A 115,343-nucleotide genomic window follows, 5' to 3' on the forward strand; every position below is an offset into this window, starting at 1 on the left:
TTCACCGCGTTTGCCAGCCGTCGCTGCTTCGACCAGCTGTTTATGTCCCTGGACTACCAGCGCAACAACGTGAAGGTGATTGCCTCGGATGCGGGCGTGACGGCCTGCCACAACGGCGGGACGCACATGTCCTTCGAGGATATGGGCATCGTGCGCGGTCTGGCGCGTTCGGTGGTGTTGGAAGTCACCGATGCGGTGATGTTCGAGGATGTGCTGCGCCAGCTTATCGATCTCGAAGGCTTCTACTGGGTGCGCACCATCCGCAAGCAGGCGCCGAGCGTCTATGCGCCGGGCTCAACATTTACCATTGGCAAAGGCAACGTGTTGCGCGAGGGTAGCGATATCACGCTGATTGCCAACGGCATCATGGTGGCGGAAGCGCTGGAGGCGGCGCGCCAGCTTGAACAGGAGGGGGTAAGTGCGGCGGTCATCGACATGTTTACCCTGAAGCCCATCGATCGGATGCTGGTGAAAAACTATGCCGAGAAAACCGGGCGTATTGTGACCTGCGAAAACCACAGTATTCACAACGGTCTCGGGTCAGCGGTGGCGGAAGTGCTGGTGGAGACCTGCCCGGTGCCGATGCGTCGCGTGGGCGTGAAGGAGCGTTACGGCCAGGTGGGCACACAGGAGTTCCTGCAAAAAGAGTATGGCCTGACGGCGCATGACATTGTGTCGGCGGCGCGGGAGCTGCTGTAATAAAAAAAGGCGACCGTGTGGTCGCCTTTTTGTTGCCCGGTGGCGCTGGCGCTTACCGGACCTACGGTTCTGTAGGCCGGATAAGCGAAGCGCCATCCGGCAAAACATTACTGCTGCTGCGAAGACTGAATCGCCGTCAGCGCGATGGTGTAGACGATATCGTCAACCAGCGCACCACGGGACAGGTCGTTCACAGGCTTGCGCATGCCCTGCAGCATTGGCCCGATGGAGATCAGGTCGGCAGAACGCTGTACCGCTTTGTAGGTGGTGTTACCGGTGTTCAGATCCGGGAAGATGAACACGGTAGCGCGACCGGCAACCGGCGAGTTCGGCGCTTTGGATTTCGCCACGTCAGCCATTACCGCGGCGTCGTACTGCAGCGGGCCGTCGATCATCAGATCAGGACGTTTTTCCTGCGCAATACGGGTCGCTTCACGGACTTTCTCTACGTCGCTACCTGCACCAGAGGTGCCGGTGGAGTAGGAGAGCATCGCTACGCGTGGTTCAATACCGAAAGCGGTCGCGGAGTCCGCAGACTGGATAGCGATTTCTGCCAGCTGTTCTGCGGTAGGATCCGGGTTGATCGCGCAGTCGCCGTAAACGTAAACCTGTTCAGGCAGCAGCATGAAGAACACGGAGGAGACCAGAGAGCTGCCTGGCGCAGTTTTGATCAGCTGCAACGGTGGACGGATGGTGTTAGCGGTGGTGTGAACCGCACCGGAAACCAGACCGTCAACTTCGTCCTGCTCCAGCATCAGCGTGCCCAGCACGACGTTGTCTTCCAGCTGCTCGCGCGCAACGGCTTCGGTCATGCCCTTGTTCTTACGCAGCTCAACCAGACGGGCAACGTAGCTTTCGCGAACCACTTCCGGGTCAACGATTTCGATGCCTGTGCCCAGCTCAACGCCCTGAGACGCCGCAACGCGGTTGATCTCATCCGGGTTACCCAGCAGCACGCAGGTCGCGATGCCGCGCTCTGCACAGATAGCCGCCGCTTTAACGGTACGTGGTTCGTCGCCTTCTGGCAGAACCACGCGTTTGCCCGCTTTACGCGCCAGCTCGGTCAGCTGGTAGCGGAAGGCTGGAGGAGACAGACGGCGGCTGCGCTCGGAGGTCGCGGTCAGGGATTCGATCCAGTCTGCGTCGATGTAGCCCGCAACGTATTCCTGAACTTTCTCGATACGCTCGTGGTCATCAACCGGCACTTCCAGGTTGAAGCTTTGCAGGCTCAGAGAGGTCTGCCAGGTGTTGGTGTTCACCATGAAGACTGGCAGGCCGGTAGCGAACGCACGTTCGCACAGCTTGCTGATGCGCGCGTCCATTTCGTAGCCGCCGGTCAGCAGAATTGCACCGATTTCCACGCCGTTCATCGCTGCCAGACAGGCAGCAACCAGCACGTCCGGACGGTCTGCGGAGGTCACCAGCAGGGAACCTGCGCGGAAGTGCTCCAGCATGTGCGGAATGCTGCGCGCGCAGAAAGTCACGGACTTCACGCGACGGGTGTTAATATCGCCTTCGTTAACGATGGTCGCGTTCAGGTGACGCGCCATATCGATTGCACGGGTGGCAATCAGATCGAAGCTCCATGGCACTGCGCCGAGTACAGGCAGCGGGCTGGATTCCTGCAGCTTTGCCGGATCAACCTTGATGACTTTCGCTTTGGAAGAGTCGTCGAAGATTTCGGACAGGTCTGGACGCGTACGGCCCTGTTCATCAACCGGTGCGTTCAGTTTGTTAACGATCACGCCAGTGATGCTGGTGTTTTTCGCACCGCCGAAGCTGCTGCGCGTCAGTTCGATACGCTCTTTCAGCTGCTCTGGGGTATCAGTCCCCTGAGACATCACGAAAACGATCTCTGCGTTCAGGGTTTTCGCGATTTCAAAGTTCAGGGACTGGGCAAACTGGTGTTTGCGGGTCGGGACCAGGCCTTCAACCAGCACCACTTCCGCGTCCTGCGCGTTAGCGTGGTAGTTGGCGATGATCTCTTCCATCAGCACGTCTTTCTGGTTGCTGGAGAGCAGAGACTCAACGTGGCTCATCTTCAGCGGTTCAGCCGCAGGAAGATTGGAATTCTTACGCACGATGGTGGTGGTCTGGTCTGGCGCATCGCCACCGGCACGAGGCTGGGCAATAGGCTTAAAGACGCTCAGACGAACGCCTTTGCGTTCCATAGCGCGGATCACGCCGAGGCTGACGCTGGTCAGGCCGACGCTGGTTCCGGTAGGGATCAGCATAATAGTACGGGACACGGTTTATCCTCTTTCGTTACCGCCGCGTTGGGCGGGTTACAAAACAGCACCGCCAGCATTGCTGGCGGTGTGGAATCAGGCAGTCAGGCGGCACGCGTCTTGCGCGATGACCAGCTCTTCGTTAGTTGGGATAACGATAGCCGGGCGGGTGCCTTCTTTGTTGATGAAGCCAGACTTGCCGAAGCGGGCAGCCAGGTTACGCTCGTGATCGACTTCGAAGCCAAGAACGCCCAGTTTGCCCAGGGACAGTTCACGTACCATTGCCGCGTTCTCACCGATGCCACCGGTGAAGATAACCGCGTCCAGACGACCGTCCATCAGCGCGGTGTAAGAACCGATGTACTTCGCCAGACGGTGGCAGTAAACGTCCATTGCACGCTTAGCGTCTTCTTTGCTGTCGTAGTTGTCTTCAACGTAACGGCAGTCGCTGGTGACTTCGGTCAGACCCAGCAGGCCAGACTCTTTGGTCAGCATTTTGTTGATGTCGTCAACGCTCATGCCCAGAGTGTCGTGCAGGTGGAAGATGATTGCCGGGTCGATGTCACCGGAACGGGTACCCATCACCAGACCTTCCAGCGGGGTCAGACCCATAGAGGTATCAACACATTTACCGTTGCGGATAGCAGAAACAGAACCACCGTTGCCCAGGTGGCAGGTGATGATGTTGACTTCTTCAACCGGCTTGTTCAGGACTTTTGCGGCTTCCTGAGTCACATAGAAGTGGCTGGTGCCGTGCGCGCCGTAGCGACGTACGCCGTGCTCTTTGTACAGGCTGTACGGCAGGGCATAGAGGTAAGACTCTTCCGGCATGGTCTGATGGAACGCGGTGTCAAACACGGCCACGTTTTTGTCTTTCAGATTCGGGAAGGACTTCAGCGCTTCAGCGATACCGATCAGGTGCGCCGGGTTATGCAGCGGAGCAAAAGAGGCAGAGTCTTTGATGCCCTGGATAACAGAGTCGTCGATGACAACGGAGCTGGTGTATTTTTCGCCGCCGTGGACGATACGGTGACCAATCGCAGTCAGCTGAGCAGACAGTTCTGGTTTTTGTGCCAGAATAGTGTTAACGATAAAGTTCAGCGCTTCACTGTGAGCGGCGCCTGCACCTAAAGCCGCTTCTTGTTTGCTGCCGTCCATCTTCCACTTGATACGTGCTTCAGGCAGATGGAAACATTCGGCCAAACCAGAGAGGTACTCGTCACCGTTGAGCGCATCGATGATGGCGAATTTCAGTGAAGAGCTACCGCAGTTCAGAACCAGTACTAACTTACTCGACATGGAAGTACCTATAATTGATACGTGGCTAAAAAAACGTCAATGAGCCTAAAAGCGTAACGCAAGCTGACCCAGACGTTTATGATTAACATCATGCCAAACGAACATTCTGGCAGGATGGAAGAAATACCTATGATTTTAAGCCATTTTGAACATTTTTCAGACAATGGCATAATATGCGATAATTTGACGAGTTAACGCTTCTCGTCTACGGCCCTATCAGGCTGGCACAGAATACCCGATACGGGGTAGCGATGACAAAATATTTTGAACGTTGTCATAGCCTGTTGTGGTTTTGCACAAAAATTTTAATTTTTATATGTGAAGTTGAGGTACAGCCATGTCGACACCCGAAATCCCGTCCGTGAGCTTTTTCAGTCTGTTTCGTCGGGGACAGCATTACGCAAAGACGTGGCCAATGGAAAAGCGCCTTGCGCCGATGTTTATTGAGAATCGCACGATCCGCGCCACGCGCTATGCGATTCGCTTTATGCCTCCGGTCGCTATCTTTACTCTGTGCTGGCAAATCGCCCTCGGTGGGCAGCTTGGTCCTGCCGTCGCAACGGCGCTCTTCGCGTTAAGCCTGCCGATGCAGGGGCTGTGGTGGTTAGGCAAACGCTCTATTACGCCGCTTCCGCCTTCTATTTTACACTGGTTTTATGAAGTGCGTGGAAAACTGGAGGAGGCCGGGCAGGCGCTGGCCCCGGTTGAAGGCAAGCCGGATTACCAGGCGCTGGCGGACACGTTAAAGCGTGCTTTTAAGCAGCTGGATAAAACATTCCTCGATGACTTGTGATTGATCATCGAAACGACTAACAAAAGAAGGCACAGTAACACACCGTTACCGTGTCTTTTTTTTACAGTGCAATGCGCTACAGGAGTCGAAAGATGGAAATGACCCATGCTCAACGTCTGATTTTGTCTAACCAGTACAAGATGATGACTATGCTTGATCCCGATAACGCTGCGCGCTACAGCCGCCTGCAAACCATCGTCGAACGCGGTTTTGGTTTGCAAATGCGCGAACTGGACCGCGAGTTTGGCGAGCTGAAAGAAGAAACCTGCCGCATCGTGATCGACATTATGGAGATGTATCACGCTCTGCACGTCTCCTGGACGAACCTCAAAGACCAGCAGACCATTGACGAACGTCGCGTGACCTTCTTAGGCTTTGATGCCGCGACGGAAGCGCGCTATCTGAGCTATGTTCGCTTTATGGTGAACACCGAAGGGCGCTACACCCATTTTGATGCGGGAACGCACGGCTTCAACGCCCAAACCCCCATGTGGGATAAATATCAACGTATGCTGAGCGCGTGGCACGCCTGCCCGCGTCAGTACCATTTAAGCAGCAACGAAATTCAACAAATCATTAATGCCTGACGGAGGTGCGTGTGCAGTGTAAAGGTTTTCTGTTTGATCTGGACGGTACGCTGGTGGATTCGCTGCCGGTGGTGGAACGCTCGTGGTGCCACTGGGCCGACCGGCACGGCATCGACCACCAGGACGTGCTGAATTTTATCCATGGCAAACAGGCCATTACCTCATTGCGGCACTTTTTAGCGGGGCGTTCTGAGGAAGAGATCCAGGCGGAGTTCAAATACCTGGAGCAGATTGAGGCCACCGACACCGAGGGCATTACCGCGCTGCCCGGGGCGCGCGAACTGCTTGAGCATCTGAATGAAGCGCAAATCCCGTGGGCTATCGTCACCTCCGGCTCTGTTCCGGTCGCGCATGCCCGCCATAAGGCGGCCGGTTTACCGAAGCCAGAGGTGTTCATTACGGCTGAGCGCGTTAAACGCGGCAAGCCGGAGCCGGATGCGTTTCTGCTTGGTGCAGAAATGCTGGGCTTCGCGCCTGCAGAGTGTGTGGTGGTGGAAGATGCGGCCGCTGGCGTGCTGGCCGGGCTGAACGCCGGGAGCCACGTCATTGCCGTTAACGTTCCGGCGGGATCTCCACGCCTGGACGAGGCGGACTTTGTGATTCATTCCCTGACGGCGCTGGCGGTGTCAAAAGCGCCCGACGGAGTTGTAACCGTCTCGCTAAAAATGTAATCCCATGATATAGCCCCACGCTGCTGGGGCTTTTTTATGGCAAAATTTCTCATCTTCCACTGACAAGGATAGGTTGTGAACGGTGAACTGATCTGGGTTCTGAGCCTGCTTTTAATCGCCATTATTCTCTTCGCCACAGGCAAGGTGCGCATGGATGCCGTCGCCCTGTTTGTCATCGTCGCGTTTGTGCTGAGCGGCACGCTCACGCTACCGGAAGCCTTCTCCGGGTTCAGCGACCCCAACATTATCCTTATAGCTGCCCTGTTTATCATCGGCGACGGCCTTGTTCGCACCGGCGTGGCGACCATCATGGGCGCGTGGCTGGTTAAGGTGGCCGGCAGCAGTGAAACCAAAATGCTGATCTACCTGATGCTGACGGTCGCCGGACTGGGGGCGTTTATGAGCTCAACGGGCGTGGTCGCTATTTTTATCCCGGTGGTGCTGAGCGTTTCAATGCGGATGCAGAGCTCGCCGTCGCGCCTGATGATGCCTCTGAGCTTTGCCGGTTTGATCAGCGGAATGATGACGCTGGTGGCGACGCCGCCGAACCTGGTGGTCAACAGCGAGCTGATTCGTGAAGGGTTTCAGGGCTTCAGCTTTTTCAGCGTCACCCCGCTTGGGCTGGTGATTCTGGCGATGGGCGTGGTCTACATGCTGCTGACCCGTTTTGCCCTCAAAGGCGACAAACAGGATAAGAATAAAGAGGGATGGAAGCGACGTACCTTCCGCGATCTGATCAAAGAGTACCGCCTCACCGGGCGGGCGCGCCGTCTGGCCATTCGCCCCGGCTCGCCGATGGTCGGCCAGCGGCTCGACGACCTTAAGCTGCGCGAGCGTTATGGCGCGAACGTGATCGGGGTTGAGCGCTGGCGTCGTTTTCGCCGGGTGATTGTTAACGTGAACGGGGTATCAGAGTTTCGCGCGCGTGACGTCCTGCTGATTGATATGTCAACGGCGGACGTGGATCTGCGAGAGTTCTGTAGCGAGCAGCTGCTGGAGCCGATGGTGCTACGCGGCGAGTATTTCTCCGACCAGGCGCTGGATGTGGGGATGGCCGAAGTGTCGCTGATACCGGAATCGGAACTGCTGGGTAAAACCGTGCGTGAAATGGGGTTCCGTACCCGCTATGGTCTGAACGTAGTGGGGCTGAAACGTGATGGCGTGGCGATGGAAGGGGCAGTCGTCGATGAGCCGATCCTGCTGGGCGATATCTTTCTCGTGGTCGGCAACTGGAAGCTGATAAGCCAGCTCGGGCAAAAAGGGCGTGATTTTGTGGTGCTCAACATGCCGGTCGAGGAGAGCGATGCCTCCCCGGCGCACAGCCAGGCGCCTCATGCGATTTTCTGTCTGGTGCTGATGGTGGCGCTGATGCTGACCGATGAAATCCCTAATCCGGTCGCGGCCATTATCGCCTGCCTGCTGATGGGGAAATTCCGCTGCATTGACGCCGAAAGCGCGTATAAAGCCATTCACTGGCCGAGCATTATTCTTATCGTCGGGATGATGCCCTTTGCCCTGGCACTGCAAAAAACCGGCGGGGTGGATCTGATCGTAAAAGGCTTGATGGACGTGGGCGGCGGGTATGGACCGTACATGATGATGGTCTGTCTGTTTGTCATGTGCGCCACGATAGGGTTATTTATCTCGAATACCGCGACGGCGGTGCTGATGGCGCCCATTGCGCTGGCGATGGCGAAATCCATGGGCGTGTCGCCGTACCCGTTTGCGATGATGGTCGCGATGGCGGCATCCGCGGCGTTTATGACGCCGGTTTCATCGCCGGTGAACACGCTGGTACTGGGGCCGGGGAATTATAAGTTCAGCGATTTCGTGAAGCTGGGCGTGCCGTTCACCGTGCTGGTGATGGTGGTGTGCGTGGTGTTAATTCCGGTTTTATTCCCGTTTTAGCGTGAGCGCAGAAACGTAGGCCGGGTAAGGCGAAGCCGCCACCCGGCTAAAATTACAACGGTGAATCCTGGCTGATCTCGTCCAGCGATAGATGGAAGCTCGGCACAAATACCTGCATGAAGTAGTCCATCTCTTCGCTGCGGCGGGATTCCAGCGTTTTTTCCAGACGCGTTTTCGCCAGTAAAAACTCATTATTGCCCGCAGACAGCTCTTCCAGACACTTCAGATAGGCGCACAGCGCGTCGGCCTGCTTGACCAGCGACTTTTCATCTTCCGTATACTGATGCTCGTCGATGAGCGGTTCAAAGATATCGCGTAGCTCTTCGGGCACCATCTCGATAAGCTTTTGCTGGGCAATCTTCTCAATAGCCTTATATTCCTGAGCAATCTGAGAATTGAAATATTTCACTGGCGTAGGCAGGTCGCCAGTCAGCACCTCTGATGCGTCGTGGTACATCGCCAGCAAAGCGATGCGCTCGGCATTCACCTGCCCGTTAAATTTGCGATTCTTAATGGCAGCCAGCGCATGAGCGACCATAGCAACCTGCAGGCTATGCTCAGACACGTTCTCTGTACGCACGTTGCGCATCAGCGGCCAGCGGTTGATCAGTTTCAGGCGGGAGAGGTGGGCAAAGAAATGGCTCTGACTCATAAATTACCTTTTGTCTTCACTGCGACAGGACTTCATTGTGCGGGGAGGGGAGGGAAGATGCAAATCAGGCTACCGAAGTAGCCTGATTTTAAGATTACTGATGGTATCCAGAGAGGAATCGCCCGAAGCGGCTGATGGCCATTTCGAGATCGTCTTCACGTGGCAGGGTCACGATACGCACGTGGTCCGGCCACGGCCAGTTAAACGCCGTCCCCTGAACCAGCAGCACTTTTTCCTGCAACAGGAAATCGAGCACCATTTTCTGATCGTCGTGGATATTGAAGCGCTTCGCGTCAATTTTCGGGAACATATACAGCGCCCCGTTCGGCTTCACGCAGGAGACGCCCGGGATATCGTTGATCAGTTCCCATGCGCGGTTACGCTGTTCGTACAGGCGACCGCCAGGGACGATAAACTCGCTGATGCTCTGGTAGCCGCCCAGCGCCGTCTGGATCGCGTGCTGCGCAGGCACGTTGGCGCAAAGACGCATCGACGCCAGCATCTCAAGCCCTTCAATATAGCCTTTTGCGTGCTTTTTCGGGCCGTTCAGCACCATCCAGCCCTGACGGAAACCGGCCACGCGGTAGGTTTTAGACAGTCCGTTAAAGGTGACGGTCAGCAGGTCGGGTGCCAGCGCGGCGATAGAGTGGTGCTGCGCCGCGTCGTACAGGATCTTGTCGTAGATTTCGTCAGCGAAGATGATCAGGTTGTGCTGGCGGGCGATCTCCACGATTTCCATCAGCAGCTCTTTTGAATAGACCGCGCCCGTCGGGTTGTTCGGGTTGATGATCACAATCCCACGCGTGCGAGGCGTGATTTTCGCGCGAATGTCATCCAGATCCGGGAACCAGTCAGAGGATTCGTCGCAAAGATAATGTACCGCTTTACCGCTGGAGAGCGATACGGCAGCGGTCCACAGCGGATAGTCCGGCGCGGGAACCAGCATTTCGTCACCGCTGTTCAGCAGCGCCTGCATGGCCTGAACGATAAGTTCGGAGACGCCGTTGCCGATATAGATATCTTCGACGGTAACGTCACGCATACCGCGCGCCTGGTAGTGCTGCATAATGGCTTTACGGGCGGAGTAAAGTCCCTTTGAGTCACAATAGCCTTGTGCCGTAGGCAGGTTGCGGATCACATCAACCAGAATTTCATCCGGCGCTTCAAAACCAAATGGCGCGGGGTTGCCGATGTTGAGCTTCAGAACCTTGTTGCCTTCTTCTTCAAGGCGTTTTGCCTCTTTCAGAACCGGGCCACGGATGTCATAACAGACGTTATCTAGCTTGCTGGATTTTTCGATAGGGGACATGAACCTTTAACCTTTTCGCTATTATTGCCACTCCCTGCCGTGGAAGTCAGCACGGAATAATGTACTCCCCCCACGCTTCGTTTTGAAGGGTGTGCAGAAGAAGATTTTGTGCTCATAGCGAAATTGTGATGAATCTTTTTAACTATTGACTGACGCTTTCACTGCCTTAACGTAATGTACAAACCATAAATAAAGGTTTATTGTGCTGTGAATTTATGTGAATTATGTATATTGTACTGATGAAAAATAAAAAACGCGCAGACAACAAGCAGAAGTTACGCTGGGTGACATTTCGTAAAACCTGAGTGTTGAAGGCATCTTGCAGTAATAGCCCGGAGCGGCTAAAAGTTAATCATGTGAAATTAATGTTAAGTGTTATTAATGAATGACCATAATCTAAATTAAAATTTATTTATTATTAACCAACAAAATGCAACTTTAGTTAATTCTAATAAAATTAGTTTAGAAGCTTAACAAACCTCTTTAATCCCGAATATTGCAATAAGACTTATAAATAAAGTGGATTTGGGTTAAGATGTCTATACGGAAAGCAGTAGAAAGATGCAGTGGTTTTGCATTTTTGAAACTGATTTTCCGATTTAATTGATTGTTATTGTTGGAGTTATCTCTGGCTGGAATGTGTCAAACATCTCCTGCTACGTTGACAGCGCTGCGAAAAAGATGGCAGAAAAAGTGTTACGCCTTTAATGTAATTTACATAACCCTGCGAACATCTAAATATCCTGAACGTTTAAGAGAATAAAAATAACGTCATGAAACGTGCTTTCTGACTGTTGATATAAAGCAGCACAATAACTATCTGTCAGGCAGTCTGCCGGGCCGGGATGCGAGGGAAAACCTTCAGAAGGAATTGCTTAACTGTTACACACAGCTTCAACCCGGGCAGCTCCGCACGAGCAACCTGAAAGTGAATAGATATGATAAATGCAAATCGTCCGATAATGAATCTCGACCTCGATCTGCTGAGAACGTTTGTTGCGGTCGCCGATCTCAACACTTTTGCAGCAGCTGCTGCCGCCGTCTGCCGAACTCAGTCCGCCGTTAGCCAGCAAATGCAGCGGCTGGAGCAACTGGTTGGGAAAGAGCTTTTTGCCCGTCACGGGCGTAATAAGCTCTTAACGGAACACGGTATTCAGCTACTGGGTTATGCCAGGAAAATTCTTCGCTTTAATGATGAAGCATGTATGTCATTAATGTTTAGCAACCTTCAGGGGGTGTTAACCTTAGGGGCATCTGATGAGTCAGCGGATACAATATTGCCGTTTCTTCTCAACCGAATTAGCTCGGTTTATCCGAAGCTTGCGCTGGATGTGAGCGTAAAGCGTAATGCCTTTATGGTTGAGATGTTAAATGAGAACAAGGTCGACCTGGTGGTCACGACGCATCGTCCCGGACAGTTTGATTGTCTGACCTTGCGCACATCGCCAACGCACTGGTATTGCGCAGCGGAATACGTGTTGCAAAAAGGGGAACCCGTACCGCTGGTTTTACTGGACGATCCGAGTCCTTTCCGGGATATGGTGCTTACGGCGTTAAATGAAGCCAACATTCCGTGGCGTCTGGCCTATGTAGCGTCCACGCTGCCTGCGGTGCGTGCCGCCGTGAAAGCGGGTCTTGGCGTAACGGCCCGTCCGGTAGAGATGATGAGCCCCGATCTGCGCGTTCTCGGTAAATCTGATGGTCTCCCAGCGCTGCCGGATACCGAGTATCTGCTTTGCCATAACGCGTCCAGTCATAACGAGCTGGCGAAGGTGGTGTTTGAGGCGATGGAAAATTACCATAACCCATGGCAGTTCGAGCATGTTACCTCCGAAGGGGGGGATGATTCCCTGATCGTTGAAGGTGACTTTGAGTGATCAAAAGCTCAAAATTCTGGTAACAAATTGTAAGTGTAAAAAAAAGCCACTCGTGCCGTTTTCGCACGCAGTGGCTTTTTTTTGCCATTATTATCCTCTTTCGTTACAGGGTTTTCATAAATAAAACATACATATCAAGGGAATAAATGCTTCTGCTTAAATCTTGTTCACTTTCCGTTCTAACTTCATCCATAACCCCTTGATGTTAAAAAAGCAGCAAATATGTTGCCGGTTTTTTGGGTGAATTAACAAAAGCGTGTCTCAGATCAAGAAAATACTCCTATTTGGGGGGAGGAATCGTTGGCAAATCCTGTCAAAATAGGAGGGTTATTTTTTTTACTTCCAAAACGGACACGATTCAACAACATGCATTTGACGAAAAGTCAGGTAACCACCAGGGTTAAAGGGCACCAAATGTTAATGAGAATCGCTCGATGTAATTTAATGTGAAGAAACCTTTGTTAAAGTTGACAATAGGTTATAGAAAGGAGTAAAAAACCCCATCATTTTGCTGTCTACGTCTCATTTCAGACAGTTAGTGTAAGGTTATTTGTTCCTCCCCATGAATCGATGTGATGCCCATCTGCCAGCAAGAGCAGTGTCGTCGGTATCACTTTTGATGAGTAAGCAATGAGTATGTCAACATCCACAGAAGTCATCGCTCATCACTGGGCATTCGCAATCTTTCTTATTGTAGCCATTGGCCTGTGCTGCCTGATGTTAGTCGGCGGCTGGTTCCTGGGCGGTCGCGCCCGTGCAAGGCACAAAAACACACCTTTCGAATCAGGTATTGATTCAGTAGGTTCCGCTCGCTTACGCCTGTCTGCCAAGTTCTATCTGGTAGCGATGTTCTTCGTCATCTTTGACGTGGAAGCGCTCTACCTGTTCGCATGGTCGACCTCCATTCGCGAAAGTGGTTGGGTGGGCTTTGTCGAGGCCGCAATTTTCATTTTAGTGCTACTGGCCGGTCTGGTTTATCTGGTGCGTATTGGCGCGCTTGACTGGACGCCTGCGCGTTCACGTCGTGAACACATCAACCCGGAAAACAGTATCTCTAATCGTCAGCAGTAACAGCGAGGCAATAAGATGGATTATACGCTCACCCGCATAGATCCTAACGGTGAGAATGACCGTTACCCCCTGCAAAAACAGGAGATCGTAACCGACCCCCTGGAGCAAGAAGTCAATAAAAGCGTGTATATGGGCAAACTCGAACATGCCATGCACGATATGGTCAACTGGGGTCGTAAGAACTCCATCTGGCCATACAACTTTGGCCTTTCTTGCTGCTACGTTGAAATGGTGACGTCATTCACTGCGGTGCATGACGTTGCGCGTTTTGGGGCCGAGGTACTGCGTGCTTCCCCACGTCAGGCTGACCTGATGGTGGTGGCCGGTACCTGCTTTACCAAAATGGCACCTGTTATTCAGCGTCTGTATGACCAGATGCTGGAGCCAAAATGGGTTATTTCCATGGGCGCATGTGCAAACTCCGGCGGTATGTACGACATTTATTCCGTTGTGCAGGGCGTTGATAAGTTCATTCCGGTGGATGTTTACATCCCGGGCTGCCCGCCGCGCCCAGAAGCCTATATGCAGGCGCTGATGCTGCTGCAGGAGTCTATCGGTAAAGAACGTCGCCCACTCTCATGGGTTGTTGGCGATCAGGGTGTCTATCGCGCGAACATGCAGTCCGAGCGCGAGCGTAAACGTGGTGAACGTATTGCCGTCACCAACCTGCGTACGCCTGACGAAATTTAATTTGCGCCTGTAGGCCTGGAGAAAACCTTCGCATATCACTACTCAAATAGCGCGAAGCCAGGCTTAACAGTCACCACGGACCATTTGCAATGGTGAACAATATGACCGACTTAACCGCGCAAGAAGCCGCCTGGCAGACCCGGGATCATCTTGATGACCCCGTTATTGGCGAACTGCGCAACCGTTTTGGGCCGGATGCCTTTACCGTTCAGGCGACCCGCACCGGGGTACCCGTTGTTTGGGTGAAGCGTGAACAATTGCTGGAAGTTGTCGATTTCCTCAAGAAATTGCCAAAACCTTACGTCATGCTGTTTGACTTACACGGCATGGACGAACGTCTGAGAACGCACCGCCAGGGTCTCCCTGCTGCGGATTTTTCCGTTTTCTACCACCTGATCTCAATAGACCGCAACACGGATATCATGCTCAAGGTGGCATTGTCTGAAAACGACATGCATCTGCCGACGATCACCAAACTTTTCCCGAACGCTAACTGGTATGAGCGTGAAACCTGGGAAATGTTCGGCATGACCTTCGACGGCCACCCGCACCTGACGCGCATCATGATGCCGCAGACCTGGACCGGCCACCCGCTGCGTAAAGACTACCCGGCACGTGCGACCGAATTCGATCCGTTTGAGCTGACCAAAGCCAAGCAGGATCTGGAGATGGAAGCGCTGACCTTCAAGCCGGAAGACTGGGGCATGAAGCGCGGTACTGAAAACGAGGACTTCATGTTCCTCAACCTCGGTCCGAACCACCCGTCTGCGCACGGTGCATTCCGTATTATTCTTCAGCTTGATGGCGAAGAGATTGTCGACTGCGTCCCTGACATCGGCTACCACCACCGCGGTGCTGAGAAGATGGGCGAGCGTCAGTCCTGGCACAGCTACATTCCGTATACCGACCGTATCGAGTACCTCGGCGGCTGCGTAAACGAAATGCCATACGTGCTGGCCGTTGAGAAACTGGCAGGCATCACCGTACCGGATCGCGTTAACGTGATTCGCGTGATGCTGTCTGAACTGTTCCGTATTAACAGCCACCTGCTGTACATCTCCACGTTCATTCAGGACGTCGGCGCGATGACCCCGGTCTTCTTCGCCTTTACCGACCGTCAGAAAATCTACGATTTGGTGGAAGCGATTACCGGCTTCCGTATGCACCCGGCCTGGTTCCGTATCGGCGGTGTGGCGCACGATCTGCCGCGCGGCTGGGACCGCCTGCTGCGTGAATTCCTCGACTGGATGCCGAAACGTCTGGCCTCCTATGAGAAAGCCGCGCTGCGCAACACCATCCTGAAAGGGCGTTCCCAGGGCGTTGCTGCCTACGGCGCGAAAGAAGCGCTGGAGTGGGGTACCACAGGTGCAGGTCTGCGTGCGACCGGTATTGATTTCGACGTGCGTAAAGCCCGTCCTTACTCTGGCTACGAGAACTTCGACTTTGAAGTCCCGGTTGGCGGCGGTGTTTCCGACTGCTACACCCGCGTGATGCTGAAAGTGGAAGAGCTGCGCCAGAGTCTGCGCATCCTTGAGCAGTGCCTCAACAACATGCCGGAAGGCCCGTTCAAGGCGGATCACCCGCTGACGACGCCGCCGCCGAAAGAGCGCACGCTGCAGCATATCGAAACCCTGATCACCCACTTCCTGCAGGTTTCCTGGGGCCCGGTCATGCCGGCGCAAGAATCCTTCCAGATGATTGAAGCGACCAAGGGTATTAACAGTTACTACCTGACCAGCGACGGCAGCACCATGAGCTACCGTACCCGCGTGCGTACGCCGAGCTTTGCGCACCTGCAGCAGATCCCGTCCGCCATCCGCGGCAGTCTGGTCTCTGACCTGATTGTGTATCTGGGTAGTATCGATTTTGTTATGTCAGATGTGGACCGCTAATTATGCACGAGAATCAACAACCACAAACCGAGGCTTTTGAGCTGAGTGAAGCAGAGCGTGCCGCCATTGAGCACGAGATGCACCACTACGAAGACCCGCGTGCGGCGTCCATTGAAGCGCTGAAAATCGTACAGAAACAGCGTGGTTGGGTGCCGGATGGGGCGATTTACGAGATCGCAAAAGTGCTGGGCATTCCGGCAAGTGACGTAGAGGGCGTAGCCACGTTCTACAGCCAGATCTTCCGTCAGCCGGTAGGCCGCCATGTGATCCGCTACTGTGACAGCGTCGTCTGCCACATTACCGGCTATCAGGGCATTCAGGCTGCGATTGAGAAAAAGCTCAATATCAAGCCGGGCCAGACCACGTTCGATGGACGCTTTACTCTGCTGCCAACCTGCTGCCTGGGTAACTGCGACAAGGGGCCGACCATGATGATTGATGAGGACACTCACAGCCATCTGACGCCGGAAGCGATTCCTGACCTGCTGGAGCAGTACAAATGAAAACTGTAATTCGTACTGCTGAGACGCATCCGCTGACCTGGCGTCTGCGCGATGACAAACAGCCGGTATGGCTCGACGAATACCAGAGCAAAAACGGCTATGCCGGTGCGCGTAAAGCCCTCGGCGGCATGGCGCCGGACGACATCGTTAATGCGGTGAAAGATTCCGGCCTGAAAGGCCGCGGCGGTGCGGGCTTCTCCACTGGTCTGAAGTGGAGCCTGATGCCGAAAGACGAATCCATGAACATCCGTTACCTGCTGTGTAACGCCGATGAAATGGAGCCAGGCACCTATAAAGACCGCCTGCTGATGGAGCAACTGCCGCACCTGCTGGTGGAAGGCATGCTGATCTCCGCGTTTGCGCTGAAAGCGTACCGTGGCTACATCTTCCTGCGCGGTGAGTACATCGAAGCGGCAGAAAACCTGCGTCGCGCGATTGCCGAAGCCACCGAAGCCGGCCTTCTGGGTAAAAACATCCTGGGTACCGGGTTTGACTTCGAACTGTTCGTGCACACCGGTGCCGGGCGTTACATCTGCGGTGAAGAAACTGCGCTGATTAACTCCCTGGAAGGCCGCCGTGCGAACCCACGTTCCAAGCCACCGTTCCCGGCAAGCTCCGGCGTATGGGGTAAACCGACCTGCGTAAACAACGTCGAAACCCTGTGTAACGTCCCGGCTATCCTCGCCAACGGCGTGGAGTGGTATCAGGGCATCTCCTCAAGCAAAGATGCCGGTACCAAGCTGATGGGCTTCTCCGGTCGCGTGAAGAACCCTGGCGTCTGGGAACTGCCGTTCGGTACCACCGCACGCGAAATTCTTGAAGACTACGCTGGCGGCATGCGCGATGGCCTGAAATTCAAAGCCTGGCAGCCGGGTGGGGCAGGGACAGACTTCCTGACCGAAGCCCACCTTGATCTGCCGATGGAATTCGAAAGCATTGGTAAAGCAGGCAGCCGTCTGGGTACGGCGCTGGCGATGGCCGTCGACCACGAGATCGGCATGGTATCGCTGGTGCGTAACCTGGAAGAGTTCTTCGCCCGTGAGTCCTGCGGCTGGTGTACACCGTGCCGTGATGGTCTGCCGTGGAGCGTGAAGATCCTGCGCGCAATCGAACGTGGCGAAGGCCAGCCTGGCGATATCGAGACGCTTGAGCAACTGTGTCGATTCTTAGGCCCGGGTAAAACCTTCTGCGCCCACGCACCGGGTGCCGTCGAGCCGCTGCAGAGCGCGATTAAATATTTCCGCGACGAATTCGAAGCAGGCATCAAGCAGCCGTTCAGCAATACCCATTCGATCAATGGTATTCAGCCGAACCTGCTGAAAGCGCGCTGGTAACGACAAGAATTTTGATTAACGCTCGGTTTCGACCGAGCCAACTGGAAGCATGCTAATGGCTACGATTCATGTAGACGGCAAAGAATACGAAGTCAACGGGGCGGACAACCTGCTGGAAGCTTGTCTGTCTCTTGGCCTCGATATTCCGTACTTTTGCTGGCATCCGGCGCTGGGCAGCGTCGGTGCTTGCCGCCAGTGTGCGGTGAAGCAATATCAAAACGCGGAAGACACGCGTGGTCGCCTGGTGATGTCCTGTATGACGCCAGCCACCGAAGGCACCTTTATTTCGATTGATGACGAAGAAGCCAAACAGTTCCGCGAAAGCGTGGTGGAGTGGTTGATGACCAACCACCCGCACGACTGTCCTGTTTGTGAAGAGGGCGGTAACTGCCACCTTCAGGATATGACCGTGATGACCGGTCACAGCTTCCGTCGCTATCGCTTTACCAAGCGTACCCACCGTAACCAGGATTTGGGGCCGTTCATCTCTCACGAAATGAACCGCTGCATCGCCTGCTATCGCTGCGTGCGTTACTACAAAGACTATGCAGACGGTCAGGATCTGGGCGTGTATGGCGCGCATGACAACGTCTACTTCGGTCGTCCGGAAGACGGCGTGCTGGAAAGCGAATTCTCCGGTAACCTGGTCGAAATCTGCCCGACCGGCGTCTTCACGGATAAAACCCACTCCGAGCGTTACAACCGTAAATGGGACATGCAGTTTGCGCCAAGCATCTGCCAGCAGTGTTCCCTCGGCTGTAACACCAGCCCGGGTGAGCGCTACGGCGAACTGCGTCGTATCGAAAACCGTTACAACGGCACCGTTAACCACTACTTCCTGTGCGACCGCGGTCGTTTCGGCTATGGCTATGTGAACCTGAAAGACCGTCCGCGTCAGCCGGTTCAGCGCCGTGGCGACGACTTCATTACCCTGAACGCTGAACAGGCGATGCAGGGCGCGGCAGATATTCTGCGCCAGTCGAAGAAAGTGATCGGTATCGGCTCCCCGCGCGCCAGCATCGAAAGCAACTTCGCGCTGCGCGAGCTGGTCGGGGCGGAAAACTTCTATACCGGTATCGCCCAGGGCGAACAGGAACGTCTTCAGCTGGTACTGAAAGTGCTGCGTGAAGGCGGTATCCATACCCCTGCGCTGCGCGAAATTGAATCCTATGATGCGGTTCTGGTGCTGGGTGAAGACCTGACGCAAACCGGCGCCCGCGCGGCTCTGGCGGTTCGTCAGGCGGTGAAGGGTAAAGCACGTGAAATGGCAGCGGCGCAGAAAGTGGCTGACTGGCAGATTGCGGCGATCCTCAACATCGGCCAGCGCGCGAAGCATCCTCTGTTTGTGACCAACGTCGACAACACCCGTCTGGACGATATCGCGGCGTGGACCTACTGCGCGCCGGTTGAAGACCAGGCGCGCCTGGGCTTTGCCATTGCCCACGCGCTGGACAACAGCTCACCGGCCGTTGAGCTGGATCGCGACCTGCAAAACAAGGTCGACGTGATTGTTCAGGCCCTGGCAGGTGCGAAGAAACCGCTGATTATCTCCGGAACCAACGCCGGTAGCGCTGAAATCATTCAGGCCGCCGCGAACGTTGCCAAAGCCCTGAAAGGCCGCGGTGCAGACGTCGGCGTGACCATGATTGCCCGTGCGGTAAACAGCATTGGTCTGGGCATGATTGGCGGCGGCTCGCTGGAAGAAGCGTTAAGCGAACTGGAATCCGGTTCCGCTGACGCCGTGGTGGTGCTGGAAAACGATCTGCACCGCCACGCATCTGCCGCTCGCGTTGACGCCGCGCTCTCCAAAGCGCCGCTGGTGATGGTCATTGACCATCAGCGCACCGCGATCATGGACAAAGCGCACCTGGTGCTCTCTGCGGCAAGCTTCGCAGAAAGCGACGGTACCGTTATCAACAACGAAGGCCGCGCCCAGCGTTTCTTCCAGGTTTATGACCCGGCGTACTACGACAGCAACACCGTGATGCTGGAAAGCTGGCGCTGGCTGCACTCCCTGCACAGCACCGTGCAGAGCCGTGAAGTGGACTGGACGCAGCTCGACCACGTTATCGACGCGGTGGTGGAAAAACTGCCTCAGCTGGCAGGCATTAAAGATGCCGCACCTGAAGCAAGCTTCCGCATCCGCGGCCAGAAGCTGGCGCGTGAACCGCACCGCTACAGCGGCCGTACCGCGATGCGTGCCAACATCAGCGTGCACGAACCGCGCCAGCCGCAGGATAAAGACACCATGTTCGCCTTCTCCATGGAAGGGAACAACCAGCCGTCTGCGCCGCGTTCGCAAATCCCGTTCGCATGGGCTCCGGGCTGGAACTCCCCGCAGGCGTGGAACAAGTTCCAGGCTGAAGTGGGCGGCTCCCTGCGCCACGGCGATCCGGGCGTGCGTCTGATTGAAGCTTCCGAAACCGGTCTGGACTTCTTCACCACCGTACCGGCGAGCTTCCAGGCGCAGGACGGTAGCTGGCGTATTGCCCCGTACTACCACCTGTTCGGTAGCGACGAGCTGTCCCAGCGTTCACCGGTCTTCCAGACCCGTATGCCGCAGCCTTACATCAAGCTCAACCCGGCGGATGCCGCGAAGCTTGGCGTTAACGCGGGCGCGAACATCGCCTTTAGCTATGACGGCCAGACCATCAGCCTGCCACTGATTATTTCTGAAAATCTGACAGCAGGGCAGGTCGGTCTGCCGATGGGTATGCCTGGCATCGCGCCGGTTCTGGCGGGTGCGCGTCTTGATAATCTGCAGGAGGCAAAAGCATGAGTTGGTTAACGCCGGATCTTATCGACATCCTGCTGAGCATTTTGAAAGCGATTGTGATCCTGCTGGTGGTGGTCACCTGCGGCGCGTTCATGAGCTTTGGTGAACGTCGTCTGCTCGGTCTGTTCCAGAACCGTTACGGACCGAACCGCGTGGGCTGGGGTGGTTCACTCCAGCTGGTCGCGGACATGATCAAGATGTTCTTTAAAGAGGACTGGATCCCTCGCTTCTCTGACCGCGTGATCTTTACTCTGGCACCGATGATCGCCTTCACCTCGCTGCTGCTGGCGTTTGCTATCGTTCCGGTCAGCCCGACCTGGGTGGTCGCTGACCTGAACATCGGCATTCTGTTCTTCCTGATGATGGCAGGTCTCGCGGTTTACGCGGTACTGTTCGCAGGCTGGTCCAGTAACAACAAATACTCGCTGCTGGGCGCGATGCGTGCTTCCGCGCAGACGCTGAGCTACGAAGTGTTCCTGGGGCTCTCCCTGATGGGCGTGGTGGCGCAGGCCGGTTCATTCAACATGACCGACATCGTCAACAACCAGGCCGACATCTGGAACGTTATCCCGCAGTTCTTTGGGTTTATTACCTTTGCTATCGCGGGCGTGGCCGTGTGTCACCGTCACCCGTTTGACCAGCCGGAAGCCGAACAGGAACTGGCCGACGGTTACCACATTGAATATTCCGGCATGAAGTTCGGTCTGTTCTTTGTGGGCGAGTACATCGGTATTGTCACCATTTCTGCGTTGATGGTAACGCTGTTCTTCGGTGGCTGGCATGGCCCGTTCTTACCGCCGTTCATCTGGTTCGCGCTGAAAACCGCGTTCTTCATGATGATGTTCATTTTGATTCGCGCAGCGTTACCGCGTCCACGTTATGACCAGGTAATGTCCTTCGGCTGGAAAGTGTGCCTGCCGCTGACGCTCGTCAACTTGTTGGTAACGGCAGCTGTCATTCTCTGGCAGCAGCCATAAGGGGCTATAGACCATGACCTTAAAAGAATTACTGGTAGGTTTCGGTACCCAGGTACGCAGTATCTGGATGATCGGCCTGCACGCGTTTGCTAAACGCGAAACCCGGATGTACCCGGAAGAGCCGGTATATCTGCCGCCGCGCTACCGTGGCCGTATCGTGCTGACGCGCGACCCTGACGGCTCCGAGCGCTGCGTTGCCTGTAACCTGTGTGCGGTAGCGTGTCCGGTCGGCTGTATCTCTCTGCAGAAAGCCGAGACGGTAGACGGCCGCTGGTACCCTGAGTTCTTCCGCATCAACTTCTCACGCTGCATTTTCTGCGGTCTGTGTGAAGAAGCGTGCCCAACCACGGCGATTCAGCTGACTCCAGACTTCGAGTTGGGTGAGTACAAGCGTCAGGACCTGGTGTACGAGAAAGAGGATCTGCTGATTTCCGGTCCGGGCAAATACCCGGAATATAACTTCTACCGGATGGCGGGTATGGCAATCGACGGCAAAGATAAGGGCGAAGCAGAGAACGAAGCTAAGCCTATCGACGTCAAGAGCCTGTTACCGTAAGGAGAGGGCAATGGAATTCGCTTTTTATATCTGTGGCCTTATCGCCATCCTGGCTACGCTGCGAGTGATTACGCACACCAATCCGGTGCATGCGCTGCTGTACTTAATCATTTCGCTGCTGGCTATTTCCGGGGTGTTCTTCGCGCTGGGCGCGCACTTCGCCGGTGCGCTGGAGATCATCGTTTACGCCGGGGCCATCATGGTGCTGTTCGTGTTCGTAGTTATGATGCTGAACCTGGGCGGCTCTGAAATTGAGCAGGAACGTCAGTGGTTAAAACCGCAGGTGTGGATTGGCCCGGCAATTTTGTCGGCCATCATGCTGGTGGTGATCGTTTACGCCATTCTGGGCGTCAACGATCAGGGCATCGACGGCACGCCAATTGGTGCGAAAGAGGTGGGTATCACGCTCTTTGGCCCATACGTTCTGGCGGTGGAACTGGCCTCTATGCTGCTGCTGGCAGGCCTGGTTGTGGCTTTCCACGTTGGGCGCGAAGAGCGTGCTGGCGAGGTGCTGAGCAACCGCACTGACGACCGCGCGAAAAGAAAAACGGAGGAGCGCGCATGATCCCCTTAACACATGGACTGATCCTCGCTGCGATTTTATTCGTTCTGGGTCTGACCGGTCTGGTTATCCGCCGCAATCTGCTGTTTATGCTGATCGGCCTGGAAATCATGATTAACGCCTCCGCGCTGGCCTTCGTGGTCGCCGGAAGCTACTGGGGCCAGACCGATGGTCAGGTGATGTACATTCTCGCCATCAGCCTCGCGGCTGCTGAAGCGAGTATTGGCCTGGCGCTGTTGCTGCAGCTCCATCGTCGCCGCCAGAATCTGAACATCGATTCAGTAAGTGAGTTGCGTGGATGAACATGCTTGCCTTAACCATTATTTTTCCGCTGATTGGCTTCGTGCTGCTGGCGTTTTCTCGCGGCCGCTGGTCTGAGAATCTGTCCGCGACCGTTGGCATGGGCTCTGTCGGCCTGGCCGCGCTGGTGACAGCGTATGCGGGTATCGACTTCTTTAACAACGGACGACAGCCTTTCAGCGTGCCGCTGTGGACCTGGATGTCGGTCGGTGATTTCAACATCGGTTTCAACCTGGTGCTGGACGGTCTCTCGCTGACCATGCTCTCCGTGGTCACCGGCGTCGGCTTCCTGATCCACATGTTTGCCTCCTGGTATATGCGCGGTGAAGAGGGTTACTCCCGCTTCTTCGCCTACACCAACCTGTTTATTGCCAGCATGGTCGTTCTGGTGCTGGCCGATAACCTGCTGCTGATGTATCTGGGCTGGGAAGGTGTGGGCCTGTGCTCTTACCTGCTGATCGGTTTCTACTATACCGATCCGAAGAATGGCGCAGCGGCCATGAAAGCGTTCGTCGTGACCCGCGTGGGTGACGTCTTCCTCGCGTTCGCGCTGTTCATTCTCTACAACGAACTGGGCACGCTGAACTTCCGCGAAATGGTGGAACTGGCGCCAGCACACTTCGCCGCAGGCAATAACATGCTGTGGTGGGCAACGTTGATGCTGCTGGGTGGTGCCGTGGGTAAATCCGCACAGCTGCCGCTGCAGACATGGCTGGCCGACGCGATGGCGGGTCCAACCCCTGTCTCCGCGCTGATCCACGCCGCGACCATGGTTACCGCCGGTGTTTACCTGATTGCGCGTACCCATGGCCTGTTCCTGATGACCCCGGAAATTCTGCATCTGGTGGGTATCGTCGGTGCGGTCACGCTGGTGCTGGCAGGCTTTGCCGCGCTGGTTCAGACCGACATCAAGCGCGTTCTCGCGTACTCCACCATGAGCCAGATTGGTTACATGTTCCTGGCGCTGGGTGTTCAGGCGTGGGACGCGGCCATTTTCCACCTGATGACGCACGCGTTCTTCAAAGCGCTGCTGTTCCTCTCATCCGGTTCGGTGATTCTGGCCTGCCATCACGAGCAGAACATCTTCAAGATGGGCGGACTGCGTAAGTCCATCCCGCTGGTCTATGTCTGCTTCCTGGTGGGCGGCGCGGCGCTGGCGGCACTGCCGCTGATCACCGCGGGCTTCTTCAGTAAGGACGAAATCCTTGCGGGTGCCATGGCGAATGGTCATATCAATCTGATGGTTGCGGGTCTGGTCGGTGCGTTCATGACCTCCCTGTATACCTTCCGTATGATTTTCATCGTATTCCACGGTAAAGAACAAATTCACGCTCACGCAGGGAAGGGGATTACCCACCACCTGCCGCTGATTGTGCTGCTGGTACTGTCCACCTTCGTTGGCGCGATGATTGTGCCACCGCTGCAGGGCGTACTGCCAGACACCACCGAGCTTGAGCACGGTCGCGTTCTGACGCTTGAAATCACCTCCGGTGTGGTCGCTATCGCGGGTATCCTGATTGCGGCATGGCTGTGGCTGGGCAAACGTACGCTGGTCACTGCCGTGGCCAACAGTGCGCCGGGCCGCCTGCTGGGCACCTGGTGGTACAACGCGTGGGGCTTCGACTGGCTGTACGACATGATCTTCGTTAAGCCGTTCCTGGGCGTTGCGTGGCTGCTGAAGCGCGACCCGCTGAACAGCCTGATGAACATCCCGGCGATCCTCTCCCGCTTTGCAGGTAAAGGCCTGCTGTACAGCGAGAACGGTTACCTGCGCTGGTATGTGGCATCCATGAGCATCGGTGCGGTTGTGGTGCTGGCGCTGCTGATGGTATTGCGTTGATCGTTAAGTGAATTTTATTCGAATTCGTTGAAAATCAGGCCCCTGCTGGGGGCCTTAAAAAGGAATGTAAATCGCCATGTTACTACCCTGGCTAATATTAATTCCCTTCATCGGCGGCTTCCTGTGCTGGCAGACCGAACGCTTTGGCGTGAAGATGCCGCGCTGGATCGCGCTGATCACCATGGGATTGACGCTCGCGCTTGGCCTGCAACTGTGGTTGCAGGGCGGTTACTCACTGACCCAGTCTGCGGGCATTCCGCAGTGGCAGTCTGAGTTCATCCTGCCGTGGATCCCGCGTTTCGGCATTACGATCCACCTGGCGATTGACGGTCTGTCGCTGCTGATGGTGGTGCTGACCGGTCTGCTCGGCGTTCTGGCGGTACTCTGCTCCTGGCGAGAAATCGAAAAATACCAGGGCTTCTTCCACCTGAACCTGATGTGGATCCTGGGCGGCGTGATCGGCGTGTTCCTTGCCATCGACATGTTCCTGTTCTTCTTCTTCTGGGAGATGATGCTGGTGCCGATGTACTTCCTGATCGCGCTGTGGGGCCACAAGGCGTCCGACGGTAAAACGCGTATCACGGCGGCAACCAAGTTCTTCATCTATACCCAGGCGAGCGGTCTGGTAATGCTGATTGCCATTCTGGCGCTGGTGTTCGTTCATCACAACGCAACCGGCACCTGGACTTTCAACTATGAAGACCTGCTGAAGACCCCGATGTCACACGGCGTTGAATACCTGCTGATGCTGGGCTTCTTCATTGCCTTCGCGGTGAAAATGCCGGTGGTTCCTCTGCACGGCTGGCTGCCAGACGCGCACTCCCAGGCACCAACGGCGGGTTCCGTTGACCTGGCGGGCATCCTGCTGAAAACGGCGGCCTACGGTCTGCTGCGTTTCGCACTGCCGCTGTTCCCGAATGCCTCCGCGGAGTTCGCACCGATTGCCATGTGGCTGGGTGTGATCGGTATCTTCTACGGTGCCTGGATGGCCTTCACGCAATACGACATCAAGCGTCTGATTGCTTATACCTCCGTTTCCCACATGGGCTTCGTGCTGATTGCTATCTACACCGGCAGCCAGCTGGCGTACCAGGGCGCGGTGATCCAGATGATTGCGCACGGTCTGTCCGCAGCCGGTCTCTTCATCCTGTGCGGCCAGCTGTATGAACGTCTGCACACCCGCGACATGCGTATGATGGGTGGTCTGTGGAGCAAAATTAAATGGCTGCCAGCGCTCTCCATGTTCTTCGCGGTGGCTACCCTGGGGATGCCGGGCACCGGTAACTTCGTCGGCGAATTCATGATTCTGTTCGGCAGCTTCAAAGTGGTACCTGTGATTACCGTGATCTCCACCTTTGGTCTGGTGTTCGCTTCCGTGTACTCGCTGGCGATGCTGCACCGCGCTTACTTCGGTAAAGCGAAGAGCGAAATTGCTGCACAAGAACTGCCGGGGATGTCGCTGCGTGAGCTGTTCATCATCCTGCTGCTGGTCGTACTGCTGGTGCTGTTGGGCTTCTTCCCGCAGCCGATTCTGGATACCTCGCACAGCGCGATGGGCAATATCCAGCAGTGGTTTGTTAATTCTGTTTCTACTACAAGGCCGTAATTCGCCATGACAATAACTCCACAACAACTGATCGCGCTGCTACCGCTGCTGATCGTCGGATTGACGGTGGTGGTTGTGATGCTCTCCATTGCGTGGCGACGCAATCACTTCCTGAATGCCACGCTGTCGGTCATCGGCCTGAATGCCGCGTTAGTCTCACTCTGGTTTGTTGGCCAGGGCGGGGCGATGGACGTCACGCCGCTGATGCGCGTTGACGGTTACGCCATGCTGTATACCGGGCTGGTGCTGCTGGCGAGCCTGGCAACCTGTACCTTTGCTTACCCGTGGCTCGAAGGCTACAACGACAACAAAGAAGAGTTTTACCTGCTGGTACTGATTGCCGCGCTGGGCGGCATTCTGCTGGCGAATGCCAACCATCTGGCCGCGCTGTTCCTCGGTATTGAGCTGATCTCTCTGCCGCTGTTCGGCCTGATTGGTTACGCCTTCCGTCAGAAGCGCTCTCTGGAAGCGAGCATCAAGTACACCATTCTGTCTGCTGCCGCGTCGTCCTTCCTGCTGTTTGGTATTGCGCTGCTGTACGCACAGTCCGGTAACCTCTCCTTCATGGCGCTCGGCAAGAGCCTCGGCGACGGCATGCTCCATGAGCCGCTGCTGCTGGCGGGTCTGGGCATGATGATCGTTGGCCTCGGCTTCAAGCTCTCTCTGGTTCCATTCCACCTGTGGACGCCAGACGTATACCAGGGGGCGCCTGCTCCGGTGTCGACCTTCCTGGCGACGGCGAGCAAAATCGCTATCTTCGGTGTGGTCATGCGTCTGTTCCTGTACGCGCCGGTGGGGGATAGTGAAGCCGTTCGCGTGGTGCTGGGCATCATCGCGTTCGTCTCCATCATCTTCGGTAACCTGATGGCGCTGAGCCAGACCAACATCAAGCGTCTGCTGGGCTATTCGTCCATCTCTCATCTGGGCTACCTGCTGGTGGCGCTGATTGCGCTGCAGAGCGGTGAGATGTCGATGGAAGCCGTGGGCGTGTATCTGGCCGGTTACCTTTTCAGCAGCCTCGGCGCCTTCGGCGTGGTGAGCCTGATGTCCAGCCCGTACCGTGGTCCGGATGCCGATTCACTGTTCTCCTACCGTGGTCTGTTCTGGCACCGTCCAATTCTGTCCGCGGTAATGACCGTGATGATGCTCTCTCTGGCGGGTATCCCGATGACGCTGGGCTTTATCGGTAAGTTCTACGTGCTGGCCGTCGGTGTGCAGGCGCACCTGTGGTGGCTGACTGCCGGTGTCGTTATCGGCTCCGCGATTGGCCTCTACTACTACCTGCGTGTGGCCGTGAGCCTGTACCTGAGCGCCCCTCAGCAGCTCAACCGCGATGCTCCAGGCAACTGGCAGTACAGCGCCGGTGGTATCGTGGTGCTTATCTCCGCGCTGCTGGTGCTGATCTTCGGTATCTATCCGCAGCCGCTGATTGATATCGTGCAGCGAGCGATGCCATTAATGTAAAAACAAAAAACCCGCCTCGGCGGGTTTTTTATGGTTTGCGCCCTCTCCCTGTGGGAGAGGGATGGGGTGAGGGCACCAGCCCGCACAGGACTTAAGCCAGCTGCTTCCGGCTAATCAACGGCCCGCCAATCTTCTTCATCGAACGATCCAGCACTTCCTCAATCACCGACGACAGCTCGTTCAGCTCAAACTTCGCCACGTACCCGTCCGCCTTCACCTTGCGAATATGATCTTCGTTGGCGTTGCCGGAAAGGGAGGAGTGGATCACTACCGGAATATCCTTCAGAACCGGGTCGGTTTTGATTTTGCGCGTCAGCGTAAATCCGTCCATCTCCGGCATTTCGAGGTCGGTCAGCACCAGAGCGATCTTATCGGTGATCGGCACGCCCTCAGCCTGCGCCTGCGCGGCCAGAACGCCAATTTTTTCCCACGCGTCTTTGCCGGTGATGTGCAGCTGCGCTGGGATCTCCATCGCCTGCAGACCTTTCTCCAGCATCGAACGCGCCACTTTGGAATCTTCCGCCACAATCGCGACTGCGCCCGGCTTAATGTTGAACTTGGTGGTTTTCAGATTGGTGGCGTGCAGATCGTGGTTGGCCGGGGTGATGTCATACAGGATCTGCTCAACGTCCAGCACCATCGCCAGATCGTTGGTATCCGTTTTCTCATCCAGGCAGGCAATGCTGGTGATATAGCGGCCGCTGACGGCGGTCTCCGCCGCGTGCACCTGCTTCCAGTCCAGACGCATGATGTTCTCAACCGACTCCACGGCAAAGGCCTGCACGCTGCGGGCATATTCGGTGATAAGCAGGATGTTCAGCCCGGTGGTAGGCTTACAGCCCGCCACGGCGGCCAGATCGATCACCGGGATCACCTGATCGCGAATATTCACCATCCCCATCAGCGGTGATTTCATCCCGGCGGGTTTTGTGAATTCCGGCATCGGCACAATTTCACGCAGCTTAAAGACGTTAATGCCAAACAGCTCGGATTTATTTTCGTTCAGAGAGGTGCCAAGACGGAACAGCAACAATTCAAAACGGTTCGACAGGGTGAGATTCGCCCTGTCATCAATATCTTTCTGGAAATTATCCATTCTACCCTCGAGAGAAATGCTGACCTTTTAATCGTTATCGGCATTCTGAGAGAAAAATGAAGGGCTAAACGCTGACCTTAGCGAAATCTTCGGCCAGCTCGCACGCCGGGAACACCGCCAGGCACTCTGCCAGCAGGCTTGCACACCCCCGCGCGTCGTAGCGGGAACTGACGTGAGTGACGATCAGCCTCCCGACGCCCGCGTCGCGGGCAAGCTGCGCCGCCTGACGCGTTGAGCTATGGCCGCGGCCGTTGGCTTTCTCTTCCATCGCCGTTTCCAGCGTGGCTTCGTGCACCATCACGTCAACGTCCCGGGCAAGCTGAAGGGCGGCAGGGCACGGGGCCGTGTCGCCAAAGATAGCCAGCTTCTTGCCCGGCTCGGGCGCGGCGAGATAATCCTGACCGTTGATGACGCGACCGTCCTCCAGCGTGACGGTCTCGCCGTGCTTCAGGCGCTGGAACAGCGGTCCGGGTTTTACGCCCGCGGCCATCAGCGCGGCGGCGTCCAGCGCACCGGGTTTGTCATGCGCTTCAATGCGATAGCCATAGCACTCAACGGGATGATTCAGCGGCTGCGCGCTCACCTTATAATCACCGTCATCGAAAACCAGGCCTTCGCTAATCTCAACGATCTCCAGCGGATAGTCGGTCCACGACCCGCTCAGGCGCAGCGCGGTTTCAACAAATTCACGCACACCCGCAGGCCCGTAAATCGTCAGCGGATTGGCGTTGCCGGCCATGGAGCGGCTGCACAGCAGGCCCGGCAGGCCAAACAGATGGTCGCCGTGCAGGTGAGTAATAAAAATTTTATCCAGCTTGCCGGGGTGATACGCGGTGTGCAGCAGCTGATGCTGCGTCCCTTCACCGCAGTCAAACAGCCACAGCCCGCCGCGGGTGGGGTGATTAAGATCCAGCAGAATTGCCGTCACGTTTCGTGAGCGGGTTGGCACGCCAGCGGACGTACCCAGAAAAATCAGTTCCATAACGCAATCAGCCCTTTGCCGAACGGGGAGGGGTTTAGTATAACGTGATGAACCCCAGGAAGGAGAAAGAGATGATCCAGTGGCTAGATTTACATCATAGTGAGCTCACCGTTCATTCGCTCTACGCGCTGCTTAAACTGCGCTGCGAAGTGTTTGTGGTTGAACAGACGTGCCCGTATCAGGACATCGACGGCGATGACCTCGTTGGCGAAAACCGCCATATCCTCGGCTGGAAGGATAACGAGCTGGTGGCGTATGCGAGGATTCTGAAAAGCGAGGACGATGTCGAGCCCGTGGTGATAGGCCGCGTCATTATCAGCGGTAACGCGCGGGGTGAGAAACTGGGCTATCAGCTGATGGAAAAAACGCTGGAGTCATGCCAGAAACAGTGGCCGGACAAGGCGTTATACCTGGGCGCGCAGGCGCACCTGCAATCCTTCTACGGTCATTTCGGTTTTATGCCGGTCACCGACATCTACGATGAAGACGGTATTCCGCACATCGGCATGGCGCGGGAAGCGAAACAGGCGTAATGGCGCGTCGTTGTCTATAGTTAGCACACTGGTGTACTAACATGGAGAAAAATATGTCATTTCAATCCTGGGATACCCGTATCGACGACGACCTGACCTTACTGAGCGAAACGCTGGAAGAGGTGTTACGTTCCTCGGGCGACCCTGCCGATCAGAAGTATATCGAGCTGAAAGCCCGTGCCGAGCAGGCGCTCCACGACGTTAAAAACCGCGTCAGCCATGCGTCTGATACCTACTACTACCGCGCCAAAAAAGCGGTTTATCGTGCCGATGATTACGTCCATGAAAAACCGTGGCAGGGCATTGGGGTGGGCGCAGCCGTAGGGCTGGTGCTGGGTCTGCTGCTGGCCCGTCGTTAAGCCGATTAACCACTCCCTATACGTGGGTACTGATATTTCTTATGGTACCCCGTATAATATGAGGTTTTAACAGGGAGAGGTTCGCGTGAATTCGATTTTCCTTGCGCTGGAACAATTGCGTAGCCATCTTTCGCAAGCGTTACCTGCCACATCCGGCCTGCGTCATTTCGACGTCTCTTTCCCGTTAAACGATGCCTTCGATCCCCTCGCCTGGCTGGGCGAGCAGCAGTGCTATCCCCAGTTTTACTGGCAACAGCGTAACGGCGATGAAGAGCTCGCCGCGCTGGGAGCGGCGGTCCAATTCTCCTCTCTGGCGTTAGCCTCGCAGTTTTTAAGTGCGCAACACGCCCCTGAAGATACCCGAATCTGCGGCCTGAACGCGTTTAACCCGGAGCAGGGCAGCCTCTTTTTACCGCGTCTGCTGTGGCGACGTACCGCTGGCAACGCCACGTTGCGTCTGCAGCTGTGGAGCGACAGCTCGCTTGAGGACGATGCCGACACCGCGCGGGCGTTCTTACAGCAACTGCTTCCCGCCAGACCGATCCGTCCGCTCTCCGTGCAGGTTGAGCGCGAAACCCATCACCCGGAAAAACCGCAATGGCTTAGCCTTATCGGCAAAGCGACAGAGACGATTGCACGCGGTGATTTCGAAAAGGTCGTTCTCGCCCGAGCAACCGACCTGCAGTGTAAACAGCGCGTTAACCCCGTCGCGCTGATGGCCGCCAGCCGCGCCCTGAATTTAAACTGCTATCATTTCTGCATGATATTCGACGCCAGCAACGCGTTTCTCGGCTCCACGCCCGAGCGTCTCTGGCGGCGGCGCGGCAATCTGCTGCGCACCGAAGCGTTGGCGGGCACCGTCGCCAGCCATACTGACGATAAACAGGCGCAGCGTCTGGGCGAGTGGCTGCTGAATGACGATAAAAACCAGCGCGAAAATATGCTGGTGGTGGAAGATATCTGCCAGCGTCTTCAACACCATACGCAGACGCTGGAGGTGTTGCCGGCTCAGGTCGTCCGCCTGCGCAAAGTGCAGCACTTACGCCGCTGTATCTGGACCGAGCTCAAGCAGGCCGACGATGAGCTGTGCCTGCACGTGCTACAGCCGACGGCGGCGGTTGCCGGGCTTCCGCGACAGCCAGCGCGCGAGTTTATTCAGCACGTTGAACCCTTTAACCGCGAGTGGTACGCCGGTTCGGCCGGGTATTTATCCCCCCAACAAAGCGAATTCTGCGTGGCGCTGCGCTCGGCGCGCGTACAGGAAGACGCTCTGCGGCTTTACGCCGGAGCGGGCATTGTCAGCGGCTCTGACCCGGAGCAGGAGTGGCAGGAGATCGAAAACAAAGCCGCCGGATTGCGCTCTCTGCTCCTAAGGGATTAATACTGATTCGCGCAATCCCGATTCATATCAAAATTCCAATTTTTTCTATTATTTATACTGTGTCGCATTCTTGATACCGGACAATCTCATGTCAGTAAGTTCTTTTAACCGACGCTGGGCGGCGGTGATCCTTGAAGCCCTGACGCGCCATGGCGTCAGGCACGTGTGTATTGCACCGGGTTCTCGCTCAACGCCGCTGACGCTGGCGGCGGCTGAAAACCGGGCGTTTGTTCACCACACCCACTTTGATGAGCGAGGCCTGGGGCATCTCGCGCTCGGGCTGGCGAAGGTCAGCAAAGAACCCGTGGCGGTGATTGTCACTTCCGGTACCGCCGTGGCGAACCTCTATCCGGCCCTGATTGAAGCCGGGTTAACCGGTGAAAAACTGATCCTGCTGACGGCCGACCGTCCGCCTGAGCTAATCGACTGCGGCGCCAATCAGGCCATTCGCCAGCCCGGACTTTTTTCTACGCACCCTTCGCAGACGGTTTCGTTACCGCGTCCCACCCAGGATATTCCTGCAAGCTGGCTGGTCTCCACCGTCGATCACGCCATGGCGACATTGCGCAGCGGGGCGCTGCATATCAACTGCCCGTTTGCCGAGCCGCTGTACGGCGAGCTGGACGATACCGGCCTTGACTGGCAGCGGTCGCTCGGCGAATGGTGGCAGAGCGAAAAGCCGTGGCTGCGCGAGCAGACGCATCTTGAGAGCGCGAAACAGCGCGACTGGTTCTTCTGGCGGCAGAAGCGAGGCGTGGTCATCGCCGGGCGCATGAGCGCCGCCGAAGGCAGGCTGGTCGCCGAATGGGCGCAAACACTCGGCTGGCCGCTGATTGGCGACGTGCTTTCCCAGACCGGCCAGCCGCTGCCGTGCGCCGATCTCTGGCTGGGTAACGCGAAAGCGGTTACTGAGCTTTCGCAGGCGCAGATTGTGGTCCAGATCGGCGCAAGCCTGACCGGAAAACGTCTGCTGCAGTGGCAGGCGACCTGCACGCCGGAAGAGTACTGGGTGGTGGATGCGCTGGAAGGGCGGCTCGACCCAGCGCACCATCGCGGCCGTCGTCTGGTGAGCAAAATTGATAGCTGGCTGGAACTGCACCCGGCGGAAAAACGTCAGCCCTGGGCGGTGGCGATCCCTGAGCTGTCGCGTCAGGCGTGGGAAATCACCAAAGCGCGCTGTGAGACATTCAGCGAGGCCGGGCTGGCGCACCGTATTCGCCAATACCTGCCAGAACAGGGGCAGCTGTTTGTCGGTAACAGCCTGGTCGTGCGGCTGATCGATGCCTTTTCGAAGCTGCCGGCGGGCTACCCGGTGTACAGCAACCGCGGTGCCAGCGGCATCGACGGGCTGATCTCGACGGCGGCGGGGGTGCAGCGCGCCAGCGCGAAATCGACGCTGGCGATCGTGGGCGATCTCTCCGCGCTCTACGATCTCAACGCGCTGGCGCTACTGCGTCAGGCGTCCGCGCCGTTTGTGCTGATTGTGGTCAACAACAACGGCGGGCAGATTTTCTCCCTGTTGCCAACGCCCCAGAGCGAGCGCGAGCGCTTCTACCTGATGCCGCAGAACGTGCAGTTTGAACACGCCGCGGCGATGTTCAGCCTGAAATACCATCGCCCGGAAAGCTGGGAACAGCTGGAAGCGGCGTTAAGCACCGCCTGGAAGCAGCCGGGCGCGACGCTGATTGAGCTGGTGGTGAACGAGGCCGATGGCGCGCAGACCCTGCAAAGCCTGCTGGCGCAGGTGAGCCAGTTGTGATCCTCTCGGGCGTGCAGCAGGCCGGAAAACCAGGCTATCCCTGGCTGGTCTTTTTGCACGGTTTTTCCGGCGACTGCCGCGAGTGGCAGGCTGTCGGGAAGCAACTCGGCGAGTATTCCCGGCTCTATCTTGACCTGCCGGGCCACGGTGCGTCCGGGAATATTGCCGTGACGGGGTTCGACGAGATGAGCACGTTGCTTACCCGAACCCTGCTTAGTTACAACATACTGAACTTTTGGCTGGTGGGGTACTCCCTCGGCGGCCGCATTGCGATGTTTCATGCCTGCCAGCAGCCGAAGGGACTGCTGGGGGTGATCGTTGAAGGTGGACATCCGGGCCTGCAGGATGAGGATGAGCGTCACGCGCGGTGGACATCCGACCGCCGCTGGGCGACGCGTTTTCGCACCGAACCGCTGGAAAAGGTCTTTACCGACTGGTATCAACAGCCGGTATTTGCTTCCCTCGCTGACCACCAGCGCAAGGCGCTTATTGCCCTGCGCAGCCAGAACAACGGCGCGACGCTGGCGAAGATGCTCGAAGCAACGTCGCTGGCCGTGCAGCCCGATTTGCGTGCCGCGATTAGCGTATGCAATTTCCCTTTTGACTATATCTACGGTGAACGTGACCAGAAGTTCGCGGCCCTGGCCGCTGAACTGGACGCCGTTCGCCATGCGATTCCAAACGCCGGACACAACGCCCACCGGGAAAACCCCGACGCGGTTGCCGCGAGTCTGGCTCAGATACTGCGTCTTCGAATAAAGGACACTCTATGATCTATCCTGATGAACACATGCTTTATGCGCCGGTTGAATGGCAGGACTGCTCCGAAGGCTACACCGACATTCGTTACCACAAATCCGCCGACGGCATTGCCAAAATCACCATCAACCGTCCGCAGGTGCGTAACGCCTTCCGTCCGCTGACCGTCAAAGAGATGATTCAGGCCCTGGCGGATGCGCGCTATGACGACAGTATCGGCGTGATCGTGCTGACCGGTGAAGGCGAGAAGGCCTTCTGCTCCGGTGGCGATCAGAAGGTGCGTGGCGACTACGGCGGATATCAGGACGATGCGGGCACGCACCACCTGAACGTCCTCGATTTCCAGCGCCAGATCCGCACCTGCCCGAAACCGGTTGTCGCGATGGTGGCGGGCTACTCCATCGGCGGCGGCCACGTGCTGCACATGATGTGCGACCTGACCATCGCTGCTGAAAACGCCATCTTCGGCCAGACCGGCCCGAAAGTGGGCTCCTTCGACGGCGGCTGGGGTGCCTCTTACATGGCGCGCATCGTCGGGCAGAAAAAAGCCCGCGAAATCTGGTTCCTGTGCCGCCAGTACAACGCACAGGAAGCGCTGGATATGGGCCTGGTGAATACCGTGGTGCCGCTTGCCGATCTCGAAAAAGAGACCGTGCGCTGGTGCCGCGAGATGCTGCAAAACAGCCCGATGGCGCTGCGCTGCCTGAAAGCGGCACTTAATGCCGACTGTGACGGTCAGGCGGGTCTGCAGGAGTTGGCGGGTAACGCCACCATGCTGTTCTACATGACCGAAGAGGGTCAGGAAGGACGCAACGCGTTTAACGAAAAACGCCAGCCGGACTTCAGCAAATACAAACGGAACCCGTAATGCGTCGCGCGCAGGTTTACCGCTGGCAGATACCGATGGACGCGGGCGTGGTGCTGCGTGAACGGCGTTTAAAAACCCGTGACGGCTTCTTCGTGCATTTGCAGCAGGGCGAGCGGGAAGGCTGGGGCGAGATTTCGCCTCTGCCAGGCTTTAGCCTGGAGTCGCTGGATGAGGCGCAGTCTGCATTGCTGACGTGGGTAAAGGCGTGGCGTGAGGGCGCAAACCCGGCATTACCGGACGCACCTTCCGCCGCCTTTGGCATCAGCTGCGCGCTGGCGGAGCTGGACGGTAGCCTGCCGGAAGAGGCTAACTATCGCGCGGCACCGCTCTGCACGGGCGACCCGGACGAGCTGTTCGCGCTGCTCGCCGCCATGCCGGGCGAGAAAGTGGCGAAAATCAAAGTCGGTCTCTACGAAGCGGTGCGTGACGGCATGGTCGCCAACCTGCTGCTGGAAGCAATCCCCGATCTGCACCTGCGTCTGGATGCCAACCGCGCGTGGACGCCGCTTAAGGCGCTGCAGTTCGCGAAGTACGTCAACCCGGCGTACCGCAGCCGCATTGCCTTCCTCGAAGAACCGTGCAAAACCCGTGATGATTCGCGCGCCTTTGCCCGCGAAACGGGGATTGCCATCGCCTGGGATGAAAGCCTGCGCGAGGACGATTTTGAATTTGTCGCCGAGCCCGGCGTCAGCGCGGTGGTGATTAAGCCGACGCTAACCGGCAGCCTGGCGAAGGTGCGCGAGCAGGTCTCGGCGGCGCACGCGCTGGGGCTGACGGCGGTGATCAGCTCGTCGATAGAGTCCAGCCTGGGGCTGACCCAGCTGGCGCGCATTGCCGCCTGGTTAACGCCGGACACGGTTCCCGGCCTCGACACGCTGAACCTGATGCAGGCTCAGCTTCTCCGCGAGTGGCCTGCCAGCACGCTTCCGTGCCTCGACGCAGAGGCGCTGGAGCCGTTGCTATGAGTTTTACCGACTGGCCCTGGCGTCACTGGCGCGCGCTTTTTGCCGATAAACCGGCTCTGCGGCTGAATGATGAAGCACTCACCTGGCAGCAGCTGTGCGTGCGCGTCGACCGCCTTGCGGCAGGGTTTCACCAGCAGGGCGTGGCGGAGGGCGACGGCGTACTGCTGCTGGCCTATAACCACCCGCAAACGCTGCTGGCATGGCTGGCGCTGCTTCAGTGCGGGGCACGTATTCTTCCCGTAAATCCGCAGCTGCCGCGCCCGCTGCTCGACGTGCTGATCCCGCAGATGACGCTGCGCTTTGCGCTGGTGCTGGACGGCAGCTACGACGGCCTTCACGGCCTGAGCATGTGCGAGCCAGCGGATGCGTACTGCGCTGCGTGGCAGCCGTCGCGGCTGGCCACCATGACGCTCACCTCCGGCTCCACCGGGCTGCCGAAGGCGGCGGTGCATACCTGCGCCGCCCATCTTGCCAGCGCCCGCGGCGTGCTGTCGCTGATGCCCTACGGGGATAACGACGACTGGCTGCTTTCGCTGCCGCTGTTTCACGTTTCCGGCCAGGGGATTTTATGGCGCTGGCTGCAGGCCGGTGCGCGCTTAACCGTGCGCGAGAAGCAGCCGCTGGAGCAGGCGCTACGCGGCTGCACCCACGCCTCGCTGGTGCCGACCCAGCTCTGGCGTCTCCTCAATAGCGAAAGCCACATCGTACTGAAAGCGGTGCTGCTCGGCGGGGCGGCCATTCCCGTGACGCTGACGCAAAAGGCCCGGGAACAGGGCGTTCGGACGTACTGCGGCTACGGCCTCACCGAGTTTGCCTCTACCGTCTGCGCAAAAGAGGCTGACGGCGATCCGGACGTGGGCCGTGCGCTGCCGGGCAGAGAGGTGCAGGTCGTTAACGGTGAAGTCTGGATCAAAGCGCAGAGCATGGCTTCCGGCTACTGGCGGGACGGCGCCCTGATACCGCTGACCAACGCGCAAGGCTGGTTTGCCACTCGCGATCGTGGGGAATGGCATGGCGACCGTCTGACGATTTTAGGCCGCATGGACAATCTCTTTTTCAGCGGTGGAGAGGGGATCCAGCCGGAATCGCTGGAGCGCGTTATCGCCGCGCATCCGCAGATTAACCAGGTGTTTATCGTCCCGCTGGATGACGCCGAGTTTGGACAGCGTCCGGTGGCGGTGGTGGAGTGCGAGCCGGGAACGGATATCACCCGTTTCCCGACCTGGGTACAGGGCAGGCTGGCGCGCTTTGAGCAGCCCGTTCACTGGCTGGTGCTGCCGTCTGAGCTAAAAAATGGCGGGATTAAGATCTCCCGCCAGGCGTTAAAGCAGTGGGTCAATGCCCAGCTGTCCGTATAGTTAGCCGATATCCGGCTCCGGTTTGCGCTGGCGACGACGCAGCAGGCGCAACACCGGCGGCACCACAATCACCATGACCGCGAGCGCTAACAGAACCTTCGCGACGCTGCTGTCCCACAGTATCGACACATTACCGTTGCTGATGGAAAGGGCGCGGCGCAGGTTCTGCTCCAGCATCTCACCCAGCACAAAGCCCAAAATCAGCGGAGACATTGGGAAGTGCATTTTTCGCAAGATGTAGCCGAACACGCCGAGGACCACCATCAGCACCAGGTCAAACGTGGTGCTGTGTACCGCGTAAACCCCCACCGCAGAGACGGCGGCAATGGCGGGCACCAGGAACCACAGCGGAATCGTCAGCATGCGGGTGAACAGCCCAATCAGCGGGATATTCATCACCAGTAGCATGACGTTGGCGATCAGCAGCGCGGCAATCAGCCCCCAGACAATATCAGGCTGCTCGGTAAACATCGCCGGGCCGGGCGTAATGTTATAGAGCGTCAGCGCGCCCATCATCACCGCCGTGGTGCCGGATCCCGGCACGCCCAGGGTCAGCATCGGGATAAACGAGCCGCAGGCCGAGGCGTTATTGGCCGCCTCAGGCGCGGCGACGCCGCGAATATCGCCTTTACCAAAGCTGTCGCTATTGCCGCTGAGCTTCTTCTCGGTCATGTAGGTGATGGCGCTGGCGATAGTGGCCCCGGCGCCCGGCAGGATGCCGACGAAGAAGCCAATCACCGACGAGCGCAGCGTGGCGCCGATGCACTGCGCGCCCTCTTTAGCGCTAAAGAGCATCCGGCCGGTTTTGCGCACCAGCGTCTGCCCGCTGCTGGTATGCTCCAGCATCAGTAAGATCTCAGAGACAGAGAACAGGCCGATCACGACGACAATGAACTGCACGCCATCGGACAGGTGAACGCTGTCGAAGGTAAAGCGATAGACCCCGGTGTTGGCATCCACGCCGACGGTGGCTAACCCTAAGCCAATCAGCGCGGATAAAAACGACTTCAGCGGATTTTGCGCCATCATGCTGCCGAGGCAGGCAATGGCGAACACCATCAGGGCAAAATATTCTGCCGGACCAAACGCCAGCGACCACTGGGCCAGCGCAGGAGCGAACAGAATAATGCCGCCAATGGCAATCAGTGAGCCAAAGAATGAACTGACCGCAGAGATGGAGAGCGCCACGCCGCCGCGTCCCTGCCGCGCCATTGGGTAGCCGTCCAGCGCGGTCATGATCGCCGCCGCATCCCCCGGCACGTTAAGCAGGATCGACGAAATGCGTCCGCCATATTCACAGCCGATGTAGACCGTTGCCAGCAGGATCAGTGCCGATTCCGCAGGCAGATGCAGAGCAAACGCCAGCGGGAGTAAAATCGCCACGCCGTTGATCGGCCCAAGGCCCGGCAGCAGGCCGACAATTGTGCCCACGAAACAGCCGATCAGGGCGATCACCAGGTTTTCCGGGGTCATCGCCACGGCGAACCCCTGCGAGAGGTAAATCCAGGTATCCATAGCGTGCTCCGTTAATTAAGCCAGGCGCCGAGCGGTAACGTCACGTCCAGCAGGCGGTCAAAGGCGTACCACAGTAAAATCCCCATCACCACGCCTGAGATCCCCGCCGCGGGGAGGGTGGCGTTAAACAGCATGCCGATGACCATCGTCAGAATGGCGGTCGCCACCGGGAAGCCGAGCCACTCAAAGCCCCAGGCATACATCAGCAGGACAATCACCATCACCAGCAGACGCTGCAGAATGCGACGCGGCGGCCACTCGACGGTATCCGGGTGGCGAAGCAGCAGCGCCACCGAGCAGAGCAGCATCAGGCCGACGATGCCCATCGGGAAGGGGCGGGGTCCCACGGGTTCATAGCTGTATTCGCTGTGGATCTGCCAGGCGACAAACATCCCGCCAACGCAGAGCAGCAGCCATATCCCGGCAAAAATACGATCGCTCATAGCGCCTCCGGTTATTTCGCCAGGCCAAAGGCTTTCGCCTGTTCGCGGTAGTCATTCACCTGTTTTTTGACGTACTCATCCAGTGGCTTACCGGTCAGGTTAAACTCAAACAGTCCGCGCAGATCGCGCTGTTTCTTAAACTCTTCGGTCTGCTGGAGCTTGTTGAACGCGTCGACCCACCACTGGTACTCGGCGTCGGTCACTTTTGGCCCGACGAAGAAGCCGCGGATGATCGGCCAGACCAGGTTATAACCCTGCTCTTTGGCGGTCGGGACGTTCGCCAGCTGGCCCGGCAGACGGTTTTCCGAGAAGACCGCCAGCACGCGGATTTTATCCCCGCTCAGGTACGGCACCATCTCGCTGAGATCGCCGGAAACGGCCTGAACGTGGTTGCCCATCAGCGCCGTGACCGGTTCGCCGCCGCCCTCAAAGGCCACGTAGCGCATCTTATGCGGGTCAACCTTCGCCTGCTGGGCGAGAAGGGCCGCTTTCATCCAGTCCTGGCTGCCGATAGACGCCCCTGCGCCAATCACCACGCTGTTCGGATCTTTTTCCATAGCGGTCAGCAGATCTTTCAGGGATTTCCACGGGGAATCGGCACGCACGGCAATCATTCCGTAGTCGGTGCCGACGGTCGCCAGCCAGCGCACGTCGTCCACACCGTAGCGGCCAAACTTGCCCTGCGACAGGTTCAGCAGCGAGCCGCCGGAGAAGGCCACCACCGTTCCCGCTTCCGCCGGACGTTGCGCGACAATCGCGTTATAGGCCACCGCGCCTACGCCGCCTGGCATGTAGGTGACGCGCATCGGTTTCTCAATGGCCTTCGTCTCCAGCAGGCTGACCTGAATAAGCTTGCAGGTGAGATCGAAACCGCCGCCCGGTTTGGCCGGGGCGATACATTCGGTACGGGACGGAGCGTCCTGGGCCTGAACGACAGAGGTACTCAACAGCAATACGCTTGCAGCAAGGGTAGAAAGTAATTGTTTTTTCATCGTTTATCCTCACGCCGGGGGAACGGGTCTTTTTTTCTGATTATGTGAACCACCTTGTAGCGGTTCCGTTGCGTGATTGTTAAAACAATAACCTTTCATTTCCCTTTCAACGGGACACCAACTTTACAGGATGTGACATGCGTCTCTTACTCGCAGAAGATAATCGTGAGCTGGCTCACTGGCTGGAGAAAGCGCTGGTGCAGGAAGGCTTTGCCGTGGACTGCGTCTCCGACGGACGTGCCGCCGACCATCTGCTGCAGGGTGAAAACTACGCGGTCGCTATTCTGGACATCGGCATGCCCGGTTTTGACGGCCTGGAAGTGGTCCACCGCCTCAGAAAACGGGGGCAAACGCTGCCGGTGCTGTTTCTTACCGCCCGCAGCAACGTGGCGGATCGGGTGAAGGGACTGAACGCCGGGGCAGATGACTATCTGCCAAAACCGTTTGAGCTGGAGGAGCTTGACGCGCGTTTGCGCGCCCTGTTGCGCCGAAGCGAGGGTCGAACGCAGGAGCGTCAGCGCCTTGGGGAGCTGGAGTATGACGACGAGGGCTTTTTCCTGCTGCGCGATGAACCGCTTTCCCTGACGCCGCGGGAGCTCTCCCTGCTGAAAGTGCTGATGCACCGCCGGACCCGTCCGGTTTCACGACAGCAGCTTTTCGACCAGGTGTTCAGCCTGAACGACGACGTCAGCCCTGAAAGCATCGATCTCTATATTCACCGGCTGCGTAAGAAGCTGACCGACAGCGGCGTGCGGATAACCACCCTTCGGGGGCTTGGGTACGTGCTGGAGTGCGGCGATGAGGTGGGTTAAGCCGCAGTCGCTCTATCTGCAGCTGTTGCTTTTCCTGGGTCTGCCGCTGCTGCTGCTGTGGGGACTGTCGGCCTTTAACAGCTACGTTAGCGCGCTGCAGGCGGCCACGCAGGCCTACGATCGCACGCTGTTATCCTCTGCCCGCACTATCTCCGAGCGGCTGGAGGTGCGCAACGGCAGGCTGGCGGTGGACGTGCCCTGGGTGGTGCTCGACAGCTTTGAGCTCAACATGAACGACCGGCTCTACTATAAGGTGGTCGACCCCGACGGACGGGTGATCTCCGGCTATGACGATCTGCCGAAGATGCCGCCTGCGACGTCGCGCACCACGCTCTATCCGGCGCTGGCCTGGTTTTACCACACCGAATATCGCGGCCAGGCGATTCGGGTGGCGCGCCTGCTGCAGCCCGTCAATGAAGATAATGTTTTTGGCATGGCAGAGATTTACGTCGCCGAGACGCTCCAGTCCCGCCGCTATCTCGCCAGCCAGCTGCTCTTTTCATCCTGGGTTTCACAGGGGCTGCTGGTGCTGCTGACGCTGGTGCTGACCGCATGGCTGCTGCGCCGCGTGCTGCGCCCAATGCGCCAGCTTTCGTCACTGATGGTGCGGCGCGAGCCGGGCCTGCTCGCACCGCTGCCGGAGCTGCTGCCCTGGTCGGAGACCCGGCTGCTGATAGTCGCCTTTAACCGCTATATCGACCGGCTGCGCGGCGTGCTTTCGCGTCAGGAACGCTTTAACGCGGATGCGTCGCACCAGCTCAAAACGCCGCTGGCGGTGCTTAAAACCCAGGTCTCCGTCGCCCTCGCGCGTCAGGATCCCGCCCTGTGGCAGGAGAGCCTGCGGGCAATGAATGCCACCCTGGACGACACTATCGTGCTCACCGAGCGGCTGCTGCAGCTTTCAGCGGTGAAGGGAAAAGAGCAGGGGGATCGTCATTTTACGCCTGTGGATCTGGTTCAGGTGGTGCAGAACTGCTGCTTTTCCCGGCTGGCGCAGGCGCGGAGCAAGGCGATTGATTTAGGATATGACGGTGTACAGCAGCCGGTCACGATCGAAGGCGATGACGTTCTGCTGGGCGAGCTGTGCGCCAACCTGCTGGAGAACGCGATTAAATATACGCCTGCAGGCGGGACCGTGACCGTATTCCTGCGCGTGGATGGCGGCGCCGTTGAGCTGAGCGTTGAGGACAGCGGCCCCGGCATTGAAGAGGATCAGATCTACCAGGCGATGCAGCCTTTCCACCGTCTGGACAACGTCGGGAACGCCGCCGGTTCCGGGATTGGGCTGGCGCTGGCGGGGGATATCGCCCGGCTGCACCGCAGCCATTTGCAGCTCACTCGCAGCGAAACGCTGGGTGGCCTTTGCGTCAAAATGCGCTTTCTGCTGCTTACGTAAAAAAGCCGGGGGTTTCAAATCGTTACAATCTTCCTGCCCGCCGCACGCAGAGTGCTTGATCCCCCGCAGACTCAGGTTAAAATCTCGCGGTTTTGGGGACTTCTCTATAATTATGCAGGATCGCGACAATGAAAAAAGTGGCATTACTGGGCCTCGGCCTGATGGTTGTATCTGCGGCGGCTAACGCCATTAGCATTAATGGTTCGGCGGGTCAGGACTATACCCACCTCGGTTTTGGCATGGGTACTGAGACCTCCGGTCTGGCAATGACCGGCGGCTGGACGCACAACGATGACGACGGCGACGCGGCAAGCCTCGGCCTCGGTCTGAATATTCCTCTTGGCCCATTCCTGGCCACCGTTGGCGGTAAAGGTATCTACACCAACCCGAATGACGGTGATGAAGGGTATGCGGCGGCTGTGGGCGGCGGTCTGCAGTGGAAAATTGGCGACAGCTTCGGCCTGTTTGGCGAGTACTACTACTCTCCGGATTCCCTCTCCAGCGGCATCGACAGCTATGAAGAAGCCAACGCCGGCGCGCGCTGGACCATCATGCGTCCGATTACCATCGAAGCGGGCTACCGTTATCTGAATCTGGCCGGTAAAGACGGCAACCGCGATAACGCGCTGGCTGACGGCCCGTACGTGGGCGTGAGCGCAGGCTTCTAATCGTTCCGGCGCGGCGTTCCGTCGCGCCAGTTTCTCTCATCTCCACCCCGCGTTTGCGCTATAGTGTTTTGACCAAATAAGCGGGAGAACACAATGATTAACGTGGAGATGTTATCCACCGGCGACGAAGTGCTGCACGGACAGATTATTGATACCAATGCTGCCTGGCTTGCCGATCTTTTCTTTGAGCAAGGATTACCGTTAACGCGCCGCAATACCGTGGGCGACAATCTGGAGTCACTGGTCGCTGTTCTGCGTGAGCGCAGTGAACAGTGCGACGTGCTGATCGTGAACGGCGGGCTCGGCCCCACCGGTGACGATCTCAGCGCGCTGGCCGCCGCGACCGCAAAAGGCGAAGGCCTGGTGCTGCACGAGGCGTGGCTTTCGCAGATGGAACGCTTCTTCTCCGAACGTGGACGCGTTATGGCTCCCAGCAACCGCAAGCAGGCTGAAATTCCCGCCAGCGCCGAGCTGGTTGATAACCCGGTCGGTACCGCCTGCGGGTTTGCCATACAGCTGAACCGCTGCCTGATGTTCTTCACGCCGGGCGTGCCCTCCGAATTTAAGGTAATGGTCGAGCAGCAGATCCTGCCGCGCCTTCGCGACCGTTTTACCCTGCCTGAACCTCCGCTGTGCCTGCGCCTGACCACCTTTGGCCGCTCGGAAAGCGATCTGGCCCAGAGCCTTGACCACCTTCCGCTGCCGCCGGGCGTCTCCATGGGCTATCGCTCCTCTATGCCGATCATTGAACTCAAATTAACAGGACCGGCCACGCAGAAAGAGGCGATGCTGGCCCTGTGGCCTGAGGTGCAGCGCGTGGCGGGCGAAAGCCTGATTTTTGAAGGGACGGAAGGGTTGCCTGAGCAGATTGCAAAACATCTGCAGACTCGCCAGCTCAGCGTGACCTTAAGCGAGCAGTTCACCGGTGGCCTGCTGGCGCTGCAATTGTCGCGCGTCAACGCGCCGCTGCTCGCCAGCGAAGTGGTGCCGTTTCAGCAGGAGACCCTGGCGCAAACCGCCCGCTGGGCTTCCGAAAGAAGGGTGAAGCATTTTGCCGGTCTGGCGCTGTTTGTCGGCGGGCTGGATGAGGATTACCTCAACTTCGCGCTGGCGACGCCGGAAGGCACCTGGGCGCTGCGGGTAAAAATGAGCATCACCCGCCACAGCCTGGCGGTGCGTCAGGAGGTGTGCGCCATGATGGCGCTGAATATGCTGCGCCGCTGGCTGAACGGCAAAGAGGTCGCCAGCGAGCACGGCTGGATTAACGTTGTCGAGTCGCTGTTCGTTGAGTAATGCCTGTGCCGGGGCCTTTCGCCCCGGCAACGTTCAGCCCAGCGCTTTCGCCAGCAGGGTAATCGGATGTTCGCAGCGCTTGCTGGTGGACATCTCAATCTGCCATTTACAGGTTTCGCAGTCCGTCACCACGATATCCGCGCCGCTCTCTTCAATCTGGCGGAACAGCGGGGCGCCAATTGCCTGCGAGGTTTCGTAGTTTTCACGCTTAAAGCCGTAGGTGCCTGCGATGCCGCAGCAGCGCGAATCCAGCACCGTCAGCTCCAGCCCCGGAATTAACCGCAGCAGCTCCAGCGTATAGAGCGACCAGCCCATTTTCTCCATATGACACGGGGTGTGATAGACCACCTTCAGCGGCAATGTTCCCAGCGGCAACGTCTTTCCGCTGTCCAGCTTGCGCCAGAGGAAGCGCGTCGCCAGCTCGATGTGCTCGCGCAGTCCGGCGTTATCCACGTCCAGCAGGTGCGGATACTCATCGCGCAGGGTGAAGGTGCAGGTGGACGACGTCGCCAGCACCGGCATGCCTTTATCGACAATCGCTTCGCGCAGGGAGGTGACGTTGCTTTTGGCCTGCTTGCGCGCTTTATCGGTAAACCCGTTGGCAATCAGCGGCACGCCGCAGCACTTCTCTTTGCTAAGCAGCTGTACGCCGGTTCCCATGGCGTTCAGCACCTTCAGCAGGTCTTTTCCCAGCTGCGGGTGGTTGTAGTTCACATAGCAGCCGTGGAAAAAGGCTACCCGATCGTCGTACTGCGCCTGCTGCTCCGCGACGGTTTTATACCAGCGACGGAAGGTGCCGTGAGAATATTTTGGCAGGCTGCGGTGATGGTCTATTTTAAGCGTGGCATCCAGCAGCTGACGCACCGGCTTGAGTGAGGTTGCGGCATTCACCAGCGGGGCAAACGGCGTGGAGACGCTGCCCATCAGATCGGTATGGCTCAGGATCGCATCGCGCAGTGTCGGCTTTTGCGTGCTGTAACGCGCCCGGGCGCGCTGGATGATGTCGCCGATTTTCACGTCCGACGGGCAGGCGACCTCGCAGCGCTTGCAGTTGATGCAGTATTTCAGCGCCTCGTCGTACAGCCTGCCGTCCTTCAGGCGCAGGCGCTCACCGTCCGGCCCGGCCTGCTTTGGCCCAGGGTAGCGCGGGTTTACGCCGCTGACCGGGCAGACGGTGGTACAGACCGTGCATTTAATGCAGCTTTCGAAACGGGTATCGTTCATTGTTCAGCCTCCACGTGCTGGATAATCTGCTCGGCTACATACAGCGCCGTGACGGCGCAAACCCCGCCGCCGCATCCCTGGGGGATCGGATCGTATCCGCCCAGCAGCGAGCCGATGGCAAAAAGATTACCGACGGGTATACCGGAAAGCTGCGGATGTAGCCGGTTATCGACAATTACGCCAAACTGCTGCCAGGGCTGCGGCGTGAAGAAATCACACTGATACCAGTCCGCGCGGGAAGCGGTTTGCCGCACATCCAGCCCCATAATCGCTTCCCGGATGCCCTCCCGGCTGCTCAGCAGCCCGTTGCTGAAAAAGCTTCCGCTCGCCAGCACCGTATAGCGGGCGCGAAGCGGAATATCCTCATGGTTGCGCGTCCAGATTTCGCTCACCGCGCCGTCGGTCAGGGTGATTTTTTTCACCTCGTCACCCGCCATCCACACGCCGCCCTGCGCAACAAACTGGCGCTGAAGCTGGGTGTGCAGACGAATGCCGGGTACGGAAGGGGGAAGCGTCGGCAGTAAACCGAGCGTGCAGGGCAGACGATCCGAGAGCCAGCGCCAGAGCCGGTTGTCGTTTAAACCAAAGCAGGCGGGCATTAACAGGGCATCGCAGGTTTCACCGAGCGGCCTGAGCGCGTCATACAGCAGCGGCCATTTGTCCTCGTTATCCAGAAAACGGGCGATATTCACCGCGCGAAACTCGCTCGGGTTATCGCGCAGGATATCCAGCTCGGGCAGCTCTATTTCTGCCGTGTCGGCGTTGATGCCCTGGCGACAGAGCGAGGCCGCAGCGAGATGGGGTTGAAAATCCAGAAAGCCGCTAATACCCACCACCCGCACTCGTCCCGCGTTGACGGGGGCTACGGGGACTTCCTCCGGGCTGAGCCACGCGGAGCGCAGGGTGCCGAGCGGCGTGATGCGCTGGTGATTTTGCCTGGCGCTTCCCTTCAGACGCGCGCCGCAGCCCGCCAGCAGCGCTTCGGCTTCCAGCGCAAAGCGGTCAATATGCTGCGCGCCAACCAGGTGATAGGGGTGCTCCGGCGGCAGCCTGTCGCGGTACGCTTCGTCCACCAGATCCAGCGATCCCGACGAGAAGTGCAGGGCGCTCTGGCCACGGGTGATAATGGCGCAGCGCAGCCCCTGCTTCGTGAGTTTGATGCCGCAGAGCAAGCCTGCCAGCCCGCCGCCGACGATTACGGTATCAAATTTCATCGTGTTGCTCCTTCTCCAGGCCGCAAAGTCCCTGATAGACCCAGCGGGTAAATTCGCTTTCGCGCAGAGCATCGCCCCAGGCGACAGGCTGAATGCCTTTCCAGCGCTCGTTCAAAAACGCGCTGAGCTGATCGAGCGACTGGGTGGCGGTGGTGGTATGAAAACGCTGCAGCAGTCCGGCGGCACGACAGGCGCACAGTTCGCCCTGACAGGTCCCCATTCCGACCCGGGTGCGGCGACGGAGATCCAACAGGCTGTTGACCGTCAGGTTCTCTACCGCGTACTGCACTTCGCCTGCGGTAACGGCTTCGCACTCGCACACCAGGCTGCGGCTCAGTCGTCCTTCACCGAGCCACTGCGGCGTCCTGTCGCCGTGGCGGTAGATGGCCGAACCGCGCAGCGGCGCGGGCAGGGAGATGATTTTTTGCAGCGTTTTTTCGGTAGACTGGCGCGATCCCGGCAGCGGCTGTTCTGCGGTAACGCACGGTTCGGTATTTCCGAGCTTGCGGCAGACGGCATCGGTCGCCCACTCGGCCATCAGCCGGTAGGTCATCAGCTTGCCGCCGGTAATGGTGATAAACCCGTCCATGCCGTCGCGCTCGGCGTGATCGAGCAGCACGATGCCCCGGCTGACGTTACGTCCGCTCGGATCGTTATCGCTGGCGACAAGGGGACGCACGCCCGCGTAGGCGCGCAGAATACGCGTCTGCGCCATCACCGGCGCCAGCTTTTCCCCTTCGCGCAGCAGAATATCCACTTCTTCGGCGGTGACCCGGTTGACGTCAATGTCGCTGTAGTCAACGTGCGTTGACGTCGTACCGATGAGCGAAATGGTGTCGCCCGGCACCAGAATGTCGGCGTCAGACGGTTTGCGGCAGCGGTTGATGACGTGGTTATTGATGCGGTGATCAAGGATCAGCAGCGAACCTTTGGCCGGGAACATGCGGATGGATAAATCGGCGTATTCTGCGATGCGCTGGCCCCAGATCCCCGCCGCGTTGACCACCACGGCGGCGTGCAGCTCGCTGTGCTCGTTATACTGCGTATCAAACACCCGCACGCCGCAGATGCGATGACCCTCGCGGATAAGCCCGGTCACTTCATGTCCGGTCAGAATGCGCGCGCCATGCTCGCGGGCGTCCAGCATGTTGGCGGCGGTCAGGCGGAACGGATCGACGGTGCCGTCAGGCACCTTCACCGCGCCGATCAGCGTCGGGTTCACCGACGGCTCCAGCCGCCGGGCCAGCGCCGGATCCATAGACTCAGCCTGAATGCCCGCTGCAGTACAGGCGGTTATAAAGGTTGACTGAAAGGCGAGGTCATCTTCGGGAAGGGTAATAAAGAGGCCGTCGGTCGGCTCTATGCAGTGTCGGGCGATACGCTTGAGGATCTGGTTTTCAGCGATACATTCGCGCGCGGATTCACCGTCGGTGACCGCATACCGCGCGCCGCTGTGCAGCAGGCCGTGGTTACGCCCCGTCGCGCCGGTGGCGATATCGTGGCGCTCCAGAAGCGTGACGCTTAAGCCGCGAAGGGCGCAGTCGCGTGCGATGCCGGCGCCGGTTGCGCCACCGCCAATGATAATCACATCGCTGTAGCGTGGATCGTGAATTGTCATTGCCTTTCCTCTATGTTCGTTTTTTAGCATTTAGCCACATAGATCGTGTGGTTTGTTTGATTTCGAACATAAACGCGCGAAATTCGAAACTGAAACGTGATTTCATGCGCTTTTTTGCGCATTCTGTCATATTTCTGTAACAATCTGTGCGTTGATTCACAGTAACAAACCGCATGTTTTTTTAACATCCCCGCCTCTGTAACCGGGCGCGAGATGCCTGGTCATTTTTTGAAAGGCCACGGAGGCTGTTATGCTCAGTATCTTCAAACCTGCGCCGCATCGGGCGCGACTGCCAGAGGCAGAGATCGATCCTCTCTACCGCCGTCTGCGTTGGCAAATCTTCCTCGGGATCTTCTTCGGGTATGCGGCGTACTATCTTGTACGTAAAAACTTTGCGCTCGCCATGCCGTATCTGGTGGAGCAGGGCTTCTCTCGCGGCGACCTGGGCTTCGCGCTGTCGGGGATCTCCATCGCCTACGGTTTTTCCAAATTCATCATGGGTTCCGTGTCGGACCGCTCGAATCCGCGCGTGTTCCTGCCCGCCGGTCTGATCCTCGCGGCAGCAGTCATGCTGTTCATGGGCTTTGTGCCGTGGGCGACGTCCAGCATTGCCATCATGTTCGTGCTGCTGTTCCTCTGCGGCTGGTTCCAGGGGATGGGGTGGCCGCCGTGCGGACGTACCATGGTGCACTGGTGGTCGCAGAAGGAGCGTGGCGGCATTGTGTCGGTGTGGAACTGCGCGCATAACGTCGGGGGCGGGCTTCCACCTCTGCTGTTCCTGCTGGGGATGGCCTGGTTCAACGACTGGCACGCGGCGCTCTACATGCCTGCCTTTGGTGCTATTCTGGTGGCGATTATTGCCTTCGCCCTGATGCGCGACACGCCGCAGTCCTGCGGGCTGCCGCCAATCGAAGAGTACAAAAACGACTATCCGGATGACTACAGCGAGAAGCACGAAGAAGAGCTGACCGCGAAACAGATCTTCATGAAGTACGTGCTGCCGAACAAACTGCTGTGGTACATCGCGGTGGCGAACGTGTTCGTATACCTGCTGCGCTACGGCATCCTTGACTGGTCCCCGACCTACCTGAAAGAGGTGAAGCATTTCGCGCTGGATAAATCCTCCTGGGCGTACTTCCTGTACGAATACGCCGGGATCCCGGGCACGCTGATTTGCGGCTGGATGTCGGACAAAGTGTTTAAAGGCAACCGCGGCGCAACGGGCGTGTTCTTTATGACCCTGGTGACCATCGCGACTGTCGTTTACTGGCTTAACCCGCCGGGTAACCCATCAGTAGACATGGCCTGTATGATCGTTATCGGCTTCCTGATTTACGGCCCGGTGATGCTGATCGGTCTGCACGCGCTTGAGCTGGCGCCGAAAAAAGCGGCGGGCACGGCGGCAGGCTTTACCGGTCTGTTTGGCTACCTCGGCGGTTCCGTCGCGGCGAGCGCTATCGTGGGCTACACCGTTGACTTCTTCGGCTGGGACGGCGGCTTTATGGTGATGATCGGCGGCAGCGTGCTGGCGGTTCTGCTGCTGGTTGTTGTGATGATCGGCGAGAAACGTCACCACGCGGAAGTGCTGGCGCGTCGTCAATAAGGAGCATTGCGATGAAATTAACTCCATTAACCACCGGCCTGCTGCTGGCAGGCCTGATGACAGGCTCTGCCCTGGCGGCGGATAAAATCGTTATCGCCCACCGCGGTGCCAGCGGCTATCTGCCGGAGCATACGCTGCCGGCGAAAGCGATGGCCTATGCCCAGGGCGCGGATTATCTGGAGCAGGATCTGGTGATGACGAAGGACGACCAGCTGATCGTCCTGCATGACCACTATCTTGACCGCGTGACGGACGTGGCGGAGCGTTTCCCGGACCGCGCGCGCAAAGACGGTCGTTACTACGCCATCGACTTTACCCTGGATGAAATTCGCTCTCTGAAGTTTACCGAAGGCTTTGAGATTGAAAACGGCAAGAAGGTGCAGGTCTACCCGGGACGTTTCCCGATGGGCAAATCTGACTTCCGGATCCATACCTTCCAGGAAGAGATTGAGTTTGTTCAGGGGCTGAACCACTCCACCGGTAAAAACATCGGTATCTACCCGGAAATCAAAGCGCCGTGGTTCCACCATCAGGAAGGGAAGGACATTGCCGCGAAGACGCTGGAGGTGCTGAAACAGTACGGCTACACCAGCAAGAAGGACAAAGTTTACCTGCAGTGTTTTGACGCAGCCGAGCTGAAGCGCATCAAAACCGAGCTGGAGCCGAAGATGGGGATGGATCTCAATCTGGTGCAGCTGATTGCCTACACCGACTGGAACGAAACCCAGGAGAAACAGCCGGACGGGAAGTGGGTGAACTACAGCTACGACTGGATGTTCAAGCCGGGCGCGATGAAGCAGATTGCGCAGTACGCTGACGGCATCGGGCCGGATTATCACATGCTGGTGGCGGAAGGCTCAACGCCTGGCCACGTGAAGCTGACGGCGATGGTGAAAGAGGCGCACGCCAGCAAGATGCAGGTGCATCCGTACACGGTGCGTGCCGACCAGCTGCCGCCATATGCCACCGATGTGAATCAGCTTTACGAGGTGTTGTATAAGCAGGCGGACGTGGACGGGCTGTTTACGGATTTCCCGGATAAAGCGGTGACGTTCTTAAAATAGAAAAAGGGCCGTAAGGCCCTTTTTTACATCTCGATCTCAATATCGCCTTTTGCCCGGCAGCAGCAGGGCAAAATTTCCCCTTCACTGATAAAGGCCAGCGGTTCGGTCAGCCAGTCCACCTGGCCTGCGACCAGACGGCAGCGGCAGGAGCCGCAATAGCCTTCACGACACTGGTACTCTACCTCCACCTGATGCGCTTCAAGCGCCACCAGCAGGGAAGGATGCTCTTCCTGGCACAGCACTTCGGTGCCAGAAAGGCTCAGCGTTACGCGCGTCATCAGAGCTGGAAGTCGCTCAGGTCGTCGGTGTTGACTTCAGAATCAATCTGACCGACCAGATAAGAGCTAACTTCCACTTCCTGCGGCGCAACCTGCACGTTATCGGATACCAGCCAGGTGTTGATCCACGGAATCGGGTTAGAGCGCGTCTGGAACGGCAGGTCCAGACCAACCGCCTGCATGCGGATGTTGGTGATGTACTCCACGTACTGGCACAGAATATCTTTGTTCAGACCAATCATGGAACCGTCGCGGAACAGGTAGTCTGCCCACTCTTTCTCCTGCTGAGCCGCCAGCACGAACAGGTCGTAGCACTCCTGCTTGCACTCTTCAGCGATTTCCGCCATCTCCGGGTCGTCCGTACCGCTGCGCAGCAGGTTCAGCATGTGCTGGGTGCCGGTCAGGTGCAGGGCTTCGTCACGAGCGATCAGACGGATGATTTTGGCGTTGCCTTCCATCAGCTTGCGCTCGGCAAAGGCGAAGGAGCAGGCGAAGCTCACGTAGAAGCGGATCGCTTCCAGGGCGTTAACGCTCATCAGGCAGAGGTACAGCTGCTTTTTCAGCGCGCGCAGGTTCACGGTAACGGTTTTGCCGTTCACGCTGTGGGTGCCTTCGCCCAACAGATGCCAGTAGCTGGTCATCTCGATCAGCTCGTCGTAGTAGTGCGCAATGCCTTCCGCGCGCTTCTGGATCTGCTCGTTAGTGACGATATCGTCAAACACCACCGCCGGATCGTTCACGATGTTGCGGATGATGTGGGTGTAAGAGCGGGAGTGGATCGTCTCAGAGAACGCCCAGGTTTCCACCCAGGTTTCCAGCTCAGGAATCGAGATCAGCGGCAACAGCGCCACGTTCGGGCTACGGCCCTGAATGGAGTCCAGCAGCGTCTGGTACTTCAGATTGCTGATGAAAATATGCTTTTCGTGATCCGGCAGCGACTGGTAATCAATACGGTCGCGGGAAACGTCAACTTCTTCCGGACGCCAGAAGAAGGAGAGTTGCTTTTCAATCAGCTTTTCGAAGATGTCATATTTTTGCTGATCGTAGCGTGCCACGTTGACCGGCTGGCCGAAGAACATTGGCTCTTTGAGCTGGTCGTTTTTCGTCTGTGAAAAGGTGGTATATGCCATGAGTGTGTCCTGTCTTACGAAATAAAGGCGGGGATATCCCCGCCCTTCATTAGATCTTACATGCGCCGCTTTCGCAGCCATCGTCCTGAATTGACGGTACCAGGTCGTCCTGCGCGTCTTCTGCACCGTCACGGGTGTTGTGATAGTACAGCGTTTTCACGCCAAATTTGTAGGCGGTCAGCAGGTCTTTCAACAGCTGCTGCATTGGTACCTTGCCGGACGGGAAGCGCGTCGGGTCGTAGTTAGTATTGGCAGAGATCGACTGGTCGATAAACTTCTGCATGATACCCACCAGCTGCAGGTAGCCGTCGTTGTTTGGCATCTCCCACAGCAGCTCGTAGTTGTTGCCCAGCGTTTCGTAATCCGGCACCACCTGACGCAGCACGCCGTCTTTCGACGCTTTAATGCTGACGTGGCCGCGCGGTGGCTCGATGCCGTTGGTGGCGTTGGAGATCTGCGAAGAGGTCTCGGACGGCATCAGGGCAGAGAGCGTGGAGTTACGCAGGCCGTGCGTTTTGATGGACTCGCGCAGGCCTTCCCAGTCCAGGTGCAGCGGCTCGCTGACGATCGCATCCAGGTCTTTCTTATAGGTGTCGATCGGCAGAATGCCTTTTGCATAGGTGGTTTCGTTGAACCACGGGCACGCGCCTTGCTCTTTCGCCAGCTCGTTAGAGGCTTTCATCAGGTAGTACTGAATCGCTTCGAACGTCTGGTGCGTCAGGTTGTTAGCGCTGCCGTCGGAGTAACGCTTGCCGTTTTTCGCCAGCCAGTAGGCGAAGTTGATCACGCCGATACCCAGGGTACGACGGCCCATTGCGCCGCGTTTAGCGGCCGGGATTGGGTAATCCTGGTAGTCCAGCAGGGCATCCAGCGCACGTACCGCCAGCACGGCCAGCTCTTCCAGCTCGTCCAGGCTCTTAATCGCACCCAGGTTGAACGCGGAGAGCGTACACAGGGCGATTTCGCCGTTTTCGTCGTTCACGTCTTCCAGCGGTTTGGTTGGCAGGGCGATCTCCAGGCACAGGTTAGACTGGCGCACTGGCGCAACCGCCGGATCAAACGGGCTATGGGTGTTGCAGTGGTCAACGTTCTGGATGTAGATACGGCCGGTAGAGGCGCGCTCCTGCATCATCAGGGAGAACAGGTCTACCGCCTTCAGGCGCTGTTTACGGATGCTGTCGTCTTTTTCATATTTGGTGTACAGACGCTCGAACTCGTCCTGATCGGCGAAGAACGCGTCGTACAGGCCCGGGACGTCGGACGGGCTGAACAGGGTGATGTCTTCCCCTTTCAGCAGACGGGTGTACATCAGCTTGTTGATCTGCACGCCGTAGTCCATGTGACGCACGCGGTTGCCTTCCACGCCGCGGTTGTTTTTCAGTACCAGCAGGCTTTCCACTTCCAGGTGCCACATTGGGTAGAACAGGGTCGCTGCGCCGCCGCGCACGCCGCCCTGAGAGCAGGATTTTACCGCCGTCTGGAAGTGCTTATAGAACGGGATACAGCCGGTGTGGAACGCTTCACCGCCGCGAATCGGGCTGCCCAGCGCGCGGATGCGACCGGCGTTGATGCCGATACCGGCACGCTGCGAGACGTATTTCACGATGGCGCTGGAGGTGGCGTTGATGGAATCCAGGCTGTCACCACACTCGATCAGTACGCAGGAGCTGAACTGACGGGTAGGAGTGCGCACGCCAGACATGATCGGCGTTGGCAGAGAAATTTTGAACGTCGATACCGCATCGTAGAAACGCTTCACGTAGTCCAGACGGGTGTCGCGCGGGTAGTTTGAGAACAGGCAGGCAGCCACCAGAATATAGAGGAACTGGGCGCTTTCGTAGATCTCACCGGTCACACGGTTCTGAACCAGGTATTTGCCTTCGAGCTGCTTCACCGCCGCGTAGGAGAAGTTCATGTCGCGCCAGTGATCGATAAACCCGTTCATCTGCTCGAACTCTTCTTCCGTATAGTCTTCCAGCAGATGCGTGTCGTATTTGCCCAGCTCAACCATTTTCACCACGTGATCGTAAAGCTTCGGCGGCTCGAACTGGCCGTAGGCTTTCTTACGCAGGTGGAAAATCGCCAGACGCGCAGCGAGGTACTGATAATCCGGTGCGTCGCGGGAGATCAGATCCGCCGCTGCTTTGATAATGGTTTCGTGGATATCAGACGTTTTGATGCCGTCGTAGAACTGAATGTGAGAACGCAGTTCAACCTGGGATATAGATACGTTATTCAGTCCTTCTGCTGCCCAGTCGAGAACTCGATGGATTTTGTCCAGATTGATACGCTCGGTAGTACCGTCGCGCTTTGTCACCAGCAGACTCTGATTCATGTGGGTTTTACCTGTCCGTGAAATAAAAAATATCCCCCGCTTATCCACAGATCCGTCTTGTGACTAACTCTGTGGATAAATACTACATATAGGGGGTTTGCGATAAGAAAAACGCTATATGGTGAGTATTCTAGTATCGAATCTTTTCAGCACAAGGGTTGATTTTGAGGTTAAATTGAGGTTGTGAAAGGGTAAAAAAGCGTAAGTCCTCGTACCGTAAGGCCTGGAAGAGATGTCAATAATTTAGAAAAAAAATTCAAAATTTGATCGAGTGCTGATTTCTTCAACGGGAGGTCAGAATTGCGCAACATGATGTCGCGCAATCATTATAAGAATAACGGATGACGTTAGTCGTTTTTGGCGGTTGTATGCAACATATAGTTAACATCCACGCCCGGGGCAAGTTTGAATTTATCCGTTAGCGGGTTGTAGTGCAGGCCCGTGATGTGCTGCTCCTTAAGCCACGTCTGGTCAACCCAGCCCAGCAGTTCAGCAGGCTTGATAAACTTCTTCACGTCGTGCGTCCCTTTCGGCACCATGCGCAGCACATATTCTGCGCCGACCACGGCCATCAGCCAGGCTTTACCGTTGCGGTTAATTGTCGAGAAGAAGACCTGGCCGCCCGGCTTCACCAGTTTTGCACAGGCGTTTACCACCGACTGCGGATCCGGAACGTGCTCCAGCATCTCCATGCAGGTCACCACATCATACTGGTGGGCATGTTTTGCCGCGTGCTCTTCCACGGTTTCCTGCACATATTCCACCTGTATACCGGACTCCAGCGCATGAAGACGGGCAACCTGTAGAGGCTCGAAGCCCATGTCCAGGCCGGTGACGGTGGCCCCTTCGCGCGCCATGCTCTCCGCCAGGATGCCGCCGCCGCAGCCGACGTCGAGCACTTTCTTACCGAACAGACCGCCGGAACGCTCCGCGATATAGCCCAGACGCAGCGGGTTAATGCGATGCAGCGGTTTGAACTCACCTTCGAGATCCCACCAGCGGGACGCCACCGCTTCAAATTTGGCAATCTCTTCGTGGTCAACGTTGTGTGCCACCGGGGATTTTTCGGCATTCATGGGCGCTTTTACTCCTTATTTAGCAAGACAAATGAGTATATCAGGCAATCCCTGTGAATAAAGCGTATAGGTTTACCTGTATCACCGCGGCTGTGTTATAATTTGCGACCTTTGAATCCGGGATACAGTAGAGGGATAGCGGTTAGATGAGCGACCTTGCGAGAGAAATTACACCGGTTAACATCGAGGAAGAGCTGAAAAGCTCCTATCTGGACTATGCGATGTCGGTCATTGTTGGCCGTGCGCTGCCGGACGTCCGCGATGGCCTGAAGCCGGTACACCGTCGCGTACTATACGCCATGAACGTATTGGGCAATGACTGGAATAAAGCCTACAAAAAATCTGCCCGTGTCGTTGGTGACGTAATCGGTAAATACCATCCCCATGGTGATTCCGCGGTGTACGACACCATTGTCCGTATGGCGCAGCCGTTCTCGCTGCGTTACATGCTGGTAGATGGTCAGGGTAACTTTGGTTCTATCGACGGCGACTCCGCCGCGGCAATGCGTTATACGGAAATCCGTCTGGCGAAGATTGCCCATGAACTGATGGCCGACCTGGAAAAAGAGACGGTTGATTTCGTTGATAACTACGACGGCACGGAAAAAATTCCTGACGTTATGCCAACGAAGATCCCTAACCTGCTGGTGAACGGCTCGTCCGGTATCGCCGTGGGTATGGCGACCAACATTCCGCCGCACAACATCACAGAAGTGATCAACGGCTGCCTGGCCTATATCGACGATGAAGACATCAGCATTGAAGGGCTGATGGAACACATCCCGGGCCCGGACTTCCCGACGGCGGCGATCATCAACGGTCGTCGCGGCATTGAAGAAGCGTACCGCACCGGTCGTGGCAAGATTTACATCCGTGCTCGCGCCGAAGTGGAAGCGGACGCCAAAACCGGCCGTGAAACTATCATTGTTCACGAGATCCCGTATCAGGTGAACAAAGCGCGTCTGATTGAAAAAATCGCCGAGCTGGTAAAAGAGAAACGCGTTGAAGGCATCAGCGCGCTGCGTGACGAGTCTGACAAAGACGGTATGCGCATCGTGATTGAAATCAAGCGCGACGCGGTGGGTGAGGTTGTGCTGAACAACCTGTACTCCCAGACTCAGCTTCAGGTCTCCTTCGGTATCAACATGGTTGCGCTGCACCATGGTCAGCCGAAGATCATGAACCTGAAAGAGATCCTGAGCGCGTTTGTGCGTCACCGCCGCGAAGTGGTGACCCGTCGTACCATCTTCGAACTGCGCAAAGCGCGCGATCGCGCTCATATCCTTGAAGCACTGGCCGTTGCGCTGGCCAACATCGACCCGATCATCGAGCTGATCCGTCGTGCGCCGACGCCGGCAGAAGCGAAAGCGTCGCTGGTTGCGCGTCCGTGGGATCTGGGCAACGTGGCGGCGATGCTGGAACGTGCGGGCGACGACGCCGCGCGTCCTGAGTGGCTCGAGCCTGAATTCGGCGTGCGTGACGGTCAGTACTACCTGACTGAACAGCAGGCCCAGGCGATTCTGGATCTGCGCCTGCAGAAGCTGACCGGCCTTGAGCATGAAAAACTGCTCGACGAGTACAAGGAGCTGCTGGAGCAAATTGCTGAGCTGCTGCACATCCTGGGTAGCGCCGAGCGCCTGATGGAAGTGATCCGCGAAGAGCTTGAGCTGGTCCGCGATCAGTTCGGCGACGAGCGCCGCACCGAAATCACCGCGAACAGCTCTGATATCAACATTGAAGATCTGATCAACCGCGAAGACGTGGTAGTGACCCTGTCTCACCAGGGCTACGTGAAGTATCAGCCTCTGACCGACTACGAAGCACAGCGTCGTGGCGGTAAAGGTAAATCTGCGGCACGTATTAAAGAAGAAGACTTCATTGACCGTCTGCTGGTGGCTAACACCCACGATACGATCCTCTGCTTCTCCAGCCGTGGCCGTCTGTACTGGATGAAGGTCTATCAGCTGCCGGAAGCGAGCCGCGGTGCGCGCGGTCGTCCAATCGTCAACCTGTTGCCGCTGGAAGCGAACGAACGTATCACCGCCATCCTGCCGGTACGCGAGTACGAAGAGGGCGTGAACGTCTTTATGGCGACCGCCAGCGGTACCGTGAAGAAAACCGCGCTGACCGAGTTCAGCCGTCCGCGTTCCGCCGGGATTATCGCGGTGAACCTGAACGAAGGCGACGAGCTGATCGGTGTGGATCTGACCTCCGGTTCTGATGAAGTGATGCTGTTCTCTGCGGCCGGTAAAGTGGTGCGCTTCAAAGAGAACGCCGTGCGCGCAATGGGTCGTACGGCGACCGGCGTGCGCGGTATTAAGCTGGCGGGTGAAGACTCCGTTGTTTCCCTGATCGTTCCACGTGGCGAAGGCGCAATCCTGACCGTCACCCAGAACGGCTACGGTAAACGTACGGCGGAAAGCGAATACCCGACCAAGTCACGCGGCACGCAGGGCGTTATCTCCATCAAGGTTACCGAGCGCAACGGGTCCGTTGTGGGCGCGGTGCAGGTGGACGATGCCGACCAGATCATGATGATCACCGATGCCGGTACGCTGGTGCGTACGCGCGTATCCGAGATCAGCGTGGTGGGCCGTAACACCCAGGGCGTTATCCTCATCCGTACGGCGGAAGATGAAAACGTGGTCGGTCTGCAGCGCGTTGCTGAGCCGGTGGACGACGAAGAGCTCGATTCCATCGACGGCAGCGTCGCGGAAGGTGATGATGAAATCGCACCGGAAGCAGAGAGCGACGACGACGCAGCGGATGACGCTGACGAGTAATCTCTTCTGACGCATAAAGGGCCGGATTCCGGCCCTTTTCTTTTGCAGATGCAGATACGTGAACGTTGCGACAAGCCGCGTTTACCGCTACCTTAACCACATTCTTTTGACCCCGACGGCGGAGCCTCGCCCCTTTGAAATACCTCGTCTCCTTTCGTACCACGCTGAAAGTTTCTCGCTATCTGTTCCGGGCGCTGGCGCTCCTGCTTTGGCTGCTGGTGGCCTTGCTGTCGGTGTTTTACATCGTCAATGCGCTGAACCAGAAAGAAGCGGAGATCCGCCAGGAGTTTAATTTAAGCTCCGATCAGGCCCAGCGCTACATTCAGCGAACGTCTGACGTGATGAAGGAGCTGAAGTATATTGCCGAAAATCGGCTGACGGCAGAAAACGGTATCCTTGCCCTGCGCGGGCGCAATGACAAAACCGAAGTGCCGGACTTCCAGCCGCTGTTCCCGGACTCGGATTGCTCCACCATGAGCAGCACCTGGCGCGGGTCGCTGGAATCTCTCGCCTGGTTTATGCGCTACTGGCGCGACAACTTCTCCGCCGCCTACGATCTCAACCGCGTATTCCTGATTGGCAGTGAAAACCTCTGCATGGCTGACTTTGGCCTGCGCGATGTGCCCGTCGAGCGCGATGATGCGCTGAAAAGCCTGCACGAGCGTATTGTGAAATATCGCAATGCGCCGCAGGACGAGCGCGGGAACAACATCTTCTGGATTAGCCAGGGGCCGCGCATGGGCGTAGGCTATTTCTACGCGCTGACGCCGGTCTACCTGGGCAATCGTCTGCAGGCGCTGCTGGGGATTGAACAGACCATCCGCATGGAAAACTTCTTCACGCCGGGCAGCCTGCCGATGGGCGTGACCATTCTGGATGAAAACGGGCATCAGCTGATCTCTCTCGCCGGGCCGGATAAAAGTTTGAACGTCGATCCGCACTGGATGCAGGAACGCTCATGGTTTGGCTACACCTCCGGCTTCCGCGAGCTGGTGCTGAAAAAAAGCCTGCCGCCATCGTCGCTGAGCATTGTTTACTCGCTGCCGGTGGATATGGTCCTTGAGCGGATACGCATTCTTATTATGAATGCGATCCTGCTGAACCTGCTGGTGGGCGGGGCGCTGTTTACGCTGGCGCGCATGTATGAGCGGAGAATCTTTATTCCCGCCGAAAGTGACGCCCAGCGTCTGGAGGAGCACGAGCAGTTCAACCGCAAGATTGTCGCCTCGGCTCCGGTGGGGATCTGCATTCTTCGTACCCAGGACGGGACCAACATCCTGAGTAACGAGCTGGCGCACAACTACCTGAACATGCTGACGCACGAGGACCGGCAAAGGCTGACGCAAATCATCTGCGGCCAGCAGGTGAACTTTGTCGACGTGCTCACCAGCACCCACACTAACCTGCAGATCAGCTTTGTTCATTCCCGCTATCGCAATGAAAACGTAGCGATTTGCGTGCTGGTGGATGTCTCCGCGCGCGTGAAGATGGAAGAGTCGCTGCAGGAGATGGCGCAGGCCGCGGAGCAGGCCAGCCAGTCGAAATCCATGTTCCTGGCTACCGTCAGTCACGAGCTGCGTACGCCGCTGTACGGGATTATCGGTAACCTCGATCTGCTGCAGACGAAGGAATTGCCGAAAGGCGTCGACCGGCTGGTAACGGCGATGAACAACTCCTCCAGCCTGCTGCTGAAGATCATCAGCGATATTCTCGACTTCTCTAAAATTGAGTCTGAGCAGCTGAAAATCGAGCCGCGTGAGTTTTCGCCGCGTGAGGTCATGAACCACATCAGCGCCAACTATCTGCCGCTGGTGGTGCGTAAACAGCTGGGGCTCTACTGCTTCATTGAACCGGACGTGCCGCTGACGCTGCACGGCGACCCGATGCGCCTGCAGCAGGTCATCTCTAACCTGCTCAGCAATGCCATCAAATTCACCGATATCGGCTGCATTGTGCTACACGTCTGCCGGGCGGGAGATTATCTCAGCATCCGCGTGCGCGACACGGGGGTGGGCATACCGGCCAAGGAGGTGGTGCGTCTGTTCGATCCGTTCTTCCAGGTCGGCACCGGCGTGCAGCGTAACTTCCAGGGCACCGGTCTGGGGCTGGCGATTTGCGAGAAGCTCGTCAGCATGATGGACGGTGACATTTCCGTGGATACCGAGCCCGGCATGGGCAGCCAGTTCACCATCCGCATTCCGCTCTATTCGGCGCAGTATCCGACAAAAGCCACGGTTGACGGGCTGAACGATAAGCGCTGCTGGCTGGCGGTCAATAATGCCTCGCTGAATGACTATCTGACGGCGTTGCTCGCCCATAGCGGCGTGAGGGTCTGCCGCTATGAAGGCCAGACGCCGGACGTGGACGATGTGCTCATCGCCGACGAGATGCCGGAACAGCCGTGGCAGGGGAGAGGAACGGTGCTCTTCTGCCGTCGCCACATTGGCATACCGGTTGAACGTGCGCCGGGGGAATGGGTGCACAGCGTCGCAACGCCGCATGAGCTGTTGAGCCTGCTGGCCCGTATCTATAAAGTCGAGCTGGAAGAGAACGACGGTGCAGTCGCGCTGCCGTCACCGGAAGGTCTGGCGTCAGTGAATGACGATATGATGATTCTGGTGGTGGATGACCATCCGATTAACCGCCGCCTGCTGGCTGACCAGCTTGGATCGCTGGGCTACCAGTGCAAAACCGCCAATGACGGCGTGGATGCGCTGAATGTGCTGAGTAAAAATCATATTGATATCGTGCTGAGCGACGTCAACATGCCTAACATGGACGGCTACCGGCTGACGCAGCGCATCCGACAGCTTGGCCTGACGCTGCCTGTCGTGGGCGTAACGGCGAACGCGCTGGCGGAAGAGAAACAGCGCTGTCTGGAGTCGGGCATGGACAGCTGCCTGTCGAAACCGGTGACGCTGGACGTGCTCAAACAAACGCTGTCTGTTTATGCGGATCGCGTGAGAAAAACCAGAATATAAAAAAGGCCCGTAAGGGCCTTTTTAATTTGCCCGGCGGCGCTGCGCTTGCGAGTGCCTACGGGTTCTGTAGGCCGGGTAAGCGTGAGCGCCATCCGGCATTTACAGTGGGGGATCAATCCTTATCCGATGCGCTCAGCGTAACGGAGGAGAGATAGTTCAACAGGGCAATATCGTTGTCCACGCCCAGCTTCATCATTGCTGATTTTTTCTGGCTGCTGATGGTTTTAATGCTGCGGTTCAGCTTCTTGGCAATCTCGGTCACCAGGAAACCTTCGGCGAACAGGCGCAGAACTTCGCTCTCTTTCGGCGACAGGCGTTTGTCACCGTAGCCACCCGCGCTGATTTTTTCCAGCAGACGAGAGACGCTCTCAGGCGTGAACTTCTTGCCTTTCTGCAGCGCAGCCAGCGCTTTTGGCAGATCGGTCGGGGCGCCTTGCTTCAGCACAATCCCTTCGATATCCAGATCCAGCACGGCGCTCAGGATCGCCGGGTTGTTGTTCATGGTCAGAACAATAATCGAGATGTCAGGGAAGTGACGTTTAATATATTTGATGAGCGTGATCCCATCACCGTATTTGTCTCCAGGCATAGAGAGATCGGTAATGAGCACGTGCGCATCAAGCTTTGGGAGGTTATTGATCAGTGCTGTAGAGTCTTCAAATTCACCGACTACATTCACCCACTCGATCTGTTCAAGTGATTTGCGAATACCGAACAGTACAATCGGATGGTCATCGGCAATAATTACGTTCATATTGTTCATGTATAAGGCTACCTTGCTACAGCAAGCTTTTGACGTAGGCGTCAATGTCGCTGATGTATTTTTCAATGCCAGAGGCATCTTTCTCACGAATTAGATGTTCCAGCGTTTCACATAACTGCTTGCCGGGAACCAGATTAAGCATGGCAAACACCCCTTTAAGCCGGTGTGCTGTCTGTGCCAGCGCTGCAAAATCATTCGCAGCGGACTCAGTATACAACCGCTTCACATCATCTGGTACTGTATCAACAAAGAGGGAATAGTATCCGCTGGCGTGAAGCTCGGCATTTTCATTACCGCCTAACGGGGATTCCGTTATCTCTTCCTGCGCCAGCTGCTCTTCTATTAGTTGTAGTACAGCTTCCTGCATCGCATTGCTTATATTAAAGTTGACGCGCAGCTGGCCAGGGCCGATTTTCCGCACGCATGACTCATCATCGCTTAAAAGCAAGCCCGAGGCAGTAAGATTAGACGGATTATCAGTTAAAAACAGATCAAATTCTTGACTTGCCAGCCTTTCATCCGGCGTGATGCAGGCCGCGCCCCAGTTTTCGAGCTGACGAACCACAATATTGCGGATCTCGTTTGAGGTCACATCCACCATCACCACAACGTCATCCAGCAGGCGTTCTTCATCTTCTTCCTGCGGATTGGCGGCCATTTTCACGTGGAGAGAGTAACGGGTGCCGAGCGATTCACGGGCCTTGATATTCAGATGGCCGCCGAGCTTACGCGCCAGCTGATCGCACAGCCAGAAGGTCAGGGCGTTAGCCTTGCCGTAATGATCGCTTTGCGTGTCATTCAGGAACGGGAAGTGCAGATTATCAATTTCACTCGCCGTCACGCCTTCCCCGGTGTCCAGAATGCGGAACGTCAGGCGATCTTCCACCGACTCGTCGGTGCTCACTTCAAGGGTGATCTTGCCGATCTGCGTGGTGGTCACGGCGTACTGAATAATCATCAGCAGAATACGACGCAGCGCCTCGCGGTCGCCGTGACGTTCGTCATTGGCGGGTAAATGGTTGTTGATTAGCAGCTGCAGCCCTTTGCGCTTAATTACGGGCAGGACTTCCGGAACCACTTCATCGATCAGATCCTGAATGGAGAAGAGAGAAGGGGTGCCTTTCCAGAAATCATTTTCCAGCATGTTTGCCAGTTGGATTTCATCCACCATGCGGACCAGCGAGTCGGCCTGGCAGGCGAGCTGGTGGCTTTCAGACGTGTTTAACGCTGCCGCCTGGGTCGCCAGCGTTTTTAACGGCTGCTTGAAGGCATCGCCAATATTCTGCATGAATGCCGCGCGCCCCTGCTGGTTCTTCTCATACAGCCTTTGCGCCTGCTTGAGCTTTTTATTCACCAGCACTTCGCGATCCTGATCGCGAATGATGAAGATTTGCGTACGCGGTGCCACCTGGCTGCGGAACTGACGGATCTCGTAAAGTTCATTGTTAATCGTGGCCTGAATAACCCCCTGGTGCTGATCCGCCATAGTGGTGATGTTCTGCAGGTTAAGGTGCGGCAGCAGATGGTCAGCAATTTTATTGCTCATCACCGTGCGATTCGATTCCTGATCGTGAACTAACACCCCTAGCGGCAGCACGGAGACAATCTCTTCATTGAGCGCGCGCAATACGCGCAGCTCGTTGGTGTTGCCTGCGGAGACCGCAGACGCGTCGCTCTGGCGTCCCGGCTGGAAGCGGAAGGTGCTGTAGCCAAACAGGGCCAGCGCCAGCAGACCAATATTCAGCAGCAGCGGCAGCAGAATATTTTGCAGGGTATCAAGCAGCAGCGTGCCGAACGGTACCTGCCACACCAGACGCATGCCGGTTGAGTTCAGCGACGAGGCAATTTCAATTTTCGAGCCGTTAAAGGAGATTGTGACGCTCTCTGCGGCCTCTTTGTCGGACGCCGCACGCATGTTCTGGGTGCTGCTGTCCGGCTCCAGACGGAAGCTGTCGAGCGGCATATCCGGCGGGATCAAATCATTAATGGGTAAATCGAAGGCCACGACCGTCGCCAGATGACCCGGCTGGTTAAAGGTGGTACGCAGGGTAAAATAGTGACCATTCTGCCAGGCAAGACGGCGCAGCGATGAGAAGCTCTCACGTTCATCAAGGGCGTTGGCCTGCTGCAGCATTTCTGCCCGGCGGGAGTCGACAATGCTGCCGACCGTCGTCTCTTTAAATCCGGAAGAGAGATCTTTCAACGGCAGCGTCGAGATCAGGATCATGCTGTTGTCCTGACCGTTCAGATAGTACATCGACCACGGCACCGTTTCGGCGCCCCAGAGGGTATCCAGGTAGGTCGAAATACGCTGCGTCATCTCAAGGGTCGCGCTGTCGTGAGAGCCAAAGATAAGTGCTTCAGTCTTACGCTGCGGTTTTTCGAGATAGTAGACATCCTGCTTCAGCCGCGTTTCCTGAAGCCCATCTCCGGATGAGCTGGCAGGCGCTGCCGCAATGTTGTCGTAAATCTGCCAGGTGGCGTAGCGCCAGGTATCAATGCGCTTGTGTACGGCGTGGGTAATATCCACCACCTGATAGCTCTTATCCTTCAGCCAGGCGTTAACCGCGCTCTGCACCATCACGCCCATTGTGACTAACAGCACCACGATCAAAAGAAGAAAGAAACGGGTGATGCTTCCGGGCAGGAGGGAGAATTTGCTCTGGGCGGTAGTTTCAGTCTGACTCATTGATATCTTTAACCCGTGATGGTCGTGCTCTGTGGCGATAGGGCAGTATAAAGGGTAATAACTGAATTTCCAGCGCCACTGTCCTTCAACAAGCGACTTTTTCGATGACCCGTGCGAGAGAGGAAGTACGCCTTAAATGTGTACAAGAGCATAATGCATGTACAAATAAAAAATGCATTTCGTCAGAAAATAGCACGAATTAACAAGAAATTAAGTTTTGAGCGAATTTTCCCGTTATGCACAGGGGCGAGCGTGAATTTAGTTAATAGTCGTTACAATTACGCGGCGGTAGCACAAAAAAGGAAAAGTTACGTAAAGAAGGGTAAAAAAAAACCGAATGCGACGCATCCGGTTGAATTAGGGATAAACAGACATTCAAAGCTGAATGACGGTAATAAATAAAGTTAATGATGATAGCGAGAGTTATTTTAGAGACTGGAGTCGATCTTGTTTTGTCATTCAGTGCGGTAACGTTTTTTATTTTAACTCTTTGATATGTATTGGGTCATTTTTCGTTTTGATTATAAGTGCTAAATTTCTAAGCTTTTTGTGCTTTGTAAAAGTTCCTTTTCATTTACATTTTGAAACATGTTGATGGATAAATGAAACATCTTCAAAGTTTTCGTATCATATTCGCATTGGATTATTCTGTAATTTTGCGGAGAATGAATTTGCCGACTGGTTAATGAGGGTTAACCAGTAAGCAGTGGCAATTATAAGGCATATAACAGAGGGTTAATAAAATGAAAGTTAAAGTACTGTCCCTCCTGGTACCAGCACTGCTGGTAGCAGGCGCAGCAAATGCGGCCGAAATTTATAATAAAGATGGCAACAAATTAGATCTGTACGGCAAAGTTGATGGTCTGCACTATTTCTCTGACGACAAGAGTGCTGACGGCGACCAGACCTACATGCGTCTTGGCTTCAAAGGAGAAACTCAGGTTAACGATCAGCTGACCGGTTACGGCCAGTGGGAATACCAGATCCAGGGCAACACGACTGAAAGCGATAACCAGTCCTGGACACGTGTGGCGTTTGCTGGTCTGAAATTCGCTGAAGCGGGCTCTTTCGATTACGGTCGTAACTACGGCGTGATCTACGACGTAACTTCCTGGACTGACGTTCTGCCAGAATTTGGCGGCGATACCTACGGCTCAGACAACTTCCTGCAGTCTCGTGCTAACGGCGTGGCGACCTATCGTAACCAGGACTTCTTTGGTCTGGTGGATGGCCTGAACTTTGCGCTGCAGTATCAGGGTAAAAACGGTAGCGTAAGCGGCGAAAACGTCGGTGGACGCAGCCTGCTGAAACAGAACGGCGACGGCTACGGTGCATCCGTAACCTATAACCTGGGCGAAGGCTTCAGCGTGGGTGGTGCGATGTCCTCCTCCAAACGTACCGCTGACCAGAACGCACCGGGCGTTTACGGTAACGGCGATCACGCAGAAGTCTATTCTGGCGGCCTGAAATACGATGCCAACAACATCTACCTGGCTGCGCAGTACTCTCAGACCTACAACGCAACCCGCTTCGGTACCTCTAACGGCAGCAGCCCGACTACCGCTTACGGTTTTGCTAACAAAGCGCAGAACTTCGAAGTGGTTGCTCAGTACCAGTTCGATTTCGGCCTGCGTCCATCCGTGGCTTACCTGCAGTCCAAAGGTAAAGACATCGAAGGTTACGGCGATCAGGATCTGCTGAAATATGTTGATGTGGGTGCGACTTACTACTTCAACAAAAACATGTCCACCTACGTGGATTACAAAATCAACCTGGTTGATGAAAATGAGTTCACCCGTCAGGCCGGTATCGGCACTGATGATATCGTCGCGCTGGGTCTGGTTTACCAGTTCTAATCGCGTCATCGTGTGACTAAGGGGCCTGAAGGCCCCTTTTTTGTGCTTTTTTTTGGCCTCACAATGCAACCGTTTTGGTGTACTCTTGCCGCCCTGGCATGAGGATAATAATGAATGGACATGACTTTTTTACGCGCCAGCTTTCTGGCTATGCTTTTTTTCCTGACCGCGTGTGACGATTCCGCGCCCGTGGCGAAAACCGATGCACCCGCCGCGACGGTGCTCGAAGGCAAAACGATGGGCACTTTCTGGCGCGTCAGCGTGATGGGCCTGGATAAAACGCGCGCTGATGAACTTCGCGGTAAAATCCAGTCTCAGCTGGACGCCGACGACCAGCTGCTCTCAACCTATAAAAATGACTCGGCGCTGATGCGCTTCAATCTTTCCACCAGTACCTCCCTGTGGCCGGTGAGCGAAGCGATGGCCGATATCGTCACCGAATCAATGCGCGTGGGATATAAAACCAACGGCGCGATGGATGTCACCGTCGGGCCTCTAGTCAATCTCTGGGGGTTTGGCCCGAACAAACAGCCGGATACCACACCCGATCAGGCGGCCATTGATGATGCCCGCGCCCGGACAGGGCTAAAGCATCTGACGGTGATCAACCAGTACGGCCAGCAGTATCTGCAGAAAGACATCCCCGATCTGTTTGTCGATCTGTCGACGGTAGGTGAAGGTTACGCGGCGGATCACCTTGCCGAGCTGATGACGCAGGAAGGGATATCGCGCTACCTGGTCTCCGTGGGGGGCGCGTTAGTCAGCCGGGGCATGAACGCCAGCGGTAAACCGTGGCGCGTGGCGATTCAAAAACCGACCGATCGGCAAAACGCCGTACAGGCCATTGTGGATATTAACGGGCACGGCATCAGCACTTCCGGGAGCTACCGTAACTATTACGAACTCGACGGGAAGCGTATTTCGCACGTGATCGATCCGCTGACCGGACGTCCCATCACGCATAACCTGGTCTCGGTGACCGTGATTGCGCCGACTGCTCTGGAAGCCGACGCCTGGGATACCGGATTAATGGTTCTCGGCCCGGAAAAAGCCAAAGAGGTGGTTCGTCAGGAAGGACTGGCGGTTTATATGATCACTAAAGAGGGCGACGGGTTCAAAACCTGGAGCTCGCCGCAGTTCAACAGCTTCCTGGTGAGCGACAAAAATTAAAAAGCAAGGATGCGGGTTTTTTATCACTGGCACTCGGGCACGCTAAAGGTATGCTTGTAAGAGGAGCTGATGATGAAAAATCCAACCTATATGAATGATGAGGATCGCTGGCAGGCCGTTCTGGCTCGCGATCCGCGCGCTGACGATCGGTTTGTCTTTGCCGTGCAGACGACGGGGATTTTCTGCCGCCCGTCATGCCGCGCCCGTCACGCGCTGCGTAAAAACGTCTGCTTTTATCCCGATGTCCAGCATGCCGTTCAGGCAGGGTTTCGCCCGTGTAAGCGCTGCATGCCGGACAAACGCGATCCGAATCAGCAAAAGCTGGCGAAAGTGGAGCACGCCTGTCGCCTTCTGGAGCAGGATCCCGCGCTGACGCTTGAAGGTCTGGCGCAGCAGGTCGCCATGAGTCCTTTCCATTTCCACCGGCTGTTTAAGTCCGTCACCGGGATGACGCCAAAAGCCTGGCAGCAGGCGGCGCGGGGGCAGCGTCTGCGCGCGGCGCTTGCGCAGGGAAATAAAATTACCGATGCCGTGCTGGCGGCAGGGTTTCCCGACAGCAGCAGCTATTACCGCAAAGCCAACGATGCGCTGGGCATGACGGCGAAGCAGTACCGCAAAGGCGAGGTGGCGGTGCGTTACGCCATTGGCGACTGTTCGCTAGGACGCTGCCTGGTTGCGGAAAGCGAGCGGGGGATTTGCGCGATACTGCTGGGCGACAACGATACCAAACTGGCAGAAGAATTTGCGACGCTGTTTCCAAACGCGGAGCATGCCCCGCAGGAAGATGCCTTTGCCCAGCGTATCAGCCAGGTCATTGCCAGTATTGATAACCACGCGGTGCCGCTGGCGCTGCCGCTGGATATACGCGGCACCGCGTTCCAGCAGCGGGTCTGGCAGGCCCTTAGTGACATCCCCTGCGGGGAAACGGCCAGCTATCAGCAGGTGGCGAAGGCGATTGGCCAGCCCAACGCGGTGCGTGCCGTCGCGGGTGCCTGTGCGGCAAACAGGCTGGCGATTGTGATCCCTTGTCACCGCGTGGTCCGCACCGACGGCGCGCTGTCGGGCTATCGCTGGGGGGCGGTGCGAAAAGCGCTATTACTGAAACGTGAGGCGAAACGCCGGGAGGGATAATGCTCGATCTTTTTGCGGATGCTGAACCGTGGCAGGAGCCGCTTGCGCCCGGGGCAGTGATCCTGCGCCGCTTTGCACTCTCCCGTGCGGCGGCATTGCTTGCCGGTATTGAAGAGGTCACGGCGGTTTCACCGTTTCGCCATATGGTGACGCCGGGCGGCTACACCATGTCGGTGGCCATGGCCAACTGCGGCGAACTGGGGTGGGCGACGAACGAACGTGGGTATGTGTATGCCCCGAACGATCCCACGACCGGCCGGCCGTGGCCTCCCATGCCTGCGGTGTTTCAGGCGCTTTGTCACGAGGCTGCCGTGGCCGCAGATTACCCTGACTTCCGGCCGGATGCCTGCCTGATTAACCGCTACGCCATCGGCGCGAAGCTCTCGCTGCATCAGGACAAGGATGAGCCCGATCTGCGTGCACCCATCGTCTCGGTATCGTTGGGTCTGCCCGCCGTCTTCCAGTTTGGCGGATTGCGCCGCAACGATCCGCTCAGGCGCATTATGCTGGAGCACGGCGACGTGGTGGTGTGGGGCAGGGAGTCACGGCTGTACTATCACGGCATTCAGCCCCTGAAGCCCGGGGTTCATCCCCTCACTGGCGAGTACCGCTATAATCTGACTTTCCGTCAGGCGGGATTGAACAAACAAAAATAAGAATTATTCTTGATGTCCGCTCAGGGCAGTTTACACTGCTGGCTGATTTTTATTGTCCGGATTGCCTGCATGCAACTACTTCTTCTTGTCTGGCGTCAGTACCGCTGGCCCTTCATTGCCGTAATGGCCTTAAGCCTTGCCAGCGCGGCGCTGGGTATTGGCCTGATCGCGTTTATAAACGTGCGGCTGATCGAAATGGTCGATACCTCACTCTCGGTTCTGCCGGAGTTTCTCGGCCTGCTGCTGCTGTTGATGGCGGTTACGCTCGGCTCTCAGCTGGCGCTGACCGCGCTTGGTCACCATTTCGTTTTCCGCCTGCGCAGCGAGTTCATCAAGCGGATCCTCGACACGCAGGTTGAGCGCGTGGAGCAGCTCGGCAGCGCCTCCCTGCTGGCGGGGCTGACCAGCGACGTGCGCGCGATTACCATCGCGTTTGTCCGCCTGCCGGAGCTGGTGCAGGGGATCATCCTGACCTTTGGCTCGGCGGCCTATCTCGCCTGGCTTTCGACCAAAATGCTGGCGGTGACCGCGGTGTGGATTGCCATCACCATCTGGGGCGGTTTCATGCTGGTGTCGCGCGTCTATAAACACATGGCTGTCCTGCGCGAAACGGAAGATAAGCTCTATAACGATTACCAGACGGTACTGGAAGGGCGCAAAGAGCTGACCCTCAACCGCGAGCGTGCCGAGCATATCTTCAATAACCTCTATGTCCCGGACGCGCGCGAATACCGGCACCATATTATTCGCGCCGATACCTTCCACCTGAGCGCGGTGAACTGGTCCAACATTATGATGCTGGGCGCCATTGGCCTGGTATTCTGGATGGCGAACAGCCTGGGCTGGGCGGATACCAACGTGGCGGCGACCTACTCGCTGACCCTGCTGTTTCTGCGTACGCCGCTGCTCTCGGCCGTCGGCGCATTGCCAACCTTGCTGAGCGCGCAGGTGGCGTTTAACAAGCTTAAGAAGTTCGACCTGGCGCCATTTAAGGCTGAATTCCCGCGCCCGCAGGCCTTCCCGAACTGGCAGACCCTGGAGCTGCGCGACGTGACGTTCCGCTATCAGGACAACGCCTTCTCCGTAGGACCGGTCAACCTGACGATTCACCGCGGCGAACTGCTGTTCCTCATCGGCGGCAACGGTAGCGGAAAATCCACGCTGGCGATGTTACTCACCGGACTTTACCAGCCGCAGTCGGGCGAGATCCTGCTGGACGGTAAGGCGCTGAGCGCGGAGAAACCCGAGGATTACCGCAAGCTTTTCTCAGCGGTATTCACCGATGTCTGGCTGTTTGACCAGCTGCTTGGGCCGGAAGGGCAGCAGGCCAATCCGGCGCTGGTTGAGAAATGGCTTGCGCAGCTGCAGATGTCGCACAAGCTGGAGCTCCAGGACGGCAAAATCCTGAACCTCAAGCTCTCTAAGGGTCAGAAGAAGCGCGTGGCGCTGCTGCTGGCGCTGGCGGAAGAGCGTGACATCATCCTGCTGGATGAATGGGCGGCGGATCAAGACCCGCACTTCCGCCGCGAGTTTTATCAGGTGCTGCTGCCGCTGATGCAGGAGATGGGCAAGACCATTTTCGCCATCAGCCACGACGATCATTACTTCATTCACGCCGACCGTCTGCTGGAGATGCGCGACGGCAGGCTGAGCGAGCTGACCGGCGACGAGCGCGATGCGGCGTCGCGTGACGCGGTGGCGCGCACGGCCTGATGCCCTCACTCTAACCCTCTCCCACGGGGAGAGGGGATAATCGTGGCCGTAATGCCGCTTTTTTCTCCATCCCGCCTCGCTGTTTATTCTTATTTACATATCCTCGCGCTATGCTTAGTCTCAACTCATTTAATGGATTTATGATTGATGTCGGTATTAAAGAAAAACAGCGCCAGGCAGCGTGACCAGGAACGTGCGCGACTCATCTGGCTTCTCACGACCGATAAAGCGGTCACGTCTACGCTATTAGGCAAACTGACCCTGGCTGAGCAATATGATGTCGGCACCTTAGCCGACGATATTGCTGAGGTAGGTGCGCTGGTTGCTCATTTACCGCCGCCGGATCTGGCGGATACCCTGGAAGCGCTTCCTTCGGAAGAGCGTCACGCCCTCTGGCGCCTGGTACAGGATCACGAGCGCGGCCAGGTTCTGCTTGAAGCCTCCGAAAACGTCTGGGATGACCTGATCGACGAGATGAGCGATCGGGATATCCTCGACGCCCTGCAAACCCTGGATATCGACGAGCAGATTTACCTTGTACAGCATCTGCCGCGTAACCTGACCGGCCGCCTGCTGGCCTCTCTGCCTGCCGATGAACGTGCGCGCGTGCGTCAGGTGATGCACTACGAGAAAAACAGCGTCGGCGCGATCATGGAGTTCGGCGTTATCACGGTACGTCCGGACGTCACGCTCGGTACCGTGCAGCGCTACCTGCGCCGCCTGGGCAAAATGCCGGACAACACCGATAAGCTGTTTGTCACCTCGCGGGATAAAACCCTGCTCGGCGAGCTGGAGCTGAAAACCATCCTGCTCAACAGCGCCCAGCAGCGGGTGAGCGAGGTGATGGAAAACGAGCCGATGGTCTTCTCCCCGGAAGACGATGCGGAAAAAGCGGCGCGTACCTTTGAACGTGATGACCTTGTGAGTGCGGCGGTCGTAGACTCCGTTGGCAAGCTGATGGGCCGTCTGACCATCGATGAAATCGTTGACGTGGTTTATGAAGAGACCGATAACGACCTGCGCGCGCTAGGCGGGATCAGCGCCGAAGATGACGTCCACGCCTCCGTCGGTAAGGCGGTGAAAACCCGCTGGGCCTGGCTGGCTATTAACCTGTGTACCGCCTTCATCGCCTCTCGCGTGATTGACGGCTTTGAACACACCATTTCGCAGCTGGTAGCGCTGGCCTCGCTGATGCCGATTGTGGCCGGAATTGGCGGCAACACCGGAAACCAGACCATCACCATGATCGTCCGCGCGCTGGCGCTGGAAAATATTCAGCCCGGTAACTTCGCCTTTCTGATCTTCAGGGAAATGGGCGTGGCGCTGATTAACGGCCTGGTATGGGGCGGCATTATGGGCGGCATCACATGGTGGCTGTATGACGATATGGCCTTAGGCGGCGTGATGATGCTGGCGATGGTGCTGAATTTGCTGGTGGCATCGATGATGGGCGTCATTATCCCGCTGACGATGACCAAACTGGGGCGCGACCCCGCGGTGGGGTCGAGCGTGATGATCACCGCCATCACCGATACCGGCGGTTTCTTTATTTTTCTTGGGCTGGCAACGATTTTTCTGCTTTAACCCGACGCTTAATGCGGGCGGGGATCAGTGCCATGACGATAATCCCGCCCAGCACGCCAACCGCCAGGTTGCCGGTTGATACCGTGGCGGCTACCGTCACCAGCATCACCACCGTTTCGTCAATCGGGGCATTTTTTATCGTGGCGGGCTGAAGGCTTTGCCAGCTGAAGGTTTTGACGGCAACAATCGCCATAATCCCCGCCAGCACCGCCATCGGGATTTTGGCCATCACTTCGCTGAGCGCCGTTACCAGGAGCAGCAGCACGATGCCCGCCGCAATGGTTGAAATGCGGCTTCGTCCTTTTCCCATCTCCACGTTAACGATGGTTTGTCCGATCATCGCGCAGCCCGCAATGCCACCGTAGAGCCCGGCCATGATATTCCCCATGCCCAGCCCGATGCTCTCGCGACGCTTGCTGGAGGGCGTAACCGTCAGTTCATCCACCAGTTTTGCCGTCAGCAGGGACTCCAGCAGACCGACGAAGGCAATACTCAACGCGCACGGCCAGATAATGTTCAGCGTCTGTAAATTAAGCGGCACCAGCAGCTCGGTAAATCCAGGCAGACCGCCAGTCATTGAGCCTTCATCACCGACAGTCGGCAGGATCTGACCGGTGGTGACGGTGAAAAGGGTTAACAGCACAATCGCAATCAGCGGGGAAGGGACGCTTTTAATATAGCGCGGCACCCACAGCACAATCAGCAGCGTCAGCACGAACAGGCCCACAATCAGCGGGCTTCGGCTCCAGAAATGCGGCACCTGAGCGAAGAAAATCAAAATGCCAAGGGCGTTAACAAATCCGGTCATCACCGACTGGGGAATAAAGCGCATCAGCCTTGCCATGCCCAGCACGCCAAACAGAATCTGGATCACGCCAGCCATCAGCACGGCGGGAAGAATGTATTGTACCCCGTGCTGATGCACCATCGGGCCAATCACCAGCGCTACGGAACCCGCCGCAGCCGTGACCATCGCCGGACGACCGCCCAGCACGGAGAGAGCAAGACACAGCACCACGGAGGCGATCAGGCTGACCTTCGGGTCAACGCCCGCCACCACGGAAAATGAGATCACTTCGGGGATCAGCGCCAGAGCGGTAATCACGCCCGCCAGCGTTTCACGCGCCAGTTGTTTAGGGGAGTGCAGCACGCTGGCTACACTGTCTTCAGGGGATACGGCAGAATGAGGTAAGGACATAACAGTTCGCTGGTTAGGGCAGGCTTCCGTGCGCGCGATCACAAAGTGCAGCATAGTAGCCATAAATTCCTCCTTATACCAGTTGCGCACCGCAAACCCCTACAAACAATCCATCATTAAATTTCACAATTACAATAATTTCGTAACCTTTAAACAATATTTAAAAGTTGTTACCGTGCCCACGCAGCTTTTTTCACCTGCAATTTCCACGCATCAAGCACTTTTACACTAAGGCATAAATTATGAAAAAAATGACTGCCATGCTCTTTTCTCTGGCTGTCGGGCTCAACGCCGTCTCAATGGCAGCGAAAGCAGACGCACCAAAAGAGCAGGAAACGGACGTCCTTTTAATTGGTGGCGGCATCATGAGCGCCACGCTGGGAACCTATCTGCAAGAACTGCAGCCGGACTGGTCCATGACCATGGTCGAGCGCCTCGATGGCGTGGCGCAGGAGAGTTCGAACGGCTGGAATAACGCTGGTACGGGCCATTCGGCACTCATGGAACTGAACTATACGCCGCAGAAAAAGGACGGTTCCATTAGTATCGAGAAGGCGGTAGAGATCAACGAAGCGTTCCAGATCTCGCGTCAGTTCTGGTCCCACCAGGTCAACAGCGGCGTGATGCACGACCCGCACTCCTTCATCAATACCGTGCCGCACATGAGCTTTGTGTGGGGCGAGCAAAACGTGAATTTCCTGCGCGCGCGCTACGCTGCGCTGCAGCAGAGCACCCTGTTCCGCGGGATGAAATACTCCGAAGACCACGCGCAGATTAAAGAGTGGGCGCCGCTGGTCATGGAAGGCCGTGACCCGAACCAGAAAGTGGCGGCGACCCGTACCGAAATTGGCACCGACGTGAACTACGGCGAAATTACCCGTCAACTGGTGGCGTCCCTGAAGAAGAAAGATAACTTCAATTTGCAGCTCAGCACTGAAGTGCGCGGCTTTAAGCGCAATCCGGACAACAGCTGGAGCGTGACGGTTGCCGATCTGAAAAACAATGAAGCCGAGCACGTCATTAAGGCGAAATTTGTCTTCATCGGTGCGGGCGGCGCGGCGCTGAAGCTACTGCAGGAGTCCGGTATTCCTGAAGCTGACGACTACGCGGGCTTCCCGGTCGGCGGCCAGTTCCTGGTGTCCGAGAACCCGGAAGTGGTGAACCGTCACCTGGCAAAAGTGTACGGTCAGGCTTCCGTCGGTGCGCCACCGATGTCCGTCCCGCATATCGATACCCGTATGCTTGACGGTAAACGCGTGGTGCTGTTCGGACCGTTCGCGACCTTCTCAACCAAGTTCCTGAAAAACGGCTCCCTCTGGGATCTGCTGAGCGCGACCACCACCTCTAACGTCAAACCGATGATGGACGTGGGCCTGGATAATTTCGACCTGGTGAAATACCTGATTAGCCAGGTGATGCTTTCTGATGAAGAACGCTTCGAGGCGCTGAAAGAGTACTATCCGCAGGCGAAGAAAGAAGACTGGCGTCTGTGGCAGGCGGGTCAGCGCGTGCAGATCATCAAGCGCGATCCGAAAGAGGGCGGCGTGCTGCGTCTGGGTACCGAAGTGGTGAGCGATAAGGATGGCACGATTGCCGCGCTGCTGGGTGCGTCACCGGGTGCATCTACCGCTGCGCCAATTATGCTGCACCTGATGGAAAAAGTGTTTAAAGACAAAGTTGCCAGCCCGGAATGGCAGGCGAAGCTGAAAACCATTATTCCATCCTACGGCACGAAGCTGAACGGTAACGTGGATGCGACGGAACAAGAGCTGGAGTACACCAGCCGCGTGCTGCAGCTGCAGTACGTGAAGCCGCAGGCTGCGGATGCTGCGCCGAAGGCGGAGCTGAAGCCTCAGCCGGAAAACAAGCCGGTTGCGGATATCGCGCTGTAAGGTAAAAGCAAAACGGTAACATCTGTTACCGTTTTTAGTTTAGCAGGTCGGGTAAGGCGAAGCCGCCACCCGACTTGTTTTTAACGTACTACCGCTTGTCCGACTGTCTCTTCTGCCTTCCACACGCGATATTTTACTTCCACGTTTTCAGGCGTATATACCACGATCGGCAACTTGCTGTTGTAGCGCAGCAGGCTGTTGTCGCCCAGATAGGCCGTCACAAATTTCTTCTCTTTCTTGCCGTCCGGGCAGGCCATCATGGTAGAGACCGGAGAGGTCACTTTATCAAAGACGTAATAGTCATAACCCCAGCCTTCCAGGGTTTTGCTTTCCAGCTGGCCGCCCAGACGATGCTGATTGCAGTCCACTTCCAGCGTCTTGCCAATTAACAGTTCGACTTTGTAATTCGCTTCGTCCTGCTGAACCGGCAGTTGAATCACCTGACGCTTCATGCCTTTTTCCGCTTGCGGATAGGGTGCAACTTTTTCCAGCGGCTGCGCTTTTTGAGCGTCGCTGGCGAAAGCGCTGGTGCTGACGCACGCGGCGGCGAGAAGCGCGATGGCAAATTTAGGTGCGTTTTTCATTGTCATTCCTTTATGTCAAAACGGTCCTGAACAGCCTAACATAACGAGTATGAATGATTGGTGTTATTTACTTACATTTTCATTATATGCAGCGTAATAAACTTAGCATTAACCGTTTTGGCAGGTGTTTGTACTGGTGTGGAGTGTGACGGGCGTTCGTGTTATTTTAGTCCATCGATAATGTTATTCATCTGTGAAAGGGAAGAGAGATGGTTCGTGCAAAACTGAAAACACCTGAAGGCCGCAAGTTCCTCCTGGCGCTACTCGTCGTGTTTATGATTGCTGCCGCGTGCGTCGGGCGGGCCACCATTGTTGGCGTCATTGAACAGTACAACATTCCTCTCTCCGCCTGGACTACCAGCATGTATGTGCTGCAGTCGGCGATGATCTTCGTTTACAGCCTTGTCTTCACCGTTCTGCTGGCCATCCCGCTGGGCATTTTCTTCCTGGGCGGACGTGAAAAACACTGAGCATTCACCTGCTATAAGAAGCCAGCCTGCGGGCTGGCTTTTTTATATGTGATGATATTTATTCGCATTTCCAGGGTATTCTGTGTCGAACAAGGTCGTTCGACATAAAGCAGGAGATGTTCAATGTTATCCCGGTTTGCAACGCTCAGCCGGATCCCGAAAGGCGTCTGGGTTGTGGGTGGGGTCAGTATGCTGATGGATATCTCCTCGGAGATCATTCACAGCCTGCTGCCGCTGTTTATGGTTACGACGCTGGGAGCCAGCGTGATTTTCATTGGCTTGATTGAAGGCCTGGCTGAAGCCACCGCGCTGTTTATCAAAGTTTTTTCCGGTGCCATCAGTGACTACCTGGGTAAACGTAAAGGACTGGCGGTGCTGGGCTACGGTCTTGGCGCGCTGAGTAAGCCGTTGTTCGCTATCGCCTCTTCGTCGGGCATGATTCTGGGGGCACGCTTAATCGACCGGGTAGGGAAGGGGATCCGGGGCGCGCCGCGCGATGCGCTGGTCGCTGACGTTACGCCGCCGGAACTTCGCGGCGCGGCCTTTGGGCTGCGTCAGTCGATGGATACCGTCGGCGCATTTCTCGGGCCGCTGCTGGCCGTAGGCTTAATGCTGCTGTGGAACGATGATTTCCGCACGATTTTCTGGATTGCGGTGATCCCCGGCGTCCTCGCTGTGGCGCTGCTTTTCTTCGGCCTGCATGAGCCGAAAACGCCCGTCGAACATAAACGCACGAACCCCATCAAAAAAGAGAACCTCAGGCGCCTCGGGAAAGGCTGCTGGTGGGTCATTGGCCTGGGCGCCATCTTCACGCTCGCACGTTTCAGTGAAGCCTTTCTTGTCCTGCGCGCACAGCAGTCGGGGGTGCTGCTGGCGTTGATTCCGCTGGTGATGGTGGCCATGAATTTGCTGTATTTCCTCTCTGCCTATCCGTTTGGCAAGTTATCGGACGGGATGAGCCACACCCGACTACTGCAGTGGGGCCTGGTGATGCTGATTGGGGCAGATATTGTGCTGGCGCTAAGCACCCACTGGGCTGGAATGCTTTTGGGCGTTGCGCTTTGGGGAGTGCATATGGGGATGACGCAGGGGCTGCTGGCGGCAATGATCGCAAAAACAGCACCTGCGGATCTGCGCGGTACCGCCTACGGCATTTTTAGTCTGGTCAGCGGCGTGGGATTGTTAGTCGCCAGCCTGGGCGCCGGGGCCATCTGGGAAACGTTTGGCGCGGAATATACGTTTTATGCCGGAGCCGTGATTTGTCTGGTTACACTGATGTACCTGCGCAAAACACCGGACGAGGCAAAATAAAAAACCAGCCGTAATAGGCTGGTTTTCAATGTGTTTTTGGTCGGCACGAGAGGATTTGAACCTCCGACCCCCGACACCCCATGACGGTGCGCTACCAGGCTGCGCTACGTGCCGACGCATAGAAAGAATACTACTCGATTCCGTTTCGAATGCAAGGGAATCCGTCGCTAACTGGTTTATTATTAATCAGTTAGCGATGAAGCGCTTCTCATCCGTCAGAACCTGTAACAGCAGGCTAAGCTGTGGTTTCTGGTCCTTCAGCCGTTCACCCTGCAGATTATAGGTCTGATAGTTCCCGTTGCTGTTCAGCACCAGCGTCAGCTTCGGCGTGGTCACCACCAGCGTGTTACCGTCAGCTGCAGTCACCCAGTTATGGCGGCGCGTGGCGCTGAAGAGATCCTGCCCCTGCGAATACTCGTTTGCTGGCGTACTGACGTGCAGCAGGCGCTGCATCAGGGTCGTCATGACGTCTTTATGTTCTGTGAGCATATTGATGCGCTGCGCCGGCGTTCCCGGCCAGTGGATCACCAGCGGAACATGCAGGTTTGGACGTGACCAGCTCATGCTCTTCGTCTCGTCGCCTAACGGTACGCCATGCCCCGCGGTCACGATCACGACCGTGTTATCAAGCTTGCCTGATTCACGTAGCGCGTCCAGCACGCGGCCAATCTGTGCGTCAACATCGCTGGCCGCGCGGCCGTAGCGGCGAGCAAAGCCAGCCTGGTTGCTGTCGTTAAGCGTTGTGCCGTTAAAGGCCACCCACGAGAACCAGCGGTTATCTTCCTGCGCGTAGCGCTGCAGCCAGTTTATCCACTGGTTTGCGGTCTGGGCATCAGACTGGCTCTGCGCGGCAGGCAATGAGAAATCAGAGAGCAGCGCCTGGCGGTACAGTGAACTGTTGAAGCCGTCCGATGAGAACAGCCCTAACTGATAGCCCTGCTGATTAAGCCCGGTGATCAGCGCCGCAGGAATGCGCGCAGACAGCACGCCATCCATGTATCCGGCAGAAATGCCATAGAACAGGCCAAAGATACCTGCATCGGTTGAGTTACCTGAACTCATATGTTGAGTAAACGATACGTTCTGACTCGCGAAATCGGCCAGCGCAGGCATCTGCTTCTCGTAACGAGAATAGTTGAGGCCATCGACGGTAATCAGCAGGACGTTTTGCCCGCGACCCATATCGCGATAGCGCAGATCGCTCAGTGGATACTGCACGCTAACCGCTTCCGGATTACCCTGTTCGACCAGACGGCGCTGGTACTCCTGGGCATCAAGCAGGCCGTGTTTCTCAAGGAAACGACGGGCCGTCATCGGATAAGAGAGCGGCAGGTTAGCGCGCTGCATGGTAATAGGGCGATAGAAGTTCGCATCCGCCCAGATATACATGAGGTGCGAACTGATAAATGAGACGAAAAAGAGCGCGGCGACGGGCTTCGCGTAATGGCGGCGTCGGGTCAGGCTGCGGAGCTTTTGCCAGCTCCAGGTGGCAAACAGCATCTCAATCAACAGGATCACCGGGACGCTGATGAACATCAGTTGCCAGTCGCGGGCCGTTTCGTTCTGGTCGGGGTTGATCACCAGTTCCCAGACGATAGGGTTGAGATGCAGGTGGAAGCGGGTGAACACTTCACTGTCGATAAGCAGCAGCGTCATCCCCACCGTCGCAAGGATTGCGGACAAGAACCGCATCAAACGCTGCGACATGACGATAAACGTCAGAGGAAACAGGATCAGCAGATAGGTGGCGAATACCAAAAAGCTAAAGTGACCAACAACGCTTATCCAGGAGTAGATACGCCCGGTTAGCGTTGTGGGCCAGTCTGCGACAAACAGATAACGACAGCCAATTACCGTCGCTAGCAGAATGTTGAACAGGGCAAACCAGTGTCCCCAACTGACCATCTGGGAGACTTTTTCACGGTAGCGCTGACGATTCGTCACCATAAACTGTTGTTCGTTTCCCTTAATGGGCCTGGTCGTTGCTGACGGATGACTGTAACGCCTGGGCGAAAGATTTGGCGATCGCCTGACGCTGAGCCGGAGCAACGCTGGTGTTGATAAGGTTGGTGACCATATTTCCCAAAACCATCAGGGAGAGATCGGTCGGCGTTTTATGTTTTTCCAGTACGTTGACCAGCTCACTGAGCAGTTGTTCAACGTGTTCATCACTGTAGCGGGAATGTTGTGGCATAAATCAAAATCAGTTTGTTGATGAAAGGGCAACATATTACCGTAGCAACAGCTTTTTTTCCCCTTTTTTATCTGTTGTTGCACACATGTCCTGGTGGTGGTTGAATACCGCCCGGTCTAAAAGGAGAGTTTATCATGAGTCTGGAAATCAACCAGATTGCCTTGCACCAGCTTATCAAGCGTGATGAGCAAACCCTTGAAGTGGTGCTACGCGATTCGTTACTGGAACCCACGGCAACCGTTGTGGAAATGATGGCAGAGCTGCATCGCGTCTACAGCGCTAAAAATAAAGCCTATGGTCTGTTCAGCGAAGAGAGTGAGCTGGCCGATAGCCTGCGCCTGCAGCGTCAGGGCGAGGAGGATTTCCTGGCGTTTAGCCGCGCGGCAACCGGGCGTCTGCGCGACGAGCTGGCGAAATATCCGTTCGCCGACGGCGGTATTGTCCTGTTCTGCCACTATCGTTACCTGGCGGTCGAGTACCTGCTGGTTACCGTGCTGAATAACTTAAGCAGCATGCGCGTGAACGAGCAGCTGGACATCAGCTCAACGCACTATCTGGATATCAACCATGCGGATATTGTAGCGCGTATTGATTTGACCGAGTGGGAAACTAACCCGGAGTCGACCCGCTACCTCACCTTCCTGAAGGGGCGGGTGGGCCGCAAAGTGGCGGATTTCTTTATGGACTTCCTCGGTGCCAGCGAAGGCCTGAACGCCAAAGCGCAGAACAAAGGGCTGCTGCAGGCCGTTGATGACTTCACGGCGGAAGCGCAGCTCGATAAATCTGAACGCCAGACCGTGCGTCAGCAGGTTTACAGCTACTGCAACGAGCAGTTGCAGGCCGGGGAAGAGATTGAGCTGGAGTCCCTGTCAAAAGAGCTGGCGGGCGTCAGCGAAGTGAGCTTCCAGGAATTCACTGCGGAAAAGGGCTATGAGCTTGAGGAGAGTTTCCCGGCGGATCGCAGCACGCTGCGTCAGTTAACCAAATTTGCCGGCAGCGGCGGCGGGTTAACCATCAACTTTGACGCCATGCTGTTGGGGGAACGCATCTTCTGGGATCCGGCCACCGATACCCTGACCATCAAAGGTACGCCGCCGAACCTGCGCGATCAGCTTCAGCGCCGCACGTCTGGCGGTAAATAGCAGCCATAAAAAAACCCCGCCGAAGCGGGGTTTTCTCGACAGGTTTGCGATTACGCGCGAACGAAGTCGATGTGAGTCAGTTTTGGCTTGAACGCGTGACGCTGAACAGCCTGAACCTTCACTTTTTCTTCTTTACCGCCAACAACGATGGTCAGAACTTCGCTGTAGAACTCAGCTTTGGTCTGCATGTTCCACACTTTGTCGTGATCCAGTTCGATAGCAACTGGAGCAGCTTCGCCACCGTAAACGATAGCCGGGAACTTGTTAGCGTTACGCAGGCGGCGGCTCGCACCCTTACCCTGCACGTTACGTACTTCTGCTTCGATAGTGAACATTGATTTCTCTCTGTATTTAAAACCCTACTACAGGCGACCCAGCAGCAGGTGAGTGTTCTGCCCCACGGATGTGAAGCGGGCGGCATTTTATACTCAAATGCCCCGCACATCAATGAAAAGTCCCGTTAACCGCGCAATTCATTTGCCCGACGGAAGCGACCTTCATAGTCAAAGACCTTCTCGCGAACCTGCCAGAACTGGCCTTTCTTACGGGCGACCACGAAGTCGGGGTGGCGCAGCAGCGCCTGCTGATGCACGATATCCGCCACGGTTATCCAGCGCAGCGGCACGCCAGGCGTGCGGGTATGCGGCCGGATAAATAGCTGCTCAAATGCCGTGCGTTGGGCAGGCGTCTGAACCCTGAACCGTTCGCTGACGTCAGCGCCATCCTCGTCGTAATAGGTGATTTTCAGCCACTCGCCTTTTTCATCCGCGCCGGGCTGCAGCGCCATGCCGGAGCAGCGCAGCACCAGCGCATCTTTCAGCTTCAGCGCCGCTTTCAGCATGTCGTCCGGGTCCACCAGCACCGTGTCGCACTCGCGGCAACGGCGGGCGGCGATGTCATTTTCGGCGTTGCACTGCGGGCAGTTTTTGAAGCGGAAGCGGAAATCGCACTGCTCGCGATGTCCCTCATCATCCTCAAACCAGCCCTGACAGCGGCGGCCAAAGTGTTCAATCAGCGTGCCGTCGGCGGTGGTTTTTCCCCAGAAGGTGTTGGCAAAGCCGCAGGCCGGGCAAAACACCTGTACCGGCACGTTGTCGCTTTTGCCTTTTGGCGCGCCCACTTCCGGGGAGTACAGATCGTGCGGGTTGCCGGCGTAATCCAGTATCAGGCAGTCGGTTTTGCCCGGCGCCAGGCGCAGGCCACGGCCGACAATTTGCTGATACAGGCTGACGGATTCGGTCGGGCGCAGAATCGCAATCAGGTCGACGTGCGGGGCGTCAAACCCGGTGGTTAATACGGAAACATTCACCAGGTAGCGGAACTGCTGGGCTTTGAAAGCCTCAATCAGCCTGTCGCGCTCCGGGCCGGGCGTTTCGCCAGTGATCAGCGCTGCGTCGTCAGCGGGTAGCAGTCCCGTGATTTCGCGCGCGTGTTCGACGGTGGCAGCAAAAATCATCACCCCTTTACGCGTTTGCGCGAACTCTTCAATCTGGCTGATGATATGCGGCGTGATCCGCTTCTGTTTTTTCAGTTCATGGTTAAGATCCGCCTCGCTGAACAGCCCGTTGCTCTGCGCCTGTAAGCGGCTGAAATCGTACTGCACGACCGGCATATCCAGTCGCTCGGGCGGCGTCAGGTAGCCGTGCTTAATCATGTAGCGCAGCGGAAGTTCATAGATACAGTCGCTGAACAGCGCTTTCTCGTCGCCGCGCACCATGCCGTGATAATGAAAGCGGTAGATCCAGCCTTTGCCCAGACGAAACGGGGTTGCCGTCAGGCCGAGCAGGCGTAAGTGAGGGTTCACCTCTTTAAGGTGAGTGAGGATTTGCTGATACTGGCTGTCGTCGTCATCGCTGATGCGGTGACATTCGTCGACAATCAGCAGCGAAAACTCGCTGCGGAACAGATCCAGGTTACGGGCCACCGACTGTACGCTGCCGAAAACCACTTTGCCGTGGCTCTCTTTGCGCTTCAGCCCGGCGGCGAAAATGTCGGCTTCCAGCCCCAGCGCACAATATTTGGCATGGTTTTGCGCCACCAGCTCTTTGACGTGGGCCAATACCAGCACGCGACCACGCGCCAGGCGCGCCAGTTCGGCAATGACCAGGCTCTTGCCTGCACCGGTCGGGAGGACAATGGCCGCCGGTTCCCGGTGTTTACGGAACCAGGCGAGCGTCGCGTCAACGGCTTCCTGCTGATAGGGACGAAGTGTAAAAGTCATGGGGTCTCGGTTTCGTTAATCCGCATATAGTATGCCACGAAACTTTTTCCCTTGAGTGGCGCAACCAGACCATTATACTGAACCGTTCCTGACTGCTTCTTTTTTCGGACGCACGGTCCGACATCCAGCACCATTAAGGCTAAAAAGATTTCATGCGACTTGATAAGTTTATCGCTCAGCAACTCGGCGTAAGCCGCGCTATTGCCGGGCGTGAAATTCGCGCCAACCGCGTTACCGTGGATGGCGACATTGTGCGAGACAGCGCGTTCAAACTGCAGCCTGACCATCAGGTTGAGTACGACGGCAATCCGCTGACCCAGCAGCACGGTCCCCGCTATTTCATGCTCAATAAGCCGGAAGGCTATGTCTGCTCAACGGACGATCCGGATCACCCGACGGTGCTCTATTTCCTCGACGAGCCGGTGGCGCACAAGCTGCATGCCGCAGGCCGCCTCGACATCGATACCACCGGTCTGGTGCTGATGACCGACGACGGTCAGTGGTCGCATCGCATCACTTCCCCGCGCCACCACTGCGAGAAAACCTATCTGGTCACGCTGGAGTCACCGGTTGCGGATGACACGGCAGAGCAATTCGCGAAAGGCGTTCAGCTGCATAATGAAAAGGATCTGACCAAACCCGCCGTGCTTGAGGTCATCACCCCGACGGAAGTCCGTTTGACCATCAGCGAAGGACGCTACCATCAGGTGAAACGCATGTTTGCCGCCGTGGGTAACCACGTTGTGGGCCTGCACCGTGAACGCATCGGTGCGATTGCGCTCGATCCCGACCTGGCGCCCGGTGAATATCGTCCGCTGACGGAAGAAGAGATTGCCAGCGTCGGTCTGCCTTCTCACTAATTTCAGGAGAACCCTGTGACCACCAGGCCACACTCGTCGTTCAAAATTGTCTTCATTCTTGGCCTGCTGGCGATGCTGATGCCGCTGTCTATCGACATGTATCTGCCTGCGCTGCCGGTGATTTCCGCCCAGTTTGGCGTACCGGCAGGCAGCGCGCAGATGACGCTCAGCACCTATATTCTCGGTTTCGCGCTCGGACAGCTGCTGTATGGCCCAATGGCCGACAGCCTGGGGCGTAAGCCGGTTATTCTTGGCGGGACGCTGGTCTTTGCGGCCGCAGCGGTCGCCTGTGCGCTGGCGCAGAGTATCGATCAGCTGATTATCATGCGCTTCCTGCACGGGTTGGCCGCCGCTGCCGCGAGCGTGGTGATCAACGCCCTGATGCGTGATATCTACCCGAAAGAAGAGTTCTCCCGCATGATGTCGTTCGTCATGCTGGTGACGACGATTGCGCCGCTGGTGGCACCGATGGCCGGTGGTGCGGTGCTGGTGTGGTTTAGCTGGCACGCGATTTTCTGGATCCTGGCGCTGGCCGCGCTGCTGGCCTCGGCGATGATTTTCTTCTTTATTGATGAAACGCTGCCCGTCGAGCGCCGCCAGAAATTTCATATTCGAACCACGATAGGCAACTTTGCCTCGCTGTTTCGCCACAAGCGGGTGCTGAGCTATATGCTGGCGAGCGGGTTCAGCTTCGCCGGAATGTTCTCCTTCCTGAGTGCCGGGCCGTTTGTCTATATCGAGCTGAACCACGTTTCGCCGCAGCACTTTGGCTATTATTTTGCGCTCAATATCGTCTTCCTGTTTGTCCTGACCATCATTAACAGCCGCTTTGTCCGGCGGGTGGGCGCGCTGAACATGTTCCGCGCCGGGCTGTGGATCCAGTTTGTGATGGCGGTCTGGCTGGTGGTGAGCGCGTTTCTGGACGTGGGCTTCTGGGCGCTGGTGATCGGCGTGGCGGCCTTTGTCGGCTGCGTGTCGATGATCTCATCCAATGCGATGGCGGTGATCCTCGACGAATTCCCGCATATGGCGGGAACCGCATCGTCACTGGCGGGAACCTTCCGCTTCGGGATTGGTGCCATCGTCGGGGCGTTACTCTCTATGGCGACCTTTACTACGGCCTGGCCTATGCTGTGGGCGATGGCTTTTTGCGCAACCAGCTCTGTGCTTTTCTGTCTTTACGCCAGCCGGCCGCGAAAAGCGGCGCACTAACGCGCAGATAAGGCCCGAAAGGGCCTTTTTTGTTGACGCATATCAACCAAACTCGCGTTCGTTTATTCCGTGTTTGTTTATTTTATGTAAAATCTATTTATGTAAAAAGTCACATCATTGTATTCAAAAAGGTTGAGTTAGATCGCAGAAACGGGTACATATAGCGCCGACGCGAGCCTCGATACCGATAAAAAAGCGCTGAATAGTGCAGGTTGGCGATGATGTGTTACTATAAATGTAAATAAATTGTGAAGTAAATTTTGCTTCCGGGGAACGAACGTGAATACATTACAACTCTCCATTGTCCATCGCTTGCCCCAGAGCTATCGCTGGTCGGCGGGTTTTGCAGGTTCGAAAGTTGAACCGATTCCGCAAAGCGTTGCGGGCTGTGAGAATTGCCTGGTGGCGCTCAAGCTGCTGAGCCCGAGCGACGAAAATGCGTGGCGGGTGATGGAGCGTCTCAGCCAGGCCCTGACGGATATCGAAGTGGACAGCTCCGTACTGGAGTGCGAAGGGGAGCCGTGCCTGTTTGTCAAAAGCCAGGACGAATTCGCCGCGACCTGCCGCCTGAAAAACTTTGGCGTTGCGATTGCTGAACCTTTCTCCGGCCAGTATCCCTTTTAAGCGCTAGTCTGCCGCGAGCAGCTGGCGCGTGTAGCTCTGCGTTGGCGCAGTAAATACGCGCTGGCAATCACCCTGTTCGACCACCTCACCCTGTCGTAGCACAATCACCTGATGGCATAGCGCCCGCACCACCTGTAGATCATGGCTGATAAAGATATAGGCCAGCCGGTGCTTTTCCTGTAGCCCTTTGAGCAGCGCCAGGATCTGCGCCTGTACGGTTCTGTCCAGAGACGAGGTCGGTTCATCCAGAATAATCAGCTCCGGTTTCAGGATCAGCGCGCGGGCGATGGCGATACGCTGGCGCTGTCCGCCGGAAAATTCCGCAGGGTAGCGGTGGCGAGTGTCGGGATCTAAGCCCACTTCCGCCATCACCCGCATGACCTCCTGTTCCCGCTGTTGCGCACTCAGGCCAGGCTGGTGAACGCGCAGGCCCTCTTCGATAATCTGCAACACGCTGAGGCGCGGGTTAAGCGAGGAGTTGGGATCCTGAAATACCACCTGCATGCGGGGCCGCACGGGCAGCATCTGGCGGCGATTCCAGCGGTGCAGCGGCATATCGTCAAACAGGATCTCGCCCTGAGAGGCAATTAAGCGCAGCAGCGCCAGACCGGTAGTGCTTTTCCCCGAACCGGATTCGCCCACCAGCCCCAGGGATTCACCCGGTCGCAGCGAGAAGCGGATATTTTTCAGCACCGGGTTCTGGTCAACGATGCGCCGCAGAACGCCTTTGCGGATCGGGAACGAGACGGATAAATCATCGACGCGCAGCAGCGGTGTGCTGTCTGCCGTGAGAGGCACCGGGTCGCCGGAAGGTTCGCTGTCGAGCAGGCGCTGCGTATAGGGATGCTGCGGCGCGTTCAGCAGTTTGGACGCGGTATTCTGTTCAACGCAGCGCCCGTTTTGCATGACCGCGACGCTGTCGGCCAGCTTTTTCACGATGCTCAGGTTGTGCGTGATAAACAGCAGGCTCATGTCCAGCTCGTCACGCAGCTCCCTCAAGAGCGTCAGAATTTGCGCCTGCACCGTGACGTCCAGCGCCGTCGTCGGCTCGTCGGCAATCAACAGTTCGGGGCGCGTGAGCAGGGCCATGGCAATCATTACCCGCTGGCGTTCGCCGCCGGAGAGCTGATGCGGAAAATCATTCAGCCGTTTGGCCGCGTTGCGTATGCCTGTACGTTCCAGACAATCCAGAATTTCGCCCCGCGCGGCCTCTTTGCGCATCCCCCGATGAAGTGACAGCACTTCATAGAGCTGTTTTTCCAGCGTATGCAGTGGGTTGAGCGACACCATCGGCTCCTGGAAGATCATGGCAATCTTATTGCCGCGAATACCGCGCAGGGTATGTTCATCAGCGTGCAGCAGCGAACTGCCGTGGAACAGAATATCCCCTTGCGGATAGCTCACGGGCGGGGAGGGCAGCAGACGCAGGATGGAGAGCGCCGAGACGCTCTTGCCCGAACCGGATTCACCCACCAGCGCCAGCGTTTCACCGCGCTGGATCTGCAGCGACAGGTCGGTGACCACGGTACGGGTCTCGCCCTGCTTCGAGAAGGCAATCGACAGGCGATCAATACTGAGAAGAGGCTGCGTCATCTTATACCGCCTTGTTGGGATCGAAGGCATCGCGCACGGCTTCGCCAATAAAAATCAGCAGCGAAAGCAGCACGGCCACGGAAAGAAAGGCGGTGATGCCCAGCCACGGCGCCTGCAGGTTGTTCTTGCCCTGCAGCAGCAGTTCGCCGAGCGACGGCGACCCCAGTGGCAGGCCGAAGCCCAGAAAGTCCAGCGAGGTGAGGGTGGTGATGGAGCTGCACAGAATAAAGGGCAGGAAGGTGAGGGTCGCCACCACCGCATTGGGAAGCATATGGCGGAAGATGATTGCGCGATCGCTCACGCCTAACGCCTGCGCGGCGCGAATATAGTCGAAATTACGGGTGCGCAGAAACTCTGCCCGCACAACGCCCACCAGCGCCATCCAGCCAAACAGAACGGTGATGCCCAGCAGCCACCAGAAGCCCGGCTGTACCACGCTGGAAAGCAGAATGATCAGAAACAGGGTTGGCATACCGGACCAGACTTCGATGATACGCTGCCCCCACAGGTCAATTTTTCCGCCGTAGTAGCCCTGAACGGCACCGGCCACTACGCCCATTACGCTGGAGAAGACGGTCAGCATCAGTCCAAAAAGAATAGAAATCCGCGTACCGTAGAGGATGCGCGCCAGCACGTCGCCGCCGTTGGCGTCTGTTCCCAGCCAGTTTTGCGCAGAGGGCGGAGAAGGGAAGGGGGTTGTGGTCGCGAAGTTAATGCTGTTGGCGCCAAAGCGCACCGGAGCCCAGAGGGCCCAGCCGTGCTGTTCGATCTGCTGGCGCAGCCACGGATCCTGGTACTCCGCCGGGGTGGCAAACGGGCCGCCGAAGTCGCTTTCACTGTAGTTAGCCAGTACCGGCACGTACCAGCGGTCGTTAAAGTGCACCAGCAACGGTTTGTCGTTGGCGATCAGCTCCGAACACATGCTCAGGACAAACAGGACAGCAAAAATCCACAGCGACCAGTAGCCGCGGCGGTTATGGCGAAAACGGGCCCAGCGGGCCTGGTTAACGGGGCTTAAACGCGGCATCAGCGGCCCTCAAAATCAATTCGGGGATCGACCAGCGTATAGCTGATATCGCTGATGATATTCAGCAGCAGGCCAATCAGGGTGAAAATATAGAGCGTGCCAAACATTACCGGATAATCGCGCGATACGGTGGCTTCGTAGCCCAGCAGGCCGAGACCGTTGAGCGAGAACATCACCTCAATCAGCAGTGAGCCGGTAAAAAACATGCTGATGAACGTGGCTGGAAATCCGGCAATCACCAGCAGCATGGCGTTGCGGAAAACGTGTTTCCACATAATCTGCTTCTCGCTGACCCCTTTGGCGCGGGCGGTCACGACATACTGCTTGCGGATTTCATCGAGAAAGGCGTTTTTCGTTAACATGGTCAGGGCGGCAAACCCGCCGATCACCGTCGCCAGCACCGGCAGCGTGATATGCCAGAGATAGTCGGTGATTTTCTGGTACCACGGCAGCGTGCTGAAATCGGCGGAGACCAGCCCCCGCAGGGGGAAGATGTCGAAATAGCTGCCTCCGGCAAAGAAGACAATCAGCAGAACGGCAAACAGAAACGCCGGAATAGCATAGCCGATGATGATGAAGGTGCTGCTCCAGATATCGAAGCGGCTGCCGTTATGCACCGCTTTTCGGATCCCGAGCGGTATAGAGACCAGATAGATAATCAACGTCCCCCACAGCCCCAGCGTGACCGAAACCGGCAGGCTTTGCTTGATCAACGTTAATACGGACGCACTGCGGAACAGGCTATCGCCAAAATCAAAGCGGATATAATCCCAGAGCATCTTGAAATAGCGCTCGTGTATCGGCTTATCAAAGCCGTAGCGATGGGTGATCTCGGCGATCACTTCAGGATCCAGCCCGCGCCCGCCGCGGTAGTGGCTTTCACTGATATTCCCCACGCCGGTTCGCGCATGGCTGGCGCCCATGCCTTCTCCGCCGCCGCCGGGCATGCCGCCGCTGTTGCCAAACTCAATGGCGGCAATGGCCTGGTCGACCGGCCCGCCCGGGGCAATTTGCACGATAAAAAAGTTAATGGTGATAATGGCCCACAGCGTGGGAATGACCAGCAGAAGACGGCGTATTAAATAGGCACCCATGATAATTCCTTATCGCCGCTCGGCGGGCAGTCTGGCGGCTTTATTCACGTCATACCACCAGGTGTCAAAGCCCAGAGAATAGACAGGGCGCACGGCAGGCACGGAGAACTTGTCCCAGCGCGCAAGGCGGTCTTCGCCCATATACCACATGGGCAGCATGTAGTAGTTCCAGGTTAACACCCTGTCGAGGGCGCGACCAAGCGGCAAGAGCTTATCTTTATCGCCCTGCGCCGCCACAATTTTCGCAATCAGGGCATCAATCGCCGGGCTTTTTACGCCTGGCGCATTGTACGAGGAGTCGATGTAGCTGGAGGCCCAGGAGATTTGCAGATCCGAGCTGGGCCACGGCTGTGCGGGCCACAGGCGTTGCATCATGTCGTAATCGCGGCTGCGCATGCGGTTGGTGATCTGCGCGTTATCGACCTGGCGAATGTTCATGGTGATCCCCAGCCGCGCAAGGTTGTGCTTAAACGGCAGCACCCACTGATCGTTGCCACCGGAGGAGAGCAGCAGTTCAAAGCTTAAAGGCTTGCCGGTTTTCGCATTGACGCGTTTCTGGTTCTTCAGCTGCCAGCCTGCCTCATCCAGCAGCTTGCTGGCCTTCAGCAGGTTGTCGCGGTCGTAGCCGTCACCCTTTGAAGCGGGCGGCTGAAACACCGTGGTAAACACCTCCGGCGGCACTTCCGCTTTCAGCGGCGCCAGCAGGAGCAGTTCGTCGGCTTTAGGGTAGTCGCGCGCGGCATATTCGGTGTTCTGGAAATAGCTGTTCGCGCGGCTGTACGCCCCGTAAAACAGGGCTTTGTTCATCCATTCAAAATCGAAGGCCAGGGAAATGGCTTCCCGAACGCGGCGGTCGGTAAATACCGGGCGCTGAATATTAAACGCCAGCCAGCGCGTGTCCTGGGCGGATTCGTTTTTGTGCTCGTCTTTGACGATGTAGCCTTTCGTGAAGTTTTTGCCGATATAGCGGGTCGCCCAGTTTTTGGCGCTGTTCTCCACGCGTAAATCGAAGGCGCCGGCCTTGAACGCTTCAAACGCCACGTTATCGTCGAGGTAGTAGTCATAGCGAAGGGTGTCGAAATTCCAGCGCCCGCGGTTTACCGGCAGGTTAGCCGCCCAGTAATCTTTCACGCGGGAATAGACCACGTACTGCCCCATGCGCCAGTCGGTAATGCGGTAAGGGCCACCGGCCAGCGGCGGCGTGGAGAGCGGGTCACTTAACTTATGGTTTTTCCAGAACGATTCAGGCATAACCGGCAGCGAGAACAGGCTAAGCATATTCTCTTTGTTCGGTTCGCTCAGCTCAATGCGTACGGTGAGGGGCGCAATGGCGCGCACCGTTGCGCCTTTATACACAATGCGGAACTGAGGCACGCCTTCGGTCATAAATTTATGAAACGTAAAAGCGACGTCGCTGGCCTTGACCGGCGTGCCGTCGTGAAAGCGGGCCCGGGGGTTTAGGGTAATTTCGGCCCAGGCGAAGTTATCCGCATAGCGCACGTTATCGGCAATCAGCGGGTAATAGCTGCCGGGTTCATCATCCGACGTGACAAAAAGCGTGTCATAGAGCGATTCCGTTCGCGCCGCGGCCACGCCGCGCAGGGCGAAGCGGTTAAAGTTGTCGAACGTTCCCGTAGCCGAGAGCGTGACCTTTCCACCCTTAGGGGCGGCAGGATTGACGTAATCGAAGTGCGTAAAATTGACCGCGTATTTTGGCTCGCCAATCACGGCGAACGCGATGTTCTCTTTGATGGTTTGCGCCTGGCTGGACAGGCTCACGACTGCCAACCAAAGCAACATAAAGCGCATAAACATCTCGCGGCGGCTCCCTCTTTTACAGACCGGCTCAGTTAAGCTGAATAATAAGTGACGCCACGGGCAATGTGAAATTATTCCCCGTCAGGCGACACCGTATTTTGCCACGTGCGGAACTGCTCCAGCGGCATCGGGCGGCTAATCCAGTAACCCTGCAGATAATTAACCCCATGCTCGCGCAGCCAGGCCGCCTGTTCCGGTGTTTCCACCCCTTCCGCAACGGTCGACATATTCAGTCGTCTTGCCAGCGTCAGTACGGCATCCAGCACCGGGGAGGTCACGGTTTCTGTGCCAATGGCGTTGACAAAACCACGGTCGATTTTCAGGTAGTCCATGGTGAAATGTTCAAGATAAATCAGCGCGCTGTGGCCGGTGCCGAAATCGTCGATGGCAATTTCAAACCCTTCGTTATGAAGCCATTCGAAGAGGCTGTTAGCTTCCCGATGGTTCAGCATGTCGCGCTCGGTAATTTCCAGTACGATCTGGAAGTAATCAGGCGGCAGCAGGGCTTTGAAGGTGCGCATATCATCTTTGAAGCTTTCCGCATGCAGATGCCCCGGCGCGATATTAATGCCCACTTTGGCACCCGGCGGCAGCACGGTCTGTAGCACTGGCGCATCGTGAATAATCAGGTCAAAAAGATGCAGCGTGAGCGGAACAATCAGCTTCTGCGCTTCGGCAAAATTGATAAAGGCGTCCGGCGGGATTTCCCCCATGGTCGGGTGCTTCCAGCGCATCAGCACTTCAAGCCCGGTCATCCTGAGCGATTTGGCGTCGACAACGGGCTGATAAACCACATAAAACTGGCCGCGCTTGATGGCGCTCAGAATCTCTTTGCCCGGATTGAGACGCGTCGTGAGGATGTAGAAGTTAAGCGACCCTGCCGCAATCCCGCACACCAGCCCGAAGAACAGGGCGTAAAGTATCTCATCGGTCGTCCACTCCTCGGCGTACAGGTTGATGGTCAGAGGAACGTCTTTGAGCGTCGCGGTGCGCGCCGGCGTTTCATGTAAATCCTTCGCTTTGACGAGGGTGCTTGAGGTAGTGGATAACGCATTGTCGCCGATGACGATCGCGATGCCTGCAAACTCGTCCTGGCGCGCGGTGTAAAGCAGGTAAGGCGTCAGGTTGAGATTCACCGAGGTGAATACGCCGCCGTCCTTCACAAGCGGATTACGATACCAGATGGCAATTGCGGGCTTATTGGGCAGCATGGGCGTGCCGGGGAGCAGTGCGATATCAACCTGCTTGTTGATGTGCAGCTCGGGTATCAGCTCCTCCATCGGGGCATTCATTGGCCCTGTGGCTGACGAGCAGAACGCCATTTTGTCTCTGACCAGCAGGAAGGCGCGTACGTTGAGGCTGAAGGCCGCGCGCGAGGTCAGCTCCGCGTTAACGTCCTGGCAATTATTGAGCGTCAGCGGCTGGAGCACGTCGATGGAGGCTTTCAGCTCGTCAAAATAGCTCTCCATGTAGATGCGCACATCCATAATCAACGTATCGAATCGGATTTCCCGCTTGTGGTAGCTCCAGAAAAATTGCAATGAACCCAGGAGCAGGGCGGCGATCAGGCCGGTAATGATACTGAGGAACAGTATCTTTCGATGACTGGAGAAGTAGCGGGTGAGCATAAACGTCGTGGTTCCTGAATTGCCGCTGATTGTATTCATTGTAACGGGCAAAAAAAAACACCGCCGAAGCAGTGCTTTTTTTTATTGTATCGCCAGCCAAGGGATAACCAACGATACAATTATCATATTAACTGCGGGTCAGTACGCGGCGCGCTTCGTTGTAGCGCTTCTTCCAGTACGGTTCATTCATGCTGGAAATGGTCACACCGCTGCTGGTGGAGGCATGTACAAACTGGTCATTACCAATGTAGATGCCCACATGTCGACCGGTAGAACCTGCACGGAACAGCACTAAATCACCGGTGCGCAGTTTGGTACGTGAAATCGACTTGCCCATCTCCTGCTGTTCGTAGGTCGAACGCGGAAGATCTAACCCAAATTGCTCGCGGAAGGTACGCTGTACAAAGCCGGAACAATCAATGCCTTTTTTAGTGCTGCCGCCAAGACGGTAACGCACGCCTTTCCAGTCAGCATACTGGTCCATAATGCGGGACTTCACGTCCAGATTACGTACCATATTTTCAAATTCATCCTGAGAGGCTTGCAGTGAAGAGGAATCTTCCATTCCCACAACACGCGTCTCAGGATGCATATTCTTTGCGGTGTTCGATGTACTACATGCAGATAACAGTACCGCGACTGCTATCGCCGGGATCCCCCGTAAGATATATCTCAGAAACGGTTGAGATTTGACCATTTTGTTTATTTTCCCTTGAAGTCCTTAACGACAAATATCGTTATAAAAATGCCAAACGTGACGAGACTAATTATCTGTTCACATTGAGACAATTGTTTCTAGTGACATTTGTGGTGCAGCGCACAAAATTATTCACCATCGAAATAATTATCTCCATGGGGCAAAACGAGTTCGAGATTAACCGATTGCCAGGGCTATTGCGAGTAAAAAGAGCCTTTTTTTTATAAGAAATTGTGATACAGAAAGTAAAAATTTGTCATTGCACAAAATAGCGGCAGATCCGCCGCGTAATCATGCAATTGATTCATTTTTATCACGAATGTGATGACAAGAATATGACAGCGCAGAAAGATCGCGGGAAGGGCATTATCAGGGATCGTGATGATCCCCGATAGTTTACGTTAAAAAAAAGGTAATTATTTGTTCAATTTTTGTTGCTTTCTACGCGGAAGATAGCGATCGAAAAGGGTAATTAGGCGATCGCTCAAAGGCGTCATCAGAACCCACGGCAGACCAATCAGCACCGCGGAAAGGGAACCCACGACAATATCCGTCAGCCAGTGCGCGCCAATCATCACGCGCGGGAAGGCAAATATCACCACAATAAGCAGGGCGATTGCGAACGCCTTCTTACCGAAATAGCGCAGCATGAAGCCAGAAAAAATAAGCAGCATCATGCCGTGATCGCCCGGGAAACTGTCCTTCGAGGCATCTTTTGTTGGAATATGCAGCAGTTCACTCACGCGATAAATATTCGGGAAAGAGAGCGAAGGACTAGCACGTTTTACCGGCATCAGATGTTGCGCCAGCTGATTAATGATCACCGCAGCCAGAAGCATCACCAGTCCGATAATCAGGATGCGGCGACGCCCCGTGTCATCCTCTTTGAGCCAGAAAGAGAGCATCAGGCAGCCCATGGCCAGCAGGGAAAAGCCGTCGAAGGCGCGGTTATTGGTAATTGCCACCAGCCACAGAAAGGCGTCACTCTTCACCAGCCCCTGGTTGAAGAAATGAAACAGGGATGAATCCAGCGGGAACCAGAAACCGTGATTCACCGGGATATACCAGGAGAAAAAGAGCGCCAGACCGGCGACATTAAGCAGTAGTATCTGGGGAATTCGAGTCGTCATAACGTTCTGCATTGAGTGAAAACTGGGGCAACGTTAGCCGCCCGAACTTAAACGAAGCTTCAACAGGCTGGACTGCAGGGCATTCCAGTCGGCGTTAACCGCACTAATTAACTCTATTCGGCTGTCAGGTGGCGCGACGTTTTGCGTTTCGATAAAGAAATCGTCGCCCTGGCGGTTGATCCGCACCAGCCCGTCTGGCGTGCGCATGATCCCTTTCACGCGGTCGACCGGCGCAAGCCTGGCCCACTCAAGGATGCCAATGGTGTCGAAAACGGTATCGGCATCGAAAATCCATCCGCAGGCCTGATACCCCTGACCGCTGTTAAGGTTACGACGCCAGCGCTGGTGTTCCGGCAGGCTAAGCGCGGCCAGACCCTGCTTTGCAGAATGGTGATGCGCATGCTCTGCACTGGCCGGGAGTTGCGCCAGGTTCAGGCGGGGAAGATCCAGCAGGGCGCTATCAATATTCCCCTGCGTGGCCTGCACCCGTGTCCGATTGCCGCCGAAATGCTGCCACCACGCGTCCAGCGCGGCCCGGCTTTCCGCCGTGGCGCGATCTTCTTTATTGGCGACAATAACGTCTGCTGCGGCGAGCTGATCGCGAAAGTTCTCATTGGCCACCGCTTTTTCATCCAGAAGCTGACGCGGATCGAGCAGGCACAGCGTGGCGCGAAGATCGATCCACGGCTCGTAAACCGGGGCGGTCAGTAAATCGAGGATCTGCTTCGGGTGGCCCAGACCGGTAGGTTCAATCAGCAGGCGGTCCGGTTTGCCCTGACGCAGCAGCGTATTGAGGCCTACCTGCATCGGTAAGCCGTTAACGCAGCACATGCATCCGCCGGGGATCTCTTTAATCATTGCGCCGCTGGATGACAGCAACGCGCCATCAATGCCCACTTCGCCGAATTCATTGACCAGCACGGCCCATTTCTCGGCGGGATCTTTATTCGCCAGCAGATGAAGAATAGAGGTGGTTTTACCGCTGCCGAGAAAACCGGTGATGAGGTTGGTTTTGGTCACGTGCGCTCCGCAAGAGAATTGTGATGCTATAACACTATGCTCTTATCCTGGCGAAAAACGGGCGCAATGAGAAGGGGGAGGGCGAACGGAGGCAATGTCCGTTCGCATTAAGCGCAATAATCGCTAAAGATTTAACGTTTCAATAACAGCCTGGCGTGCGCCACGGCGGATGATGCGCTGGTAGGCCTGGCTGACAGCCTCAGCGAAAACGCTATTTTGCGCGAGATCGTGACCGAAGACCTCGCTCAGCCCCAGCAGCGCATTGACGCGGTCGGCGTCGCTGCTGGCCTCGACAATCGTGCGGATTTTATCGCTGAGGGGATCGCGAACGTCAATCGCGTTGCCGCGTTCGTCGAACCCGCTGACGTAGCGTATCCAGCCAGCGACGCCCAGCGCCAGCAGCGGCCATTCTGTTTTACGCTCAAGGTGGACGCGGATGCCATCCAGCATTCGCTGCGGCAGCTTCTGGCTACCGTCCATCGCGATTTGCCAGGTACGGTGCTGCAGAGCCGGGTTAGCAAAGCGATCAATCAGGCTGTCGGCATAGGCAGTCAGGTCGACATCCTTTATACGCAGCGTAGGCGCCTGTTCATCCAGCATTAGCCGCCGGGCGGCTTCGCGGAAGGTGGCGTCCTCCATGCATTCATTAATATGCGCGTACCCGGCGAGATACCCCAGATACGCCAGGAAAGAGTGGCTGCCGTTAAGCATGCGTAATTTCATCTGCTCCCACGGCAGAACGTCCTGCACCATCTGAACGCCCGCCACTTCCCACTCCGGACGCCCGGCGACAAAATTATCTTCCACTACCCACTGAATAAACGGCTCGCAGCTTATGGCGCACGGATCGTCAACGCCGAGCGCGTCGGCGATCTCCGCAAGCGAGGCCTCCGTCGCGGCGGGAACAATTCTGTCGACCATCGTTCCCGGAAAACTCACGTGGCCCTCGATCCACTCCGCCAATGCCGGGGAGCGCTTATGCGCCATGCCAAGCACCGCATTTTTCACCACGTGACCGTTGTCCGGAATGTTGTCGCAAGAAAGCACGGTAAACGCAGGCAAGCCGCGCTCGCGGCGGCGATTAAGGGCTTCGACCAGGATCCCCGGCGCGGAATGCGGCTCAGCGGGATTTTCCAGATCGTGGACGATCCGGGCGTTTTGTAAATCCAGCTTACCGGTCGCGGGATCGATGCAGTAGCCTTTCTCCGTAATGGTGAGAGACACAATCGCCACCTGCGGCTCGCAAAACTTCTCTATTATCGCGGGCAGAGAGTCCAGCTTTGCATTCAGGCATTCATGCACGGCCCCGACAATAATCGGCTGATTTCCTTCAGCACCTTTCTCCAGCACGGTAAACAGGTGATCCTGCGCGCGCAGCTGGCTCATCAGCACGTCGCCGCTGAACAGGCTAATCTCACAAATTCCCCAGTCGCCGCCTTTTTCATTCAGCACCCGGTTTGTTAACAATGCCTGATGCGCGCGGTGAAACGCACCGAAGCCGAAATGGACGATGCGGGAGCGCAATTGATGACGATCGTAGCGCGGTTGTTGAACCTGGGCTGGAAGGGCGGTTGAGGCAATTGTCTTCATGAAATACACACCTGATTAACCATTAATTAACAATGCCAGTCTAAAGTTATATGACAGCAAATAAAATTGGTAAGCCGTAAATATCCCCGTTCTGTGAGTTTGATCAATCAATGTGTGGCGGCGTGTTGACCCTTCACGGCAAACATGTATGGTAGTCGTCATTGCAGTAACCCATATTGGTATAACAACTTGAGAGGATGAGGCAATGGAACAAACCTGGCGTTGGTACGGGCCGAACGATCCGGTTTCTCTTGATGATGTGCGTCAGGCTGGCGCAACGGGTGTCGTCACGGCGCTGCATCACATTCCTAACGGCCAGGTATGGCCGGTTGAGGAGATTCAACAGCGTCAGGCGCTGCTGGCGGAGAAGGGGTTAACCTGGTCTGTGGTAGAAAGCATTCCGGTTCACGAAGATATCAAAACCCATTCCGGGGAATACCGGACCTGGATTGCAAACTATCAGCAGAGCATTCGCAACCTGGCAGTCTGCGGCATTGATACGGTCTGCTATAACTTCATGCCGATTCTGGACTGGACGCGTACCGACCTGGAATATCAGATGCCGGACGGCTCGAAAGCGCTGCGTTTTGACCAGATTGCCTTTGCGGCGTTTGAGCTGCACATTCTGAAACGCCCGGGCGCCGAAGCGGATTACACCGCTGAAGAGCAGCAGCAGGCCCTTGAATGGTTCAATGCCGCCAGTGAAGCGGACGTTGAGAAGCTGACCCGCAATATCATTGCTGGCCTGCCGGGTGCGGAAGAGGGGTACACGCTGGACCAGTTCCGCGCGCGTCTGGCGGAATACGGCAATATTGATAAGCAGCAGCTGCGTGAAAACATGGCGTATTTCCTGCGCGCTATCGTTCCGGTTGCGGAAGAAGCCGGCGTGCGTCTGGCGGTACACCCGGACGATCCGCCGCGTCCTATCCTCGGCCTGCCGCGTATCGTGTCTACGATTGAAGATATGCAATGGCTGAAAGAGACGGTCGACAGCATCCACAACGGCTTTACCATGTGTACCGGGTCCTACGGCGTGCGCGCTGATAACGACCTGGTACGGATGATAGAAACCTTTGGCGATCGCATTCACTTTACGCACCTGCGTGCGACCTGCCGGGAGGAGAATCCAAAGACCTTCCACGAGGCCGCGCATCTGGGTGGCGACGTAAACATGGTGGCGGTGGTCGACGCTATTCTGGCTGAAGAGGCGCGTCGCAAGCAGGCGGGCGATGTGCGTCCTATTCCGTTCCGTCCGGATCACGGACACCAGATGCTGGACGATCTGCGTAAGAAAACCAACCCGGGCTATTCGGCGATTGGCCGCCTGAAGGGGATGGCGGAAGTGCGAGGGGTCGAGCTGGCGCTCAAGATGACGAAGTATCCGGAGCTTCTGTAACCGGAATTGTCGGGTGGCGAAGCCGCCACCCGACAAATGCCATAATCAGTCAGCACGACCCATATAGCGTTTTTCTTCAATATGGATGCGGATCTTCTCGCCAGCGGAGAGATATTCCGGCACCTGCACAACCAGACCGGTGGTCAGGGTCGCTGGTTTGTTGCGCGCACTTGCTGACGCGCCTTTGATGCCCGGCGCGGTTTCAACGATTTCCAGATCCACGGTCTGCGGCAGTTCAAGCGCCAGCAGCACGCCGTCCCAGGTCAGTACCTGCATGTCTGGCATACCGCCTTCAGGAATGAACAGCAACTCTTCTTCGATCTGATCTTTGGTGAAGATGTACGGGGTGTAATCTTCTTTATCCATGAACACGTATTCGTTGCCGTCGATGTAGGAGAAATCAACGTAGCGGCGGGTCAGGGTCACGGTATCAACGATATCGTCACCTTTAAAACGTTCTTCCACCTTCAGGCCGGTACGCACATCGGCGAAACGCATTTTGTACAGCGTCGCTGCACCACGGGCGCTTGGTGCCTGAATGTCGATGTCTTTCACAATCAGCAATTTGCCGTTGTAATTCAGTACCATACCTTTCTTAATTTCGTTCGCTCTTGGCATTGCAGTAATCCTGTCTACGGGAGGTAAAAAATATCGCGCCAAATTACTCGCGCGCGGCCTTTCAGGCAAGTGGAATTCGTGGCTTTTGCTATCAATACGCAAAAGGTGTTACTGTGCGCCCGATGCCCGACTGTACGGGTGTTCGCCACCGAGAGAGCATGTATGGATTGTCGTCCAGATTGCGGCGCGTGCTGTACCGCTCCGTCCATTTCAAGCCCCATTCCAGGCATGCCTGAAGGCAAGCCCGCCAATACCCGCTGCGTTCAGCTCTCTGAATCCAACCTGTGTATGATCTTTGAGTCTCCCCTGCGCCCGAAGGTGTGTTCCGGGCTTCAGCCATCAGCTGAAATGTGCGGCAGCACGCGCGCGCAGGCAATGACATGGCTGCTGGAGCTGGAAGCGCTCACTGCGCCTTAAACGTCTTTGATCCTCGCCAGACAGCCAATCGTCAGCGTACACATCACCAGCGCAATCCAGAACACCGTGTGGTAGTTCCAGATCTCGGCAACGATACCGGCCATCGAGCCCGCGATAATCCAGCCCACGCGGGTGGTATTAGTATAAAGGGTGGTGGCGGCACCTGCCTGCCCCGGCATCAAATCCTGGAAGTAGAGCATGCCAATCCCCGCCAGGATGCCGATATACACGGCGTTCAGCAGCTGTAAAGCAAGAAGCAGGGCTGGCGTATGGACCGTCAGCATGCCAACGTAGAATAGCAGCCCGGCGACGGCCGCGATGCGCATTAAAAAACGCTTTCCAAAACGCTTCGCATAATAGCCTGCAATCAGCATGGTCGGGATCTCAAGACCCGCGGCGGTGCCCATCATAATGCCGGCCAGCTTCTCCGGCAGGTGTAGCTCATCAATAATAAACAGCGGCATGTTAATGATATACAGGCTGTTGGTGCCCCACATCAGCGTGCAGATAACAAACAGGAGCAGGGCATCGCGGCGGTTACGACGCGGCGCTTCCAGTACGCCCGTTGCCACTTTGGGCTCTTTGCGCATTGACGGCAGAAAAAACCATACCATTGCGCCGCACGCCACAAACGCGACCGCCGCGCTCAGGTACATCACCGTAAAGCCAAACCCCATTGCCAGCGCGTAGGCCAGCGGCGGGCCAATTACCCATGCCAGCGACACCTGAGCGCGCAATATCGAGCTGAACATCACCGCTTCCCGCCCGGTATGGTCGGCATGTTCGCGGGCAAGGGCAAACAGCTGCGGGTTGGCGGTTGAGCCAAAGCTGCTCAGAAAAACGCCGATGAACAGCAGAATGAAATAGTTACGGTTCCAGGCAAACAGGATGCAGGCCAGCACCCCCAGCAGACAGCAGAAAACGATCAGGCTTTTACGATCGCCTTTGCGGTCGGAACGACCGGCGAGAAACTGGCTGACGAGAATGCCGATGATGGCGCTTCCGGTAAAAAAGAAGCCAACCATCGCCGGACGGGCGTGAACTTCGTTGGTCAGGAACAGGCTCAGCGTCGGGGTTTGCAACGCACCGGCGATGCCCGTAAAGAAGGCAACAATCAAGAACGCCGTTGACGTCAAATCAAAGGGCTTCGGCGCGGTGGCCGCAGGGGTGTTATGCATGTTTTATAATTAGCGAGTAACAGAGAGGGGCGGAGTTTACGCCGTCAGTTAAAAAATAAACAGTGGGTGAAGTCAATTACCCCACGAAAAATCAAAATGGCATTTCAACTTACTCCCCACCTGGCTGAACTTAGCTGAAACTGGTTTGCTGAAGTTCAGCAAAATTTAGCTGAACGCAGAAGAAATGTGCAGTATCTCTAAATTCTGATATCGGAAATACGACATTTCTTGCAAGCCATTGCAGAAAGCGCAAGACTTTTTGAAACGTTTCAGCGCTATCTTGTTTTAACAAACGGAGCAGGCTAGCGCATTTTTTCTCATGTAAGCTGAAACGATTCACTTTCAGCAGGAGAGGAGAACCATGTTCCAGTTATCTGTTCAGGATATTCACCCGGGCGCTCAGGCCGGGGATAAAGAAGAGGCTATTCGTCAGGTTGCCGCTGCCCTTGTGCAGGCGGGTAACGTCGCGGACGGCTACGTAAACGGTATGCTGGCGCGCGAGCAGCAGACCTCCACCTTCCTCGGCAATGGCATTGCCATTCCGCACGGCACAACCGACACCCGCGACCAGGTGCTGAAAACCGGCGTTAAGGTCTATCAGTTCCCGCAGGGCGTGCTCTGGGGCGACGGCCAGGTGGCTTATGTTGCTATCGGTATCGCGGCGAGCAGCGACGAACACTTAGGCCTGCTGCGTCAGCTGACGCATGTCCTGAGCGATGACTCCGTGGCGGAACAGCTGAAGTCTGCAACAACCGCTGAAGAGCTGCGGGCGTTGCTGATGGGCGAAAAACAGAGTGAAGCGCTGAAGCTGGATAACGACACGCTGACGCTGGATGTTGTGGCCTCCGACCTGGTCACGCTGCAGGCGCTGAACGCGGGTCGCCTGAAAGAAGCGGGTGCCGCTGATGCCACCTTTGTGACGCGCGTGATTAACGATAAACCGCTGAATCTCGGCCAGGGCATCTGGCTGAACGACAGCGCTGAAGGCAACCTGCGTAGCGCAATTGCAGTGAGCCGCGCCGCCACCGCGTTCGAGGTTGAGGGCGAGACAGCAGCCATGCTGGTGACCGTGGCGATGAACGATGAGCAGCCGGTTTCGGTGCTGAAGCGTCTGGGCGATCTGCTGCTGAACAATAAAGCTGAAAAACTGCTGAACGCCGATGCGGCGACCGTGCTGGCGCTGCTGACCAGTGACGACGCGCTAACGGACGACGTGCTGAACGCCGAGTTCGTGGTGCGCAACGAACACGGCCTGCATGCCCGTCCGGGCACCATGCTGGTCAATACCATTAAACAATTTGAAAGCGAGATTACCGTGACCAACCTGGATGGTTCGGGCAAACCGGCCAACGGCCGCAGTCTGATGAAAGTCGTCGCGCTGGGCGTGAAGAAAGGCCATCGCCTGCGCTTCACCGCGCAGGGCGCAGATGCTGAACAGGCGCTGAAAGCAATTGGCGACGCCATCGCGGCAGGTCTGGGGGAGGGCGCATAATGAGCAGACGTGTTGCGACTATTACGCTGAACCCGGCTTATGACCTGGTGGGGTTTTGCCCGGAAATTGAGCGCGGCGAAGTTAACCTCGTGCGTACCACTGGACTGCATGCTGCGGGCAAAGGGATTAACGTCGCGAAGGTGCTCAAGGATCTCGGTATCGACGTCACCGTGGGCGGATTCCTCGGTAAAGATAACCAGGATGGCTTCCAGCAGCTGTTCAGCGAGCTGGGCATTGCCAACCGTTTCCAGGTTGTGCAGGGCCGTACCCGCATCAACGTTAAGCTGACGGAAAAAGACGGCGAAGTGACCGATCTTAACTTCTCCGGTTTCGAAGTGACGCCAGCTGACTGGGAGCGCTTTGTGACCGACTCCCTGACCTGGCTGGGCCAGTTCGACATGGTGTGCGTCAGCGGCAGCCTGCCGTCCGGCGTCAGCCCGGAAGCGTTTACCGACTGGATGACGCGCCTGCGCAGCCAGTGCCCGTGCATTATCTTCGACAGCAGCCGCGATGCGCTGGTGGCGGGTCTGAAAGCCTCTCCGTGGCTGGTGAAGCCAAACCGCCGCGAGCTGGAGATCTGGGCAGGCCGCAAGCTGCCGGAATTAAAAGATGTGATTGAGGCCGCCCATGCGCTGCGCGAGCAGGGTATTGCTCACGTGGTGATCTCGCTGGGTGCAGAAGGGGCGTTGTGGGTTAACGCTTCAGGTGAATGGATTGCCAAACCGCCGTCAATGGAAGTAGTGAGCACCGTTGGCGCAGGGGATTCTATGGTTGGCGGCCTGATTTACGGCCTGCTGATGCGTGAATCCAGTGAACATACGTTACGTCTTGCCACCGCCGTTGCAGCCCTGGCCGTGAGCCAGAGCAATGTCGGTATTACCGATCGTACCCAGTTAGCCGCGATGATGGCGCGCGTTGACTTAAAACCTTTTAACTAACAGCAGGAGAGGAATAATGAAAACGCTGCTGATCATTGACTCCGGTCTCGGACAGGCTCGCGCCTACATGGCGAAGACCCTGCTGGGCGCGGCGGCACAAAAAGCACACCTGGACATCATTGATAACCCAGGCGATGCCGAACTGGCGATTGTCCTGGGCGATAAAATTCCCGCTGACAGCGCGCTGAACGGCAAAAAAGTGTGGCTGGGCGATATTAATCGCGCGGTGGCACACCCGGAACTGTTCCTGAGCGAAGCGAAAGGTCACGCGACCGTCTACAGCGCGCCTGTCGCGGCGGCTCCTGCTGCGGCCTCGGGTCCGAAACGCGTTGTCGCGGTCACGGCCTGCCCGACGGGCGTGGCGCACACCTTTATGGCGGCTGAAGCCATTGAAACCGAAGCGAAAAAACGCGGCTGGTGGGTGAAGGTTGAAACCCGTGGCTCCGTGGGGGCGGGCAATGCCATTACGCCGGAAGAGGTCGCTGAGGCCGATCTGGTGATTGTGGCGGCAGATATCGAAGTGGATCTGGCGAAATTTGCCGGCAAACCGATGTACCGCACCTCTACCGGCCTGGCGCTGAAAAAGACCGCGCAGGAGTTTGATAAGGCCCTGGCAGAAGCCAAACCGTATCAGGCCACCGGCGCAGTAAAAACGCCGACCGAAGGCAAAAAAGAGTCTGCGGGCGCATACCGTCACCTGCTGACCGGCGTGTCCTACATGCTGCCGATGGTGGTTGCGGGCGGCCTGTGTATCGCACTGTCGTTCGCGTTTGGTATTACGGCATTTAAAGAAGAAGGGACGCTTGCGGCTGCGCTGATGCAGATCGGCGGCGGTTCAGCGTTCGCGCTGATGGTGCCGGTGCTGGCGGGCTTTATCGCCTTCTCCATTGCTGACCGTCCGGGTCTGACCCCGGGTCTTATCGGCGGTATGCTGGCGGTGAGCACCGGCTCCGGCTTTATTGGCGGTATCATCGCCGGTTTCCTCGCGGGTTACGTCGCGAAGCTGATTAGCTCGAAGCTGAAGCTGCCGCAGAGTATGGAGGCGCTGAAGCCAATCCTGATCATTCCGCTCATCTCCAGCCTGGTGGTCGGTCTGGCGATGATCTACCTGATTGGTAAGCCGGTTGCGGGTATCCTGGCGGGCCTGACCCACTGGCTGCAAACCATGGGCACGGCGAACGCGGTGCTGCTGGGCGCAATCCTCGGCGGCATGATGTGTACCGACATGGGTGGCCCGGTGAACAAAGCGGCATACGCCTTTGGCGTTGGCCTGCTGAGTACCCAGACTTACGCGCCGATGGCGGCGATCATGGCGGCCGGTATGGTGCCACCGCTGGCGCTTGGCCTGGCGACGATTATTGCCCGTCGTAAGTTCGACAAAGCGCAGCAGGAAGGCGGTAAAGCGGCGCTGGTGCTGGGCCTGTGCTTCATCACAGAAGGTGCGATTCCGTTCGCGGCGCGTGACCCAATGCGTGTTCTGCCGTGCTGTATCGTCGGCGGCGCGGTAACGGGTGCCATCTCCATGGCGATTGGCGCGAAGCTGATGGCGCCGCACGGCGGTCTGTTCGTCCTGCTGATCCCTGGCGCCATCACCCCAGTACTGGGTTATCTGCTGGCGATTGTTGCCGGTACGCTGGTGGCAGGCCTGTCTTACGCGGTGCTGAAACGTCCGGAAGCGGAAGTTGTGGCAAAAGCAGCGTAAGCACTAAGCAATAAAAAAGCCGGGTGCTAATGCAACCCGGCTTTTTTTATGCCGCCTGTTCTGCGGTTTGCTGAGCCTTCAGCCAGGCAATCTCCTCCGCCCAGATATCCGGATTGATGGTTTCCAGCACCATCGGAATACCGTCGAAGCGGGCGTCCTGCATAATAAAGCGGAAGGCATCGTGACCGATATTGCCTTCGCCCAGGCTGTGGTGGCGGTCAACGCGGCTGCCGAACGCGCTTTTCGCATCGTTCAGGTGCATACCGCGAAGATATTTAAAGCCAACAACGCGCTCGAACTCCTCGAAAGTATTTTTCGTGGCCTCGGTGGTGCGCAGGTCATACCCGGCGGCAAACGCGTGGCAGGTATCAATGCATACGCCCACGCGAGACTTATCTTCCACGCCGTCAATGATTGCCGCCAGATGTTCAAACCTAAAGCCGAGGTTGCTGCCCTGACCAGCCGTGTTTTCAATCACTGCGGTGACGCCTTTGGTCTTATCCAGCGTCATGTTGATGGATTCGGCAATGCGCGCCAGACAGGCATCTTCATCAATCTGCATCAGATGACTACCCGGATGGAAGTTCAGCAGCGTCAGCCCGAGCTGTTCGCAGCGCTGCACTTCATCAAGGAACGCCTCGCGGGACTTATCCAGCGCTTCCTGCACCGGATGCCCGAGGTTAATCAGATAGCTGTCGTGGGGAAGGATCTGACCCGGCCCGTAATGGTATTTTTCACAGGCGGCTTTGAAATCGTCAATGACCTCAGCGGTGAGCGGCGCGGCGCGCCACTGGCGCTGGTTTTTGGTGAACAGGGCGAAAGCGGTCGCCTCAATTTCGGCGGCGCGAATGGCGGCATTCGCCAGGCCACCTGCAGCGCTGACGTGCGCTCCAACGTATTTCATACAAAAACTCCTGTTAACCCGAAACGCTTATGATAGCGGGTTAACAGGAGAAGGACGAGATGGTTTATGCCATCAGGCTGTGCACGGCGAGGTTAATCGCACCGCCGCCGACAATCAGCCAGATGAAGAGCACCAGCGCCATCAGCAGCGGCTTCGCACCGGCTTTTTTCAGCGCGCTGACGTGCGTCGTCACCCCCAGCGCCGCCATCGCCATCGCCAGCAGCACCGTATCCAGCGTCACCAGCATCTCCACTACCGCTTTTGGCAGCAGGTGGAAGGAGTTAAAGATAGCGACCACAATGAACAGGATCGCAAACCACGGAATGGTGATTTTGCTCTTCTCGCTGCCGCCAGCCGGTGCCAGCTGTTTAACACGGGCCGCGAGGAAAATCAGGAACGGGGCCAGCATCATCACGCGCAGCATTTTGGCAATGACCGCTGCGTTTTCCGCTTCCGGGTTAATGGCGTGACCTGCCGCCACCACCTGCGCCACTTCGTGCATGGTTGAGCCAATATAGATGCCGTAGGTTTCCGGGCTAAACCAGTGCGCCACCAGCGGGTACATGGCCGGATACAGGAAGATTGCCAGCGTACCGAAGATAACCACCGTCGCGACCGCCACCGTCACTTTACTGGCTTCGGCTTTAACGACCGGCTCCGTCGCCAGCACTGCCGCCGCGCCGCAGATGCTGCTGCCTGCGCCGATTAACCAGCTGGTTTGCTTATCCAGGCCAAACACTTTCTGACCGATAAAGCACGCCAGTAAAAAGGTGCTGGTCAGCGTCAGGACGTCAATGGCAATCCCGCTGACGCCCACGTCCGCAATCTGCGAAAAGGTGAGACGGAAGCCGTAAAGGATAATCCCGAGACGTAATAAATGCTGCTTGGCGAAAATCACGCCGCCGTCGCAGGATTTCCAGATGTGGGGGTAAACGGTGTTCCCGACCACCATGCCGAGCAAAATGGCCAGCGTTAACGCGCTGAACCCTGCACCGGCCACTGCCGGAATACTGCCACCCCATAAGGCCACGCCGGTGACGACGGCGCTGAGCGCAAGGCCGGGCACGAAGTGCCACACTGTACGATGATGTTGTAAGGTGATATCTGACATAACCTTCTCCTTTGTCTGGCTAAAGGTTACGGCGCACTGGCTTAAAAATAAAATTGATTATATATTTATAATCAATCTTTATAAGTGGTAAGCAACCATGCACATTACATTGCGTCAGCTGGAAGTGTTTGCCGAGGTGCTGAAAAGCGGCTCGACGACCCAGGCGTCACAAATGCTGGCGCTCTCGCAGTCTGCCGTCAGCGCGGCGTTGACCGATCTCGAAGGCCAGTTGGGCGTCCAGCTGTTTGACAGGGTAGGGAAGCGACTGGTGGTCAACGAACATGGCCGCCTGCTTTACCCGCGCGCGCTGGCGCTGCTGGAGCAGGCTATTGAAATCGAGCAGCTGTTCCGCGAGGACAACGGCGCGATCCGCGTATTTGCCAGCAGCACCATCGGCAACTACATCCTGCCGGAAGTGATTGCCCGCTACCGCCGGGATTTCCCGACCCTGCCGCTGGAGTTGAGCGTGGGTAACAGCCAGGACGTGATCAACGCGGTGATTGATTTCCGCGTGGATATCGGACTTATCGAAGGTCCTTGCCACAACGTCGATATCATTGCCGAGCCCTGGCTGGAGGATGAGCTGGTAGTGTTTGCGTCTCCGGCCTCGTCGTTATTGCAGGGTGAGGTGACGCTGGAGCGGCTGGCGCAGGCGCAGTGGATCCTCCGCGAGCAGGGTTCCGGCACGCGTGAGATTGTCGACTACCTGCTGCTGTCGCATCTGCCGCATTTCCAGCTGGGAATGGAGCTGGGAAACTCAGAGGCGATTAAGCACGCGGTGCGTCATGGCCTGGGCATCAGCTGTCTTTCCCGGCGGGTGATTGCCGAACAGCTGGAGACCGGATCGCTGGTGGAAATCCCCGTTCCGCTGCCAAAACTGGTGCGCACGCTGTGGTGCATCCACCATCGTCAGAAACACCTGTCCAGTTCGCTGCAGCGTTTTCTGCGCTACTGCGAGATGTAAAAGCGCCCCTCACCCCAAAGGGGAGAGGGAAAAATAATGCGTTACTTATAATCCTGGACGCGTCATGAAGCTCTCTTATAACAGGGTATTTCTGCCGGAAGGAACGCAGATCGTCTGCTACAATCGCGCCTCATTTATTAAATGGACAGCATTTTCACATGGTTTCAGAAACTAAAACCACAGAAGCGCCCACGCTACGTCGTGAACTCAAGGCGCGTCACCTGACGATGATCGCCATTGGCGGCTCAATCGGTACAGGTCTTTTCGTTGCCTCTGGCGCAACGATTTCGGCAGCCGGCCCGGGTGGGGCATTATTCTCTTATATCCTGATTGGCCTGATGGTTTATTTCCTGATGACCAGCCTGGGCGAACTGGCGGCATACATGCCGGTGTCAGGTTCGTTTTCGACCTACGGACAAAAATACGTTGAGGAAGGCTTCGGCTTCGCGCTGGGCTGGAACTACTGGTACAACTGGGCCGTCACCATCGCCGTGGACCTCGTCGCCGCGCAGCTGGTGATGACCTGGTGGTTCCCGGACACGCCGGGCTGGATCTGGAGCGCCCTGTTCCTCGCCGTCATCTTCCTGCTGAACTACATCTCCGTGCGCGGCTTTGGCGAAGCGGAATACTGGTTCTCTTTGATCAAAGTGGCCACCGTCATCATCTTTATCGTCGTCGGCGTGGCGATGATCGTGGGTATTTTCAAAGGGGCTGAACCTGCGGGCTGGAGTAACTGGACCATCGGCGATGCGCCGTTTGCCGGGGGCTTCTCGGCGATGATTGGCGTGGCGATGATTGTCGGCTTCTCCTTCCAGGGAACGGAGCTGATTGGTATTGCGGCCGGTGAATCCGAAAACCCGGAGAAGAACATTCCGCGCGCGGTGCGTCAGGTGTTCTGGCGTATCCTGCTGTTCTACGTGTTCGCTATTTTGATTATCAGCCTGATCATTCCGTATACCGATCCAAGCCTGCTGCGTAACGACGTGAAAGACATCAGCGTCAGCCCGTTCACCCTGGTCTTCCAGCACGCGGGCCTGCTCTCAGCGGCGGCGGTAATGAATGCGGTGATCCTGACGGCGGTGCTGTCGGCGGGTAACTCCGGCATGTACGCCTCCACCCGTATGCTTTATACCCTGGCCTGCGACGGCAAAGCGCCACGCATTTTCTCGAAACTGTCCCGCGGCGGCGTACCGCGCAACGCGCTGTATGCCACCACGGTGATTGCCGGCCTGTGCTTCCTGACCTCCATGTTCGGCAACCAGACGGTGTACCTGTGGCTGCTTAACACCTCCGGGATGACGGGCTTTATCGCCTGGCTGGGCATTGCCATCAGCCACTACCGTTTCCGTCGCGGCTACGTCATGCAGGGTCATGACCTGAATAACCTGCCGTACCGTTCAGGGTTCTTCCCGCTGGGGCCGATTTTCGCCTTCGTTCTGTGCCTGATCATTACTCTGGGTCAGAACTATGAGGCCTTCCTTGCGGACACCATTGACTGGGGTGCCGTCACGGCGACCTACATTGGTATTCCGCTGTTCCTGATCATCTGGTTTGGCTACAAACTGACGAAAGGAACCCGCTTCGTTCGCTACAGTGAAATGGATTTCCCGGAACGATTTAAACAATAACCGCGCTTCCTCTCTTTCAGCCCGCTCAACCGAGCGGGCTTTTTTATGGGCAGATCAGAAGCTGTAGGTCATGCCAACCGTATAGCGACGCCCGTCCAGCACGGTGTCATACGTGTCGTAGTCAATCTGCTTATCCAGCACGTTATACACACCGGCGGTAACCAGCAGGTTTTTGTTCGCGTTGTAGCGCAGACCGACATCAACCTGAGTGTAGGACGGTGTGCCCTGGGACATTGACGTGCGGCTCAGGTACTCAGACGTTTTACCGCGAAGGTTCAGACGGCTCCAGAAACCTACGTCGGGCGTCGCCTGCCAGTCCAGGGTGGTGTTGAACATGTGCTTCGGCATCTTGTTCAGCGGCTTGCCTGAGAACTGACCGCTCTTCTGCTCAGATTCGGTATAGGTATAGTTTGCGGTCCAGTTTACATCGCGCGAGATTTTCCAGCCGAAGGAGGACTCCACGCCGCGCATGTTGGCTTTGTCCACGTTAACGCGGTCGCTCACGAAATCATAGCTGTGATCGCCAATCGTACAGGCGGGATCGGCGCTGCTGTTACAGCGGCGAACTTCCGTAATCTTGTCCTTGAAGTCGGTATTAAACAGCGTCACGCCGGCATTCAGGTTATCGTTGTTATCCCAGAGCAGGGCGAGCTCTTCGCTCAGGCTCTTCTCTGGTTTCAGATCCGGGTTGCCAACGATGATACCGTCAAGACGGCCGCCACCCGTTACCTGGCCCCAACTGGCAGACGACTGCCGCAGATCCGGCGCACGATAGCCAGCCGAAACCCCGCCTTTCAACGTCCAGTGATCGGCCAGGTGCCATACGCCGTAACCGCGCGGCGTCCAGTTCGTCCCGTAGTTTTGGTCTTTGTCCATACGCAGGCCGCCGGTCAATGTAAAGCTTTCCGTCATTGACCATTCATCTTCGGCAAACAGGGCCCAGCTCCAGCGCGTCAGTTTGTTCAGGCCGTCCGCAGCTTCCAGCTGATTGCCCTCGTCGCGCAGTTTCTCATACCGATACTGCCCGCCGAGGGTCAACGTATGATCGCCGAGGAAAATCTGGTTCTGGTTGTTGAAGGTGGTGTTATACGAGCGCATTTTGCGACCTGGATTATTGGTCTCTTCCTGCTGGATATAGCTGGTGGTATTGAAGTCGTCGTAATACCCGCTGTGGGTTAAGGAGTAAGTTGTGTGCTCATAGCGTGAGTCGCTTTTAGTATTTGGCTTACAGGTCGTTCCCCGGCAGGTTTCAGCCGCTTTCGACATCCCTGGCGTGCTGTTTCTGTCCTGAAGCTCGCGAGCAAAATCAAGATCGAAATCGTTCTTCTCATCCGGGGTGAAGTTCAGGGTAATGCCACCGTTACGCATTTTCTGCTCGTTATACCCGTTCACGATTTTATCTTCGGCGCGGCGTGACAACAGCCCCGTCACTTTTGCGCCAAGCAGACCGTCAATCAGGGGACCAGAAGCGTAGGCGTTGGTCTGGAAGATATCGCCGGAATCATGGTTTTCCTGGAAGGTTGCATCGCCGTGCAACGAACCGGTCCAGGCTTTAGTGTTTGAGACTTTTTTGGTAATGACGTTGATGACGCCACCCATCGCATCGGAGCCGTAAAGTGAGGACATCGGGCCGCGGATAACCTCAATGCGCTCAATGGACTCCAGCGGCGGCAGCCAGCCTTGTTCAATACCCGAGTTGTCGCTGTTTGGGCGGGTGCTTCGCGTACTGACGCGTTTGCCGTTCACGAGGAACAAGGTGTACTGAGATGCCATGCCGCGAATGCTGATATCACTGCTACTCCCGCCGCCGGTGACGACCACGCCCGGGACGTCTCTCAGGGCATCGGTAACATCACGGTAGGCTTTATCTTCAATCTGCTGTTTCGAAATAACAGAGATGGAGGCAGGGGCATTCTGGATCTTTTGTTCAAAACCCGTCGCGGTGACGACAACGGTGTCCTGATCGGCTGCGTGAACGAGAGGGGTGAATGTGGCAGCGCCAACGGCGACGGCCAGGAGCTTAATGCGGGGTATTGTCATTTGTACATTCCGTATAAAAATGAATAAAACTCCATCGGGATAACCCTGAGAACTGTATGTTTTTGTCTTTTAAGAACTCTTTAAGATGGAGAAGAGCCTGGAATTGTACAAAAGAATGAAGAATTGTAAACACAAATGATAATTGAAATCATTTGTGTTTGAAGGAGGTGAAAGGAAACCAGCCTGGATTCAAGCGGATAGAACTATGTAAATGAGGGGAGGGGAAAGGCCCGGTATGCAGGAGGCTACCGGGCAAAAAGGCTGAACTTACCTGAACAGATGTTCCGCATGGAAGCGGAGATGATCTTCAATAAAGGACGCCATAAAGTAATAGCTGTGATCGTATCCCGCCTGAATGCGCAGCGTCAGCGGCCAGTCCTTCTGGCGCGCCGCTTCAGCCAGAACCGCAGGCTGTAACTGTCCGGCGAGAAACTGATCCGCATCACCCTGGTCGATAAGCATCGGAATCGCATCTTCCGTCCGGCTTGCCAGCATCAGCGCGCAGCTGTCCCATTCCTGCCATTTCTCTTCATCTTTACCCAGATAGTTTGTGAAAGCTTTTTGTCCCCACGGCACCTGCGTTGGGTTCACAATCGGCGCGAACGCAGAGACGCTGGTGTATTTCCCCGGGTTTTTCAGCGCCATGATTAACGCCCCGTGCCCGCCCATGGAGTGCCCGCTGATGGCGCAGCGGTCGCTCACCGTAAATTCGGCCTTAATCAGCGCTGGCAGCTCGTCGCGAATGTAGTCATACATGCGGTAATGGCTCGCCCACGGCTGCTCGGTGGCGTTGAGATAAAATCCGGCACCTTTGCCCAGATCGTACCCGGCATCGTCCGTCACATCATCGCCGCGCGGGCTGGTGTCGGGCATCACCAGCGCAATGCCCAGCTCGGCCGCAATACGCTGCGCGCCCGCTTTGGTGGTGAAGTTTTCGTCATTACACGTCAGGCCTGAAAGCCAGAACAGAACCGGCGGATTTTCCGTCGGCGGCAGGAAAATGCTGAACGTCATGGCGCAGTTCAGCGTGGTGGAGTCGTGCCGCCAGCGCTGCTGTCGACCTTCAAAACAACGGTGCTCTTCGAGCAGTTCCATGCAGGGCTCCTTAATGAGAATAGCTATTCATTAGAGCCATAATACAGCGTTTTCATTTACCTGTGAGCAACTTTCACTTTCGCGGAACGGCGAGATGCTGCATCATAAATTTACTTTTCTTTAACAATTGGAGCGGTCATGGCGCTGCGTATTGCGCTTAGTGGGTTTGTCGTTCTGGTGGTGGCGATGGGGATAGGGCGCTTCGCCTTTACGCCTCAGGTGCCACTGATGATTGCCGCCGGGCAACTCACGCTCACCAGCGCAGGTCTGGTGGCGGCGATGAATTATCTGGGCTATCTGGTGGGCGCGTGGGATGCCATGCGGGCGCACCGCTTTGTTGAAACGCGACTCTGGCTTGGCATCACCGGTGCGGTTGCGCTGACCCTGCTCTCCGCCGCCGCGGATAACGCGGTTGTGCACGGCCTGCTGCGCTTTGTGATTGGCTGCATGAGCGGCTGGTCAATGGTGCTGATTGCCGCCTGGAGCAACGAGCGGCTGGGGCAGTTGGGTAAACCGGGGCTCAGCGCTGCCGTGTTTGCCGGTCCTGGCGCGGGCATCGCCCTGAGCGGCCTGCTCGCGGTCTATATTCAGGCTAAATCCCTTTCGGCCGGTGCGGCGTGGCAAATCTACGGCGTGCTGGCGCTGGTATTGGTCGCGCTGGTGGCGCGCTATCTGCCGCGTTCCGGACAGCTTCATCGACCCGGCAGCGCGCCAGAGCCGCTGTTGCTGACGACGGATCTCAAGCGCCTGGTCTGGAGCTACAGCCTGGCGGGATTTGGCTATATCCTTCCGGCGACCTTCCTTTCGCAAATGGCGGCGGTGCGTTTTCCCGGCAGCCTGTTTGCCCAGTTTGTCTGGCCGATTTTTGGTGCCGCGGCCGTGGTGGGGATTGCGCTCAGCATTCTTTTGCGCCA

At 56.9% G+C, this 115,343-nt stretch carries 95 protein-coding genes and 1 tRNA gene (2 of these 96 cut by a window edge); 56 read left to right on the forward strand and 40 right to left on the reverse strand.

Translation table 11 applies throughout. The annotated features are described in order from the left end of the window. On the forward strand, positions 1–699 hold the 3' portion of the coding sequence (locus IM265_RS16420; RefSeq protein ID WP_193030427.1) for a transketolase family protein. It extends 255 nt beyond the left edge of the window; only the last 699 of its 954 coding nucleotides appear in the window; the start codon falls outside the window, past its left edge; the stop codon is at positions 697–699. Between the two features lie 107 nt (positions 700–806). On the opposite strand, the gene pta is transcribed toward IM265_RS16420, so the two are convergent. After that, positions 807–2,948, reverse strand: a complete 2,142-nt coding sequence (gene pta, locus IM265_RS16425; RefSeq protein ID WP_041908921.1) for a phosphate acetyltransferase — start codon at positions 2,946–2,948, stop codon at positions 807–809. A 75-nt stretch (positions 2,949–3,023) separates the two neighbouring features. Then, positions 3,024–4,226, reverse strand: a complete 1,203-nt coding sequence (gene ackA, locus IM265_RS16430) for an acetate kinase (RefSeq protein ID WP_041908924.1) — start codon at positions 4,224–4,226, stop codon at positions 3,024–3,026. A gap of 337 nt (positions 4,227–4,563) precedes the next feature. Between ackA and yfbV the strand changes: the two genes are divergently transcribed. The 4 genes from yfbV (at position 4,564) to IM265_RS16450 (ending at position 8,185) form a co-directional block, all read left to right on the forward strand. Then, the gene (gene yfbV / locus IM265_RS16435) at positions 4,564–5,019 is read left to right on the forward strand and encodes a terminus macrodomain insulation protein YfbV (RefSeq protein ID WP_028013938.1); all 456 of its coding nucleotides are present in this window, start codon (positions 4,564–4,566) and stop codon (positions 5,017–5,019) included. Positions 5,020–5,111: 92 nt separating this feature from the next. Next, on the forward strand, positions 5,112–5,606 hold the full coding sequence (locus IM265_RS16440; protein ID WP_003861461.1) for a YfbU family protein: 495 nt from the start codon (positions 5,112–5,114) through the stop codon (positions 5,604–5,606). Positions 5,607–5,617: 11 nt separating this feature from the next. After that, entirely contained in the window at positions 5,618–6,277 is a 660-nt protein-coding gene (locus tag IM265_RS16445; protein ID WP_041908926.1) for a sugar phosphatase, read from the forward strand. Positions 6,278–6,352: 75 nt separating this feature from the next. Continuing rightward, positions 6,353–8,185, forward strand: coding sequence for an SLC13 family permease (locus IM265_RS16450; RefSeq protein ID WP_193030429.1), 1,833 nt, complete (start codon positions 6,353–6,355; stop codon positions 8,183–8,185). Between the two features lie 52 nt (positions 8,186–8,237). Here the strand turns inward: IM265_RS16450 and yfbR are convergent, their stop codons facing one another. Then, the gene (gene yfbR, locus IM265_RS16455) at positions 8,238–8,837 is read right to left on the reverse strand and encodes a 5'-deoxynucleotidase (protein ID WP_028013935.1); all 600 of its coding nucleotides are present in this window, start codon (positions 8,835–8,837) and stop codon (positions 8,238–8,240) included. Between the two features lie 94 nt (positions 8,838–8,931). Next, on the reverse strand, positions 8,932–10,146 hold the full coding sequence (alaA, locus tag IM265_RS16460; protein ID WP_003861471.1) for an alanine transaminase AlaA: 1,215 nt from the start codon (positions 10,144–10,146) through the stop codon (positions 8,932–8,934). 938 nt (positions 10,147–11,084) lie between these two features. On the opposite strand from alaA, the gene lrhA reads away from it, so the two are divergent. From lrhA to nuoN, 14 genes are all read left to right on the forward strand, one after another. Next, positions 11,085–12,023 (forward strand): transcriptional regulator LrhA, encoded by a 939-nt coding sequence (gene lrhA, locus IM265_RS16465; RefSeq protein WP_028013934.1) that lies wholly within the window; start codon positions 11,085–11,087, stop codon positions 12,021–12,023. A 630-nt stretch (positions 12,024–12,653) separates the two neighbouring features. Continuing rightward, positions 12,654–13,094, forward strand: coding sequence for an NADH-quinone oxidoreductase subunit NuoA (nuoA, locus tag IM265_RS16470; protein WP_014171000.1), 441 nt, complete (start codon positions 12,654–12,656; stop codon positions 13,092–13,094). 15 nt (positions 13,095–13,109) lie between these two features. Beyond that, entirely contained in the window at positions 13,110–13,784 is a 675-nt protein-coding gene (nuoB, locus tag IM265_RS16475; protein WP_003861482.1) for an NADH-quinone oxidoreductase subunit NuoB, read from the forward strand. 89 nt (positions 13,785–13,873) lie between these two features. Then, entirely contained in the window at positions 13,874–15,676 is a 1,803-nt protein-coding gene (gene nuoC, locus IM265_RS16480) for an NADH-quinone oxidoreductase subunit C/D (RefSeq protein ID WP_028013933.1), read from the forward strand. A gap of 2 nt (positions 15,677–15,678) precedes the next feature. After that, on the forward strand, positions 15,679–16,179 hold the full coding sequence (gene nuoE, locus IM265_RS16485; protein ID WP_006176513.1) for an NADH-quinone oxidoreductase subunit NuoE: 501 nt from the start codon (positions 15,679–15,681) through the stop codon (positions 16,177–16,179). After that, complete coding sequence (gene nuoF, locus IM265_RS16490; protein WP_006811381.1) at positions 16,176–17,513, forward strand: NADH-quinone oxidoreductase subunit NuoF; 1,338 nt, start codon at positions 16,176–16,178, stop codon at positions 17,511–17,513. Before nuoE ends, nuoF begins: the two co-directional genes overlap by 4 nt. A gap of 55 nt (positions 17,514–17,568) precedes the next feature. After that, positions 17,569–20,292, forward strand: a complete 2,724-nt coding sequence (gene nuoG / locus IM265_RS16495; RefSeq protein ID WP_045629895.1) for an NADH-quinone oxidoreductase subunit NuoG — start codon at positions 17,569–17,571, stop codon at positions 20,290–20,292. Next, complete coding sequence (gene nuoH / locus IM265_RS16500) at positions 20,289–21,266, forward strand: NADH-quinone oxidoreductase subunit NuoH (RefSeq protein ID WP_008500211.1); 978 nt, start codon at positions 20,289–20,291, stop codon at positions 21,264–21,266. The genes nuoG and nuoH overlap by 4 nt, the downstream gene beginning before the upstream one ends. A gap of 13 nt (positions 21,267–21,279) precedes the next feature. After that, a complete protein-coding gene (gene nuoI, locus IM265_RS16505; RefSeq protein ID WP_003861491.1) occupies positions 21,280–21,822 on the forward strand; it encodes an NADH-quinone oxidoreductase subunit NuoI in 543 nt (180 codons plus the stop codon). Between the two features lie 10 nt (positions 21,823–21,832). Next, on the forward strand, positions 21,833–22,387 hold the full coding sequence (gene nuoJ / locus IM265_RS16510) for an NADH-quinone oxidoreductase subunit J (RefSeq protein WP_008500212.1): 555 nt from the start codon (positions 21,833–21,835) through the stop codon (positions 22,385–22,387). Then, positions 22,384–22,686 (forward strand): NADH-quinone oxidoreductase subunit NuoK, encoded by a 303-nt coding sequence (gene nuoK, locus IM265_RS16515; protein WP_003861496.1) that lies wholly within the window; start codon positions 22,384–22,386, stop codon positions 22,684–22,686. Before nuoJ ends, nuoK begins: the two co-directional genes overlap by 4 nt. Then, positions 22,683–24,524: an NADH-quinone oxidoreductase subunit L gene (gene nuoL / locus IM265_RS16520; protein WP_045629894.1), complete on the forward strand. Its 1,842-nt coding sequence runs from the start codon at positions 22,683–22,685 to the stop codon at positions 24,522–24,524. Before nuoK ends, nuoL begins: the two co-directional genes overlap by 4 nt. Before the next feature lie 76 nt (positions 24,525–24,600). Continuing rightward, positions 24,601–26,130, forward strand: a complete 1,530-nt coding sequence (gene nuoM / locus IM265_RS16525; protein WP_008500214.1) for an NADH-quinone oxidoreductase subunit M — start codon at positions 24,601–24,603, stop codon at positions 26,128–26,130. 6 nt (positions 26,131–26,136) lie between these two features. Beyond that, complete coding sequence (nuoN, locus tag IM265_RS16530; protein ID WP_028013929.1) at positions 26,137–27,594, forward strand: NADH-quinone oxidoreductase subunit NuoN; 1,458 nt, start codon at positions 26,137–26,139, stop codon at positions 27,592–27,594. A 91-nt stretch (positions 27,595–27,685) separates the two neighbouring features. Here nuoN and IM265_RS16535 read toward each other — a convergent pair whose 3' ends face one another. Beyond that, positions 27,686–28,690 carry a chemotaxis protein gene (locus IM265_RS16535; RefSeq protein WP_028013927.1) on the reverse strand — a complete coding sequence of 335 codons (1,005 nt, stop codon included), beginning with the start codon at positions 28,688–28,690 and terminating at the stop codon, positions 27,686–27,688. A 64-nt stretch (positions 28,691–28,754) separates the two neighbouring features. Then, complete coding sequence (rbn, locus tag IM265_RS16540; protein WP_193030431.1) at positions 28,755–29,672, reverse strand: ribonuclease BN; 918 nt, start codon at positions 29,670–29,672, stop codon at positions 28,755–28,757. A 71-nt stretch (positions 29,673–29,743) separates the two neighbouring features. Here rbn and IM265_RS16545 point away from each other — a divergent pair, with 71 nt between their 5' ends. The 8 genes from IM265_RS16545 to menE all read left to right on the forward strand — a co-directional run bounded on the left by IM265_RS16545 (position 29,744) and on the right by menE (position 37,654). Then, entirely contained in the window at positions 29,744–30,205 is a 462-nt protein-coding gene (locus tag IM265_RS16545) for a GNAT family N-acetyltransferase (protein ID WP_193030433.1), read from the forward strand. A gap of 53 nt (positions 30,206–30,258) precedes the next feature. Continuing rightward, entirely contained in the window at positions 30,259–30,564 is a 306-nt protein-coding gene (elaB, locus tag IM265_RS16550; protein ID WP_028013924.1) for a stress response protein ElaB, read from the forward strand. 85 nt (positions 30,565–30,649) lie between these two features. Further along, entirely contained in the window at positions 30,650–31,945 is a 1,296-nt protein-coding gene (gene menF / locus IM265_RS16555) for an isochorismate synthase MenF (protein WP_193030436.1), read from the forward strand. Between the two features lie 88 nt (positions 31,946–32,033). Beyond that, complete coding sequence (gene menD / locus IM265_RS16560; protein WP_193030438.1) at positions 32,034–33,704, forward strand: 2-succinyl-5-enolpyruvyl-6-hydroxy-3-cyclohexene-1-carboxylic-acid synthase; 1,671 nt, start codon at positions 32,034–32,036, stop codon at positions 33,702–33,704. Further along, complete coding sequence (gene menH, locus IM265_RS16565; RefSeq protein WP_193030440.1) at positions 33,701–34,477, forward strand: 2-succinyl-6-hydroxy-2,4-cyclohexadiene-1-carboxylate synthase; 777 nt, start codon at positions 33,701–33,703, stop codon at positions 34,475–34,477. The genes menD and menH overlap by 4 nt, the downstream gene beginning before the upstream one ends. Then, entirely contained in the window at positions 34,474–35,331 is an 858-nt protein-coding gene (gene menB, locus IM265_RS16570) for a 1,4-dihydroxy-2-naphthoyl-CoA synthase (RefSeq protein ID WP_028013920.1), read from the forward strand. Before menH ends, menB begins: the two co-directional genes overlap by 4 nt. Continuing rightward, positions 35,331–36,296: an o-succinylbenzoate synthase gene (menC, locus tag IM265_RS16575; RefSeq protein WP_063437061.1), complete on the forward strand. Its 966-nt coding sequence runs from the start codon at positions 35,331–35,333 to the stop codon at positions 36,294–36,296. Before menB ends, menC begins: the two co-directional genes overlap by 1 nt. Continuing rightward, positions 36,293–37,654, forward strand: a complete 1,362-nt coding sequence (menE, locus tag IM265_RS16580; protein ID WP_193030442.1) for an o-succinylbenzoate--CoA ligase — start codon at positions 36,293–36,295, stop codon at positions 37,652–37,654. Before menC ends, menE begins: the two co-directional genes overlap by 4 nt. Here menE and IM265_RS16585 read toward each other — a convergent pair whose 3' ends face one another. The 3 genes from IM265_RS16585 to IM265_RS16595 are packed head-to-tail and all read right to left on the reverse strand — an operon-like array spanning position 37,655 to position 40,604. Continuing rightward, positions 37,655–39,169: a tripartite tricarboxylate transporter permease gene (locus IM265_RS16585; protein ID WP_041908947.1), complete on the reverse strand. Its 1,515-nt coding sequence runs from the start codon at positions 39,167–39,169 to the stop codon at positions 37,655–37,657. A gap of 11 nt (positions 39,170–39,180) precedes the next feature. Beyond that, positions 39,181–39,612, reverse strand: coding sequence for a tripartite tricarboxylate transporter TctB family protein (locus IM265_RS16590; RefSeq protein ID WP_014884622.1), 432 nt, complete (start codon positions 39,610–39,612; stop codon positions 39,181–39,183). A gap of 11 nt (positions 39,613–39,623) precedes the next feature. Next, the gene (locus tag IM265_RS16595) at positions 39,624–40,604 is read right to left on the reverse strand and encodes a tripartite tricarboxylate transporter substrate binding protein (protein ID WP_047363034.1); all 981 of its coding nucleotides are present in this window, start codon (positions 40,602–40,604) and stop codon (positions 39,624–39,626) included. Between the two features lie 137 nt (positions 40,605–40,741). On the opposite strand from IM265_RS16595, the gene tctD reads away from it, so the two are divergent. The 4 genes from tctD to IM265_RS16615 all read left to right on the forward strand — a co-directional run bounded on the left by tctD (position 40,742) and on the right by IM265_RS16615 (position 44,773). Then, positions 40,742–41,416 carry a transcriptional regulator TctD gene (tctD, locus tag IM265_RS16600; RefSeq protein ID WP_193030444.1) on the forward strand — a complete coding sequence of 225 codons (675 nt, stop codon included), beginning with the start codon at positions 40,742–40,744 and terminating at the stop codon, positions 41,414–41,416. Next, on the forward strand, positions 41,403–42,812 hold the full coding sequence (locus IM265_RS16605; RefSeq protein ID WP_059355181.1) for a sensor histidine kinase: 1,410 nt from the start codon (positions 41,403–41,405) through the stop codon (positions 42,810–42,812). Before tctD ends, IM265_RS16605 begins: the two co-directional genes overlap by 14 nt. 128 nt (positions 42,813–42,940) lie before the next feature. Beyond that, positions 42,941–43,480 carry a YfaZ family outer membrane protein gene (locus IM265_RS16610; protein ID WP_047367983.1) on the forward strand — a complete coding sequence of 180 codons (540 nt, stop codon included), beginning with the start codon at positions 42,941–42,943 and terminating at the stop codon, positions 43,478–43,480. Between the two features lie 93 nt (positions 43,481–43,573). After that, on the forward strand, positions 43,574–44,773 hold the full coding sequence (locus tag IM265_RS16615) for a nicotinamide mononucleotide deamidase-related protein YfaY (RefSeq protein WP_193030446.1): 1,200 nt from the start codon (positions 43,574–43,576) through the stop codon (positions 44,771–44,773). 33 nt (positions 44,774–44,806) lie between these two features. Here IM265_RS16615 and glpC read toward each other — a convergent pair whose 3' ends face one another. The 3 genes from glpC to glpA are packed head-to-tail and all read right to left on the reverse strand — an operon-like array spanning position 44,807 to position 48,829. Beyond that, complete coding sequence (glpC, locus tag IM265_RS16620; protein ID WP_063943423.1) at positions 44,807–45,997, reverse strand: anaerobic glycerol-3-phosphate dehydrogenase subunit GlpC; 1,191 nt, start codon at positions 45,995–45,997, stop codon at positions 44,807–44,809. Next, positions 45,994–47,211 carry a glycerol-3-phosphate dehydrogenase subunit GlpB gene (gene glpB, locus IM265_RS16625; protein WP_193030448.1) on the reverse strand — a complete coding sequence of 406 codons (1,218 nt, stop codon included), beginning with the start codon at positions 47,209–47,211 and terminating at the stop codon, positions 45,994–45,996. Before glpB ends, glpC begins: the two co-directional genes overlap by 4 nt. Further along, positions 47,201–48,829 carry an anaerobic glycerol-3-phosphate dehydrogenase subunit A gene (gene glpA, locus IM265_RS16630; protein WP_193030450.1) on the reverse strand — a complete coding sequence of 543 codons (1,629 nt, stop codon included), beginning with the start codon at positions 48,827–48,829 and terminating at the stop codon, positions 47,201–47,203. Before glpA ends, glpB begins: the two co-directional genes overlap by 11 nt. Before the next feature lie 250 nt (positions 48,830–49,079). On the opposite strand from glpA, the gene glpT reads away from it, so the two are divergent. Both glpT and glpQ read left to right on the forward strand, forming a co-directional pair. Beyond that, positions 49,080–50,432 carry a glycerol-3-phosphate transporter gene (gene glpT / locus IM265_RS16635; RefSeq protein ID WP_028013908.1) on the forward strand — a complete coding sequence of 451 codons (1,353 nt, stop codon included), beginning with the start codon at positions 49,080–49,082 and terminating at the stop codon, positions 50,430–50,432. 11 nt (positions 50,433–50,443) lie between these two features. After that, a complete protein-coding gene (gene glpQ / locus IM265_RS16640; protein WP_193030452.1) occupies positions 50,444–51,496 on the forward strand; it encodes a glycerophosphodiester phosphodiesterase in 1,053 nt (350 codons plus the stop codon). Positions 51,497–51,519: 23 nt separating this feature from the next. On the opposite strand, the gene yfaE is transcribed toward glpQ, so the two are convergent. From yfaE to ubiG, 4 genes are all read right to left on the reverse strand, one after another. After that, positions 51,520–51,774 (reverse strand): class I ribonucleotide reductase maintenance protein YfaE, encoded by a 255-nt coding sequence (gene yfaE / locus IM265_RS16645; RefSeq protein ID WP_010433414.1) that lies wholly within the window; start codon positions 51,772–51,774, stop codon positions 51,520–51,522. Beyond that, positions 51,774–52,904 (reverse strand): class Ia ribonucleoside-diphosphate reductase subunit beta, encoded by a 1,131-nt coding sequence (gene nrdB / locus IM265_RS16650; protein ID WP_041908962.1) that lies wholly within the window; start codon positions 52,902–52,904, stop codon positions 51,774–51,776. The genes yfaE and nrdB overlap by 1 nt, the downstream gene beginning before the upstream one ends. Before the next feature lie 49 nt (positions 52,905–52,953). Next, positions 52,954–55,239 carry a class 1a ribonucleoside-diphosphate reductase subunit alpha gene (nrdA, locus tag IM265_RS16655; RefSeq protein WP_028013905.1) on the reverse strand — a complete coding sequence of 762 codons (2,286 nt, stop codon included), beginning with the start codon at positions 55,237–55,239 and terminating at the stop codon, positions 52,954–52,956. Positions 55,240–55,586: 347 nt separating this feature from the next. Continuing rightward, complete coding sequence (ubiG, locus tag IM265_RS16660) at positions 55,587–56,315, reverse strand: bifunctional 2-polyprenyl-6-hydroxyphenol methylase/3-demethylubiquinol 3-O-methyltransferase UbiG (RefSeq protein ID WP_020690665.1); 729 nt, start codon at positions 56,313–56,315, stop codon at positions 55,587–55,589. Between the two features lie 146 nt (positions 56,316–56,461). Between ubiG and gyrA the strand changes: the two genes are divergently transcribed. Both gyrA and rcsC read left to right on the forward strand, forming a co-directional pair. Beyond that, on the forward strand, positions 56,462–59,098 hold the full coding sequence (gene gyrA / locus IM265_RS16665; RefSeq protein WP_028013903.1) for a DNA topoisomerase (ATP-hydrolyzing) subunit A: 2,637 nt from the start codon (positions 56,462–56,464) through the stop codon (positions 59,096–59,098). 134 nt (positions 59,099–59,232) lie between these two features. After that, complete coding sequence (gene rcsC, locus IM265_RS16670; protein WP_126326794.1) at positions 59,233–62,079, forward strand: two-component system sensor histidine kinase RcsC; 2,847 nt, start codon at positions 59,233–59,235, stop codon at positions 62,077–62,079. A gap of 112 nt (positions 62,080–62,191) precedes the next feature. Here rcsC and rcsB read toward each other — a convergent pair whose 3' ends face one another. Next, on the reverse strand, positions 62,192–62,842 hold the full coding sequence (rcsB, locus tag IM265_RS16675; protein WP_006176468.1) for a response regulator transcription factor RcsB: 651 nt from the start codon (positions 62,840–62,842) through the stop codon (positions 62,192–62,194). Positions 62,843–62,858: 16 nt separating this feature from the next. Beyond that, the gene (gene rcsD, locus IM265_RS16680; protein ID WP_193030454.1) at positions 62,859–65,531 is read right to left on the reverse strand and encodes a phosphotransferase RcsD; all 2,673 of its coding nucleotides are present in this window, start codon (positions 65,529–65,531) and stop codon (positions 62,859–62,861) included. Positions 65,532–66,274: 743 nt separating this feature from the next. Here rcsD and IM265_RS16685 point away from each other — a divergent pair. The 6 genes from IM265_RS16685 (at position 66,275) to mgtE (ending at position 73,641) form a co-directional block, all read left to right on the forward strand. Then, positions 66,275–67,387, forward strand: coding sequence for a porin OmpC (locus tag IM265_RS16685; protein WP_028013899.1), 1,113 nt, complete (start codon positions 66,275–66,277; stop codon positions 67,385–67,387). 114 nt (positions 67,388–67,501) lie between these two features. Next, complete coding sequence (gene apbE, locus IM265_RS16690) at positions 67,502–68,557, forward strand: FAD:protein FMN transferase ApbE (RefSeq protein WP_048958745.1); 1,056 nt, start codon at positions 67,502–67,504, stop codon at positions 68,555–68,557. Between the two features lie 72 nt (positions 68,558–68,629). Continuing rightward, positions 68,630–69,688 carry a bifunctional DNA-binding transcriptional regulator/O6-methylguanine-DNA methyltransferase Ada gene (gene ada, locus IM265_RS16695; protein WP_193030539.1) on the forward strand — a complete coding sequence of 353 codons (1,059 nt, stop codon included), beginning with the start codon at positions 68,630–68,632 and terminating at the stop codon, positions 69,686–69,688. Next, the gene (gene alkB, locus IM265_RS16700; protein ID WP_041908975.1) at positions 69,688–70,344 is read left to right on the forward strand and encodes a DNA oxidative demethylase AlkB; all 657 of its coding nucleotides are present in this window, start codon (positions 69,688–69,690) and stop codon (positions 70,342–70,344) included. Before ada ends, alkB begins: the two co-directional genes overlap by 1 nt. A gap of 69 nt (positions 70,345–70,413) precedes the next feature. Beyond that, the gene (locus IM265_RS16705) at positions 70,414–72,057 is read left to right on the forward strand and encodes a multidrug ABC transporter permease/ATP-binding protein (RefSeq protein ID WP_063155068.1); all 1,644 of its coding nucleotides are present in this window, start codon (positions 70,414–70,416) and stop codon (positions 72,055–72,057) included. 147 nt (positions 72,058–72,204) lie between these two features. Further along, positions 72,205–73,641 carry a magnesium transporter gene (gene mgtE / locus IM265_RS16710; RefSeq protein WP_028013894.1) on the forward strand — a complete coding sequence of 479 codons (1,437 nt, stop codon included), beginning with the start codon at positions 72,205–72,207 and terminating at the stop codon, positions 73,639–73,641. Here mgtE and IM265_RS16715 read toward each other — a convergent pair. After that, positions 73,604–74,893 carry a SulP family inorganic anion transporter gene (locus IM265_RS16715; protein WP_193030541.1) on the reverse strand — a complete coding sequence of 430 codons (1,290 nt, stop codon included), beginning with the start codon at positions 74,891–74,893 and terminating at the stop codon, positions 73,604–73,606. The two genes, mgtE and IM265_RS16715, sit on opposite strands and share 38 nt — an antisense overlap. 188 nt (positions 74,894–75,081) lie before the next feature. On the opposite strand from IM265_RS16715, the gene mqo reads away from it, so the two are divergent. Then, entirely contained in the window at positions 75,082–76,731 is a 1,650-nt protein-coding gene (mqo, locus tag IM265_RS16720) for a malate dehydrogenase (quinone) (protein ID WP_193030456.1), read from the forward strand. Positions 76,732–76,811: 80 nt separating this feature from the next. Here mqo and eco read toward each other — a convergent pair whose 3' ends face one another. Next, the gene (gene eco / locus IM265_RS16725; RefSeq protein WP_028013891.1) at positions 76,812–77,315 is read right to left on the reverse strand and encodes a serine protease inhibitor ecotin; all 504 of its coding nucleotides are present in this window, start codon (positions 77,313–77,315) and stop codon (positions 76,812–76,814) included. 209 nt (positions 77,316–77,524) lie between these two features. Here eco and IM265_RS16730 point away from each other — a divergent pair, with 209 nt between their 5' ends. Further along, on the forward strand, positions 77,525–77,785 hold the full coding sequence (locus IM265_RS16730) for a DUF2534 family protein (RefSeq protein WP_008500962.1): 261 nt from the start codon (positions 77,525–77,527) through the stop codon (positions 77,783–77,785). A 123-nt stretch (positions 77,786–77,908) separates the two neighbouring features. Further along, complete coding sequence (locus tag IM265_RS16735) at positions 77,909–79,096, forward strand: MFS transporter (RefSeq protein ID WP_193030458.1); 1,188 nt, start codon at positions 77,909–77,911, stop codon at positions 79,094–79,096. Between the two features lie 37 nt (positions 79,097–79,133). On the opposite strand, the gene IM265_RS16740 is transcribed toward IM265_RS16735, so the two are convergent. The 3 genes from IM265_RS16740 to IM265_RS16750 form a co-directional block, all read right to left on the reverse strand. Beyond that, a tRNA-Pro gene (locus tag IM265_RS16740) sits at positions 79,134–79,210 on the reverse strand. Between the two features lie 72 nt (positions 79,211–79,282). Then, positions 79,283–81,043: an LPS biosynthesis-modulating metalloenzyme YejM gene (gene yejM, locus IM265_RS16745; RefSeq protein WP_028013888.1), complete on the reverse strand. Its 1,761-nt coding sequence runs from the start codon at positions 81,041–81,043 to the stop codon at positions 79,283–79,285. A gap of 19 nt (positions 81,044–81,062) precedes the next feature. After that, positions 81,063–81,290 (reverse strand): YejL family protein, encoded by a 228-nt coding sequence (locus IM265_RS16750; protein ID WP_014884596.1) that lies wholly within the window; start codon positions 81,288–81,290, stop codon positions 81,063–81,065. 134 nt (positions 81,291–81,424) lie between these two features. Here IM265_RS16750 and yejK point away from each other — a divergent pair, with 134 nt between their 5' ends. Then, a complete protein-coding gene (yejK, locus tag IM265_RS16755; protein WP_008500957.1) occupies positions 81,425–82,432 on the forward strand; it encodes a nucleoid-associated protein YejK in 1,008 nt (335 codons plus the stop codon). A 50-nt stretch (positions 82,433–82,482) separates the two neighbouring features. Here yejK and rplY read toward each other — a convergent pair whose 3' ends face one another. Then, positions 82,483–82,767: a 50S ribosomal protein L25 gene (gene rplY, locus IM265_RS16760; RefSeq protein WP_028013887.1), complete on the reverse strand. Its 285-nt coding sequence runs from the start codon at positions 82,765–82,767 to the stop codon at positions 82,483–82,485. Between the two features lie 125 nt (positions 82,768–82,892). Further along, positions 82,893–84,653 (reverse strand): DEAD/DEAH box helicase, encoded by a 1,761-nt coding sequence (locus tag IM265_RS16765; protein ID WP_047363059.1) that lies wholly within the window; start codon positions 84,651–84,653, stop codon positions 82,893–82,895. 152 nt (positions 84,654–84,805) lie between these two features. On the opposite strand from IM265_RS16765, the gene rsuA reads away from it, so the two are divergent. The 3 genes from rsuA to IM265_RS16780 all read left to right on the forward strand — a co-directional run bounded on the left by rsuA (position 84,806) and on the right by IM265_RS16780 (position 87,349). Continuing rightward, entirely contained in the window at positions 84,806–85,513 is a 708-nt protein-coding gene (gene rsuA, locus IM265_RS16770) for a 16S rRNA pseudouridine(516) synthase RsuA (RefSeq protein WP_028013885.1), read from the forward strand. A gap of 15 nt (positions 85,514–85,528) precedes the next feature. Further along, the gene (locus IM265_RS16775) at positions 85,529–86,725 is read left to right on the forward strand and encodes a Bcr/CflA family multidrug efflux MFS transporter (RefSeq protein ID WP_041908984.1); all 1,197 of its coding nucleotides are present in this window, start codon (positions 85,529–85,531) and stop codon (positions 86,723–86,725) included. Positions 86,726–87,004: 279 nt separating this feature from the next. Beyond that, positions 87,005–87,349, forward strand: coding sequence for a YejG family protein (locus tag IM265_RS16780; protein ID WP_028013883.1), 345 nt, complete (start codon positions 87,005–87,007; stop codon positions 87,347–87,349). A 3-nt stretch (positions 87,350–87,352) separates the two neighbouring features. Here the strand turns inward: IM265_RS16780 and yejF are convergent, their stop codons facing one another. The 9 genes from yejF to IM265_RS16825 all read right to left on the reverse strand — a co-directional run bounded on the left by yejF (position 87,353) and on the right by IM265_RS16825 (position 98,946). Further along, a complete protein-coding gene (gene yejF / locus IM265_RS16785) occupies positions 87,353–88,942 on the reverse strand; it encodes a microcin C ABC transporter ATP-binding protein YejF (protein ID WP_193030460.1) in 1,590 nt (529 codons plus the stop codon). Between the two features lies 1 nt (position 88,943). Next, positions 88,944–89,969, reverse strand: a complete 1,026-nt coding sequence (locus tag IM265_RS16790; RefSeq protein WP_028013881.1) for an ABC transporter permease — start codon at positions 89,967–89,969, stop codon at positions 88,944–88,946. Continuing rightward, entirely contained in the window at positions 89,969–91,063 is a 1,095-nt protein-coding gene (locus IM265_RS16795; protein WP_028013880.1) for a microcin C ABC transporter permease YejB, read from the reverse strand. Before IM265_RS16795 ends, IM265_RS16790 begins: the two co-directional genes overlap by 1 nt. Positions 91,064–91,072: 9 nt before the next feature. Beyond that, the gene (locus IM265_RS16800) at positions 91,073–92,878 is read right to left on the reverse strand and encodes an extracellular solute-binding protein (RefSeq protein ID WP_028013879.1); all 1,806 of its coding nucleotides are present in this window, start codon (positions 92,876–92,878) and stop codon (positions 91,073–91,075) included. Between the two features lie 74 nt (positions 92,879–92,952). Continuing rightward, positions 92,953–94,509 carry a cyclic di-GMP phosphodiesterase gene (locus tag IM265_RS16805; RefSeq protein ID WP_028013878.1) on the reverse strand — a complete coding sequence of 519 codons (1,557 nt, stop codon included), beginning with the start codon at positions 94,507–94,509 and terminating at the stop codon, positions 92,953–92,955. A 127-nt stretch (positions 94,510–94,636) separates the two neighbouring features. Next, complete coding sequence (gene mepS / locus IM265_RS16810) at positions 94,637–95,206, reverse strand: bifunctional murein DD-endopeptidase/murein LD-carboxypeptidase (protein WP_028013877.1); 570 nt, start codon at positions 95,204–95,206, stop codon at positions 94,637–94,639. Between the two features lie 416 nt (positions 95,207–95,622). Beyond that, positions 95,623–96,336: a phosphatase PAP2 family protein gene (locus tag IM265_RS16815; RefSeq protein ID WP_028013876.1), complete on the reverse strand. Its 714-nt coding sequence runs from the start codon at positions 96,334–96,336 to the stop codon at positions 95,623–95,625. Between the two features lie 33 nt (positions 96,337–96,369). After that, the gene (locus IM265_RS16820) at positions 96,370–97,356 is read right to left on the reverse strand and encodes a GTP-binding protein (protein ID WP_048960965.1); all 987 of its coding nucleotides are present in this window, start codon (positions 97,354–97,356) and stop codon (positions 96,370–96,372) included. Between the two features lie 123 nt (positions 97,357–97,479). Then, positions 97,480–98,946 (reverse strand): mannitol dehydrogenase family protein, encoded by a 1,467-nt coding sequence (locus tag IM265_RS16825; protein ID WP_193030462.1) that lies wholly within the window; start codon positions 98,944–98,946, stop codon positions 97,480–97,482. A gap of 205 nt (positions 98,947–99,151) precedes the next feature. Here IM265_RS16825 and uxuA point away from each other — a divergent pair, with 205 nt between their 5' ends. After that, positions 99,152–100,342, forward strand: a complete 1,191-nt coding sequence (uxuA, locus tag IM265_RS16830; RefSeq protein ID WP_193030464.1) for a mannonate dehydratase — start codon at positions 99,152–99,154, stop codon at positions 100,340–100,342. A gap of 45 nt (positions 100,343–100,387) precedes the next feature. On the opposite strand, the gene yeiP is transcribed toward uxuA, so the two are convergent. Then, positions 100,388–100,960 carry an elongation factor P-like protein YeiP gene (yeiP, locus tag IM265_RS16835; RefSeq protein WP_008500940.1) on the reverse strand — a complete coding sequence of 191 codons (573 nt, stop codon included), beginning with the start codon at positions 100,958–100,960 and terminating at the stop codon, positions 100,388–100,390. 162 nt (positions 100,961–101,122) lie between these two features. Between yeiP and IM265_RS16840 the strand changes: the two genes are divergently transcribed. Next, positions 101,123–101,377 carry a YkgJ family cysteine cluster protein gene (locus IM265_RS16840; protein WP_028013872.1) on the forward strand — a complete coding sequence of 85 codons (255 nt, stop codon included), beginning with the start codon at positions 101,123–101,125 and terminating at the stop codon, positions 101,375–101,377. Here the strand turns inward: IM265_RS16840 and setB are convergent. Further along, positions 101,374–102,555 (reverse strand): sugar efflux transporter SetB, encoded by a 1,182-nt coding sequence (gene setB / locus IM265_RS16845; protein WP_193030466.1) that lies wholly within the window; start codon positions 102,553–102,555, stop codon positions 101,374–101,376. The genes IM265_RS16840 and setB overlap by 4 nt on opposite strands. A 361-nt stretch (positions 102,556–102,916) precedes the next feature. Here setB and fruB point away from each other — a divergent pair, with 361 nt between their 5' ends. From fruB to fruA, 3 genes are read left to right on the forward strand one after another with little or no spacing between them, the layout of a single operon-like run. Next, positions 102,917–104,047, forward strand: coding sequence for a fused PTS fructose transporter subunit IIA/HPr protein (gene fruB / locus IM265_RS16850; protein WP_069733503.1), 1,131 nt, complete (start codon positions 102,917–102,919; stop codon positions 104,045–104,047). Beyond that, positions 104,047–104,985: a 1-phosphofructokinase gene (gene fruK / locus IM265_RS16855; RefSeq protein WP_010433510.1), complete on the forward strand. Its 939-nt coding sequence runs from the start codon at positions 104,047–104,049 to the stop codon at positions 104,983–104,985. Before fruB ends, fruK begins: the two co-directional genes overlap by 1 nt. A gap of 16 nt (positions 104,986–105,001) precedes the next feature. Continuing rightward, the gene (gene fruA, locus IM265_RS16860; RefSeq protein ID WP_049000371.1) at positions 105,002–106,687 is read left to right on the forward strand and encodes a PTS fructose transporter subunit IIBC; all 1,686 of its coding nucleotides are present in this window, start codon (positions 105,002–105,004) and stop codon (positions 106,685–106,687) included. Positions 106,688–106,733: 46 nt separating this feature from the next. On the opposite strand, the gene nfo is transcribed toward fruA, so the two are convergent. Next, entirely contained in the window at positions 106,734–107,591 is an 858-nt protein-coding gene (nfo, locus tag IM265_RS16865; protein ID WP_041909003.1) for a deoxyribonuclease IV, read from the reverse strand. Positions 107,592–107,655: 64 nt separating this feature from the next. Then, positions 107,656–108,702, reverse strand: a complete 1,047-nt coding sequence (locus IM265_RS16870; RefSeq protein WP_100169957.1) for a YeiH family protein — start codon at positions 108,700–108,702, stop codon at positions 107,656–107,658. Positions 108,703–108,799: 97 nt separating this feature from the next. On the opposite strand from IM265_RS16870, the gene yieE reads away from it, so the two are divergent. Next, positions 108,800–109,666: a DNA-binding transcriptional regulator YeiE gene (gene yieE, locus IM265_RS16875; RefSeq protein ID WP_028013866.1), complete on the forward strand. Its 867-nt coding sequence runs from the start codon at positions 108,800–108,802 to the stop codon at positions 109,664–109,666. A gap of 158 nt (positions 109,667–109,824) precedes the next feature. Next, entirely contained in the window at positions 109,825–111,294 is a 1,470-nt protein-coding gene (locus tag IM265_RS16880) for an amino acid permease (RefSeq protein ID WP_028013865.1), read from the forward strand. A 54-nt stretch (positions 111,295–111,348) separates the two neighbouring features. Here the strand turns inward: IM265_RS16880 and IM265_RS16885 are convergent, their stop codons facing one another. Both IM265_RS16885 and fghA read right to left on the reverse strand, forming a co-directional pair. After that, complete coding sequence (locus IM265_RS16885) at positions 111,349–113,334, reverse strand: ligand-gated channel protein (protein WP_028013864.1); 1,986 nt, start codon at positions 113,332–113,334, stop codon at positions 111,349–111,351. A 267-nt stretch (positions 113,335–113,601) separates the two neighbouring features. Beyond that, positions 113,602–114,429 (reverse strand): S-formylglutathione hydrolase, encoded by an 828-nt coding sequence (fghA, locus tag IM265_RS16890; protein ID WP_193030468.1) that lies wholly within the window; start codon positions 114,427–114,429, stop codon positions 113,602–113,604. Between the two features lie 138 nt (positions 114,430–114,567). Between fghA and IM265_RS16895 the strand changes: the two genes are divergently transcribed. After that, positions 114,568–115,343, forward strand: the 5' portion of a protein-coding gene (locus tag IM265_RS16895; protein ID WP_193030470.1) for a YbfB/YjiJ family MFS transporter. Its footprint extends 373 nt past the window's final position; only the first 776 of its 1,149 coding nucleotides appear in the window; the start codon lies at positions 114,568–114,570; its stop codon lies beyond the right edge, outside the window.

The sequence above is a fragment of the Enterobacter cloacae complex sp. P17RS genome (assembly GCF_014895885.1).
Taxonomy (GTDB): Bacteria; Pseudomonadota; Gammaproteobacteria; order Enterobacterales; family Enterobacteriaceae; genus Enterobacter; species Enterobacter bugandensis.

What these genes read in the sequence shown, in the direction of transcription:
- yejK (WP_008500957.1), top strand. Translation starts at nt 81,425, where the DNA reads ATGAGTCTGGAAATCAACCAGATTGCCTTGCACCAGCTTATCAAGCGT.
- IM265_RS16545 (WP_193030433.1), top strand. Translation starts at nt 29,744, where the DNA reads ATGATCCAGTGGCTAGATTTACATCATAGTGAGCTCACCGTTCATTCG.
- ubiG (WP_020690665.1), bottom strand. Translation starts at nt 56,315, where the DNA reads ATGAATGCCGAAAAATCCCCGGTGGCACACAACGTTGACCACGAAGAG.
- menE (WP_193030442.1), top strand. Translation starts at nt 36,293, where the DNA reads ATGAGTTTTACCGACTGGCCCTGGCGTCACTGGCGCGCGCTTTTTGCC.
- eco (WP_028013891.1), bottom strand. Translation starts at nt 77,315, where the DNA reads ATGAAAAACGCACCTAAATTTGCCATCGCGCTTCTCGCCGCCGCGTGC.
- glpA (WP_193030450.1), bottom strand. Translation starts at nt 48,829, where the DNA reads ATGACAATTCACGATCCACGCTACAGCGATGTGATTATCATTGGCGGT.
- nrdB (WP_041908962.1), bottom strand. Translation starts at nt 52,904, where the DNA reads ATGGCATATACCACCTTTTCACAGACGAAAAACGACCAGCTCAAAGAG.
- tctD (WP_193030444.1), top strand. Translation starts at nt 40,742, where the DNA reads ATGCGTCTCTTACTCGCAGAAGATAATCGTGAGCTGGCTCACTGGCTG.
- menB (WP_028013920.1), top strand. Translation starts at nt 34,474, where the DNA reads ATGATCTATCCTGATGAACACATGCTTTATGCGCCGGTTGAATGGCAG.
- nuoG (WP_045629895.1), top strand. Translation starts at nt 17,569, where the DNA reads ATGGCTACGATTCATGTAGACGGCAAAGAATACGAAGTCAACGGGGCG.
- ackA (WP_041908924.1), bottom strand. Translation starts at nt 4,226, where the DNA reads ATGTCGAGTAAGTTAGTACTGGTTCTGAACTGCGGTAGCTCTTCACTG.
- IM265_RS16585 (WP_041908947.1), bottom strand. Translation starts at nt 39,169, where the DNA reads ATGGATACCTGGATTTACCTCTCGCAGGGGTTCGCCGTGGCGATGACC.
- mqo (WP_193030456.1), top strand. Translation starts at nt 75,082, where the DNA reads ATGAAAAAAATGACTGCCATGCTCTTTTCTCTGGCTGTCGGGCTCAAC.
- rbn (WP_193030431.1), bottom strand. Translation starts at nt 29,672, where the DNA reads ATGGAACTGATTTTTCTGGGTACGTCCGCTGGCGTGCCAACCCGCTCA.
- IM265_RS16880 (WP_028013865.1), top strand. Translation starts at nt 109,825, where the DNA reads ATGGTTTCAGAAACTAAAACCACAGAAGCGCCCACGCTACGTCGTGAA.
- IM265_RS16815 (WP_028013876.1), bottom strand. Translation starts at nt 96,336, where the DNA reads ATGACGACTCGAATTCCCCAGATACTACTGCTTAATGTCGCCGGTCTG.
- glpC (WP_063943423.1), bottom strand. Translation starts at nt 45,997, where the DNA reads ATGAACGATACCCGTTTCGAAAGCTGCATTAAATGCACGGTCTGTACC.
- nuoL (WP_045629894.1), top strand. Translation starts at nt 22,683, where the DNA reads ATGAACATGCTTGCCTTAACCATTATTTTTCCGCTGATTGGCTTCGTG.
- apbE (WP_048958745.1), top strand. Translation starts at nt 67,502, where the DNA reads ATGGACATGACTTTTTTACGCGCCAGCTTTCTGGCTATGCTTTTTTTC.
- IM265_RS16535 (WP_028013927.1), bottom strand. Translation starts at nt 28,690, where the DNA reads ATGGATAATTTCCAGAAAGATATTGATGACAGGGCGAATCTCACCCTG.
- IM265_RS16595 (WP_047363034.1), bottom strand. Translation starts at nt 40,604, where the DNA reads ATGAAAAAACAATTACTTTCTACCCTTGCTGCAAGCGTATTGCTGTTG.
- yfaE (WP_010433414.1), bottom strand. Translation starts at nt 51,774, where the DNA reads ATGACGCGCGTAACGCTGAGCCTTTCTGGCACCGAAGTGCTGTGCCAG.
- glpB (WP_193030448.1), bottom strand. Translation starts at nt 47,211, where the DNA reads ATGAAATTTGATACCGTAATCGTCGGCGGCGGGCTGGCAGGCTTGCTC.
- fghA (WP_193030468.1), bottom strand. Translation starts at nt 114,429, where the DNA reads ATGGAACTGCTCGAAGAGCACCGTTGTTTTGAAGGTCGACAGCAGCGC.
- lrhA (WP_028013934.1), top strand. Translation starts at nt 11,085, where the DNA reads ATGATAAATGCAAATCGTCCGATAATGAATCTCGACCTCGATCTGCTG.
- IM265_RS16795 (WP_028013880.1), bottom strand. Translation starts at nt 91,063, where the DNA reads ATGGGTGCCTATTTAATACGCCGTCTTCTGCTGGTCATTCCCACGCTG.
- nfo (WP_041909003.1), bottom strand. Translation starts at nt 107,591, where the DNA reads ATGAAATACGTTGGAGCGCACGTCAGCGCTGCAGGTGGCCTGGCGAAT.
- rcsD (WP_193030454.1), bottom strand. Translation starts at nt 65,531, where the DNA reads ATGAGTCAGACTGAAACTACCGCCCAGAGCAAATTCTCCCTCCTGCCC.
- nuoI (WP_003861491.1), top strand. Translation starts at nt 21,280, where the DNA reads ATGACCTTAAAAGAATTACTGGTAGGTTTCGGTACCCAGGTACGCAGT.
- IM265_RS16610 (WP_047367983.1), top strand. Translation starts at nt 42,941, where the DNA reads ATGAAAAAAGTGGCATTACTGGGCCTCGGCCTGATGGTTGTATCTGCG.
- nuoA (WP_014171000.1), top strand. Translation starts at nt 12,654, where the DNA reads ATGAGTATGTCAACATCCACAGAAGTCATCGCTCATCACTGGGCATTC.
- IM265_RS16790 (WP_028013881.1), bottom strand. Translation starts at nt 89,969, where the DNA reads ATGCCGCGTTTAAGCCCCGTTAACCAGGCCCGCTGGGCCCGTTTTCGC.
- IM265_RS16870 (WP_100169957.1), bottom strand. Translation starts at nt 108,702, where the DNA reads ATGTCAGATATCACCTTACAACATCATCGTACAGTGTGGCACTTCGTG.
- yeiP (WP_008500940.1), bottom strand. Translation starts at nt 100,960, where the DNA reads ATGCCAAGAGCGAACGAAATTAAGAAAGGTATGGTACTGAATTACAAC.
- fruA (WP_049000371.1), top strand. Translation starts at nt 105,002, where the DNA reads ATGAAAACGCTGCTGATCATTGACTCCGGTCTCGGACAGGCTCGCGCC.
- yejM (WP_028013888.1), bottom strand. Translation starts at nt 81,043, where the DNA reads ATGGTGACGAATCGTCAGCGCTACCGTGAAAAAGTCTCCCAGATGGTC.
- nuoK (WP_003861496.1), top strand. Translation starts at nt 22,384, where the DNA reads ATGATCCCCTTAACACATGGACTGATCCTCGCTGCGATTTTATTCGTT.
- setB (WP_193030466.1), bottom strand. Translation starts at nt 102,555, where the DNA reads ATGCATAACACCCCTGCGGCCACCGCGCCGAAGCCCTTTGATTTGACG.
- fruK (WP_010433510.1), top strand. Translation starts at nt 104,047, where the DNA reads ATGAGCAGACGTGTTGCGACTATTACGCTGAACCCGGCTTATGACCTG.
- IM265_RS16730 (WP_008500962.1), top strand. Translation starts at nt 77,525, where the DNA reads ATGGTTCGTGCAAAACTGAAAACACCTGAAGGCCGCAAGTTCCTCCTG.
- rsuA (WP_028013885.1), top strand. Translation starts at nt 84,806, where the DNA reads ATGCGACTTGATAAGTTTATCGCTCAGCAACTCGGCGTAAGCCGCGCT.
- nuoB (WP_003861482.1), top strand. Translation starts at nt 13,110, where the DNA reads ATGGATTATACGCTCACCCGCATAGATCCTAACGGTGAGAATGACCGT.
- glpT (WP_028013908.1), top strand. Translation starts at nt 49,080, where the DNA reads ATGCTCAGTATCTTCAAACCTGCGCCGCATCGGGCGCGACTGCCAGAG.
- rcsB (WP_006176468.1), bottom strand. Translation starts at nt 62,842, where the DNA reads ATGAACAATATGAACGTAATTATTGCCGATGACCATCCGATTGTACTG.
- nuoF (WP_006811381.1), top strand. Translation starts at nt 16,176, where the DNA reads ATGAAAACTGTAATTCGTACTGCTGAGACGCATCCGCTGACCTGGCGT.
- IM265_RS16825 (WP_193030462.1), bottom strand. Translation starts at nt 98,946, where the DNA reads ATGAAGACAATTGCCTCAACCGCCCTTCCAGCCCAGGTTCAACAACCG.
- nuoH (WP_008500211.1), top strand. Translation starts at nt 20,289, where the DNA reads ATGAGTTGGTTAACGCCGGATCTTATCGACATCCTGCTGAGCATTTTG.
- IM265_RS16805 (WP_028013878.1), bottom strand. Translation starts at nt 94,509, where the DNA reads ATGCTCACCCGCTACTTCTCCAGTCATCGAAAGATACTGTTCCTCAGT.
- menD (WP_193030438.1), top strand. Translation starts at nt 32,034, where the DNA reads ATGTCAGTAAGTTCTTTTAACCGACGCTGGGCGGCGGTGATCCTTGAA.
- IM265_RS16590 (WP_014884622.1), bottom strand. Translation starts at nt 39,612, where the DNA reads ATGAGCGATCGTATTTTTGCCGGGATATGGCTGCTGCTCTGCGTTGGC.
- alaA (WP_003861471.1), bottom strand. Translation starts at nt 10,146, where the DNA reads ATGTCCCCTATCGAAAAATCCAGCAAGCTAGATAACGTCTGTTATGAC.
- nuoN (WP_028013929.1), top strand. Translation starts at nt 26,137, where the DNA reads ATGACAATAACTCCACAACAACTGATCGCGCTGCTACCGCTGCTGATC.
- fruB (WP_069733503.1), top strand. Translation starts at nt 102,917, where the DNA reads ATGTTCCAGTTATCTGTTCAGGATATTCACCCGGGCGCTCAGGCCGGG.
- IM265_RS16750 (WP_014884596.1), bottom strand. Translation starts at nt 81,290, where the DNA reads ATGCCACAACATTCCCGCTACAGTGATGAACACGTTGAACAACTGCTC.
- IM265_RS16840 (WP_028013872.1), top strand. Translation starts at nt 101,123, where the DNA reads ATGGATTGTCGTCCAGATTGCGGCGCGTGCTGTACCGCTCCGTCCATT.
- menC (WP_063437061.1), top strand. Translation starts at nt 35,331, where the DNA reads ATGCGTCGCGCGCAGGTTTACCGCTGGCAGATACCGATGGACGCGGGC.
- rplY (WP_028013887.1), bottom strand. Translation starts at nt 82,767, where the DNA reads ATGTTCACTATCGAAGCAGAAGTACGTAACGTGCAGGGTAAGGGTGCG.
- gyrA (WP_028013903.1), top strand. Translation starts at nt 56,462, where the DNA reads ATGAGCGACCTTGCGAGAGAAATTACACCGGTTAACATCGAGGAAGAG.
- IM265_RS16800 (WP_028013879.1), bottom strand. Translation starts at nt 92,878, where the DNA reads ATGTTTATGCGCTTTATGTTGCTTTGGTTGGCAGTCGTGAGCCTGTCC.
- IM265_RS16735 (WP_193030458.1), top strand. Translation starts at nt 77,909, where the DNA reads ATGTTATCCCGGTTTGCAACGCTCAGCCGGATCCCGAAAGGCGTCTGG.
- yfbR (WP_028013935.1), bottom strand. Translation starts at nt 8,837, where the DNA reads ATGAGTCAGAGCCATTTCTTTGCCCACCTCTCCCGCCTGAAACTGATC.
- mgtE (WP_028013894.1), top strand. Translation starts at nt 72,205, where the DNA reads ATGTCGGTATTAAAGAAAAACAGCGCCAGGCAGCGTGACCAGGAACGT.
- alkB (WP_041908975.1), top strand. Translation starts at nt 69,688, where the DNA reads ATGCTCGATCTTTTTGCGGATGCTGAACCGTGGCAGGAGCCGCTTGCG.
- IM265_RS16615 (WP_193030446.1), top strand. Translation starts at nt 43,574, where the DNA reads ATGATTAACGTGGAGATGTTATCCACCGGCGACGAAGTGCTGCACGGA.
- IM265_RS16885 (WP_028013864.1), bottom strand. Translation starts at nt 113,334, where the DNA reads ATGACAATACCCCGCATTAAGCTCCTGGCCGTCGCCGTTGGCGCTGCC.
- ada (WP_193030539.1), top strand. Translation starts at nt 68,630, where the DNA reads ATGAAAAATCCAACCTATATGAATGATGAGGATCGCTGGCAGGCCGTT.
- IM265_RS16440 (WP_003861461.1), top strand. Translation starts at nt 5,112, where the DNA reads ATGGAAATGACCCATGCTCAACGTCTGATTTTGTCTAACCAGTACAAG.
- uxuA (WP_193030464.1), top strand. Translation starts at nt 99,152, where the DNA reads ATGGAACAAACCTGGCGTTGGTACGGGCCGAACGATCCGGTTTCTCTT.
- IM265_RS16685 (WP_028013899.1), top strand. Translation starts at nt 66,275, where the DNA reads ATGAAAGTTAAAGTACTGTCCCTCCTGGTACCAGCACTGCTGGTAGCA.
- IM265_RS16605 (WP_059355181.1), top strand. Translation starts at nt 41,403, where the DNA reads ATGAGGTGGGTTAAGCCGCAGTCGCTCTATCTGCAGCTGTTGCTTTTC.
- nuoE (WP_006176513.1), top strand. Translation starts at nt 15,679, where the DNA reads ATGCACGAGAATCAACAACCACAAACCGAGGCTTTTGAGCTGAGTGAA.
- nuoC (WP_028013933.1), top strand. Translation starts at nt 13,874, where the DNA reads ATGGTGAACAATATGACCGACTTAACCGCGCAAGAAGCCGCCTGGCAG.
- IM265_RS16705 (WP_063155068.1), top strand. Translation starts at nt 70,414, where the DNA reads ATGCAACTACTTCTTCTTGTCTGGCGTCAGTACCGCTGGCCCTTCATT.
- IM265_RS16715 (WP_193030541.1), bottom strand. Translation starts at nt 74,893, where the DNA reads ATGCTGCACTTTGTGATCGCGCGCACGGAAGCCTGCCCTAACCAGCGA.
- yieE (WP_028013866.1), top strand. Translation starts at nt 108,800, where the DNA reads ATGCACATTACATTGCGTCAGCTGGAAGTGTTTGCCGAGGTGCTGAAA.
- glpQ (WP_193030452.1), top strand. Translation starts at nt 50,444, where the DNA reads ATGAAATTAACTCCATTAACCACCGGCCTGCTGCTGGCAGGCCTGATG.
- yfbV (WP_028013938.1), top strand. Translation starts at nt 4,564, where the DNA reads ATGTCGACACCCGAAATCCCGTCCGTGAGCTTTTTCAGTCTGTTTCGT.
- nrdA (WP_028013905.1), bottom strand. Translation starts at nt 55,239, where the DNA reads ATGAATCAGAGTCTGCTGGTGACAAAGCGCGACGGTACTACCGAGCGT.
- elaB (WP_028013924.1), top strand. Translation starts at nt 30,259, where the DNA reads ATGTCATTTCAATCCTGGGATACCCGTATCGACGACGACCTGACCTTA.
- nuoM (WP_008500214.1), top strand. Translation starts at nt 24,601, where the DNA reads ATGTTACTACCCTGGCTAATATTAATTCCCTTCATCGGCGGCTTCCTG.
- yejF (WP_193030460.1), bottom strand. Translation starts at nt 88,942, where the DNA reads ATGACGCAGCCTCTTCTCAGTATTGATCGCCTGTCGATTGCCTTCTCG.
- mepS (WP_028013877.1), bottom strand. Translation starts at nt 95,206, where the DNA reads ATGGTCAAATCTCAACCGTTTCTGAGATATATCTTACGGGGGATCCCG.
- IM265_RS16765 (WP_047363059.1), bottom strand. Translation starts at nt 84,653, where the DNA reads ATGACTTTTACACTTCGTCCCTATCAGCAGGAAGCCGTTGACGCGACG.
- nuoJ (WP_008500212.1), top strand. Translation starts at nt 21,833, where the DNA reads ATGGAATTCGCTTTTTATATCTGTGGCCTTATCGCCATCCTGGCTACG.